The organism is Prosthecomicrobium pneumaticum (assembly GCF_014199915.1).
GTDB classification, from domain to species: Bacteria; Pseudomonadota; Alphaproteobacteria; order Rhizobiales; family Kaistiaceae; genus Prosthecomicrobium; species Prosthecomicrobium pneumaticum.
Genome location: NZ_JACHOO010000005.1, coordinates 109695 through 200928, shown reverse-complemented (window position 1 = coordinate 200928; position 91234 = coordinate 109695). Strand labels below are relative to the sequence as shown.

At 70.2% G+C, this 91234-nt stretch carries 72 protein-coding genes and 1 CRISPR repeat array (1 of these 73 running past the window's edge); of the genes, 28 read left to right on the top strand and 44 right to left on the bottom strand.

Going from position 1 to position 91234, the window contains the following annotated elements:
- Positions 1-504: 504 nt before the first annotated feature.
- From pyc to GGQ63_RS13145, 3 genes are all read right to left on the bottom strand, one after another.
- Positions 505-3951 carry a pyruvate carboxylase gene (pyc, locus tag GGQ63_RS13155; RefSeq protein WP_183856563.1) on the bottom strand — a complete coding sequence of 1149 codons (3447 nt, stop codon included), beginning with the start codon at positions 3949-3951 and terminating at the stop codon, positions 505-507.
- A 102-nt stretch (positions 3952-4053) separates the two neighbouring features.
- Complete coding sequence (gene mdoH / locus GGQ63_RS13150; protein ID WP_210308500.1) at positions 4054-6264, bottom strand: glucans biosynthesis glucosyltransferase MdoH; 2211 nt, start codon at positions 6262-6264, stop codon at positions 4054-4056.
- Positions 6252-7835, bottom strand: coding sequence for an OpgD/OpgG family glucan biosynthesis protein (locus tag GGQ63_RS13145; RefSeq protein ID WP_183856561.1), 1584 nt, complete (start codon positions 7833-7835; stop codon positions 6252-6254). The genes mdoH and GGQ63_RS13145 overlap by 13 nt, the downstream gene beginning before the upstream one ends.
- 317 nt (positions 7836-8152) lie before the next feature.
- Between GGQ63_RS13145 and GGQ63_RS13140 the strand changes: the two genes are divergently transcribed.
- Both GGQ63_RS13140 and GGQ63_RS13135 read left to right on the top strand, forming a co-directional pair.
- The gene (locus GGQ63_RS13140; RefSeq protein WP_183856559.1) at positions 8153-9070 is read left to right on the top strand and encodes a PfkB family carbohydrate kinase; all 918 of its coding nucleotides are present in this window, start codon (positions 8153-8155) and stop codon (positions 9068-9070) included.
- A gap of 103 nt (positions 9071-9173) precedes the next feature.
- On the top strand, positions 9174-10727 hold the full coding sequence (locus tag GGQ63_RS13135) for a UxaA family hydrolase (protein ID WP_183856557.1): 1554 nt from the start codon (positions 9174-9176) through the stop codon (positions 10725-10727).
- A gap of 926 nt (positions 10728-11653) precedes the next feature.
- Here GGQ63_RS13135 and GGQ63_RS13130 read toward each other — a convergent pair.
- Positions 11654-13822, bottom strand: coding sequence for a primosomal protein N' (locus GGQ63_RS13130; protein ID WP_246429774.1), 2169 nt, complete (start codon positions 13820-13822; stop codon positions 11654-11656).
- Between the two features lie 106 nt (positions 13823-13928).
- Here GGQ63_RS13130 and fsa point away from each other — a divergent pair, with 106 nt between their 5' ends.
- The 3 genes from fsa (at position 13929) to GGQ63_RS13115 (ending at position 16684) form a co-directional block, all read left to right on the top strand.
- Complete coding sequence (gene fsa, locus GGQ63_RS13125; RefSeq protein WP_183856553.1) at positions 13929-14585, top strand: fructose-6-phosphate aldolase; 657 nt, start codon at positions 13929-13931, stop codon at positions 14583-14585.
- A gap of 376 nt (positions 14586-14961) precedes the next feature.
- On the top strand, positions 14962-15627 hold the full coding sequence (locus GGQ63_RS13120; RefSeq protein ID WP_183856551.1) for an outer-membrane lipoprotein carrier protein LolA: 666 nt from the start codon (positions 14962-14964) through the stop codon (positions 15625-15627).
- A 253-nt stretch (positions 15628-15880) separates the two neighbouring features.
- Positions 15881-16684 (top strand): exodeoxyribonuclease III, encoded by an 804-nt coding sequence (locus GGQ63_RS13115; protein WP_183856548.1) that lies wholly within the window; start codon positions 15881-15883, stop codon positions 16682-16684.
- 43 nt (positions 16685-16727) lie between these two features.
- Here GGQ63_RS13115 and GGQ63_RS13110 read toward each other — a convergent pair whose 3' ends face one another.
- From GGQ63_RS13110 to GGQ63_RS13065, 10 genes are all read right to left on the bottom strand, one after another.
- Positions 16728-17165 (bottom strand): VOC family protein, encoded by a 438-nt coding sequence (locus GGQ63_RS13110; RefSeq protein ID WP_183856546.1) that lies wholly within the window; start codon positions 17163-17165, stop codon positions 16728-16730.
- Between the two features lie 130 nt (positions 17166-17295).
- On the bottom strand, positions 17296-19248 hold the full coding sequence (gene acs / locus GGQ63_RS13105; protein WP_183856544.1) for an acetate--CoA ligase: 1953 nt from the start codon (positions 19246-19248) through the stop codon (positions 17296-17298).
- Between the two features lie 192 nt (positions 19249-19440).
- A complete protein-coding gene (locus tag GGQ63_RS13100) occupies positions 19441-19884 on the bottom strand; it encodes a RidA family protein (RefSeq protein WP_183856542.1) in 444 nt (147 codons plus the stop codon).
- A 6-nt stretch (positions 19885-19890) separates the two neighbouring features.
- Entirely contained in the window at positions 19891-20832 is a 942-nt protein-coding gene (locus GGQ63_RS13095; RefSeq protein ID WP_183856540.1) for a dihydrodipicolinate synthase family protein, read from the bottom strand.
- 96 nt (positions 20833-20928) lie between these two features.
- Complete coding sequence (locus GGQ63_RS13090; RefSeq protein ID WP_183856538.1) at positions 20929-21747, bottom strand: ABC transporter permease; 819 nt, start codon at positions 21745-21747, stop codon at positions 20929-20931.
- A gap of 2 nt (positions 21748-21749) precedes the next feature.
- Positions 21750-22571: an ABC transporter ATP-binding protein gene (locus GGQ63_RS13085; protein ID WP_183856536.1), complete on the bottom strand. Its 822-nt coding sequence runs from the start codon at positions 22569-22571 to the stop codon at positions 21750-21752.
- An 82-nt stretch (positions 22572-22653) separates the two neighbouring features.
- Complete coding sequence (locus GGQ63_RS13080) at positions 22654-23442, bottom strand: SDR family oxidoreductase (protein ID WP_183856534.1); 789 nt, start codon at positions 23440-23442, stop codon at positions 22654-22656.
- Between the two features lie 68 nt (positions 23443-23510).
- Entirely contained in the window at positions 23511-24521 is a 1011-nt protein-coding gene (locus tag GGQ63_RS13075) for an ABC transporter substrate-binding protein (protein WP_183856532.1), read from the bottom strand.
- A gap of 313 nt (positions 24522-24834) precedes the next feature.
- Complete coding sequence (locus GGQ63_RS13070; RefSeq protein ID WP_183856530.1) at positions 24835-25863, bottom strand: Gfo/Idh/MocA family protein; 1029 nt, start codon at positions 25861-25863, stop codon at positions 24835-24837.
- An 11-nt stretch (positions 25864-25874) separates the two neighbouring features.
- The gene (locus GGQ63_RS13065) at positions 25875-27344 is read right to left on the bottom strand and encodes a mannitol dehydrogenase family protein (RefSeq protein WP_183856528.1); all 1470 of its coding nucleotides are present in this window, start codon (positions 27342-27344) and stop codon (positions 25875-25877) included.
- A 159-nt stretch (positions 27345-27503) separates the two neighbouring features.
- Here GGQ63_RS13065 and uxaC point away from each other — a divergent pair, with 159 nt between their 5' ends.
- The 7 genes from uxaC to kduD all read left to right on the top strand — a co-directional run bounded on the left by uxaC (position 27504) and on the right by kduD (position 34271).
- A complete protein-coding gene (gene uxaC, locus GGQ63_RS13060; protein ID WP_183856526.1) occupies positions 27504-28913 on the top strand; it encodes a glucuronate isomerase in 1410 nt (469 codons plus the stop codon).
- A gap of 38 nt (positions 28914-28951) precedes the next feature.
- Entirely contained in the window at positions 28952-29929 is a 978-nt protein-coding gene (locus GGQ63_RS13055) for a TRAP transporter substrate-binding protein (RefSeq protein ID WP_183856524.1), read from the top strand.
- Positions 29930-30012: 83 nt separating this feature from the next.
- On the top strand, positions 30013-30579 hold the full coding sequence (locus GGQ63_RS13050) for a TRAP transporter small permease (protein ID WP_246429773.1): 567 nt from the start codon (positions 30013-30015) through the stop codon (positions 30577-30579).
- 1 nt (position 30580) lies between these two features.
- Complete coding sequence (locus GGQ63_RS13045) at positions 30581-31861, top strand: TRAP transporter large permease (RefSeq protein WP_183856522.1); 1281 nt, start codon at positions 30581-30583, stop codon at positions 31859-31861.
- Between the two features lie 12 nt (positions 31862-31873).
- Positions 31874-32656, top strand: a complete 783-nt coding sequence (locus tag GGQ63_RS13040; RefSeq protein WP_210308497.1) for a FadR/GntR family transcriptional regulator — start codon at positions 31874-31876, stop codon at positions 32654-32656.
- Between the two features lie 11 nt (positions 32657-32667).
- The gene (gene kduI / locus GGQ63_RS13035) at positions 32668-33516 is read left to right on the top strand and encodes a 5-dehydro-4-deoxy-D-glucuronate isomerase (protein WP_183856520.1); all 849 of its coding nucleotides are present in this window, start codon (positions 32668-32670) and stop codon (positions 33514-33516) included.
- Positions 33513-34271 (top strand): 2-dehydro-3-deoxy-D-gluconate 5-dehydrogenase KduD, encoded by a 759-nt coding sequence (kduD, locus tag GGQ63_RS13030; RefSeq protein WP_183856518.1) that lies wholly within the window; start codon positions 33513-33515, stop codon positions 34269-34271. The genes kduI and kduD overlap by 4 nt, the downstream gene beginning before the upstream one ends.
- A 67-nt stretch (positions 34272-34338) precedes the next feature.
- Here the strand turns inward: kduD and GGQ63_RS13025 are convergent, their stop codons facing one another.
- Together GGQ63_RS13025 and GGQ63_RS13020 are read right to left on the bottom strand one after the other, a co-directional pair.
- Positions 34339-35595: an aminopeptidase gene (locus tag GGQ63_RS13025; protein WP_183856516.1), complete on the bottom strand. Its 1257-nt coding sequence runs from the start codon at positions 35593-35595 to the stop codon at positions 34339-34341.
- Between the two features lie 68 nt (positions 35596-35663).
- Entirely contained in the window at positions 35664-36017 is a 354-nt protein-coding gene (locus tag GGQ63_RS13020; protein ID WP_183856514.1) for an ArsR/SmtB family transcription factor, read from the bottom strand.
- A 108-nt stretch (positions 36018-36125) separates the two neighbouring features.
- Between GGQ63_RS13020 and GGQ63_RS13015 the strand changes: the two genes are divergently transcribed.
- On the top strand, positions 36126-37313 hold the full coding sequence (locus GGQ63_RS13015; protein WP_183856512.1) for an MFS transporter: 1188 nt from the start codon (positions 36126-36128) through the stop codon (positions 37311-37313).
- A gap of 122 nt (positions 37314-37435) precedes the next feature.
- Positions 37436-42205, top strand: coding sequence for an NAD-glutamate dehydrogenase (locus GGQ63_RS13010; protein ID WP_183856510.1), 4770 nt, complete (start codon positions 37436-37438; stop codon positions 42203-42205).
- Between the two features lie 11 nt (positions 42206-42216).
- Here GGQ63_RS13010 and cimA read toward each other — a convergent pair whose 3' ends face one another.
- From cimA to cysS, 4 genes are all read right to left on the bottom strand, one after another.
- Positions 42217-43818 carry a citramalate synthase gene (gene cimA / locus GGQ63_RS13005; RefSeq protein WP_183856508.1) on the bottom strand — a complete coding sequence of 534 codons (1602 nt, stop codon included), beginning with the start codon at positions 43816-43818 and terminating at the stop codon, positions 42217-42219.
- 3 nt (positions 43819-43821) lie between these two features.
- Positions 43822-44349, bottom strand: coding sequence for a GFA family protein (locus GGQ63_RS13000; protein ID WP_183856506.1), 528 nt, complete (start codon positions 44347-44349; stop codon positions 43822-43824).
- Entirely contained in the window at positions 44346-44735 is a 390-nt protein-coding gene (locus tag GGQ63_RS12995) for an endonuclease domain-containing protein (RefSeq protein WP_183856504.1), read from the bottom strand. Before GGQ63_RS12995 ends, GGQ63_RS13000 begins: the two co-directional genes overlap by 4 nt.
- A gap of 220 nt (positions 44736-44955) precedes the next feature.
- On the bottom strand, positions 44956-46512 hold the full coding sequence (cysS, locus tag GGQ63_RS12990; protein ID WP_183856502.1) for a cysteine--tRNA ligase: 1557 nt from the start codon (positions 46510-46512) through the stop codon (positions 44956-44958).
- Positions 46513-46777: 265 nt separating this feature from the next.
- On the opposite strand from cysS, the gene GGQ63_RS12985 reads away from it, so the two are divergent.
- Positions 46778-47797 carry a phosphotransferase gene (locus tag GGQ63_RS12985; RefSeq protein ID WP_183856500.1) on the top strand — a complete coding sequence of 340 codons (1020 nt, stop codon included), beginning with the start codon at positions 46778-46780 and terminating at the stop codon, positions 47795-47797.
- Positions 47794-49080, top strand: a complete 1287-nt coding sequence (gene eno, locus GGQ63_RS12980) for a phosphopyruvate hydratase (protein WP_183856498.1) — start codon at positions 47794-47796, stop codon at positions 49078-49080. The genes GGQ63_RS12985 and eno overlap by 4 nt, the downstream gene beginning before the upstream one ends.
- A gap of 78 nt (positions 49081-49158) precedes the next feature.
- Here eno and GGQ63_RS12975 read toward each other — a convergent pair whose 3' ends face one another.
- From GGQ63_RS12975 to GGQ63_RS12910, 14 genes are all read right to left on the bottom strand, one after another.
- Entirely contained in the window at positions 49159-49797 is a 639-nt protein-coding gene (locus tag GGQ63_RS12975) for a hypothetical protein (RefSeq protein ID WP_183856496.1), read from the bottom strand.
- Between the two features lie 393 nt (positions 49798-50190).
- Positions 50191-53731: a CRISPR direct-repeat array (repeat unit 32 nt; unit sequence GTTTCGATCCACGCCCCTGTGTGAGGGGCGAC).
- A gap of 198 nt (positions 53732-53929) precedes the next feature.
- Positions 53930-54220, bottom strand: coding sequence for a CRISPR-associated endonuclease Cas2 (gene cas2 / locus GGQ63_RS12970; RefSeq protein ID WP_183856494.1), 291 nt, complete (start codon positions 54218-54220; stop codon positions 53930-53932).
- A 3-nt stretch (positions 54221-54223) separates the two neighbouring features.
- On the bottom strand, positions 54224-55264 hold the full coding sequence (gene cas1c, locus GGQ63_RS12965; protein WP_183856492.1) for a type I-C CRISPR-associated endonuclease Cas1c: 1041 nt from the start codon (positions 55262-55264) through the stop codon (positions 54224-54226).
- A 5-nt stretch (positions 55265-55269) separates the two neighbouring features.
- Positions 55270-55914, bottom strand: a complete 645-nt coding sequence (gene cas4 / locus GGQ63_RS12960) for a CRISPR-associated protein Cas4 (RefSeq protein ID WP_183856489.1) — start codon at positions 55912-55914, stop codon at positions 55270-55272.
- Between the two features lie 345 nt (positions 55915-56259).
- Positions 56260-57201, bottom strand: coding sequence for a type I-C CRISPR-associated protein Cas7/Csd2 (gene cas7c, locus GGQ63_RS12955; protein ID WP_183856488.1), 942 nt, complete (start codon positions 57199-57201; stop codon positions 56260-56262).
- Positions 57191-59023 carry a type I-C CRISPR-associated protein Cas8c/Csd1 gene (cas8c, locus tag GGQ63_RS12950; RefSeq protein WP_183856486.1) on the bottom strand — a complete coding sequence of 611 codons (1833 nt, stop codon included), beginning with the start codon at positions 59021-59023 and terminating at the stop codon, positions 57191-57193. Before cas8c ends, cas7c begins: the two co-directional genes overlap by 11 nt.
- A complete protein-coding gene (cas5c, locus tag GGQ63_RS12945; protein ID WP_183856484.1) occupies positions 59020-59697 on the bottom strand; it encodes a type I-C CRISPR-associated protein Cas5c in 678 nt (225 codons plus the stop codon). Before cas5c ends, cas8c begins: the two co-directional genes overlap by 4 nt.
- A 70-nt stretch (positions 59698-59767) precedes the next feature.
- Positions 59768-62080 (bottom strand): CRISPR-associated endonuclease Cas3'', encoded by a 2313-nt coding sequence (locus tag GGQ63_RS12940; protein WP_183856482.1) that lies wholly within the window; start codon positions 62078-62080, stop codon positions 59768-59770.
- Positions 62081-62341: 261 nt separating this feature from the next.
- On the bottom strand, positions 62342-63367 hold the full coding sequence (adhP, locus tag GGQ63_RS12935; protein ID WP_183856480.1) for an alcohol dehydrogenase AdhP: 1026 nt from the start codon (positions 63365-63367) through the stop codon (positions 62342-62344).
- A gap of 87 nt (positions 63368-63454) precedes the next feature.
- Positions 63455-64564 carry an ABC transporter ATP-binding protein gene (locus GGQ63_RS12930; RefSeq protein WP_183856478.1) on the bottom strand — a complete coding sequence of 370 codons (1110 nt, stop codon included), beginning with the start codon at positions 64562-64564 and terminating at the stop codon, positions 63455-63457.
- Between the two features lie 102 nt (positions 64565-64666).
- Positions 64667-65689 (bottom strand): sulfotransferase family 2 domain-containing protein, encoded by a 1023-nt coding sequence (locus GGQ63_RS12925; protein WP_183856476.1) that lies wholly within the window; start codon positions 65687-65689, stop codon positions 64667-64669.
- Between the two features lie 205 nt (positions 65690-65894).
- Positions 65895-66809 (bottom strand): ABC transporter permease subunit, encoded by a 915-nt coding sequence (locus GGQ63_RS12920; protein ID WP_183856474.1) that lies wholly within the window; start codon positions 66807-66809, stop codon positions 65895-65897.
- 11 nt (positions 66810-66820) lie between these two features.
- On the bottom strand, positions 66821-67705 hold the full coding sequence (locus GGQ63_RS12915; protein ID WP_183856950.1) for a carbohydrate ABC transporter permease: 885 nt from the start codon (positions 67703-67705) through the stop codon (positions 66821-66823).
- Positions 67706-67855: 150 nt separating this feature from the next.
- Complete coding sequence (locus tag GGQ63_RS12910) at positions 67856-69199, bottom strand: extracellular solute-binding protein (RefSeq protein ID WP_183856472.1); 1344 nt, start codon at positions 69197-69199, stop codon at positions 67856-67858.
- Between the two features lie 296 nt (positions 69200-69495).
- On the opposite strand from GGQ63_RS12910, the gene GGQ63_RS12905 reads away from it, so the two are divergent.
- Positions 69496-70005, top strand: a complete 510-nt coding sequence (locus tag GGQ63_RS12905) for an SH3 domain-containing protein (RefSeq protein ID WP_246429772.1) — start codon at positions 69496-69498, stop codon at positions 70003-70005.
- Here GGQ63_RS12905 and GGQ63_RS12900 read toward each other — a convergent pair.
- Entirely contained in the window at positions 69992-71365 is a 1374-nt protein-coding gene (locus GGQ63_RS12900; RefSeq protein ID WP_183856470.1) for an ATP-binding protein, read from the bottom strand. The genes GGQ63_RS12905 and GGQ63_RS12900 overlap by 14 nt on opposite strands.
- A 2-nt stretch (positions 71366-71367) precedes the next feature.
- Positions 71368-72087: a response regulator gene (locus GGQ63_RS12895; protein WP_183856468.1), complete on the bottom strand. Its 720-nt coding sequence runs from the start codon at positions 72085-72087 to the stop codon at positions 71368-71370.
- A 162-nt stretch (positions 72088-72249) separates the two neighbouring features.
- On the opposite strand from GGQ63_RS12895, the gene GGQ63_RS12890 reads away from it, so the two are divergent.
- The 3 genes from GGQ63_RS12890 to GGQ63_RS12880 all read left to right on the top strand — a co-directional run bounded on the left by GGQ63_RS12890 (position 72250) and on the right by GGQ63_RS12880 (position 73516).
- Positions 72250-72555, top strand: coding sequence for a hypothetical protein (locus GGQ63_RS12890; protein ID WP_183856466.1), 306 nt, complete (start codon positions 72250-72252; stop codon positions 72553-72555).
- A 154-nt stretch (positions 72556-72709) separates the two neighbouring features.
- Positions 72710-72964 (top strand): hypothetical protein, encoded by a 255-nt coding sequence (locus tag GGQ63_RS12885; protein ID WP_183856465.1) that lies wholly within the window; start codon positions 72710-72712, stop codon positions 72962-72964.
- A 114-nt stretch (positions 72965-73078) separates the two neighbouring features.
- Positions 73079-73516, top strand: a complete 438-nt coding sequence (locus GGQ63_RS12880) for a hypothetical protein (RefSeq protein WP_183856463.1) — start codon at positions 73079-73081, stop codon at positions 73514-73516.
- 9 nt (positions 73517-73525) lie between these two features.
- Here the strand turns inward: GGQ63_RS12880 and GGQ63_RS12875 are convergent, their stop codons facing one another.
- A complete protein-coding gene (locus GGQ63_RS12875; RefSeq protein ID WP_183856461.1) occupies positions 73526-74692 on the bottom strand; it encodes a cystathionine gamma-synthase in 1167 nt (388 codons plus the stop codon).
- Positions 74689-76095, bottom strand: a complete 1407-nt coding sequence (locus GGQ63_RS12870; RefSeq protein WP_183856459.1) for a pyridoxal-phosphate dependent enzyme — start codon at positions 76093-76095, stop codon at positions 74689-74691. Before GGQ63_RS12870 ends, GGQ63_RS12875 begins: the two co-directional genes overlap by 4 nt.
- A gap of 280 nt (positions 76096-76375) precedes the next feature.
- Between GGQ63_RS12870 and GGQ63_RS12865 the strand changes: the two genes are divergently transcribed.
- From GGQ63_RS12865 to GGQ63_RS12855, 3 genes are read left to right on the top strand one after another with little or no spacing between them, the layout of a single operon-like run.
- Entirely contained in the window at positions 76376-76567 is a 192-nt protein-coding gene (locus tag GGQ63_RS12865; RefSeq protein ID WP_183856457.1) for a hypothetical protein, read from the top strand.
- Positions 76564-77439 carry a TauD/TfdA dioxygenase family protein gene (locus GGQ63_RS12860; protein ID WP_183856455.1) on the top strand — a complete coding sequence of 292 codons (876 nt, stop codon included), beginning with the start codon at positions 76564-76566 and terminating at the stop codon, positions 77437-77439. The genes GGQ63_RS12865 and GGQ63_RS12860 overlap by 4 nt, the downstream gene beginning before the upstream one ends.
- A complete protein-coding gene (locus GGQ63_RS12855) occupies positions 77429-77605 on the top strand; it encodes a hypothetical protein (protein WP_183856453.1) in 177 nt (58 codons plus the stop codon). Before GGQ63_RS12860 ends, GGQ63_RS12855 begins: the two co-directional genes overlap by 11 nt.
- A 3-nt stretch (positions 77606-77608) precedes the next feature.
- On the opposite strand, the gene ccmB is transcribed toward GGQ63_RS12855, so the two are convergent.
- Together ccmB and ccmA are read right to left on the bottom strand one after the other, a co-directional pair.
- Positions 77609-78259 carry a heme exporter protein CcmB gene (ccmB, locus tag GGQ63_RS12850; protein ID WP_183856451.1) on the bottom strand — a complete coding sequence of 217 codons (651 nt, stop codon included), beginning with the start codon at positions 78257-78259 and terminating at the stop codon, positions 77609-77611.
- Complete coding sequence (gene ccmA / locus GGQ63_RS12845) at positions 78256-78891, bottom strand: heme ABC exporter ATP-binding protein CcmA (RefSeq protein WP_183856449.1); 636 nt, start codon at positions 78889-78891, stop codon at positions 78256-78258. Before ccmA ends, ccmB begins: the two co-directional genes overlap by 4 nt.
- Before the next feature lie 288 nt (positions 78892-79179).
- Between ccmA and acnA the strand changes: the two genes are divergently transcribed.
- From acnA to GGQ63_RS12830, 3 genes are all read left to right on the top strand, one after another.
- Positions 79180-81858 carry an aconitate hydratase AcnA gene (acnA, locus tag GGQ63_RS12840; RefSeq protein WP_183856447.1) on the top strand — a complete coding sequence of 893 codons (2679 nt, stop codon included), beginning with the start codon at positions 79180-79182 and terminating at the stop codon, positions 81856-81858.
- Between the two features lie 86 nt (positions 81859-81944).
- The gene (gene pdxY, locus GGQ63_RS12835) at positions 81945-82829 is read left to right on the top strand and encodes a pyridoxal kinase (RefSeq protein WP_246429771.1); all 885 of its coding nucleotides are present in this window, start codon (positions 81945-81947) and stop codon (positions 82827-82829) included.
- Between the two features lie 82 nt (positions 82830-82911).
- Positions 82912-83562, top strand: coding sequence for a carbonic anhydrase (locus tag GGQ63_RS12830; protein WP_183856445.1), 651 nt, complete (start codon positions 82912-82914; stop codon positions 83560-83562).
- Positions 83563-83604: 42 nt separating this feature from the next.
- Here GGQ63_RS12830 and GGQ63_RS12825 read toward each other — a convergent pair whose 3' ends face one another.
- From GGQ63_RS12825 to GGQ63_RS12815, 3 genes are all read right to left on the bottom strand, one after another.
- Entirely contained in the window at positions 83605-84624 is a 1020-nt protein-coding gene (locus GGQ63_RS12825) for an ABC transporter permease (protein WP_183856443.1), read from the bottom strand.
- Positions 84625-84634: 10 nt separating this feature from the next.
- Positions 84635-86209 carry a sugar ABC transporter ATP-binding protein gene (locus GGQ63_RS12820; RefSeq protein ID WP_183856440.1) on the bottom strand — a complete coding sequence of 525 codons (1575 nt, stop codon included), beginning with the start codon at positions 86207-86209 and terminating at the stop codon, positions 84635-84637.
- Positions 86210-86295: 86 nt separating this feature from the next.
- On the bottom strand, positions 86296-87249 hold the full coding sequence (locus GGQ63_RS12815) for a substrate-binding domain-containing protein (protein ID WP_425502076.1): 954 nt from the start codon (positions 87247-87249) through the stop codon (positions 86296-86298).
- Positions 87250-87491: 242 nt separating this feature from the next.
- Between GGQ63_RS12815 and GGQ63_RS12810 the strand changes: the two genes are divergently transcribed.
- Positions 87492-89318, top strand: a complete 1827-nt coding sequence (locus GGQ63_RS12810) for an ABC transporter ATP-binding protein (protein WP_246429770.1) — start codon at positions 87492-87494, stop codon at positions 89316-89318.
- A 6-nt stretch (positions 89319-89324) separates the two neighbouring features.
- Here the strand turns inward: GGQ63_RS12810 and GGQ63_RS12805 are convergent, their stop codons facing one another.
- The gene (locus tag GGQ63_RS12805; protein WP_183856436.1) at positions 89325-90383 is read right to left on the bottom strand and encodes a rhamnan synthesis F family protein; all 1059 of its coding nucleotides are present in this window, start codon (positions 90381-90383) and stop codon (positions 89325-89327) included.
- Positions 90384-90428: 45 nt separating this feature from the next.
- Here GGQ63_RS12805 and GGQ63_RS12800 point away from each other — a divergent pair, with 45 nt between their 5' ends.
- Positions 90429-91234, top strand: partial view of a glycosyltransferase gene (locus GGQ63_RS12800; RefSeq protein ID WP_183856434.1) — the 5' portion only. 175 nt of this gene lie beyond the right edge of the window; only the first 806 of its 981 coding nucleotides appear in the window; the start codon lies at positions 90429-90431; its stop codon lies off the right edge, out of view.

The window sequence follows — 91234 nt, the reverse complement described above, 5'->3', positions numbered from 1 at the left end:
GGCGCTCTCATCCGGTTCCGTTCGCCGGTGCGGCCATCGTCGGCCACCGTTTCGGGCACGCGGTGGCGGCCCCCCTCTCCCGCTTGCGGGAGAGGGCTTCCGGCCTTGGCGTCGCAGGGAGCGCAAGCGACCGAGACCCGTAGGCCGGAAGGGTGAGGGTGGCTCTTCTCGCCTGCCGAAGGAAGGCCCTCACCCTGCCCTCTCCCGCGGGGCGGGAGAGGGGTAGCCCGGCGGCGCTCTCATCCGGTTCCGTTCGCCGGTGCGGCCATCGTCGGCCACCGTTTCGGGCACGCGGTGGCGGCCCCCCTCTCCCGCTTGCGGGAGAGGGGAAGCCGGGCGGCGCTCTCATCCGTTTCCGTTCGCCGATCCGGCCATCTTCGGCCGCCATTTCCACGCGACCGACGCCGCCTCCCTCTCCCGCGAGCGAAGTCGGCTGCTGCCGACTTCGCCTTTTCCACGCTCGGCTCGGCAACAGCCGAGCCGAGTGGGGAGAGGGCTTCCGGCCTATGCCGCGAAGACGATCAGCAGGTCCTTGGCGTCGATCGGGCTGCCGGCCTTGACCAGCACCTCGGCGATCGTGCCGTCCCGGTCGGCGTGGAGCGCCGTCTCCATCTTCATCGCCTCGATCGACAGGAGCACGTCGCCCGCCTTGACCGCCTGGCCGGCGGCGACGGCGAGCGTCGAGACGATGCCCGGCATCGGCGCGGCGACATGGTTCGCATTGCCGTCCTCGGCCTTGCGGCGCGCCGTGCTCGCGGCCGCCGAAGAACGGTTCGGCACCTTGATGACGCGGGGCTGCCCGTTCAGCTCGAAGAAGACCTTGATCTGGCCCTCGACATCCGTCTCGCTGATCGCCTGCGTGCGGACCACCATGGTCTTGCCGCGCTCCAGCTCGACCATGATCTCCTCGCCGACCGGCAGGCCGTAGAAATAGACCGGGGTCGGCAGTACGGAGACCGGGCCGTAGGTGTCGCTCGCCTTCGCAAAATCGGTCCACACCTTCGGATACATGAGGTAGGCGGCGAGGGCGAAGTCGTCGACGTCGCCATTGCCCGCCTTCTCCTTCGCGGCGCGGCGTTCCGCCTCGAGATCGGCGGCGGGGATCAGCGCGCCGGGCCGGGCGGTCGAGCCCGCCTCGCCCTTCAGCACCTTCGCCTGGATGTCCTTCGGCCAGCCGCCGGGGGGCTGGCCGAGATCGCCGCGCATCATCTGCACGACCGAATCCGGGAAGGCGATGTCCTTCTTCGGATCGAGCACGTCGGCGGTCGAAAGGCCCGAGGACACCATCAGGAGGGCCATGTCTCCGACCACCTTCGAGGACGGCGTCACCTTGACGATATCGCCGAACATCCGGTTCACGTCGGCATAGGTCTGCGCCACCTCGTGCCAGCGTGTGTCGAGACCGAGCGAGCGGGCCTGCTCCTTCAGATTGGTGAACTGGCCGCCCGGCATCTCGTGCAGATAGACTTCCGAAGCGCCGGCCTTCAGGTCGCTTTCGAAGGCCCGGTACTGGGCGCGTACCGCCTCCCAGTAGAAGGAGATCCTGCGGATGGCGAGGCTGTCGAGCCCGGTATCGCGCTCGGTCCGCTTGAGCGCCTCGACGATCGAGCCGAGGCAGGGCTGCGAGGTGAGGCCGGACAGCGCGTCCATCGCCGCATCGACCGCGTCGACGCCGGCATCGACCGCGGCGAGCACGGTGGCGGCGGCGATGCCCGAGGTGTCGTGGGTGTGGAAGTGGATCGGCAGGTCGGTCTCCTGCCGCAGCGCGCCGATCAGCGCCTTCGCCGCGGCGGGCTTCAGCAGGCCCGCCATGTCCTTGAGGCCGATGATGTGGGCCCCCGCCGCCTCCAGCTCCTTCGCCAGCGCGACATAGTATTTGAGATCGTATTTCGCCCGGTCGGGATCGAGGATGTCGCCGGTGTAACAGATCGCCGCCTCGAGGACCCTGCCCTCCTCGCGCACCGCGTCCATCGAGACGCGCATGTTTTCGACCCAGTTCAGGCAATCGAAGACGCGGAAGACGTCGATGCCGCCCTGCGCCGCCTGGCGGACGAAGAACTTGACGACATTGTCGGCGTAATTGGTGTAGCCGACGCCGTTCGCCCCGCGCAGCAGCATCTGCAGCAGGATGTTCGGCGCCTTTTCGCGCACCAGCGCCAGCCGCTCCCAGGGATCCTCGGTGAGGAAGCGCATCGCGACGTCGAAGGTCGCGCCGCCCCAGCATTCGAGGCTGAAGAGGCCCGGCAGGCCGCGCGCATAGGATTCGGCGATCGCGGCGATGTCGTGCGTGCGCATGCGGGTGGCGAGCAGCGACTGGTGTGCGTCGCGCATCGTCGTGTCGGTGACGAGCACGCGGGTCTCCGCCCGCATCCACTTCGCGAGCGCCTCGGCGCCGTGCGCCTCGAGATATTGCTTGGTGCCGGGCGCCGGCTCGGCCGGGAAGTTCGGCACGACGACGGCGAGCGCGTCCTTCGACGGCTTCTCGCGGCCGCGCGTCTCGGGATGGCCGTTCACCGTCACGTCGGCGATATAGGTGAGGAGCTTGGTCGCGCGGTCGCGGCGCTTGCCCTGGCCGAACAGTTCCGGCGTCTCGTCGATGAAGCGGGTGGTGTAGGAATTGTCGCGGAATTTCGGATGACCGACGATCGCCTCCAGGAAGGCGAGATTGGTCGCGACGCCGCGGATGCGGAATTCGCGCAGTGCCCGGTTCATCCGGCGGATCGTCTCCTCGGCGGTGGGCGCCCAGGCGGTGACCTTCTCGAGCAGCGGATCGTAGAAGCGGGTGACCACCGCGCCCGAATAGGCGGTGCCGCCGTCGACGCGGATGCCGAAACCGAAGGCGCCGCGATAGGCGGTGATGCGGCCGTAATCGGGGATGAAATTGTTGTCCGGATCCTCGGTGGTGATGCGGCACTGCAGCGCGTGGCCGTTGAGCCGGATGCTCTCCTGCGCCGGCACGCCACTCTGCGGCGTGCCGATCGCCGCGCCTTCGGCGATCGCGATCTGCGCCTTGACGATATCGATGCCGGTGACCTGTTCGGTCACCGTGTGCTCGACCTGGATGCGCGGATTGACCTCGATGAAATAGAAGGCGCCGGTGTCGGAATCCATCAGGAACTCGACCGTGCCGGCGCCGTAATAGTCGGCCGCCCGGGCGATCTGCACGCCATAGCCGGTGATCTCGTCGCGCTCGCCCTGCGAAAGATAGGGGGCGGGGGCGCGCTCGACGACCTTCTGGTGGCGGCGCTGCACCGAACAGTCGCGCTCGAAGAGGTGGACGATCGTGCCGTGCCGGTCGCCGAGGATCTGCACCTCGACATGGCGGGCGCGCTCGACGAGCTTTTCGAGATAGACCTCGTCCTTGCCGAAGGCGGCGCGCGCCTCGCGCTTGGCGGTCAGCACCTCGCGCAGCAGGGTCTCCTCGTCGCGGATGACGCGCATGCCGCGACCGCCGCCGCCCCAGGAGGCCTTCAGCATGACCGGATAGCCGATCCGCTTCGCCTCCGCCTTCACCGTCTCCATGTCGTCGGGGAGCGGATCGGTCGCCGGCATCACCGGCACGCCGGCGGCGATGGCGAGATTGCGGGCCGCGACCTTGTTGCCGAGCATGCGCATCGTCGCCGGGCTCGGCCCGATGAAGACGATGCCGGCCTCGGCGCAGGCCTCGGCGAATTCCGGGCTCTCCGACAAGAGGCCGTAGCCGGGATGGATGGCGTCGACCTTCGCCTCGCGGGCGACGCGGATGATGTCGGCGATGTCGAGATAGGCCTCGATCGGGCCCTTGCCCTTGCCGACCTGATAGGCCTCGTCCGCCTTGAAGCGGTGGAGGGCGAGCTTGTCCTCCTCCGCATAGATCGCCACGGTCCGGAGCCCGAGCTCGTTTGCGGCGCGGAAGACGCGAATCGCGATCTCCGAGCGATTGGCGACCAGAAGGCTGTTGATCTTCACCATGTTTCCCGTCGGCCCCCGATGGAAACCCGTTTCCGGATCGAACTTAGCGGCATTGTGCAGGCGCGAACAAGCGCGCGCGAAACGGCTCGTGCGATGCAAGCTTCACGCCGCGGGAAGCGCACCCAGCCGTTCGAGGAGAGCCGGGGTGGCGATCACCGTGGCGCGCTCTTCCCGGGAGAGGAAGGAGATCGCTTCGGGCAGCGAGGTCGCCTCGCCGATGCGGGCGATGGCGAGCGCCTCGACGGCATCGACGGCGCCGCGCTTGCGCGCCGGAAGGGCGTCGACGAGCGCCAGATGGGCGGCTCTCGCCTGCGGATCGGCGGCGATCGCGGCGAGATCGGGCTTCGCGGCGACGGCCGCCTCATAGGCCGGCCGGGCGACGAAGGCGGCGTCGAGGATCGGCGGCCGCGCCGCCTCCTCGGGCGTGCGCAGGATGCCGATGCCGCGGAAGAAGGCACCGATGCGACGCGATCCGGTCGCCGAGGAGATCGGCACGGCGAGCAGCAGGCCGAGGATCGCCGGCGACAGCCAGGCGACGAGGATGAGCGAATCGAGCCAGGCGGCGAAGAGCAGTGCGATGCCCGACAGGACATGCCAGCGATGGCGCATCAGCACCTCCGCGATCGGCACGCCGCCATCGTCGCGCCGCTGCGGCTTCCAGCCGGTGTCGCGGCCGGTGATGATCGAGACGATGCAGCCGGTGTGGACCAGCATCATGATCGGTGCGACGAGCGCCGAGAGGACCACTTCGAACAGCACGCTGCCGATCAGGCGGCCGGTGCCGACCGCGCGGCGCGCCGCGCGGTCGCGCAGGAACACGAGGACGCCGAGGATCTTCGGCGTGAAGAGGACGAGGAGGGTGAGGCCGAAGAGGCGCAGCGCCCGCTCCGCGTCGATCACCGGCCAGGTCGGGAAGAGCTGGAACTCGTCGGAGAAGTACTCCGGCCGGATGAAATGCGCCTGCAGGGCGAGCGCGAGGCCGGCGAGGATCAGGAGCAGCCAGAAGGGCGAGGCGACATAGGAGCCGATGCCCATCATCAGATGCAGCCGGCTGATCCAGTGCAGGCCGCGGGCCGGCACCACGAGCATGTGCTGCAGATTGCCCTGGCACCAGCGGCGGTCGCGGATGGCGAGGTCGATGATGGTCGGCGGGCACTCCTCATAGGAGCCGGGCAGGTCGTCGGCGATCCGCACCGTCCAGCCGGCACGGCGGATCAGCGCCGCCTCGACGAAATCGTGGCTGAGAATATGGCCGCCGAGCGGCGGCTTGCCGGGCAGATCGGGCAGGCCGGCCGCCTCGATGAAGGCGCGGGTGCGGATGATCGCGTTGTGGCCCCAGTAATTGCCCTCGGACTGCGTCCACCAGGCGAGGCCGGAGCCGACGACCGGACCGTAGATGCGGGTGGCGAAGGCCTGGATGCGGGCGATCAGCGTCGTTCCACCGACGAGCGCCGGAATGGTCTGGATGAGGCCGGCATCGGGGTCCTCCTCCATCCGCCGGGTCAGCTCGACGATCGTCTCGGGTGCCATCAGGCTGTCGGCGTCGAGGACGAGCATGTGGTCGTAGGCGCTCGCCCAGCGGCGGCAGAAATCGGCGACGTTGCCGGCCTTGCGGGCGACGTTGCGGCGGCGGCGGCGATAGAAGATCTCGGCCTTGCCGGCGAGCCGCTCGCGCGCCGCGGCGACGGCCGCCTCCTCGGCGAGGGCGACCTCCGGATCGGTGGTGTCGGACAGCACGAACCAGTCATAGGCGGGGCCCTGGCCAAGGGCGTCGACGCCGAGCGCCATCGCCTCGATGGCGGCGAAGATGCGCGAGGGATCCTCGTTATAGGTCGGCATCACCATGGCGGTGCGGGTGCCGAGCGGGCCGGCGGGGGTGCGCGCCGCGCGGCCGAGGCGGCGCACGATCGCGAGGTAGCCGGCGATGCCGCTCGTGCAGGCGAGCGCGATCCAGCCGAAATTGATCGCGAAGAGGACGAGGACCAGGACCTCCACCGGGGTCAGCCCGGCGACGGCGAGCACCTGCTCCATCTCGTAGACGGCGAGGCCGACGAGGAGCACGGCGCTGCCGAGCACGAGAAAGCGGCGCAGGAAGGAGGAGCGCGAGCGCGCCCGGTCGGCGAAGCGGCGCCGGCGCCGGCGCGAGAAGCGCCAGAGCGACTGCGCCGGCATGTCGGCGCGCTGCTCCGGCGGCATGCCCGGCCGCGGCGGGCCGGGAAGGCGGCCTTCCGCCGGCGAATCCTCCGCCTCGGGCGCCGCGACCGCTTCGCCCCTGACCGGCAATCCGCTCGGGAAAGCGATCACAGCGTCCATCGATAGACCCAGGTCTCCGCGGGCCGGTCGTCGGGGAAGGTCATCTCGTTGCGCAGCTCGATCAGATTGGCGTCTTCCGGATCGAGTTCGAAGCTGACCCGCCAGCCCTCGGTGATGGTCGGGTTGGGGATGACGACGACATTGGCGATCTTGCCCTTCGAGGCCGTCACCTTGGCGGTCGGCGGGGGCGCCGGCCGGCCGTCGAGCGGGGCGACACAGCGATAGTCGACGACGAAGCGGCGGCGCGGATCGTTGCCGTCGATCGCGACGCGCCCGATGCGGGTCTCGTCGACCACCATGCCGCCGGCCTCGAAGGCCGGATCCCCGCCCCAGGAGAGGCGATAGGCGAAGGAGAACTCGCCGCCCGCGGCGATCGGCTCGCTCGGCGCCCAATAGGCGACGATGTTGTCGTGGATCTCGGAGTTGGTCGGGATCTCGACCAGGGTGACGAAGCCGCGGCCCCAGTCGCCGACCGGCTCGACCCACAGGCTCGGCCGGCGCTCGTAACCCGCCTCGAGGTCCTGGTAGCTCGTATAGTCGCGGTCGCGCTGCAGGAGACCGAAGCCGCGCGGGCCGACATCGACGAAGGCGGAGATCTGCAGATCGGCCGGGTTGGCGAGCGGACGCCACAGCCGTTCGCCGCGGCCGTTCAACATCAGCAGGCCGTCGGAATCGTGCACCTCGGGCCGGAAGTCGTCAATGCCGGCGCGGTCGTTGGGGCCGAAATAGTACATGCTCGTGCCCGGTGCGAAGCCGATCTTGGTCAGATCCGCGCGGGCGAAAAGCGTCGTCTCGACATCGATCACCGTCGGCATGCCGGGCCGCACGGTGAAGCGATAGGCGCCGGAAACGCTCGGGCTGTCGAGGAGCGCATGGATGACGATGGTCTCGGAGGCGACGACCGGCGTCTCGACCCAGAAGGCGCGGAAGATCGGGAACTCCTCGCCCTGCGCATCGGCGGTCTTGAGCGCGAGGCCGCGGGCGGAGATGCCGTAGACCTGGCCGCGGCCGAGCGAGCGGAAATAGCTCGCGCCCTGGAAGACGAGCACCTCGTCGTAATAATCCGGCCGATTGATCGTGCCGTGCACGCGCAGGCCGGAGAAGCCCAGGTCGCTGTTCGGAATGCCCTTCGGCACCAGCGGGCCGAAATCGAACAGCTCGGTCGAATAGGGGAAGTGCCTCGCCTGGCCATCGGCGACGATGGCGATCTCGACCGGCTCCTTGAAATAGAAGCCCGGGTGGAAGAGCTGGAGCTGGAAGGGCAGCCGGTCGTTCCGCCAGATCGCCGCGTCCGGCTTGAAGCGGATGTCGCGATACTGGTCATAGGTGAGGTTCTGCAGCACGTCCGGCAGGCGCGATTCGGGCGCTGCGAACGGCTCGCGCGCCAGACGGCGGGCGATTTCGGTCACGGTCGAGCGGTTGAATGCTCCGTCCACCGCATATTGCGCCGCAGCAGGACGATCCTGCGCGGCCGCGAAGGGCACGGGGAAGCCGGCCGCTGCGAGCGTCGCCGCGGCGGCGGAGGACGCCAGGAGACGGCGGCGCGTGAGGCTGGTCGAGGGCGTTGTCATGTCTTCCGTGGCTTCGGCCTGAGCGCGGCGAACGTTCAATAAGCGATGGTGATGAAGGTTGCACCAACCGTGCCCACCTAGCCGATTTGACCGGGCGGGTCGACTGGCGGGCGCCCGTCCTCCGGCGGCGCAGCCCGGGCCGCCGCCCCCGGCGGGCAACTGGGCGGACAAAGCGATCGAGACGACGGAGAGTGTAGCGTCATTTTTGCGCTTGCGAAGTGGTCCCGGCGCGCGCCGCGGGCCATTTTCGTGTCCGCCGCCGCAGCATGACAAGCCGGATATCGGGCTTTAGGATGGCGCCGCTTCGGGAGGTCGCGGTGATCACGGTATTCGGCTCCATCAACATCGATCTGGTCTGTCGGGTCGAGGCGCTGCCGCGCCCCGGCGAGACCGTCAAGGGCTCGGACTATCGGCTGATCCCGGGCGGCAAGGGTGCCAACCAGGCGCTCGCGGCGCGCCGCGCCGGCGCGGCCGTGCGCATGGTCGGCGCGGTGGGCCGCGACGACATGGCGGCGGCCGCGCTCGCGGAACTGTCTGCGGCTGGCGTCGACCTTTCCGCGGTCGCCACCGAAGGCACGACGAGCGGCATGGCGATCATCACCGTCGACCGGCACGGCGAGAACACGATCGTCATCGCCCCCGGCAGCAATGCGCGGCTAACCGCCGCGGCGCTGCCGGAGGGCGCCTTCGCGCCCGGCGACACGCTGATGCTGCAGATGGAGGTGCCGTGGGCCGAGGCGGAGGCGGTCGCACGCCGCGCCAAGGCGGAAGGCGCGCGGGTGATGCTGTCGATCGCCCCCTTCACGCCGCTCGACCGCGACGCCTTCGCGGCGGTCGACATGATCCTCGTCAACGAGGGCGAGGCGGATGCGCTCGCCCGCCATCACGCCATTCCGGAAGCGGGGCTCGAGACGCGCATCCGGGCGCTCGCCGCCGAACTCGACCGCACCCTCGTCGTCACCCGCGGCGCCGAGGGCGCGCTCGCCGCGACCGCGGATGGCGGGTTCTGGAGCCTGCCCTCGATGCCGGTGACGCCGGTCGACACGACGGGCGCGGGCGATACCTTCGCCGGCGTGCTCGCCGCGCTGCTCGACGAGGGCGCCGATCTCGCGGCGGCGCTGCGCCATGCGGTGGTCGCGGGCGCGCTCGCCTGCACGAAGGAGGGTGCGCAGCCGAGCTTTCCGCAGCGCGCCGAGATCGAGATCGCGCTCGCCGGCATTGCGCCGGCGTCGTGACTTCACCATCATTCTAAGGTAACCGGGGGCGATCAGCCCGGTGCGCCGCTTGCCGTCGCGATCTGGTTCTTGTCGATAAAAAACAGACGATGGGTTTCGCCTCATGACCGACCTCGCCACCCCGCCGGCCGCCGCCCGGTCCTCGACCCCGCGCGTGCTGCGGCTCCATGCCGACGACAATGTGATCGTGGCGATCGACACCATCATGCCGGGCGGTGTCGCCGAGGGCGTGACCGCGTCGGAGCGCATTCCGAAGGGCCACAAGATGGCGGTGCGCGGCATCCCGGAAGGCGGGCCGGTGCTGAAGTTCGGCCAGATCATCGGCTTCGCGAAGGCGGGCATCGCACCCGGCGCCTGGATCCACGAGCACAATTGCGGCATGCACGATTTCGACCGCGACTACCGCTTCGCGGAAGGCGCGCGCGACGACGGCCTGGTTCCCGAGGCCGAGCGGCGCACCTTCGAGGGCTATCGCCGCTCGAACGGCAAGGTCGGCACGCGCAACTATATCGGCATCCTGACGAGCGTGAACTGCTCGGCGACCGTCGCCCGGTTCATCGCGGAACAGTTCAACACCCGCGGCCTGCTCGACGCCTTCCCCAATGTCGACGGCGTCGTCTCCTTCGTGCACGGCACGGGCTGCGGCATGGGCGGCTCGGGCGAGGGCTATGAGACGCTCGAGCGTACCCAGTGGGGCTATGCGAACCACCCCAACCTCGCCGGCGTGCTCGTCGTCGGGCTGGGCTGCGAGGTGTTCCAGATCCCCCGCCTCGTCAAGCAGTACGGCCTGTCGGAGCACGAGGGCTTCCGCACCATGACGATCCAGGAGACCGGCGGCACCCGCAAGACGGTCGAGCACGGCATCGCGATGATCAAGGAGATGCTGCCGGCGGCGAATGCGGCGCGGCGCACCAGCATTCCGGTCGCCGAGATCAAGCTCGGCCTGCAGTGCGGCGGCTCGGACGGCTATTCCGGCATCACCGCCAATCCGGCGCTCGGCCACGCCTCCGACCTGCTCGTCAGGGAGGGCGCGACCACCGTGCTCTCCGAGACGCCGGAGATCTACGGCGCCGAGCATCTGCTCACCCGCCGCGCGGCTGACCGGGCGGTCGGCGAGAAGCTCGTCGACCTGATCAAATGGTGGGAAGACTATACCGAGCGCAACCAGGGCGAGATGAACAACAACCCCTCGCCGGGCAACAAGGCGGGCGGCCTCACCACCATTCTCGAGAAGTCGCTCGGCGCGGCGGCGAAGGGCGGCACGGCGACGCTGCGCGGCGTCTACAAATATGCCGAGCCGATCACCACGCACGGCTTCGTCTATATGGACAGCCCCGGCTACGACCCGGCCTCGGTGACCGGTCAGATCGCCTCGGGCTGCAACATGATCGCCTTCACGACGGGCCGCGGCTCGGCGGCCGGCTACAAGCCGACCCCCTCGATCAAGCTCGCCACCAACAGCGACCTCTATGCCCGCATGACCGAGGACATGGACGTCAATTGCGGCGACATCCTCGACGGCGTCTCGATCGAGGCGAAGGGCCGCGAGATCTTCGAGAAGATCATCGCCGTCGCCTCGGGCGAGAAGTCGAAGTCGGAAGCGCTCGGCTATGGCGATGCGGAGTTCGTGCCCTGGCAGATCGGCGCGGTGATGTGACGACGGCGGGCGGCCCGGCCTCCTCTCCCGCCGTCGGGCCGCCCTCCGTGCCGGGGTGACGGATGCTCTGGCGGGGGCGCGCCTCCGGCTGCGGCGTCTTCACCCCCCACCCCGACCCTCCCCCACAAGGGGTGAGGGAGGCGGCCGCTCCCGGATCGCGTGCTGCCGTTCTTCGAGCATGCCCCTCCAACCGTCATGCCGGCCTTCGTGCCGGCATCCATAACCGTGCGGGTCGGCGGTGTGGGAGCGGTCCTCTCCACCCGTCACCCCGGCGGAAGCCGGAGTCCATCGCACCGGGCCGGCTCGCGCGTTCCGAGAGGGTTGCCCGACTTGACGGGTCCCGGGTCTCGCCTTCGCCTCGCCCGGGACGACGGGTGCGGAGTGGCGGCGGGCGCTCCGGTAGCCCGGCGTCACGATTATGGACCCCGGCACGGAGGCCGGGGTGACGGGGGTTCTCGGGGAGCCGGAGCTTCGCCTGCGGCGGTGTCACCCCCCAACCCCACGGCCCTCCCGGAAAAGGGGGAGGGAGGCTGCCGCTCCCGGATCGCGTGCTGCCGTTCCTCGAACAGCCCCCTCCGCCCGTCATGCCGGCCTTCGTGCCGGCATCCATAATCGTGCGGGTCGGCGCCTCTGGCAGGTCCGCCCCCTCCGTCATTCCCGCGGAGGCGGGGATCCCTGAAACAGAGGGCGGGTCGGCCTGAGGGATGCCCGCCGACGCGAGGACGACGGGCTGTGGGGCGGCGGTGGCGGTGTGCAGTTTCCCTCCCCCCTTGTGGGGGAGGGCCAGGGTGGGGGGTGGCTGGGAGCGGCGCTCGGGCCGCTGCCCCGCGTCACGATTATGGACCCCGGCACGGAGGCCGGGGTGACGGCCCTTGGTGAGAGGGCCGGGCCTCGGGCCGCCGCCGTCAGGGGAGAGGCGCCCGCCTTCACATGAAACTCTGCGGGTCGATGTCGACCTGGACACGGACGCCGCCGCGCGGCGGTTCGGCGCGGGCGAGCCAGGCGCGGATATAGCCCTGCAGGTCGGCGGCGCGCGGCGCCTGGACGAGCAGGCGGAAGCGGTGGCGGCCGCGCACCACGGCGAGCGGCGCCTCCGACGGGCCGAGCACCAGGATCGGCCCGCCCTCCTCCGCGGCACGGCGGAGCGCCGTCGCATAGCCATGGGCCGAGGCCCGGTCGTCGCCCGAGACGACGATGCCGGCGAGCCGGCCGAAAGGCGGCAATTGGGTGCGCCGCCGCTCGGCGATCTCGCGCGCATAGAACGCCTCGCGGTCGCCGGCGACGATCGCCGCGATCACCGGATGTTCGGGCGCATAGGTCTGGACGAGCGCCCGGCTCTCGCCGCCGGCGCGACCGGCACGGCCGGTCACCTGGGCGAGCAGCTGGAAGGTCCGCTCGGCGGCGCGCGGATCGCCATGGGCGAGGCCGATATCGGCATCGACGACGCCGACGAGCGACAGGAGCGGGAAATTGTGCCCCTTCGCGACGAGCTGCGTGCCGATCACGATGTCGACCCCGCCGGTGCGGATCGCCTCCAATTGCTGGCGCATCTCGCGGACGCCGAAGAGATCGCTCGACAGCACGGTGATCCGCGCCTCGGGCAGGAGCGCCGCCGCCTCCTCGGCGATCCGCTCGACGCCGGGGCCGCAGGCGACGAGGCTGTCTTCCGCGTCGCAGTTCGGGCAGCGGTCCGGCCGCCGCTCGCTGTGGCCGCAATGATGGCAGGCGAGCACGCCGCGGAAGCGGTGCTCGACGAGCCAGGTCGAGCAGTTCGGGCACTGGAAGCGGTGGCCGCAGGCGCGGCAGAGGGTCAGCGGGGCGTAGCCGCGGCGGTTGAGGAAGAGGAGGCTCTGCGCCTTCGCCGCCAGCGTCTCGGCGAGCGCCGTCGCGAGCACGGGCGAGAGGAAGCGGCCGCGCTCGGGCGAATCGCGCCGCATGTCGACGGCACGGATCTCGGGGAGCCGTGCGGCGGCGAAGCGGCCCTTCAGCTCGATCCGCGTGTAGCGGCCGGCGTCGGCGTTGACCCGGCTCTCGATCGAGGGGGTCGCCGAGGAGAGCACGACGGGGAAGCCGGCGATATGGCCGCGCACGATCGCCATGTCGCGGGCGTGATAGCTGACGCCCTCGTCCTGCTTGTAGACCGCGTCGTGCTCCTCGTCGACGACGATCAGGCCGAGCGCGGAGAAGGGCAGGAAGAGCGCCGAGCGGGCGCCGGCGACCGCCCGGATCGAGCCGTCGGCGACGCCGCGCCAGACCCGCTCGCGGCTCTTCGCGGGCACCTCGGAGTGCCATTCGGCCGGCCGCGCACCGAAGCGACGGGCGAAACGGTCGAGGAAATCGCCGGTGAGCGCGATCTCGGGCAGGAGGACGAGCGCCTGCCCTCCCTTGCGCAGCGTCGCCGCGATCGCCTCGAAATAGACCTCGGTCTTGCCCGAGCCGGTGACGCCGTCGACGAGGCTGACCGAATAGCCGCCGGTGCCGATCGCCGCCATCAGCGCATCGGCGGCGGCACGCTGCTCCGGGCCGAGCGGCCGGGCGCCGTGATCGGGATCGGGCGGGGCGACGGCGGGCGGCGGCTTCACGGCGACGAGGCCGAGCGTTCCCGCGGCGACGAGGCCGTCGACGACGCCGGGCGAAACGCCGGCGGCGGCGGCGAGCGCCGCCTTCGACCGGGGCGGGCCGGCGCCGAGCGCGGCGAGCACTTTTTCGCGCGCCGGCGTCAGCCGTTCCGGCGGCGGGCCGATGCGGGCGAGAAGCGCCAGCGCCCGCTCCGCCTCGAGCGCCTGGGGGCTGCGCAGCACCATGCGCAGCACCATGCCGCGCGGATTGAGCGTATAGGCGGCGACCCAGTCGACGAAGGCGCGCAGCGACCGCTCGAGCGGGGCGGCATCGTAGCGATGCGCCACCGGCCGCAGCCGGTTATGGCCGACCGAGCCATCGACCGGATCGTCCCACACGGCGCCGAGAACCGTGCGCGGGCCGAGCGGCACGGCGACGATATCGCCCGGCGCGAGCGCCATGCCCGGCGGGACGCGGTACGTGTAACAGGTGTCGACCGCGACCGGCACGAGCACCGAGACGGTCGGCACGTCCAAAGCCTGCTCCTCTTTCGCCCTTGATCCGGGCTGACGATGGCCCCCATTTCGGATAAAGGAAAGCCCGATAGGAAACGACCGGCCGCGCAGGCCCAAGGAGCACAAAATGAAGTTCTTCGTCGACACTGCGGAGATCAACGACATCGCCGAGCTGGCGGAGACCGGCCTGCTCGACGGCGTCACGACCAACCCGTCGCTCATCGCGAAGTCCGGCCGCAACTTCAAGGAAGTGATCGCCGAGATCTGCAAGATCGTCGAGGGCCCGGTTTCGGCCGAGGTCGCCGCGACGGATTACGAGGGCATGCTCGCCGAGGGCCGTGAGCTCGCGAGGATCGCCGAGAACGTGACGATCAAGGTGCCGCTCACCTGGGACGGGCTGAAGGCCTGCCGCACCTTCTCGGCCGAGGGCCGGATGGTCAATGTCACGCTCTGCTTCTCGGCCAACCAGGCGCTGCTCGCCGCGAAGGCCGGCGCGACCTTCATCTCCCCCTTCATCGGCCGGCTCGACGACATCCATCTCGACGGCATGGAGCTGATCCAGGAGATCCGGACGATCTACGACAACTACCCGGATTTCGGCACCGAGATCCTCGCCGCCTCGATCCGTTCGCCGAACCATGTCAAGCAGTCGGCGCTCGCCGGCGCCGACGTGATCACCGCGCCGCCGGCCGTCATCAAGAGCCTCGTCAAGCATCCGCTGACCGACAAGGGCCTCGAAGCCTTCGTCGCCGACTGGAAGAAGACCGGCCAGTCGATCCTCTGACACGGCCGCCTCCCGGCACGCGCAGCGGCCGACGCTGCGTCGAAAGGACGAGCGCATCGCCCGGGATCCCTTCCTCCCGCGCACCGCGACATCGCGCCCCGCTGCCGCCCCGCGGGAGAGGGGGGCGATTTCGGTCGCGTGGAAATGGCGGCCGGGGATGGGTGGGATCGGCGAACGGAAACGGATGAGTGCGCCGCTCGGTATCCCCTCTCCCGCTCGCGGGAGAGGGCAGGGTGAAGGCCTTCCTTCGGCGAAGGAAGAGCCTCCTGCCGTGCACGGCAACCGGCGCGCCGCCGCGGCGTTGGGCGGCGGGCCGAAAAATCGCCGGAAACCGTTCCTAGATTGGCGGCCGAAACTCGCTCGAAACGCTTCAGGGATGACGCCCTTGTCCGACCGCCTCCTTTCGCCCACCCGCTTTGGCGGTGCCGTCGGTGTGTTTGCCGCCGCCTGCCTCGTCCTGCTCCTCGCCGCCCTGCCCGCCGCGGCGCAGTTCACGCCGCAGCAGCAGGAGGCGCTCGGCAAGATCAACACCTATTTCGACGGCATCCGTCAGATGCAGGGCGAGTTCATCCAGTTCGGCCCGAATGGCGAGCAGTCCGAAGGGGTCTTCTTCATCGAGCGGCCGGGCAAGATCCGCTTCCACTACAAGGCGCCCGTCAAGATGGACGTCATCGCCGACGGCAGCCAGGTGGCGGTGCAGGACCGCTCGATGATGACGCAGGATCTCTACCCGCTGTCGAAGACGCCGCTGCGCTATCTGCTCTCCGACCGGATCGACCTGACCTCCGCCAACATCGTCCGCCAGGTGATCGAGGAGCCCGATCTCATCACCCTCGTGCTGGTGCAGGAATCCGCCTTCGGCGACGGCAAGCTGCGCCTGATCTTCGACGCCAAGACCTATGAGCTCAAGCAGTGGGTGGTGACCGACCCGCAGGGGCTCGACACCTCCGTCGCCATCTACAATGTCGAGACCGGCAAGAAGGCCGATCCCGAGTACTTCAAGATCGATTATTACCGGTTCCGCACCGGCACCAACAAATAGCGGGACCGCTCCCGATTCCGTGATCGGGAAACTCTTGAAAGGCCGCGGCCGCCCCCCATCTCTTTGGTCACAGCGGGTCGTTCTGACATCGGTAGTGCCCCCCGTCTCGCCGAGGACGACCCGCCGGCATCGCGACAAGCGGTGCCAAGCGCGAGAGCGCGAACGCCCAGCCTCCCCCCGGGGCTGGGCGTTTTCTTTTGTCCGCCCGCGAGATAGAAGCAGTCGCCCGTCCTCCGTCCGTTCCGCTTGCCGCATGACGCTCTCGATCGCCACCTGGAACATCAATTCCGTCCGCCTCAGGATCGACCTCGTGCGCGACTTTCTCGAGCGCTGGCGGCCCGACGTGCTGTGCCTGCAGGAGATCAAGTGCCGGGACGATCAGTTCCCGGCGGCGCCCTTGCGCGCGCTCGGCTATGTCCATCAGGTGGTGCACGGCCAGAAGGGCTATCACGGCGTCGCCATCGTCTCGAAGCGGCCCTTCGTCGAGACGAGCCGGCGCTATTTCTACGGCATCGAGGACGCCCGCCACATCGCCGTCGTCGTCGACGATCGCGGTGGCCCGGTCACCCTGCACAATTTCTACGTCCCGGCCGGCGGCGACGAGCCTGACCCTGCGATCAACCCGAAATTCGCGCACAAGCTCGGTTTCATCGCCGAGATGCGCGACTGGCTGACCGGTCCTGAGACCGACCGCCCGGCGATCCTCGTCGGCGACCTCAACATCGCGCCCTACGAGACCGACGTCTGGTCGCACAGGCAACTTCTCAACGTCGTCTCGCACACCCCGGTCGAGACGGAGGGGCTGGAGGCGATCCGCATCGCCGGCGGCTGGATCGACGCGGTGCGCCGCTTCGTGCCGATCGAGGAGAAGCTCTACACCTGGTGGAGCTACCGGGCGCAGGACTGGGCGGCCTCCGATCGCGGCCGCCGGCTCGATCACATCTGGGTGACGCCGCCGCTCGGCCCCCGGCTCGCCGGTATCGAGGTGGTGCGCGCGGCGCGCGGCTGGCAGCGTCCATCCGACCATGTGCCGGTGATCGCCACGCTGTCGGCCTGAGCGGGCCGGCCGCGCGCGCCGCCGCCGCCCTGCGCCGACCGCCTCAGCGCTCCGCGGCGAGGCGGCGGATCGCCTTTGCCTGAAGCGAGGCGGGCGCCATCTCCATCAGTTCGATCCGGTTGCCGTCCGGATCCTCGAACCAGGCCTGGCGGTTGCCGTCGAGGCCGAGCTTGACCGGGATGGTGAGACTTATTCCGGCCGCCTCGATCCGCTCGACGACCTCGTCGAGATCGTCGACGGTCAGGCAGAGATGGTTGACGCCGGTCGCGTGCGCCGGCGGTGCCGTCTCGTCGGCGCCGTTCGGGAACAGTTCGAGATATTGCGTGTCGGTGATGCGCAGATAGACGAGCATCAACCGGCCGTCGTCGTGATGCAGCCGCATCATCTCCGAAAGCCCCAGCCGGTCGCGCCAGAAGGCGAGCGACCGCTCGATGTCGCGCACCTTCAGGCCGGCATGGCCATAGCCGGTGATGCCTTGCATGGCGGGTCTCCCGATCGTTCGACGCTCATCTGCGACGTCCCCTTGTTAAACCCCGGGGAATGCTCCGGGTTCAAGGGGACGTCGCGATCGCCGCGTCGGATCGCCATGCCGCCGGGACGGCGGGTTCGTCTCAGGCGGGCGCGCGCTTGCGGTTCTGCCGGTTGGCGACGAGGTCGTCGACCACCGCCGGATCGGCGAGCGTCGAGGTGTCGCCGAGACTGCCATATTCGTCCTCGGCGATCTTCCTCAGGATCCGGCGCATGATCTTGCCGGAGCGCGTCTTCGGCAGGCCGGGCGCGAACTGGATCAGGTCGGGCGAGGCGATCGGCCCGATCTCGGCCCGCACCCAGCCGACGAGCTCCTTCTTCAGCGCGTCGGATCCCGCCTCGCCCTTCATCAGCGTGACATAGGCGTAGATGCCCTGGCCCTTGATGTCGTGCGGATAGCCGACCACCGCGGCCTCCGAGACCTTCGGGTGGGAGACGAGCGCGCTCTCGACCTCGGCCGTGCCCATGCGGTGACCCGAGACGTTGATCACGTCGTCGACCCGGCCGGTGATCCAGTAATAGCCGTCGGCGTCGCGCCGGCAGCCGTCGCCGGTGAAGTACATGTTCTTGTAGGTCGAGAAATAGGTCTGCTCGAAGCGCTCGTGATCGCCATAGACGGTGCGCATCTGGCCCGGCCAGGAATCGAGCAGGACGAGATTGCCCTCCGTCGCGCCCTCGAGAATGTTGCCCTCGCCGTCGACGATCGCCGGCTGCACGCCGAAGAAGGGGCGCGTCGCCGAGCCGGGCTTGAGATCGGTGGCGCCCGGCAGCGGCGAGATCAGGATGCCGCCGGTCTCGGTCTGCCACCAGGTGTCGACGATCGGGCAGCGCCCTTCGCCGACCACCCGCCAATACCATTCCCAGGCTTCCGGATTGATCGGCTCGCCGACCGAGCCGAGCAGCCGCAGCGAGGCGCGCGAGGTCTTCTTCACCGGCTCGTCGCCGGCCTGCATCAGTGCCCGGAGCGCCGTCGGCGCGGTGTAGAAAATGGTGATCGCGTGCTTGTCGATCACCTCCCAGCAGCGCGACACGGACGGATAGTTCGGCACGCCCTCGAACATCACCGTGGTGGCGCCGTTCGCGAGCGGGCCATAGACGATGTAGGAATGGCCGGTCACCCAGCCGACATCGGCCGTGCACCAGAAGACGTCGTCCTCCTTGAGGTCGAAGACGAGCTCATGGGTGAGCGAGGCCCAGAGGAGATAGCCGCCCGAGGTGTGCAGCACGCCCTTCGGCCGGCCGGTCGAGCCGGAGGTGTAGAGGATGAAGAGCGGGTCCTCGGCGTTCATTTCGGCCGGCGGGCAGACCTCGGAGACGGTTGCCGCCACCTCGTGATACCAGAAGTCTCGGCCGGCATGCATCGCCACCTCGGCGCCGGTGCGGCGCACGACGAGCACCTTTTCCTCGCCGATGGTCTTCGTCAAAGCGAGGTCGGTGTTGTGCTTGAGCGGCACCTTCCTGCCGCCGCGCACGCCCTCGTCGGCCGTGATGACGAGCTTCGAATGGCAGTCGGAGATGCGGCCGGCGAGGCTGTCCGGCGAGAAGCCGCCGAACACCACCGAATGGATCGCGCCGATGCGGGCGCAGGCGAGCATCGCGAAGGCCGCCTCCGGGATCATCGGCATATAGAGGGTGACGCGGTCGCCCTTCTCGACGCCGAGCGAGAGGAGCACGTTCGCGAACACCTGCACCTCGCGGTGCAGCTCGCGATAGGTGATCCTGCGGCTCTCGGAAGGATCGTCGCCCTCCCACAGGATCGCCACCTTGTCGCCGCGCGCCTCGACGTGCCGGTCGACGCAATTGGCCGAGACGTTGAGCGCACCGTCCTCGAACCATTTGATCGAGACGGCGCCCGGCGCATAGGAGGTGTTCTTCACCTTGGTGAAGGGCTTCAGCCAGTCGAGCCGCGCCGCCTGACGGCCCCAGAAGCCGTTCGGATCGGCGAGCGCTTCCTGATACATCGCCTGGTAGGCGGCATCGTCGACCCGGGCGCTTTCCGCCCAGCCGGCGGGCACGGGATGGATCTTGTCCTGCATCGGTCCGCTTCCTCCCTCGCGGCCGGCCGTCGCCGGCCTTTCGCGTTATTATGCGAAGCGGCCGGACCCCAGCAAGGCGGCAAACTTCCGACTTTGGTCGCGCCGCCCGCCCGCCGGCCTGCGCCGGATGGTCGCAACGCCCCTCGCCGCGCGGTTTTCGGCGCGGTTGCACGTGCCCGAGGGCGCCGCGCGCTAGTCCGCCACCAGGCAGACGGCCTCGATCGAGAGCGGAGTGCCGAAGGGCAGCGAGGCCACGCCATAGGCCGCCCGGGCGTGTTCGCCGCGCGACCCGAGCGCCTCGACGAGCACCTCCGAACAGCCGTCGAGCACGCGCGGATGCAGGCCGAAGCCCGGCGCCGCGTTGATCATACCGGTCACCTTCATCACCTGGCGGATCCGGTCGAGCGTGCCGAGCGTATCGACGAGCGCGGCGAGCATCAGGAGGCCGACCTCGCGGGCATGCGCCCGTGCCGTCTCGACCGTCATGTCGCCGCCGACGATGCCGGCGACCGGACCGCCATCAGCGGCGCGCGGGCCGAAGCCCGACAGGAAGGCGAAGCCGTTCGCCACCACGACCGGGCGATAGAAGCCGGCGGCGCGGGGCGGCGGCGGCAGGACGAAGCCGGCCGGAGGCATGGCGGCTCAGCCCGCCGCTGCGCGCATCGTCCGGCCGGCGGAAAGGCGCCGCTCCAGCCGGGCGATCAACTGGCCGAGCTCGGCGTGATCGTCGGGTCCGAGCTTCGGTCCGGGATGGCGGACATGCGCCGAGCCGATCGCGCCGCGGCGGCGGAGCGTCTCCTTGCGCAGCGCGATGCCGATGCCGGGCTGCGCTTCGTGGCGGAGCAGCGGCAGATAGAGATCGAAAAGGTCCTCGGCGCGCTCCGCCTCGCCCTTCGCGAACAGGGCGCAGACCTCGACGAGCATTTCGGGATAGGCGAAGCCCGTCATCGCGCCGTCGGCGCCGCGCCGCATCTCCTGCGGCAGATAGAGGCCGCCATTGCCGACCAGGATCGACAGGCGCCGGCCGGGCGCATTGCGGATCCGGCCGAGCTTCGCATGGCCGGGGCAGTCCTCGTGCTTCAGCATGACGATCGAGGGATAGGCCTCGAAGAGGCGGAGCAGGGTCGCCACCGAGATGTTGACCCCGGTCGTCAGCGGATAGTCCTGGACGACGACCGGGATGTCGCCGAGCCGGTCGAGCACGCCGGCGAAATAGCCGTGGATCTGTTCCTCGGTGCGCACCGTCGGCACGGGCGCCACCATGACGCCGGCCGCACCCTCGTCCATCGCCTCGCGCGCAAACGCGACGAGCGGGTCGGTGCCCGGCGCCGAGACGCCGACCACCACCGGCACCCGGCCGTCGACGCGCTTCAGATAGCGCCGCATCGTCGCCCGGCTCTCCTCGGAGGAAAGCTTGTGCGACTCGCCCATCATGCCGAGGATGGTGAGGCCGGAAACACCCTTCTCCAGATAGAAATCGGTGACGCGGTCGATGCTCGCCTCGTCGAGGGCGCCCGTCTCGGTGAAGGGCGTGACGGCGATGACGTAGACGCCGGAGGCGGTCTCGTCGATGCGGACGGACATGGGATTTCCTCGATTGTGCGGCCGGGCATCGCGCCGGCTTCTGGTTCGGGGCAGGGGCGCGGCCGCAGCGGCGGCCGGCCCCTCCGATCGAGTGCCTCAGGCCTCGGCGTGGATGGTGTTGGTGTCGCGCCAGGGCACGACGATCCGTTCGGCGAGCTCGATGACGGCGAAGAACACCATGCCGATCGCCGAGATCATGATGATCGCGGCGAACTGGCGGGCGATGTCGAAGCTCGCGCCGGCGACGACGATCAGATAGCCGAGACCCTGGTCGGCGCCGATGAACTCGGCGACGACCGCGCCGATCACCGACAGCACGGTGGCGAGCTTGAGCCCTGCGAAGATGTTCGGCAGGGCCTGCGGCAGGCGGAATTTCCAGAAGGTCTGCCAGCCCGAGGCTCCCATCGACTGCGCGAGATAGAGCATCTCGGCGGTCGAGGATTTGAGGCCGACCACCGCATTGATGACGATCGGGAAGAAGGAGAGCAGGATGACGATGACCACCTTCGGCGTCAGGCCATAGCCGAACCAGGCGAGCATCAGCGGCGCGATCGCGACCTTCGGAATCGTCTGGGAGGCGACGATGAGCGGATAGACGCAGCGTTCCGCGAGGCGGGAATAGGTGATCAGCACGGCGAGCGGCACGCCGATCGCGACCGCGCAGGAGAAGCCGATCAGCACCTCGGAGAGGGTGAGGCCGGCATTGATCATCAGCCGCGGCCAGGTGGCGGCGAACACCTCGGCGATGCGGGACGGCGCCGGCAGGATGAAGACCGGCGTCTTCGTCACCCGGACGGCGATCTCCCAGAAGATCACCAGCGCAATGAGCGTCCAGATCGCCGGCGACACCGCCGACAGGAAGCGGAGCGGCGATTTGGGGCGGGCGTCGGCGCCCGCTTCGGTGATCGCGGCCATGGTCAGACCTCCTCCTCGCGCAGCACGCCGAGTCCGCGGAAGATGTCGGTCAGCTCGCGCGTGTAGTGGGTGAACTTGGTGTCCTCCCGCATCGCCAGGCGGCGCGGGCGCGGCAGGTCGATCTCGAGGATCCGCTCGATGCGACCCGGCCGCGGCGACATCACCACCACCCGGTCCGAGAGGAACACCGCCTCGGTGATCGAGTGGGTGATGAAGAAGACGGTCATCTCGTTGTCGGCGCAGAGCCGCATCAGGTCGAGCTGCAGCTGGTCGCGGGTCATCGCGTCGAGCGCGCCGAAGGGCTCGTCCATCAGAAGGAGCGGCGGCTTGTGGAGGAGGGCGCGGCAGATCGAGACGCGCTGGCGCATGCCGCCGGAGAGCTCCTTCGGATAGGCGTCCTCGAAGCCCTCGAGCGACACCATCTTGAGGAGCTGGCGGGCCCGCTCGCGGGCCGCCTCGAGGTCCGTCTTGCGGATCTCCGCCTGCATCATGACGTTCTGCAGGGCGCTCCGCCAGCCGAGCAGCACGTCCTGCTGGAAGACGATGCCGACATCGGCGTTCGGCCGGTCGATCGTCTTGTCGCCGACGGTGATCGTGCCGCGGCTCGCCGGCACGAGGCCGGAGACGAGCATCATCAGCGTGCTCTTGCCGCAGCCCGACGGCCCGAGCACCGAGACGAACTCGCCGCGGCGGATGTCGAGATGGATGTCCTTGAGGGCGTGCACCTCGCCCGTGCGGCTCCTGAACGTCTTCGAGACGCCGGCGATCGCGATGTGTGCCGGGTCCGGGACGGCGGTCGCTGGAGATGGGACGGCGTTGGCCATGGACATGTCGTTCACCCTCGTTCCCTCGGCCTCGGCCGAATCGTCTTCTTGTCGCGGCCGTGCCGCGCTTCCGGGCGCCGGCTCAGATCGACCGGATCGCCCCGCCATCGACCCGGATGACCGAGCCGGTGACGTAGCTGGCGCCGCGCCCCGCGAGGAAGGCCGCGACGGCGCCGAACTCCTCGACGGTGCCGTAGCGGCCGGCCGGAATGCCGGCGGCGGATTCTTTCGCCACCTCGGCTTCCGACCGGCCGGAGCGGACGGCAGCCGCAGCGTCGAGCGTGCGGGTGCGGTCGGTGGCGATGCGGCCGGGGGCGAGCACGTTGACGGTCACGCCGTCCTTCGCCACCTCGCCGGCGAGCGTCTTCATGAAGCCGACCAGCGCGCTGCGCAGGCTGTTCGAGATCGGCAGGTGCGGGATCGGCTGGACGACCCCGCTCGAGGCGATGGTGAGGATGCGGCCGAAGCGGCGCGCCCGCATTCCGGGCAGGAGCGCCAGCGTGAGCGCGATCAGCGGCTCGACCATCCTGCCGAACTGCGCCTGCATCTCCGCCGGCGAGACGCCGCTCGGCAGGCCGGTCGGCGGGCCGCCGCTGTTGTTGACGAGAATGTCGATCTCACCCACCTCCTGTCGCGCCGCGGCGGCGATCGTCTCGCCCGCCCCCGGCGCGCCGAGATCGGCGACGACGAGCCGGCAGCGCGGCCGCAGCGCCTCGGCGAGGCCGGCGCGGGCCGCCGACAATCCTTCGAGCGAGCGCGAGGCGATCGCCACCTCTGCGCCTTCCTCCAGCAAGGCGCGCGCCACGCCGAGGCCGAGCCCCTGGCTGCCGCCGAGCACCAGCGCCGTCCTGCCGGCGAGACCGAGATCCATGATCGTCTTCCGAGGCTGATGGAGCGGGCGCCGTGGCTCGCGCGGCGCCCTTCGTTTGCGCTTGCCGGTCAGGGCGTCGGCAGGTAGGCGCCGGTATAGATCATCTCGGGCTTCACGAAGCCCTTCGGCATGCCGCTGTATTTCTCCAGAAGAGAAATGGTCTGGGAGAGATCCTCGGCATCGACATAGCCGAACGGCTTGTCGATCGTCCGCGCCGTCTTGCGGTATTTCTCCATCACCTTGATCTCGCCGGCGATCGCTTCGGCGTTGAAGTCCGGCCGATACTGCATGAAGTATTTGAGCGCCTCGGCCGGGTCGGCGAGCACGTCGTCATGCGCCTTGGTGAGCGCCTTCAGGAAGCCGCGGACCACCGCCTCGTGGCCGGCGAGATAATCCTTCCGCACGATGACGCTCGAGCCGAGGATGTTGACGCCGTGGTCGGCGAAGAGGATCGGCTCCTCGATCGGCGCGTGGGCGGCGATGTGGTCGCCGTCCGGATTGGCCCAGCCATTGATGAAATCGGCATCGCCCTTCAGGAGCGCCTGCTGATAGGCGTCGGTGACGATGATCTTCACCGTGTTCATGTCGATGCCGTTCGCTTCGGCGAAAGCGGTGATCATGCCGTCGGAGAGATTGCCCGCCTCGGTCGCGAAGCGCTTGCCCTCGATGTCCTTCGGCTTGGTGATGCCGGAGCCCTTCAGCGCGATGATCGACGACGGGTCCTTCTGGACGAGGCCGGCGACCGCCGTGATGATGTCGAAGCCGGCGGTCGCCGAGGCCTGGGCGAGTGCGCCGAGGCCGGCAATGCCGATGTTGAACGAGCCGTTGCCGACCGCCTGGATGGTGCCGGTGCTGCCGTCACCGTCGACGATCGTCACGTCGAGGCCCTCGGCGGCGAAATAGCCCTTGCCGGCCGCGACGAAGATCGGCGCATCGATGCCGCCGGCGGTGAAAGCGAGCCGCACGCTGACCTTCTCGGCCTCGGCCGCCATGGTCGGCGCGGCGAGCGCTGCGGCGACGGCGAGGCCGAAGAGCGGCGCGGCGACACTCCTGAAAACGCGATTCATCTGTTCCCTCATGCCCAGTTCCCTTCTGGAATTCAGATGGTATGCCAAGGGAATATCACTGTCAATGAAATGCCGCTTTGCTGCGCACCGGCATACTGTGCCTAAGTCATGAGCGATCTGGCGCGGTTTCGAGCGGGATTGCGTGCAAAACGAGGATTCGGCCGTACGTCTTGCAGGGATGGGGCCGCCTGCGCAGGCGCCCATCGCGCCGGCGGCAGCCGGATGCGGAAACCGAAACAGAGCGACGGGACGCGCGAGCGATCGCGCCGGCTACGCGATGCGAGCGCGGCGCTTCGCTGGAACGGGCAGGAGGGGAGAGGCCGGATCAGCCCTCGATCGGCTCGCCCCGGCCCGTCTCGGCCGAGCGCAGCAGCGCGTCGATCAGGCGGTGCACGGCGAGCGCGGTGCGGCCGGAGACGCGCGGCGGCCGACCCGTCTCGACCGCGTCGAGGAAATCGGCGAGCACGGCCCTGTGGTGCTGGTGTGGGAAGGCCATCGGGTCGGCGCCGGCGCCGCCGCCCGGGCCGCCATCCTCGATCTGCACGGTGCTGCCGTCGTGGAAGGCCGCGACGAGGCTCGCCCCCTCGATCCGGGCGGTGCCCTGCGTGCCGATCAGTTCGATCGCGTCCGGTGCGCCGGGATAGGCGCAGGTCGTCGCGGCGACCGTGCCGAGCGCGCCATTGCCGAAGCGCACAGCGCCGGCGACGAGATCCTCGGTCTCCATCTGATGGACCGGCGTCGTCGTCGCATAGGCGATCGCCTCGACCGGCGGGCCGGCGAGGGCGATCAGCAGGTCGAGCGTGTGGATGCCCTGGGTCAGCAGGACGCCGCCGCCGTCGCGGGCCCGGGTGCCGCGGCCGGGTTCGTCGTAATAGCTCTGCGGCCGCCAGTTGGAGAGCCGGGCCGAGGCGGAGACGAGCGTGCCGAGCCGTCCTTCGGCGACGATCGCGCCGAGCGCCTCCGCGACCGGGCGGAAGCGGTGCTGCAGGCAGATGGCGAGGGTGATGCCGGCGGCCTCCGCGGTCTCGACCATCGTCAGGGCGCGGGCGGTCGTCGTCTCGAGCGGCTTTTCGAGCAGCACGTGCTTGCCGGCCGCGGCCGCCGCCGCGACCAGTTCGCCATGGCTGCTGGGCGGGGTGAGGACGAGGAGGGCGGCGATACGCGGATCGCCGAGCACCGCGTCGAGCGAGGTGGCGAGCGGCAGGGGGAAGCGTGCGGCGAAGGCGGCACGCCGCGCCGCGGACGGACTGTAGGCCGCGACGACCTCGGCGCGGTCGGAAAGATCGGCGAGGCTCAGCGCGTGCGGTGTCGAGGCCATGCCGAGCCCGACGACGCCGATACCGATGCGTGCCATCGCCGGCTCCTTCAGCCTGCCGCGGCAGCGATCGCCGCCGCGGCGTCCTCGGTCCGCAGGATCGTGAGATGCTGCGCGGTGAGCGCGGTGAGCGGGTCGCGCGTCGGGCCGAGCACCGCATCGAAACCCGCCGCGGCGAAGACCGCGGCGACCGCCGCCTCGGCGGGCGGATCGCCGGCGAGGATCGCGTCGAGCGGGGCATCGAGCGGATCGGTGAAATGCCCGGCCGGCAGGCTGCGGCCGCGGGCGGCACAGGCGGCGATCCAGGCGGCGACGGCGAGCGTCAGATGGCGCGCCGGCCGGCCCGCCTCGACGGCGGCGCGGGCCGAGGCGAGCACGCGCTGCGGCAGTTTCTGGCTGCCGTCATTGGCGATCTGGGCGGTGCGATGGACGAGCGCCGGGTTGGAGAAGCGCTCGGCGAGTGCGCCGACATAGGCCTGCGGATCGAGCCCGGCGTCCGCCGGCAGGCTCGGAATCGCCTCGTCCCACAGCCCGTCGACGAAACGGCGGATCGCCGGGTCGCCGAAGGCCGCGGAGACGCTCGCCCGACCGGCGAGCAGGCCGAGATAGGAGAGGCCCGAATGGGCGCCGTTGAGGAGCCTGAGCTTCATCTCCTCGTAAGGCCGGACATCGGCGACCATGGTGACGCCGAAGTGTTCCCAGGCCGGCCGGCCGAGCGTGAACCGGTCCTCGACCACCCATTGCCGGAACGGCTCGGCCTTGACCGGCCAGGCGTCGTCGAGGCCGAGCGACGCGGCGATGCGGGCGCGATCCTCGTCGGTGGTCGCCGGCACGATCCGGTCGACCATGGTGGAGGGGAAGGCGACCGTCTCGGCGAGTGCCGCGGCGAGGACGGAATCGCGCGCCTTCGCGAATTGCAGCACGAGCCGCCGCACCGTTTCGCCATTCGAGGGGAGATTGTCGCAGCAGAGCACGGTGAAGGGCGGCACGCCGGCCGCGCGCCGCGCCGCGAGGGCGCCGACGAGGAAGCCGTGCACGGTGCGCGGCGCTTCCGGATGAGCGAGATCCCAGGCGATGTCGGCATGGCCGAGATCGAGATCGCCGCCCGCACCGCGCAGATACGCCTTCTCGGTGACGGTCAGGGTGACGATGCGGGTCGCCGGATCGGCAAGGCGACCAAGCAGGGCGGCCGGATCCTCCGGCGCGACGAGCAGCGCGCCGATCGACCCGATGACGCGCAGCGCCTCGCCCGAGGCGTCCTGCACGGCGAGGGTATAGAGCCCGTCCTGCGGGGCCAGTGCGTCGCGCGTCGCCGGGCTGCGCAGCGACACGGCGGTGATGCCCCAGCCCGTCTCGCCGGCGGCGAGGCATTCGTCGACATAGACCGCCTGATGCGCGCGGTGGAAGGCGCCGACGCCGAGATGGACGATGCCGGCCGTCACCGCACTCCGGTCATAGGCCGGGCGAACGGCCTTCGCCGCGCCGAGCGTGGCGTTCGAAAGCCCGGTCCGACCGCTCATGGCCGCATCCTCCCTTGCCGCCCTCGCCCGCGGCCCCTCCTCCCTACACCGGGTGGACGCCGCGTGCAAACCAGTCATCATACAAGCTAGACGAAGTTGTCTGTTGACAGGCCCGAGCCTTCGCCTCACCCTCGGGTTGCCATGGAGGAGTGGCACAGCGTGACCGCACTCGTCGACCGCGACGTTCTGTTTCCGGCCGAGCCCGCCATGCGCGGCCTCGCCCGCGCGCTCTACGGCGCGGTCGCGCATATGCCGATCGTCAGCCCGCACGGCCACACCGATCCGCGCTGGTATGCGCTGAACGAGCCGTTTCCCGATCCGGCGCAACTTCTGATCGTGCCGGACCACTATATCTTCCGGATGCTGTTCAGTCAGGGCGTGCCGCTCGAGGCGCTCGGCGTGCCGCGCCGCGACGGCGCGCCGGTCGAGACCGACGGGCGGGCGATCTGGCGGCTCTTCGCGCGGCACTACCGGCTCTTCCGCGGCACGCCGACCCGGCTGTGGATGGATTATGTGCTCGGCACGCTCTTCGGCGTCGCGGCGCCGCTCTCCCCGGAGACCGCCGATGCCGCCTACGACACCGTCGCGGAACGCCTCGCCGAACCGGAGTTCAGACCGCGCGCGCTCTTCGAGCGCTTCAACATCGAGGTGATCGCGACAACGGAAGGGGCGCTCGACGATCTCCGCTGGCACCGGATGATCCGCGAGAGCGGCTGGACCGGACGGGTCGTCACCGCCTACCGGCCGGACGCGGTGGTCGATCCCGATTTCGAGGGGTTTGCCGGCAATCTCGACCGGCTCGGCGAACTGACCGGTTGCGATACCGGCCTCTGGCAGGGCTATCTCGACGCCCACCGCGCCCGCCGGGCGTTCTTCAGGAGCTTCGGCGCCACCTCCTCGGACCACGGCCATCCCACCGCCGCGACCGAGAACCTCGCCGGGGACGAGGCGGCGGCGCTGTTCGACAGGGTCCGCACGGGTCGCGCGGATGCAGGGGAGCGGGCGCGCTTCCGCGCCCAGATGCTGACCGAGATGGCGAAAATGAGCCTCGATGACGGGCTCGTCCTGCAGATCCATCCCGGGTCCTGGCGGAACCATTCGCCGGCGATGCTCGCCCGGTTCGGCCGCGACAAGGGGTTCGACATCCCGACCCGCACGGATTACGTCGCCGCGCTGAAGCCGCTGCTCGACGCGGTCGGGCTCGAGCCGACGCTCGGCGTCATCCTCTTCACGCTCGACGAGAGCAGCTATGCCCGTGAGTTGGCGCCGCTCGCCGGGGTCTATCCGGCGCTGAAGCTCGGCCCGGCCTGGTGGTTCCACGACAGCGCCGAGGGCATGCGCCGCTTCCGCGAGATGACGACGGAGACCGCCGGCTTCTACAACACGGTCGGCTTCAATGACGACACCCGCGCCTTTCCGTCCATTCCCGCCCGGCACGACATCGCCCGGCGGGTCGACTGCGCCTTTCTCGCGCGCCTCGTCGCGGAACACCGCCTCAGGGAGGACGAGGCTCACGAGCTGGCGCATGAGCTCGCCTATACGCTGGCGAAGGAGGCGTATCGGCTCTGAGGGGCGACAAGCCCGTGTGCAAATGGGGAGGAGAGACCATGTTGCCGTTCACCAAACGGGCCGCCGCGACCGCGCTGGCCCTGTTGCTCGCCGCTGGCACCGCCGGCGCGCAGACCGTTCTGCGGTCGTCGGACACCCATCCCGACGGCTATCCGACCGTCGAGGCGGTCAAGTATTTCGGTGAGCTCGTCAAGGAGCGGACCGAGGGACGCTATACGGTGGAGGTCTACCACTCCGCCCAGCTCGGCCAGGAGGCCGATACGATCGAGCAGGTGCGCACCGGGGTGATCGACCTCAACCGCACCTCGCTCGGCCCGTGGAACGGGCTGATCCCGGCGACCACGGTGCCGTCGCTGCCCTACATCTTCCGCTCGGTCGAGCACGCCCGCACGGTGATGAACGGCCCGATCGGCGACGAGATCCTCGCCGCCTTCGAGCCGCACGGCGTCGTCGGTCTCGCCTTCTATGACGGTGGCGCCCGTTCCTTCTACAACACGAAGAAGCCGATCGCCGCGGCCGCCGACCTCGAGGGCATGAAGTTCCGCGTCATGCAGTCGGACATCTTCGTCGACATGGTCGCCGCGCTCGGCGCCTCGGCGACGCCGATGCCCTATGGCGAGGTCTATTCCGGCCTCGAGACCGGCGTGATCGACGGCGCGGAGAACAATTTCCCGAGCTACGACACGGCGAAGCACGCCGAGGTCGCGAAATATTACGCGCTCGACGAACATCTGATCGTGCCTGAAGTGCTCGTCATGTCGAAGCTCTCCTTCGACCGCCTGTCGCCGGAGGATCAGGCGGTCGTCCGCCAGGCCGCGAAGGACAGCGTCGCCAGGCAGTGGGAGCTGTGGGACGCCCAGGTCGCCAAGTCGCGCGCCGCGGTCGAGGCATCCGGCTCGACGATCACCACCCCCGACAAGGCCGCCTTCATCGCCGCGATGGAGCCGGTCTATGCCAAGCACGTCACCGACCCGGCGCTGAAGGCCTTGGTCGAGCGGATCCGCGCCGTCGAATAGCGGCCGCTCTCCGAGGATGGCGGCGCCCGCGCCGCCATCCGCCTGCGATCCCGCGTCCGCCGACCGTTCGAGGAGCGTCGAACTTGCCGAAGACATCCGATGCCGGATCCCCGCCGGCGCGCGCCCCTGCGGTCCGTGCGCTCGGGACCCTCTGCGACGCGGCTCTCCATCTCGCCGGGGTCGGCCTCGTTGCGATGACGGCGATCGTGTTCTGGCAGGTGTTCTGCCGCTACGTGCTCAACTGGTCGAACAGCTGGACCGAGATCACCGCGGTGATCACCATGAGCTGGTTCATCTTCCTCGGCGCGGCGGTCGGGGTGCGCGAGAACTATCATCTCGGCTTCGACGTGCTGCTCTATGCGCTGCCGCCGGGCGCCAAGAAATATCTGCGCGCCGTGTCGGACCTCGTCGTGCTCGCCTTCGCGGTCGGCATGGTCGTCTACGGCATCCAGCTCGTCCGGCTGCAATGGGCGGCGCGGCTGCCGGCGCTCGGCGTGCCGGAGGGCATCCGCTACCTGCCGCTCGTCGGCGGCGGCGCGCTGATCGCGCTGTTCGCGCTCGAGCGGCTGGTGCTGCGCTTCTCCGGCGTCGATGTCGATGCCGAACCCGAGGCCGGCGCGACCGAACGCGAACAGGCGGGAGGGGCCTGACATGGCGGCCTGGATCCTCTTCGGCAGCTTCACGCTCCTGATGCTGATCGGCACGCCGATCGCCTTCTGTCTCGGCGTCGCGAGCTTCGCCACCGTGCTCTATATGGGCCTGCCGCCGCTCGTCGTGTTCCAGCAGATCAATTCGGGGATGAGCGTCTTCACCCTGCTCGCCGTGCCCTTTTTCATCTATGCCGGCGACCTGATGGTGCGCGGCGGCATCGCGCAGCGGATCGTCGCTTTCGCGGGCGCGCTCGTCGGCCATCTGCGCGGCGGGCTCGGCCAGGTCAACATCGCTGCGTCGACCCTGTTCGGCGGCATCTCCGGTTCGGCGGTGGCGGAAGCGGCGGCCGTCGGCGGGCTGATGATCCCGCAGATGAAGGCGCGCGGCTATGGCGCCGACTACGCCGTCAACGTCACCTCGATGGCGGCGCTGATCGCGCTGCTGCTGCCGCCCTCGCACAACATGATCATCTATTCGATCTCGGCGGGGGGTAAGATCTCGATCGCCGATCTCTTCACCGCCGGCATCGTGCCGGGCCTTCTGTTCGCCGCGGCGCTGATGGTGACCGCCTATGTCGTCGCGCGGCGGCGGGGCTATCCGACGGGCGTCTTCCCCGGCTTCGCCCGCGTGGGGGGCCATCTGCTCGCGGCACTGCCGGGCCTTCTGCTGATCGCCATCATCTTCGGCGGCGTCCGCTCCGGCGTCTTCACCGCGACCGAAAGCTCCTGCATCGCGGTGTTCTATGCGCTCCTCGTCACACTCTTCGTCTACCGCTCGCTCGGCTGGAAGAGCTTCGTCGCGGCGACGCTCGGCGCGGTGCGCACCACGGCGATGGTGCTCCTGATCATCGGCTGCGCGGCCGCCTTCTCCTGGCTGATGGCCTATATGCGGGTGCCGGCGCAGCTCGTCGACTGGCTGAACGGCGTCTCGCAGAACCCGCTCGTGATCCTCCTCCTGCTCAACGTGCTGATGCTCGTGCTCGGTACCTTCATGGACATGGGACCGATGATCATCATCACGACGCCGATCTTCCTGCCGGTGGTCACTGCCTACGGCATCGATCCGGTGCATTTCGGGGTGATCATGATCCTCAATCTCGGCATCGGCCTCAACACGCCGCCGGTCGGCGCCGTGCAGTTCGTCGCCTGCGCGGTCGGACGGATCACCGTCTGGCAGGCGATGCGTTCGATCTGGCCGTTCTACTGCGCCGGGCTCGTCGTGCTCGGGCTCGTCACCTATGTGCCGGCGCTCTCGCTGTGGCTGCCCGGCGTGTTCCGCTAGGAGCGATGCATCTTGGCCGATTCTCCCGCCATCGCCCTGTCGGGCCGCAGGCCCAAGCTCGCCGAGCGGCTCACCGCGACGCTGCGCCGGCAGATTGCGGGCGGGGAGCCGCGGCCCGGCCAGAAGCTGCCGAGCGAGGCGCAGCTCTCGGCGAGCTTCGGTGTCAGCCGCACGGTGGTGCGGGAGGCGATCGCCGCGCTCGCCGCCGACGGTCTGGTCGAAGCGCGGCAGGGGGTCGGTGTCTTCGTGCGCGAGCGCGCCACCGCGGCCTTCCAGTCGATCGGCCTCGAGGGCGGCGCGCGGATCTCCCATGCGCTCAATGTGCTCGAGGTGCGGATGGGGCTCGAGATCGAGAGCGCCGCGCTCGCCGCCGAGCGCCGCAACGCCGCGCAGGAGGCGGCGATCCACGAGGCGGTGATCGAGTTCGACCGGCTGCTCGCCCGCGGCGAGGCGACCGGCCGGGCGGATTTCGAGTTCCACCGCGCGATCGCCGTCGCCACCAACAATCCCTATTACGTCCAGGTGCTCGACGCGCTCGGCCGCCGGGCCATACCCTGCGACGTCACCTCGCCCTGGGGCACCGACGCCGTCCTGAGCCGGGCCTATCAGGAAGGCCTGCAGCGCGAGCATCGCGCCATCCTGCGGGCGATCGCCGCCGGCGATCCGGACGCCGCCCGCGCCGCCATGCGCGCCCATCTCGGCGGGAGCCTCGCGCGTTACAGCGCCCGGCTCCACGCGCCCGACGCCACCCCCGATCCCGCCCCGGCCATCGGCCGCGGCGAACGTCCGACCTGAGGAGCCCCCCGATGACCGAGGACGCCGTCCGCACCACGATCCGCCATGCGGTCGATCCGGCGACCGCCGCCGCCATGGGGAGCGCCGCGCTGCGGGACGCCTTCCGCATCGGCGGCCTCTTCGAGCCCGGCCGCGTCGCGCTCACCTACACCCATTACGACCGCATGATCGTCGGCGGGGCGATGCCGGGCACGGCGCCGCTTCCGCTCGCCCCGATCAGGCCGACCGGCACGGCGGCCTTCCTCGACCGGCGCGAGCTGATCGCGCTCAACATCGGCGGCGCCGGCAGCGTGACCGTCGACGGCACGGCCCATCCGCTCGGTTCGCGCGACATGATCTATGTCGGCCGGGGTTCTGCGGTCGCCTTCGCCTCTGCTTCCGACGAGGCACCGGCGAAGTTCTACCTCCTGAGCGCGCCGGCGCACGCCACCCATCCGACCCGCGTCGTGCGCGCCGACGAGGCGGCGCGCCGGGATCTCGGCAGCGCCGAGACGTCGAACGCCCGCTCGATCTTCCACTATCTTCGGCCGGAGACCGTGACGACCTGCCAGCTCGTCGTGGGCCTGACCGAACTCGCGCCCGGCTCGGTATGGAACACCATGCCGGCGCATGTCCACGACCGGCGGATGGAGGTCTATCTCTATTTCGACCTCGCCCCGGCCGCCCGCGTCTTCCATTTCCTCGGCGAGCCGGCCGAGACGCGCCACATCGTGATGGCGAACGAGGAGGCGGTGCTGTCGCCGCCCTGGTCGATCCATTCCGGCTGCGGCACGGCGCGCTACGCCTTCATCTGGGCGATGGCGGGCGACAATGTCGACTATGCCGACATGGACCCGGTGCCGCTGGAGACGATGCGGTGACCGGTCCCTTCAGCCTCGCCGGCCGCCGCGTGATGGTGACCGGCGCCAATACCGGCATCGGCCAGGGCATCGCGATCGCGGTGGCGGCGGCCGGCGCAACCGTGATCGGCGTCGGCCGCTCGGCGATGGACGAGACCGCGGAGCGGATCGATACGGCGGGGGGTATCTTCGTGGCGGTCGCCTGCGACCTCGCCGATCCGGCCGCTGCACGGGCGATGTTCGAGGCGGTCGAGACGGCGGAAGGGCCGATCGACGGACTCGTCAACAATGCCGGCATCATTCGCCGCGCCGATGCGGTCGATCTCACCGAGACGGACTGGGACGCGGTGATCGATACCAATCTGAAGACGGTCTTCACGCTCTGCCAGGCCTTCGGCCGCAGCGCGATCGCCGCCCGCCGGCCGGGCAAGATCGTCAACATCGCCTCGGTGCTCGCCTTCCAGGGCGGCATCCGGGTCGCGTCCTACACCGCGTCGAAGCACGGCGTGGTCGGCCTGACGCGGCTTCTCGCCGGGGAATGGGCGGCCAACGGCATCAACGTCAACGCGCTCGCGCCCGGCTATGTCGAGAGCAACAATACGGCGGCGCTGCGCGCCGATCCGGACCGCAGCGCGGCGATTCTCGGCCGCATCCCGGCCGGGCGCTGGGGCCGGCCGGAGGACATGGGCGGCGCGGCGGTGTTCCTGCTCGCGCCGGCCTCCGACTATGTGCACGGCGCGGTGCTGCCGGTCGACGGCGGCTGGCTCGCGCGCTGAGCGGCGGCTTCCCGTGTCTCCGCGGGGGCGGGCACGGGAAGCCGGTCCGGCGCGCCGCGGTGTTTCCTCAGGCGGCCCATTCGCCGGCGCGGAACACCGGCACGCGGCTGCCGTCGGGCCGCAGTCCGTCGATGTCGAGCGTCCCCGAGCCGATCATCCAGTCGATGTGGATGAGGCTCTTGTTGCCGCCCTTCGCCGCGATTTCGTCGGGCGAGAGCGAGGCGCCGTCGAGGAAGCACTTCGAATAGCACTGGCCGAGCGCGATGTGGCAGGCGGCGTTCTCGTCGAACAGCGTGTTGTAGAAGAGGAGGCCGCCCTTCGAGATCGGCGAGGAATGCGGCACGAGGGCCACCTCGCCGAGCCGGCGGGCGCCGTCATCGGTGTCGAGCACTTTCTGCAGCACGTCCTCGCCCCGTCTCGCGCGCGCCTCGACGATCCGGCCGCCTTCGAAGCGGACCGCGATGTCGTCGATCAGCGTGCCCTGATAGGAGAGCGGCTTCGTACTCGCGACATGGCCCTCGACGCGGCGGGCGTGCGGCGTGGTGAACACCTCCTCGGTCGGGATGTTCGGATTGCAGGTGATGCCGTTCTTCGCCGTCGAGGCGCCGCCCTGCCATTCGTGATCGTCGGCGAGACCGATGACGAGATCGGTGCCCGGCCCGACATAGTGGAGCGCATCGAAGCGCTGCGCGTTCAGCCACTGCGTGCGGCGCTTCAGTTCGGCATTGTGCGCCGCCCAGGCGCCGACCGGATCGGCGACGTCGACGCGCGAGGCGGCGAAGATCGCCTCGGCGAGCTTGCCGACCGCCTCCGCCTCGCCGAGATCGGGGAAGACCTGCCGCGCCCAGGCGGTGCCGGGATAGGCGACGATGTTCCAGTTGATGTCGAAACCGGCGATCTTCTCGAGTGCCGGCTGATAGGCGAGGGCGTTCGCCTTGTTGGCGCGCGACACCTTTTGCGGGTCCTCGCCCGACAGGAGCATCGGATTGTCGCCGACGATGGCGAGCCGGGCCGTGTTGGCGGAGAAGGCCTTGGCGACGCCCTCATAGAGCCAGGCCGGCGCGCGGTCGAAACTCTCGGCCGGAGCGTGGCGATAGCGCGCGAGCGTCACCTCCTCGTCGGAGAAGAGCGGCGTGACGAGGCCGGCTCCCGCCGCATAGGCATGCGCGGCGATCCGGCGGACGAGCGGCAGCGCGGCGATCGGCGCGGTGAGAAAGAGATCCTGGCCCCGCTCGAGCCTGAGGCCGACCTTGACCGCGACCTCCGCCAGCCGGTCGAGCTTGTCCGGATCGATCGCGGCGGAGACATCGGGGGGCGTGGTCATGGGAGCATCCTCGGCGGGTCGGCGACGCTCCTCATGTAGCGCCGCGGCGGCGGCTTGCAAACCGCCGCTCAGGCCTCTGCCGGCTCGGCCTGCGCCGGTGCGCTCCGTCCGGTCTCGGCCTCGGTGCCGGCGACGATGGCCTCGAGCAGGCCCGGGAAGCGCGCCTCGAGATCGGCGGCGCGCAGCGAGATCATCCGCCGCGGCCCGTCGATCCGCGTGCGGGTGACGCCCGCCTCGCGCAGCCGCGCCGCGTGATAGGTGAGGTTGGTCTTCGAGGCGAACTCGCCGAAGCAGGAGCACGCCTCTTCGCCGGTGTGGCGCAGCCGCGCGACGATCTGGCGGCGGATCGGATCGCTGAGCGCATCGAGGACGGCGGAGAGGTCGATCTGCTCGCGGGTCGGATGGTGGAGTTCCTTGGCCATGGTGCCAAGCTAGCGATCCGGATGCAGGAGTTCAAGAGTTGATGAACTGATTGACGGATGCCGTTTCGGCTCCTATTGTTCAACAACTCCTGAACCCATGGACATGCCATGCTGCGCTCGCTGATCTGGCTTTCCCTCGGCGCCTTCGCGCTCGGCACCGAGGCCTTCATGATCGCCGGCATCCTGCCGGCGATGGCCGCCGATCTCGGCGTGTCGATCCCGCTCGCCGGCCATCTCGTCACCATCTTCGCGCTCACCTATGCCTTCGGCGCGCCGCTGATGGCGGTTGCGACGGCGGCGCTGCCGCGCAAGCCGCTGCTCGTCGGCGCGCTCGCCGCCTTCGCGCTCGCCAACCTCCTCGCGGCCCTCTCCCCGAACTACGCGCTCCTCGCGCTGTCACGCGTGCTGATGGCGCTCGCGGCCGCCACCTTCATGCCGGCGGCGAGCGGCTATGCCGCGCTCGCGGTGCCGCCCGAGAAGCGCGGCCGGGCGCTGTCGATCGTCTATGCCGGCATGACGGTGGCGATCGTCATCGGCGTCCCGCTCGGCACCATGCTCGCGGAGCGGCACGGCTGGCGGGCGACCTTCGTCGTCGTCGCCGGTCTCGCTGCGCTCGCGCTCGCCGGCATCGCCGCCGCCCTGCCGAAGGTCGCCAATCCGCCGCATGTCGGCCTCGCCGAACGGTTCGCGGTGGCGCGGCGGCCCGACGTGCTGCGTGTGCTCGCGCTCACCGTGCTCGCCCTCGCCGGCGCCTTCTCCGTCAACACCTATATGGGCGCCTATCTGATCGCCGGCTTCGGCGCCTCGGGCGAGACGGTCGCCGCCTTCCTTTTCCTGATGGGGCTCGGCGGCGCGGTCGGCAATCTGCTCGGCGGCTATGCCGCGGACCGGTGGGACCGCCAGCGCTTCCTCGGCCTCGTGCTCGTCGTGCTGATCGTCGCCTTCCTCGGCCTCGCGGTGATCGTCGAGGTGGCGCCGGGAACGGCCGGGCTCGCGGCGGCGGCGGCGCTCACCCTCGTCTGGGGCCTGTTCGGCTGGGCCTTCCCCTCGGTCCAGCAGGTGCGGCTCGTCTCGCTCGCGCCGGAGCGGGCGGCGATCACCCTGTCGCTCAATTCCTCGGCGATCTATCTCGGCACCGCGCTCGGCGCCGCCGCCGGGGCCTTCGCGATCGACATCGCGTCCGTCGAGGCGGTCGGCCTCATCGGGGCCCTGTTCGAAGCGGCCGCGCTCTTTCTCCTCTTCGCCACCCGGCAGCGGGTCCGGGTCGTCGACCCGCGGACGGCCGAAGTCGCCTGAGACGACGCGCCGCGCGGCGGGGTCGCCCTGCCGCGCGCCATGCCTTGGGCTCGTCACGCTCGACCGCTAGCCTCGCGAAAGCCCGCCGGCGCAGAACGGCGGAGACCCGGGAGGTTGAGACCATGGCGCAATATGAGCCGGTGATCGAGGGCGCAAGCGACGACCCGCTCGCGGCGATCGAGGCCGCTTCGGTCGCCGCCGCCGTGCCGGCCGGCTTCGCCCGGCGGCTGTTCGCGGGCGTGGCCCGCGAGGATCTCGCCGACCTGCCGGCCGCCGCGCTCGGGCGCATCGCGGCGGCGACCTACGCCCATCTCGCCCGCCGCCCGCCCGGGCGTCCTGCGGTCCGGGTGGCCGATCCCGCCGGCGCCGCGCTCGCCGACCGGACGGTGATCGAGATCGTCAACGACGACATGCCCTTCCTGCTCGATTCGGTGATGGGCGAGATCGCCGCGGCGACGAGCGATGTGCGCCTCGTCGCCCATCCCATTCTCCACGTCCGCCGCACGGCGGAGGGCGAACTCCTCGACCTCGACGCCGAGGGCGCGCCGGATGCGGTCCGCGAGAGCCTGATCCATATCGAGATCGGCCGCGTCGAGCCGGCCGCCGCGGGGCGGCTCGTGGCCGCGCTCGAGGACGGGCTCGGCGAGGTGCGCCGCGCGGTCGAGGACTGGAAGCCGATGCTCGCCGCGCTCGATGCGGCGATCGACAGTCTGCGCGGCCTGCCCGAAACGACGATCGCCGCCGAGCGGGTGCGCGAATCGATCGCCCTCCTCGAATGGCTGGCGGCCGACAATTTCGTCTTCCTCGGCATGCGGTCCTATGATTTCGACGGCACCGCGATGCGTCGCGCCGCGACCGGCGCCCTCGGCATCCTCTCCGTCGAGGAGACGCGGGTGCTGAGCCGCGGCGACCGCTATGTGACGACGACGCCGGAGATCCGCGCCTTCCTGCTCGAGCCGGACCCGCTCGTCATCACCAAATCGAACATCGTCTCGCGCATCCACCGGCGGGTGCCGATGGATTATGTCGGCGTGAAGCGCTACGACGCCGCGGGCCGCCTCGTCGGCGAATTGCGCATCGTCGGCCTGCTCGCCTCGACCGCCTATACGCGCTCGGCGCGCACCATTCCGCTCGTCGCGCGCAAGATCGACCGCATCGTCGCCCGCTCCGGCTTCGCCCCGTCGAGCCATTCCGGCAAGGCGCTCGTCGACGTGCTCGAATCCTGGCCGCGTGACGAGCTGTTCCAGATCGACGAGGAGACGCTGTTCGAGCAGGCCTCGCTGGTGCGCGAGCTCGGCGAGCGGCCGCGCATCCGCGTACTCGCCCGACGCGACCGCTTCGACCGCTTCGTCTCCATCCTCGTCTTCCTGCCGCGCGAACGCTACGACGCGGCGCTCGGCGACAAGATCGCCACCCATCTCGCCGCCGCCTATGCGGGCACGGTCGGTTCCCTGCGGACGAGCGAGCCGGAGGGCAGCCTGACCCGGCTGCATGTCGTCGTCGAACGCTCCGGCCCGCCGGCGCCGGAGCCCTCCCGAGCCCGCCTCGAGGAGCTCGTCGGCGCGCTGTCGCTCGGCTGGATCGACGGCCTCACCGAGGCGCTGTCGCGGCGCCACCCGGCCGCCGAGGCGCGCCGGCTCGCCGCGCGCTACAGCCGCGCCTTCTCGGCCGCCTATCGCGACCGGCACGGGCCGGAAACCGCGGCCGACGATGTCGCCGTGCTCGAGAGCCTCGGTCCGGCCCGGCCGGTCGCGGTCGACTTCACCCAGAGCCCCGGTCGCGACGACGCCGCCATCCTGTTGCGGCTGATGCATTTCGGCGGTCCGTTGACCCTGTCGCTGCGGGTGCCGCTGCTCGAGAATTTCGGCTTCCGCGTCATCGACGAGAACTCCTACGAGGTGGCGACGGTCGAGGGCGGTGCGCCGGTCGTCGTGCACGACATGACGCTCGAGCCGGCGCTCGGCCGGGCGGGCGGCGGCGACACCGACCGGCTGCTCGAGGAGGCGTTTCGCGCCGTGGTCGCCGGAGAGACGGAGAGCGACGGGCTCGACGGGCTCGTCGTCGCGGCCGGGCTCGACTGGCGCGCCGTCGCGCTGCTGCGCACGCTCGTGCGCTACCTGCGCCAGATCGGCATCGCCTATGCGCCCGATTACATCGCCGCGACGCTGGTGCGCCATGCCGGCATCGCCCGGCGGCTCGTCGAGTGCGTCACCGCCCGTTTCGCGCCCGGCGCCGCCGATCCGGCCGCGGCGGACGCGGCCCGTGCGGCGATCATCGCCGCGCTCGACCAGGTGGCGAGCCTCGACGAGGATACGATCCTGCGCCGCGTGCTGTCGGTCGTCGACGGCATCGTGCGCACCAATTTCTTCCGCCGCGATGCCGCGGGCGCGGCGCCGCCGGTGATCGCCTTCAAACTCGATCCCCGGCGCATCGAGGGCGTGCCGGCGCCGCGGCCCCATCGCGAGATCTTCCTCTCCGGTCCGCGCGTCGAGGGCCTGCATCTGCGCTTCGGCCCGGTGGCGCGCGGCGGCATACGCTGGTCCGACCGGCCGCAGGATTTCCGCACCGAGATCCTCGGCCTCGTCAAGGCGCAGCAGGTGAAGAACGCCGTCATCGTGCCGGTCGGCGCGAAGGGCGGCTTCGTGCCGAAGAAGCTGCCCGCCACCGACCGTGACGCCATCGCGGCCGAGGGCAAGGCGGCCTACAAGCTCTTCATCGCGACGCTGCTCGACCTCACCGACGATATCGAGGGCGATGCGATCGTGCCGCCCGATGCGGTCGAACGGGCGGACGGCGACGACCCCTATCTCGTCGTCGCCGCCGACAAGGGCACGGCGACCTTCTCCGACACGGCGAACGCCCTCGCCGAGGCGCGCGGCTTCTGGCTCGGCGACGCCTTCGCCTCGGGCGGCTCGGCCGGCTATGACCACAAGGCGATGGGCATCACCGCCCGCGGCGCCTGGGAGGCGGTGAAGCGCCATTTCCGCGAGCTGGACGTCGACATCGGCACGGCTCCCTTCACCGCGGTCGGCGTCGGCGACATGTCGGGCGACGTGTTCGGCAACGGCCTGCTGCGCGAGCGGACGACGCGGCTCGTCGCCGCGTTCGATCACCGCGACATCTTCATCGACCCCGATCCCGACCCGGCGGCGAGCTTCGCCGAGCGGCGGCGCCTCTTTGCGCTCCCCCGCTCCTCCTGGCAGGATTACGACCGGGCGCTGATCTCGAAGGGCGGCGGCGTGTTCTCCCGCAGGGAGAAGGCGATCGTCCTGTCGCCGGAGGCGCGCGCCGCGCTCGGCATCGCCGAGGAACGGCTCGCTCCGGCGGCGCTGATCCGGGCGATCCTGAAGGCGAAGGTCGATCTCCTCTTCTTCGGCGGCATCGGCACCTATGTCCGCGCCGCCGACGAGACCGACGCGCAGGTGGGCGACAAGGCGAACGACGCGCTGCGCATCACCGGCGCGGAGATCGGCGCGCGGGTGGTCGGCGAGGGCGCCAATCTCGGCATGACGCAGAAGGGCCGCATCGAATATGCCCTCGCCGGCGGCCGGGTGAACTCCGACGCGATCGACAATTCGGCCGGCGTCAACACCTCCGACCTCGAGGTGAACGTCAAGATCGCGCTCGCCGCCGCCGAGCGGGCGGGACGGCTCGACCGGCCGGCGCGCAACGCCCTGCTCGCCGCGATGACGGAGTCAGTGGCGGCGCTGGTGCTCGCCAACAACTACCGCCAGACGCTCGCGCTGTCGCTCGCCGAGCGACGCGGACCGGCGGAGCTGCGCTTCGAGACGGCGCTGATGGCCGATCTCGAAGCCCGCGGCCTGCTCGACCGGGCGGTCGAATCGCTCGCCGACGATGCGCGGCTCGCCGCCCGCGCCGCTGCCGGCCGCGGCCTCACCCGGCCCGAGCTCGGCGTGCTGCTCGCCTTTGCCAAGATCGCGCTGTTCTCCGACCTCGTCGCCTCCGGCCTGCCGGACGAGCCGGCGCTCGCGCCGATGCTCGCCGGCTATTTCCCGGCCGAGATGCGGGAACGCTTCGCGGACGAGATCGCCGGTCACCGGCTGCGGCGCGAGATCGTCTCGACGGTTCTCGCCAATGAGATCGTCAACCGGGGCGGTCCGACCCTCGTCACCCGCGTCGCCGAACGGACCGGCACGGCACCGGCCGAGATCGCCCGCGGGTTCCTGATCGTGCGCGGCGCGCTCGGGCTCGATGCGCTCGACGACGCCCTCGACGGGCTCGACGGCCGCATCCCCGGCACGCTGCAGGTGACCCTCTACGCCCGGGTGCAGGACGTGCTCACCGACGCGCTCGGCCGCCTGCTGCGGCAGGGTGGCCTCGCCGCCGCGGCGGGGCTCGATGCCGGCGCGCTCGCCGGGGCGCGCGATGCGCTCGCCGGCGAGGCGCCGCTCGACCCGGAAGCCGCCGCCGATGCCGAGGCGCTCGCCGCCGCCGGGCTTCCGCCGGCGCTCGCCCGCCGCTTCGCGCTGCTGCCGCGGCTCGCCGCCCTGCCCGAGATCGAGACGATCGCCCGCCAGGGCGACGTTCCGGTCGCGGAAGCCGCCCGCGTTCACGCCGCGCTCGCCGAACGCTTCGCCCTCGACCGGCTGGCCCGCGCGGCCCATAGGCTCGGCCCGCGTGATCCGGACGAGGCGGCCGCGATCGACCGCGCGCTCGAAACGCTGTCGCGCGTCCACCGCCGGCTGGCGCTCGAGGTGATCCGCGCCGGCGCGGGCGGCTCCGAGGACGATCCGCTCGGCGTCTGGTGGGCGGCCCGTGCGGAACGCGCCGCACGGATCGCCAAACGGCTCGACGGAATCCTCGCCGAGGCGCCGACCGTGGCGCGGATCGTCGTTGCCGCGGGTCTCGTGTCGGATTTGCTCGAAGGGTGAGGGCCCGGCGGTCATTCCGCCGGGACGCAGCCGCTCTTCAGGAGCTTGAAGACGAGCGAATCCATCAGCGCCTCGAAGGAGGCGTCGACGACGTTTTCCGAGACGCCGATGGTCGACCAGGTCTCGCCGTCGCCGTCCCGGCTCTCGATCAGCACGCGGGTGACCGCCTCGGTGCCGCCATTCAGGATGCGCACCTTGTAATCGGCGAGTTCGAGGTCTCGGATGGCGTCCTGATAGACGCCGAGATCCTTCCGGAGCGCCCGGTCGAGCGCGTTGACCGGACCGTTGCCCTCGGCGACGGTCAACAGCCGCTCGCCGCCGACCCACAGCTTCACCACCGCCTCGGAGACGCTGATCAGCTTGCCGACGGCGTTGAAGCGCCGCTCGACGGAGACGTGGAAGCTCTCGACCGTGAAGAAATCCGGCACCGCGCCGAGCGTGCGGCGGGCGAGCAGTTCGAGCGAGGCGTCGGCCGCCTCATAGGCATAGCCGGCCGCCTCGCGCTCCTTCACCTCGGCGAGCAGCCGGTCGAGCCGCGGATCGGCGCGGTCGACGGCGATGCCCATCCGGCTGAGCTCGGACATCAGGTTCGACTTGCCGGCCTGATCGGAGACGAGCACGCGGCGGCGGTTTCCGACGCTCTCCGGGGGCACGTGCTCATAGGTCTTCGGGTCCTTGACGAGCGCCGAGGCGTGGATGCCCGCTTTGGTCGCGAAGGCGGACTCGCCGACATAGGGCGCCTGCCGGTTGGGCGCGCGGTTGAGCATCTCGTCGAAGCGGCGCGACAGGGCGGAAAGGCCTTCGAGCGCCTCGGCGGTGACGCCCGTCTCGAAGCGGTCGGCATAGACGGGCTTCAGGAGCAGGGTGGGGATCAGCGAGACGAGATTGGCGTTGCCGCAGCGCTCGCCGATGCCGTTCAGCGTGCCCTGGATCTGGCGCACGCCCGCCCGCACCGCGGCGAGCGAATTGGCGACCGCCTGCTCGGTGTCGTTATGGGCGTGGATGCCGAGACGGTCGCCGGGAACATGGGCGGTCACCGCGGCGACGATCGCCTCGATCTCGGCGGGCTGTGTGCCGCCATTGGTGTCGCACAGCACCACCCAGCGCGCCCCGGCCTCGTGAGCCGTGCGGGCGCAGGCGAGCGCATAGTCGGGATTGGCCTTGTAGCCGTCGAAGAAATGCTCGCAATCGACGAGCACCTCGCGGCCGGCGGCCGAGGCCGCTTCGACCGAGGCGCGGATCGCCTCGAGATTGTCGGCATTGGTCGCCCCGAGCGCCACCGCGACCTGATAGTCCCAGCTCTTGGCGACGAAGCAGATCGCATCCGCCTTCGCCGCGAAGAGCGCGGCGAGGCCGGGATCGTTCGAGGCCGAGACGCCGATCCGTTTCGTCATGCCGAAGGCGGTGAAGACGGCCTTGCGGGTCCGCTTCTCGGTGAAGAAGGCGGTATCGCTCGGATTGGCGCCGGGATAGCCGCCCTCGACATAATCGATGCCGAGCGCATCGAGCATGCGGGCGATCGCCGCCTTGTCCTCGAGCGAGAAATCGATTCCCGGCGTCTGCGCCCCGTCGCGCAGCGTCGTGTCGAAGAGATAGAGACGTTCCTTGGGCATCGCTCACATCCGCCCTTTCCGGGGGTCTTCCGTTCTCGAGTCCGACACCGAGGCCGGTCGCTCGTCGGGCCATGCGGCCGTGTCGTGATCGGGGTGCTGATAGGAGACGATCGTCCGGAGCACCGGGTGGAGCGCTTCGTCCTCGGCGCCGGTGCGCGCGGGCAGGCCGCCGAGCGCGTCGACGAAGGGGAGCTTCGCCTCTACGGCGAACTGGATGGCGGGCTTCAGCACCGCCGGCGTATCGAACGCCCCAATGGCGAGCGCGATCTCGCCCGGCACCTCATAGGTGAGCGGCGTGCCGCAATCGCCGCAAAAGCCGCGATGGCCGATATTGGAAGACTGAAAGCGCTTGCGCGCGCCGCGTGTCCAGACGAGTTCGGCCATGGTCACATTGACGAAGGGGCCGTAGAACGCGCCGAACTGCTTCTGGCACATGCGGCAATGGCAGATCGAGGGCGGCGGCAATGCGCCGGTGACGCGAAAGCGCACCGCGCCGCATTGGCAGCCGCCGGTGAGGACGGGCGCGGTCATGGGGCCTCCGCTCCGTCCGGTGCAGTCGTACGCGGCGGCGCCATCGCAAGGATCGTTTCGGCGACACCCCCGATGTTTCGGAGCACATCCGCGTTCCAGAAGCGGATCACGCGGTAGCCTTCTTCTTCGAGCGACCGCGTCCGCACCGCGTCCCGCACGGCCTCGTCCTCGGCGTGCTGGCTGCCGTCGATCTCGAGCACCAGCCTCGCCTCATGGCAACAGAAGTCGACCACATAGCTGCCGATCGGAACTTGCCGCCGAAAGCCGAGGCCGTTCAGCCGGTGAGCGCGCACGAGGTTCCAGACCGCCCGCTCCGCATCGGTCATCTCGGAGCGCAGGCGCTTCGCCGCCACGCGTTGGCGATCGCCGGTCACGCGATGGGGCATGATTCATCCGGTCGTGGTGCTGCTCCGGACGGTTGCGCCCGGCCGCCCCCCTCCCCAGCCCTCCCCCACAAGGGGGGAGGGGGCAGGTGGCGCGGCACGGAGGCGCGGCGATCGAGACGGGAGCGGCCAAGCTCTCTCCCCCCAAGCTCTCTCCCCCCTTGTGGGGGAGAGTTGGAGAGGGGGGCGTGCAGCCGAGCCGTCTTCTGTCGGAGAAGCGTCGTCACCGCTTCACCTCCCAGGTCGTCACCGGCGCACCGGTCGCCTCGTCCTTGCCGTCCTTGAGCACGATGCCCATCGCCGCCAGCTCGTCGCGGATGCGGTCGGATTCGGCGAAGTTTTTTGCGCGGCGAGCCTCGATGCGGGCGGCGAGGAGGGATTCGACCGTCGCCGGATCGATCCCCGCCGCCGCAGCGGCGCGGTCGCGGTCCTGCCGGTCGGCGTCCGCCCAGGCCTGTTCCACGGCGTCGCGCAGGCCGCGGCGATAGTCCGCGGCGCCGGCCGTCGCCTGTCCGACGAATGCCTCGAAGCCGAACAGGACCAGCGAGGCCGCCAGCTCATCGCCGGCGGCCAGCGCCCCGTCGCCGCCCTCGCCGACGAGACGGGCGAGGCGGCGCAGCTCCGCGAGCGCCTCCGGCGTGTTGAGATCGTCCTCGAGGGCCGCCACAAAGCCCTCGGACGGCCGGGAGGGGACGGCGGTGCGCAGCAGGCGCGACCAGCCGAACAGCTCCTCGGCGGATTCCTGCAAATTCTTCGCCGTCCAGTCGATCGGCTGGCGATACTGCGTCTTCAGCATGTTGAAGCGGACGATGGCGCCGGGCCATGGCCAGCCGCCGAGGCCGCCGAGCGCCTCCCGGATCGTGACGAAATTGCCGAGGCTCTTCGACATCTTCTCGCCCTCGACCTGCAGGAAGCCGTTGTGCATCCAGATGTTCGCCATGCGGTCGGTGCCGAGCGCGCAGCAGGACTGGGCGATCTCGTTCTCGTGGTGCGGGAAGACGAGGTCGATGCCGCCGGCGTGGATGTCGAAGACGTTCTTCTGCGGGTCGTCGCAGGCGAGACCGCCGCCATAGGGCGCGAGCAGCTTCGCCATCGACATCGCCGAGCACTCGATGTGCCAGCCGGGCCGGCCCGGCGTTGCGATGCCGGCCGGCGAGGTCCAGGACGGCTCGCCCGGCTTCGAGGGCTTCCAGAGGACGAAATCCATCGCGTCGCGCTTGTAGGGCGCGACGTCGACGCGGGCGCCGGCGAGCATCTCGTCGAGCGAGCGGCGGGCGAGCGCGCCATAGCGCGGGCCGGGCCGGGCGTTCATCGCCGCAACCGAGAAGAGGACGTGATCCTCCGCAACATAGGCGACGCCCCGCGCCACCAGCCGGTCGATCATCTCGACCATCTCGGCGATGTACTCGGTGGCGCGCGGCTCGACGCTCGGCCGCAGGCAGCCGAGCGCGTCGACATCCTCGTGGAACTGCCGCTCGGTCGTCTCCGTCACCTTGCGGATCGCCGCGTTGAGGTCCAGCCCGGGATAATCCCGCGCGGCGCGCGCGTTGATCTTGTCGTCGACATCCGTGATGTTGCGCACATAGGTGACGTGCTCGGCGCCATAGAGATGGCGCAGCAGCCGGAACAGTACGTCGAAGACGATGACCGGCCGCGCATTGCCGATATGGGCGAAATCATAGACGGTCGGCCCGCAGACATACATGCGGACGTTTTCCGGATCGATCGGAGCGAAGTCGTCCTTCGCCTTCGAGAGGGTATTGTAGAGGCGGAGCGCCATTCTTCGTCTCGCGAGCCCGTGACAGATCGATCGCCGCCGGCCGGGGCGTTCGTCTCTTCGGGATGGGCGAGAGGGAACGGCCGCAGCCAGCTTGCGCTAGCCGGTAATGATGATCCCGCAGAAAATAGAGATCGAACGTGCCGTCATGGCCGATGCTCATGGCCGATTTCGGTGCGCCGGTCAAGGCGAGCGAGGGGTGGACGAACGCGCGCGAAAGGCTAGAACGGAGGCGGTCGCCCGGAAGAAGGCGGAGGGAGGTGAGGAGATGGAAGAGCCGCTCTCCGGCGGGCTCGACCCCGCGCTCGCGCGCTGGCTCGTCGAGGCCGGCCTCGCATCGGCCGGGACGGCGATCGACGCCGCGCCGCTCACCGGCGGCGTCGCCTCCGACATCTGGCGGGTGACGGCGGACGGCCGCACCTTCGCGGTCAAGCGGGCGCTCGGGCGGCTCCGCGTCGCGCGGACCTGGGAGGCGCCGGTGTCGAGGAGCGGCAGCGAGGTCGCCTGGCTCGAAGAGGCCGCCCGGGTGGTGCCCGACGCCGTGCCGCGCGTGCTCGCGGTCGCGCCGCAGGCGAACGCCTTCGCGATGGATTTCCTCGATCCGCAGAGCCATCCGGTCTGGAAGGCGGAGCTGCGCGTCGGCCGCGCCGATCCCGCCTTCGCCGCGATCGTCGGGCGGACGATCGCCGCCGTGCACGACGCCACCGCGGGCCGTGCCGACGTCGCGGCGCGCTTTGCGAACGACGCGGTGTTCCATGCCATCCGGCTCGAGCCCTATCTCGAGGCGGCGGCCGAGGCGCACCCTTCCGTCGCGCCGCTGCTGCGCACGCTGTCGGCCGAGACGCTCGCCCGCCACGCCGCGCTCGTCCATGGCGATGTCAGCCCGAAGAACATCCTCTGCGGGCCGAAGGGGCCGGTGCTCCTCGACGCCGAATGCGCCTGGTACGGCGATCCGGCCTTCGATCTCGCCTTCTGCCTCAACCATCTGCTGCTCAAATGCCTGTGGAACCCTGCGGCGCGCGACGGCTATCTCGTCTCCTTCGACGCGCTCGCCGAGAGCTATCTGGCGGCGATCCGGCACGAGGCGCGCGACGCGCTCGAGATGCGGGCGGCGCGCCTCCTGCCCGGCCTCTTCCTCGCCCGCGTCGACGGCAAATCGCCGGTCGAATATGTGACGGAGGAGGCGGACAAGGCGCGCGTGCGGCGCACCGCGCTGCCGATGATCGCGGCGCCGCCGCTGCGGCTGTCGACGATCCGGCAGGAATGGTCAGAGGAGCTTTCCGGGTGAGCGATACGAGGATCGAGAGCGTCCGCGGGCGGCGCGTCTGGGATTCGCGCGGCCGGCCGACGGTCGAGGCCGAGGTGCGGCTCGCCGGCGGCGCGCTCGGCCGGGCGATCGCGCCGGCCGGTGCCTCGACCGGCTCGGGCGAGGCGGTCGACCGGCGCGATGGCGGCGCCGCCTTTGGCGGGCTCGACGTCACGGGCGCGGTCGCGGCGGTCTCGGGCGAGATCGCCGCGGCGATCCGCTGGCTCGACGCCGCCGATCAGCAGACGGTCGACGAGCGGATGATCGTCGTCGACGGCACGGCGAACAAGGCCCGGCTCGGCGGCAATGCGATCGTCGCCACCTCGATGGCGGTGCTGCACGCCGCGGCCGCCGCCGCCGGCCAGCCGCTCTGGCGGCATCTCGCCGGCGACCGGCCGGTCCGCGTGCCGCTGCCCGAAATCCAGATCTTCGGCGGCGGCGCCCATGCCGCACGGCGCGTCGACGTGCAGGACTTCATGGTGATGTGCCCCGGCGCCGGCTCGTTCGGCGAGGCGCTCGACTGGACGGCCGAGATCTACCGCGCCGCCGGTCTCGCCATGAAGCAGGCCGGCACGCTGCAGGGCGTCGCCGACGAGGGCGGCTTCTGGCCGGCCTTCGCGAGCAACGAGGCGGCGCTCGAGGCGCTCGTTGCGGCGATCGCCGATGCCGGCTTCCGGGCGCCGGACGAGGTCGCCATCTCGCTCGACATCGCGGCCTCCGAATTCGGCCGCGGCGGCGCCTACCGGCTGGCGCTCGACGACCGCGCGCTCGATACGGCCGGCATGATCGACCTGGTCGGCGGCTGGATCGAGGCCTATCCGATCCTCTCGGTCGAGGATCCCGTCGCCGAGGACGATGCCGCCGGCTTCGCCGCCTTCACCGCCCGCTATGGCGGCCGCTGCCAGGTGATCGGCGACGATTTCCTCGTCACCAACGCCGCCCGTGTCGCCGACGCCGCGGCGGCCGGCGCGGCGACCGCGGTGCTCCTGAAGCCCAACCAGGCCGGCACGGTGACCGAGACGAAGGCGGCGCTCGACGCCGGCAAGGCGGCCGGTTTCGGCACCATCGTCTCCGCCCGTTCGGGCGAGACCGAGGACGTGACGATCGCCCATCTCGCCGTCGGCTGGGATGCCGGCCAGTTCAAGGTCGGCTCCTTCTCGCGCTCGGAGCGGATGGCGAAATGGAACGAGATGCTGCGCATCGAGGAGGCGCTCGGCAGCGCGGCCTCCTTCGCCGGCCGCGCCGCGCTCGGCTTCCGGCCTTAGTTTCGCGCAGGCGCCGCGGCGGGAGCGCCGCGCGTCGCCCCCGCGGGCCGGCGCGATCGCCCCCCGCGGGACGGGGCGCTATCCGCCCGCCGCGCCGAGGCTCGGATGGAGGAGCGGCCGGTAGCCGGCGGCGAGCGCCGCCACCACCGGCGCCGGGGTGAGCACCGTGACGAGGCCGTCCTCGCGCGGGGCCGGCAGCGCGGCGCCATAGCCGGCGGGCGCGTAAGGGTGGAGCCGGCCGGCCGTGAGGAGCAGCGGCGGCCCCTCCGGCGCGCGCCGCAGGAACACGCCGTCGGGGAGATCGGCGAGCCGCGCTTCGTGCGTCCTCTGCATCCGGCGCCGCGGCACGACGCGGGCGGCGTGCAGCACGCGGTCGAGCGCGGCGGCATTGTCCGGTCGCAGCCCCGTGCCTTCGCGGAAGGCCGCGGTGAAGCGGCGATAGTCGTCGCGCCGGCATTCGGCGCAGGGCCGGTGGCCGGCGGCGAAGGCCACCGCCTCGTCGAGGAAGAACAGTTCGGTGTAGCGGCCCGGCGCCATCACCGGGCGCCGCCGGTCCTTGAAGGCGAGCCGGCAGGCGACCCAGTTCGTGTGACGCCAGAGCGCGGCGCCGAGCCGCCGCGTGTCGTCGTGCAGGATGCCGCGATTGCCCATCAGGAGGCCGCGGGCGGGATCGGCGATGAGAACGCCATCGGGCGTCACCCGGTTCTGCAGCGGCATCGTCTTCTCCCCCTTTTCCCGCCCAAACCCTACCGAATCCACCCGCCGCCGCCACCCGTTTCCGCCGTGTCGACCGGGCCGGGGGACGGCTCGACGGCGATCGGGACTTCATCCCCCGCTCGATCCACGCCCCTGTGCGAGGGGCGACGCCTGATAGCCCGGCGATCACCGCATCGAGGCTGTTTCGATCCACGCCCCTGTGTGAGGGGCGACCAATCGCAGGCATTCGCCGCGGCCGACCAGGCCGGGTTTCGATCCACGCCCCTGTGTGAGGGGCGACCAACAGCGTTCGACATGGTCAGGCCGCCTTCTGGTTTCGATCCACGCCCCTCGATCGCCGCCAGCGTCGTGAGGGGCGACAGGAGCATTTCGACCCGGTGCCCGTGGCAGAGCTGTTTCGATCCACGCCCCTGTGTGAGGGGCGACGGTTCGGGACGCTTCAGGAGGTCGCGCCGACCGTGTTTCGATCCACGCCCCTGTGTGAGGGGCGACACCGCGTGGGCGGGCAAGCGCCCGCGCGGCTACCAGTTTCGATCCACGCCCCTGTGTGAGGGGCGACAAAGGTGCCGGCCCGCGCCACGGGCCGGCTCGCGTTTCGATCCACGCCCCTGTGTGAGGGGCGACGCCCTCCTGCGAGTCACCGACCTCTTCCGCCGTGTTTCGATCCACGCCCCTGTGTGAGGGGCGACCACGGTCAGCCGCGCGATTCCCGGCGCGGACGAGTTTCGATCCACGCCCCTGTGTGAGGGGCGACGGCCGCGTCCGCGGCCCACACGACAGGGCGCCCGCGGTTTCGATCCACGCCCCTGTGTGAGGGGCGACCCATCGCGCATCTGCCGCCGCACCGCGTCTATGTCGTTTCGATCCACGCCCCTGTGTGAGGGGCGACCGCGCCATCATGCGGAGATTGGCCTGATCCGGGAAGTTTCGATCCACGCCCCTGTGTGAGGGGCGACCGCTGTCGCCGCAGCGCGCGAGATTGTGCTGTGTGTTTCGATCCACGCCCCTGTGTGAGGGGCGACGGCCATCCACGAGGCCACGCCAGGCTCGGCCGTCGTTTCGATCCACGCCCCTGTGTGAGGGGCGACACGCCGGCCGCTTCCTCCCGCGAACGCCCGGAACGGTTTCGATCCACGCCCCTGTGTGAGGGGCGACGCGAGCGCAATGCCATCCCGCTCCCGCGCGGCATGTTTCGATCCACGCCCCTGTGTGAGGGGCGACATCGGATGTCGTCCACGCCCAATGCGACGCCGCGGTTTCGATCCACGCCCCTGTGTGAGGGGCGACGCTTTCCAGCTTTCGTAGGCAGCGCCGTCATACCGTTTCGATCCACGCCCCTGTGTGAGGGGCGACTAGTGCACTCGTAGTGCACGTAGCGTGCTCACGAGTTTCGATCCACGCCCCTGTGTGAGGGGCGACACCTGCTCGCCGATACCGCGGATACCGCGCCATGGTTTCGATCCACGCCCCTGTGTGAGGGGCGACCCCGAGGACCAGCGCAAGGTGCTCGCCGACGCCGCGTTTCGATCCACGCCCCTGTGTGAGGGGCGACCCGTATCCGAGGGCCGCACCCGCGTCGCGTAGAGGTTTCGATCCACGCCCCTGTGTGAGGGGCGACCACGTTCTTCCAGCAGAAACGCCTTTTCGACCTCAGTTTCGATCCACGCCCCTGTGTGAGGGGCGACCAATGGCATTACGTCGGTATGGTGTCTGGCTGCACGTTTCGATCCACGCCCCTGTGTGAGGGGCGACGGCGGCGGCAATCAGGCTGTACTTGTCGGCGATCGTTTCGATCCACGCCCCTGTGTGAGGGGCGACGCGCTGTGATCGGCGGCGTTATTATGCCTGCCGTGTTTCGATCCACGCCCCTGTGTGAGGGGCGACCAGCCGTTCTTCGACTCCGGCGGCAGCACCTTGGTGTTTCGATCCACGCCCCTGTGTGAGGGGCGACGGGAAGGCCGCGTTGCGCTGGTGCTTGTCGATGTTTCGATCCACGCCCCTGTGTGAGGGGCGACCGATGCGGCCGACGTCAACTCGTCCGGCGAATTGTTTCGATCCACGCCCCTGTGTGAGGGGCGACCTTCTCTCGGGCGCGGTTGATCGAATCCTTTACGGTTTCGATCCACGCCCCTGTGTGAGGGGCGACTCGACCGTCTATGCGACCTGGATCTTGAGCTGCCAGTTTCGATCCACGCCCCTGTGTGAGGGGCGACGCAGCAACAGACATGGCAAATCGCCTTCGCAAGAGTTTCGATCCACGCCCCTGTGTGAGGGGCGACTCCCCCAATAAGAGGTCCCCCCACACCCCCCTAAGTTTCGATCCACGCCCCTGTGTGAGGGGCGACAGCCATCGCCATTCCGCGTTGCTCTTATAGGGGCAGTTTCGATCCACGCCCCTGTGTGAGGGGCGACCTTGCCCGCCTCGGCCATGCTGCCCTGATGTATAGTTTCGATCCACGCCCCTGTGTGAGGGGCGACCCGGCAGCGATCACCTCGGCCTCGGCCTGCATCGCGTTTCGATCCACGCCCCTGTGTGAGGGGCGACCATAGTGGATCAGCCAGCGGCACCCCGGATCGAGGTTTCGATCCACGCCCCTGTGTGAGGGGCGACTTGACGCCGGCGCGGGAAGGGCGACAAATCCGGTGTTTCGATCCACGCCCCTGTGTGAGGGGCGACATCAGCGGCGACGATCGCGGCGCGCCACCGGCGCAGTTTCGATCCACGCCCCTGTGTGAGGGGCGACCCGACCGCGTCGGCCTGGTCCTTGTTCTTCACCGTGTTTCGATCCACGCCCCTGTGTGAGGGGCGACAGGTGGTCACGCGCCTGCGCATGCGGGAAGTCGAGTTTCGATCCACGCCCCTGTGTGAGGGGCGACCGATATCGCTCTGACCCGAGGCGGGACGCGGGAGTTTCGATCCACGCCCCTGTGTGAGGGGCGACGTCGGCCTCGGTCTGCGACACGATCGGCCGGGCGAGGTTTCGATCCACGCCCCTGTGTGAGGGGCGACCACGTGTCGACCGGCGCCAGTTCGGTCCGGACCCTGTTTCGATCCACGCCCCTGTGTGAGGGGCGACCTCCGGTCAGCGCGCCACGCGACACGCCGAAATGGTTTCGATCCACGCCCCTGTGTGAGGGGCGACAGGGGCCGCCCCTCTTCTCGCCGGGCGGTGGATCGTTTCGATCCACGCCCCTGTGTGAGGGGCGACCGCGGTCCTGCGAGGCGTCTTCCTGGCCACGATGTTTCGATCCACGCCCCTGTGTGAGGGGCGACGATATGGCTGATCCTGGCCGGCCGTGGGTTCGGGTTTCGATCCACGCCCCTGTGTGAGGGGCGACGGCAGGGCATCCGCATCTATCAGGAGATGGCGCAGTTTCGATCCACGCCCCTGTGTGAGGGGCGACGACCACCCGCCGCGGCGGATGCGGCCGCGCTTGGTTTCGATCCACGCCCCTGTGTGAGGGGCGACTCCTCGCTCCGCAGTTCGGAGGGCGGCACGTCAGTGTTTCGATCCACGCCCCTGTGTGAGGGGCGACAGCCCTCCGCCTCCGGTGCAGAGGCTGATGAGATGTTTCGATCCACGCCCCTGTGTGAGGGGCGACCGAGGGGCGTTCTCGTCCGCGAGAGCAATCCCCCGTTTCGATCCACGCCCCTGTGTGAGGGGCGACCCGGCATCCGCCGCGGCGAAGATCATCCTTGGATCGTTTCGATCCACGCCCCTGTGTGAGGGGCGACCCTTTGGGAGCACTTGGGTGGCAGGTCGGCAATGTTTCGATCCACGCCCCTGTGTGAGGGGCGACTTCGGCTGATGTCGGGGTGCGACCTGGAGGCGATCGTTTCGATCCACGCCCCTGTGTGAGGGGCGACATGAGCAGGTCGCTTCCTTTGTAGCGGGCGACCTGTTTCGATCCACGCCCCTGTGTGAGGGGCGACCCCTTCTTCGTAACATGCTGCCCGGGAAAGAGAAATCGCACGGGATGCGCGAACCCGGCCGGCCGGCGCCCGCGGGCGGGGCGGGCGGCGCCCGACGGCGAGAGAGGGCGAGGCGCGGCAAGGGGTTGGAGGCCGCGCGAACCGCTCGGGCGGATCGTGTGCGCTCGTGGTTCGCGCCGCCCCTTGCGGTTCGCACGTTCAGAAGACGAGCGGGCCGTCGAGATCGAGCGTCGGCTCGGCGCCGATGTGCTCGACGCGGCGCCTGCCCTCCGCGCCGAGCCGGTAGAAGCGCAGACTGTCGGCCGCCGCGTCGATCTCGGCGATCAGCCGGGCGCGCAGCGCCGCCCATTGCGCCGGATCGACCTCGCATTCGAACACGGAATTCTGCACCCGCTGGCCGTAATCGAGGCAGGCGCGCGCGACGCGGCGCAGACGCCGGCGGCCGGCGGCGGTCTCGGTGCGGACGTCATAGGCGACGAGCATCAGCATGCGTCATTTCCACACGAAGCCCGGATAGCCGTCGAGATCGCCGCGCAGATGGCGGGCGAGGAGCTGCGCCTGCGCATGGGCGACGAGCCCGAGCGGCATCGGTTCGCCGAGAAAGGGATGGGTGAGCTCGTCGCGCTTGCGCTCCTGCCAGGCGACGAGAACGCGCTTGCGGGCGTCGTCGGTCAGCCGCACGCCGCCGGCCTCTTCGAGAATGAAATCGTCCGCGGCCAACTGGCGGCGGTTGACGAGGCTGAGCGCCAGCCGGTCGGCGAGGACGGGGCGGAGCTCTTCCATCAGGTCGAGCGCGAGGCCGGCGCGGCCGGGCCGGTCGGCGTGCAGGAAGCCGACCTGCGGGTCGAGGCCGTGCGCCTCGAGCGCCGAGCGGCAGTCATGGCCGAGCATCGCGTAGAAGAAGGAGAGCAGCGCGTTCACCCGGTCGAGCGGCGGCCGGCGGGAGCGGCCGCCAAAGGCGAAGGCGGGATCGTCGCTGCGCAGCAAATGGCCGAACACGCCGAAATAGACCTGCGCCGCCTCGCCCTCGATGCCCCGCAGCAGCGCCACAGCGGGCGCGGCGAGGCTGCGGCGGGCGACATCGGTCAGCCGGCGCTCGGCCGTCTCGAGCGCCTGCCGGGCCTCCTCCGCCAGGCCGTCGCCGTGATCGCGCAGCGCGCGGCGGATCACCGTGCGCTGGTTCGCCACCTTGGCGGCGACGATGCCGCGCACGATCGGCACCGCGCGCCCGGCGTCGTCGGCGGCGCGGAACTGCGCCCGGCGCAACACGACATTGCCGCTGCGCGGGCCTTCGACGCGAGCGAGAAACCGCCCGTTCGGATCGAGATGCGAGATGGTGATGCCCGCCTCGGCGCAGGCGGCGAGAAGGGCCGGCGAGGCCCCGGGCCGGCCGAAGCTGACGACCCCCTCGAGCATGTGGAGCGGCACGCGGCCGCGTTCCGTCCCGTCGACCTCGACCACGAGATTGGCGCCGTCCTTGCGCAGCCAGGCGTCCTCGCCCGTCACATAGATCGTGTTGAGCATGCGCCGCATCGGGGTCACGCTCCGATCTGCGCGGCGAGCCAGCGCGCCACGGCGGGTGGCCTTTCGAGCCGTGCGGGCCGACAGAGCGCTTCGAGCGAGCATCGCCGGCAGCCCGGCCCGTAGACCGGCGGCGGCGTTGCGGCGGCGGCGATCAGGGCGCGGGTGGCGACGGCCACCTCGGCCGTCAGCGCGCGCAGCGCCGCGTCGAAGGGCACGCCGAGCCGGCGGCGGGTCTCGCCGTAGAACAGCGCGCCCTCGGGGACCGCGACGCCGAACGCCTCCTCGAGGCAGATCGCCTGAGCGCAGAGCTGCACCTCGTCGGCGCGGTGGGCCTTCGGCTTGCCGCGCTTGTATTCGACCGGAAAGGGCGTGCCCGGCGCCGGGCCGTGGAACTCGACGACATCGGCCTTGCCGGCGACGCCGAGCGCCACCGAGCGCAGCGCGAGGCCGCGCGCGATGCGCAGGCGCGGCCGCGTCTCCGGCCGGCCCGCATCCGCCTTCTCGTGCAGCAGCCGCCCTTCCATCGTCGCCGCATCCTCGGCCCAGAGCTGCTCGACATGGATGAGCGCGCATTGCCGCGGACAGAAGAGATAATGCTGCAGCGCCGAGAGCGGGACCAGCGCCTCCTCCGTCGCCGCATCGATCGGGGAGGCGGGCATGGGTCAGGTCATCGTCTCGGCCGGCCGGGTCGTCGGATCAAAGGTCGCGAGCGGCGTCTCACCCGGATTGTAACGTGGTATGCGATTGTAACCGATCGTTGGGTCGTTTGAGCGCAGTTCGCGTATGAACCGGTTCTCTACCGCAATGCACTCGGTCCGCGACGCAGACACGGCCTCCCGGAGAGTATCCCTCGTAACGGTGAACGATCGTCTTTGTTCCGTTGTAAAATCGCGAGCGATGAGCTGATCATTCGCGCTTCCGAAATAGTTTATACTATCCGTCAGGTCCATTCCGACGTATATTTTTCCGTTAGGATAGGTTATCTTGTAGACGATCGGCATGCCCTACCTCTCGACCACCTCGATGCCCTCGGGCAGGCCGTCGCGGTCGACGGTGATCGCGTAATCGGCGAAGCTCCGCGGCGGCGGGGCGTTGTCGAGGCGCTCGTCGCCGGGGCGGTGGCGCTCGCCGCGGAAGAGCCGCCAGGTCTCGACACGGTCGAACAGCTCGTTCGCCTTGGCGTTGCCGAGCGCGCAGGCGTGGCGGAAGATGACGAGCTTGCGCGTCGCCATCTCGCCGCGCGCCGCCGAGCGGTCGTGCTCGAACATGTTGGCGAGCGCCTCGAAGAGCAGATCGAGATCGGCCTGCGAGAAGCCGGTGCCCTTCGTCGGATGGGAGGCGAGCGGGGCGGAGACGAAGCCGTGCGCGCGGTAGAGGCCATAGGGCACGATGTGCTTGCGGCCCATGGTGCGGCCGCCCTTCGCGTCGGCGTCGGCCTCGGTCGTCGCGGCGAGGCGGGTGATCGAGATTTCGAGCGGCAGGATCGGGTCGATCGAGCGGGCGAAGCCGATCTGCACCGGGCCGCGCACCTGGCCGGCATTGACGCCCGTCGTCATCACCGCGCCGAAGCTGCGGATGTCCCAGAAATTGGCGCACATCCAGGCGGTCAGCGCGCGCGCCTTCGCCTCGTCCTTCGGCAGCTTCTTGAACTCGTCGGTCTTCGAGACGTCGGGCAGCACGGCCGCCCAGGCGCGCTTGTGCTCGAGATTGAGCGTCGCGCCGTCGCGCATATAGATCTCGTGGCCCGGCGTGTCGGGCCGGGCGAGGGCGACATAGTTGCGGATCTTGCGCTTCAGCGCGACGTCGGAGACGAGGCCCTTGTTGGTCTCGGGATCGAGGCGGGGCATGTTGCCGGCGTCGGGGTCGCCGTTCGGATTGCCGTTCGCCACGTCGAAATAGAGCACGAATTCGTGCCGCTGCGCGAGGCCGTTCCCTTCAGGCGTCATGGTCGTCGTCCTCTGCATCGGTCGTCGCGAGCTCCGCCTCGGCCTCGCGGCCGACGAACTGGCCCTTGCGCTGGTGGTAATAGCCGAGCACGAAGCGGCCCTGCTTTTCGAGCGACAGCGCGCGCGGCAGGTGGTCGTCGAGCCGGTCGGTGATCTCCTCGATCTCGCGTTCGAGCCAGGCGCCCTTGCGCTCCTTGCGCAGCTTGCCGAGATGGTTCTGCACGCCCCGCATCAGGAGCGGGAACACCGTCGCCGGGGTCGCCGAGGCGGCGCCGAAATAGCGGTCGCGGATGGTGGCGTTGACCTTGCCGAGCGCCATGCGCTGCGCCGTTTCGAAGGCGGCGAACAGGCGGCCGAGCTGATAGGCGGGGTCGGCATTCTCCCTGTGGAGACTCACGGGCGGCTTCTCCTTGGCGTCTTGCGGGCTTTGCGGTTCATCGTGCTCATTTCGCTCTTTGCGGGGCCGCCGCGCGTCGCGGGCGAGCACCGCCTTGATCGCGGCGGCGTGCCAGCCGGTCGCGGCGTCGTCGCCGGCCCGCAGCCGCATGATCGCCGCGGCGAGCAGGGCGCGCGGATAGCGCGTGCCGGCGAGCACGGCGCGGGCGACCTCGCCGGCGAGGAGCGGCGGGATGTTCTCGTATTTCTCCTGCATCGCCGTCGTCTTGACGAGCAGCCGGCCGATCGAGGGCGGCCGCTCGCCCCAGGGGCTCGGCTCGATCGCCAGATCGCGGTGATGCGCGGCGAGCCGTTCGACGAAGGCGCCGAACGTATCCGTCAGCCAGAAGCGCACCGACAGCCGCGCCGCATTGGGCGCGAGGCCGAGCACGTGGAAGCGGGTGTCCGGGTCGAGCCGGGCGTCGAGCGAGGCGAGGCCGCGGCCTTGCGCAACGGCGGCGAGCTGGTCGCGGATCTTCTTCGCCTCCTCGGCCTCGTCGGGCGGCTCCACGACGGCGGCGAAGAACAGCTCGGCCGCCCGCGCCGACGCCTCGTCGGTCGCGGCCGATGTATCCGCCCAGAACACCACCGTCGCGTCGCCGATGCCGTGCGCGAGCCGGTTGCGGCTCGCCCGCTCCAGCAGGCCGTTGAGGGCGGCGCCATAGCGGAAGGCGGCGGCCTCGGAGGTCGGCGCGTTGTCGCCCTGCGTCTTGCCATAGGAGGTGAAGGCCTCGAGATTGAACGAGACGAGCGCGGCTCCGGAAGATTGCGCGCCGTTGACGCCCTTGACCGAAGGATGAAGACGGGCCACCGGCAGCCGACGCCCCGACACCAGACAGAAGGCGGTAACCGTCGCGGCCGTCTCCGCCCTCAACTCGTCGCACAGGGCGATCGCGGCCGGCCGCTGGTGAATGAGCTGTCGGTCCGTGCCCTCCAGCTGAAAGGCCACGTTGTAGGCCATCATCTTCTCGCTGAAGCGCGGGGCGACGAACTGGTCGGGGGTCCACTGTTCGAGGAACCGGTTCAGGGCGACGAGCGCCGGGTCTGTTCGGCCGGTCAAGACGCGACGATGCAGCGCCTTGAAGGCCTCGTGGTCGCGCTGGGTCTTGCCCGGGTCCTTGGTGCTGACACCGAGGGCATAGGCGGTGTTGTCCCAGAAGAGGAAGGGCGTAGAGCCCTGGCCCTGCCGGCTGAACCATTTCGGGACGCGCATCGGCAGGCCGCGCTTGCCCTTCTCGTCGAGGCGCTCGAACACGTCGACGATGCTGCCGTCGAGGCCGAGGACGATGACCACGCCGACCGGCTCCACGGACCAGCCCGGCGGCGTGACGTCGCCCCGCGCCGCCATCCGGTGGTAATAGCGGTCGAGCGCCTCGAGGACCGTCACGACACCGTGCCTCCGGCGAGGCAGGCCCTGACGTCGAGCACGCCGTCGGTCAGCCGGGCGTGGAAGAAGCGCGAGGTCGCGCCGTCGGCGAAGTCGATGTCGTGGAGCATCCAGCCGAGATCGCGATTGCGTTGGTCCTGCGGCAGTTCGCTCGCCGGCAGCGCCGCGCCGGGCGCGAGGAGCGCGAAATCGGCGATGCATTCGCGCGTGCCGAGCGAGGGCCGGTGGAAGCACTGGCCGGCCGCGGCGCGGCGGTTGAACATGGCGAGATGCTTGGCCTCGTTGTCCTCCGGACCGGCCCGCCCGGTCATCTCGAAATGCGCCTCGATCACATAGGCGACATCGGTGAGGAAAAGCGTCGCGCGCTGCTGCCGGTTGTCCTCGGCGACGAGGCCGAGCCCGGCCGTCGTGCCGGCGCGCATCGCCTTCGCGGCGTTCGCCGTACTCGCCCGCGCGCCGACCTCGTTGCGCCGGAAGGACTGGAACCGGATCGGCTTCAGGACATGGATGCGGTCGATCACCCAGCGGATCGCCGGCTTCCAGTGGATCGCCTCGACGATGCCGCGCGCCGCGGAAGGGGTCATCACGTCGTAGGAGACGCGCTCCACCTTCATTTCAGGCCGAGTGAAACAGGCCCGTTCGCCCCAGACGTGCAGACGCACCCCATACGTCATCGCGACTCGCCTCCCCGACGAACAACTTAAGGGAGAGGGTTCGGGTTGGACAAGTGCGAGGGGGCATCGGTCACGGGAAAACGTTGTCCGCCGCCCCGCGATAGGTCGGCGCTTCGACGTCGAGCCCGGTCTCCTGCCGGTAGAGCGCGTCGTCGCGGAAGCGCAGCAGCGCGTCGCCGAGCGCGGCGTGGACGGGGACGAGCACGTGGCGCGCCAGCCATTCGTCGCGCGCCCGCCTCGGGACCGGCACGACATAGGACTGCAGCCGCCGCAGATCGGCGGTGCGCGGCCGTTCCATGCCGGCGATGCGTGCGATCAGCGTTTCGGCGTCGCGGTCGTCCGGGCTGGCGCGCCAGGGCACGACGACCGGCTCGTTGCCTTCCTCGTCGATCATGCGGAAGGCTTCGGCGACCGAGCGGAAGGGCGGCTCGGCGCCGCTCTCGGCGATCGCGGCGAGGATGCCCGGATAATCGCCGACCTTCGCCGTATCGAATGCGCTGGGCATGCCGGATATCTGCCAGTAGAGCTCGGTGAAATAGGCCTTCACCGCATCGTGGCCGAGCGGATCGGCATGGCTGCGGAAGGCGGGCTGCGCCGCCTGCCAGCGCCGCCTGGTCTCCTGCTGCAGAGAACCCTCGGCCGGCTCGAACACCACGACGCGGCCGAGCCGCGGCCGGTCCTCGGCATCGCGCAGCTCCCCCTCGCGGTTCGCCCGGCCGGCGGCTTGCGCGATCGAATCGATCCCGGCCGCGGCGCGCCAGACCTCGGGAAAGGAGATGTCGACTCCCGCCTCGATGAGCGAGGTGGCGACGAGGCGCACCGGCGCGCCGGCCTCCAGCCTCTTGCGGAGCTCGGCGAGCACGATCCGGCGGTGGCGGGCGCACATCAGCGTGGAGAGGTGGACGGCGCCGGGCAGCGCGCGGATCGCCTCGAAGAGGGTGCGGGCGTGCCGGCGCGTGTCGACGATCGCGAGCATCTGCGCCTGTTCGGCGAAGCGGTCGGCGATCTCCGCATCGCTCGTCGGCCCCGCCCGCCGCTCGACCGTCACGCGCCGCAGCGCCGCGTAGAGCCGCGGCGGATCGGGCGCCAGCTCGCGCTCCTCCGGCAGGTCGAGGCCGAGCGGCCGGCCCGCTCCGTCGCGCAGCGCGTCGTCGATGCGGCGGAGCGCCGGCTGCGTCGCCGTGCAGAGCACGACGCTGGTACGATAGCTCGAGGCGAGCTGCTCGAGCGCCGCGAGGCTCGGCATCAGGAGCGGCAGCGGCAGGGTCTGCACCTCGTCGAGCACGACGACGCTCTGGGCGATGTTGTGGAGCTTGCGGCAGCGCGACGTGCGGTTCGCGAAGAGGCTCTCGAAGAACTGCACCGCCGTGGTGACGACGATCGGCACGTCCCAGTTCTCCGCCGCCCGCTGCAGCTTGGCGAGGCCGTCGCGCCCTTCGTCATCGGCGGGGCGGGTCCTGCCGGCTTCTTCCCAGTCGAAGCTCGCATGGTGTTCGAGGATGTCGTCCTTCGTGCCGAGCGCCTCGCGGAACACCTGTGCCGTCTGCTCGATGATCGAGGTATAGGGAATGACGTAGACGATGCGGCGGAGCCCGTGGCGGACGGCGTGTTGCAGCGCGAAGGAGAGCGAGGCGAGCGTCTTGCCGCCGCCGGTCGGCACGGTGAGGCTGAAGAGCCCCGGTTCGAGCGCCGCCTTCGCGACGGCGTGATCGAGAATGGCGGCGCGGTGCGCATTGACCGGCGTCTCCGGCGCGGTGGACCGCTTCGCCGCCATGAAGGCGGCGAGCCGGTCGGCGAGCAGGGCGAGATCGGCATGGCCGCCGCGCTCGACCGCCTCGCCGGCGTGCGCGGCGTAGAAGCGCTCGGTGGCGATGAAGTCGGCATCGACGAGCGCGGAGAACAGCATGCGGATGAGGAAGCTCTCCGCGAAGCGCTTCGGACCCTCTTTCCGCCGCAGCCGCGGGATGAGGGTGGCCGGCTCCGGCAAGGGGCCGATATGGGCCGCCCAGTCCGCCGGGACCCGCCCGGCCGAGGCAGCCATCCGCCGGGTGAGGTCGCCGCCATCGGCGAGGCCGGCATGATGCCCGGCGATGATCGCGGCGAGAACGCCGCCGAGCACGGCGCCATAGCGGTCGAGCGCGAGCCGCGCCCCGGCGGAGGAATGATCGCCGCCAGAGATGCGGAGCCCCGCGATATAGTCCTGGAACTCCGGCGAGACCTTGCCGAGATCGTGCAGGCGCCCGGCGAGGCGCAGGATCTCCGAACATCCGAACGGCGCGCCGAACGATGCGGCGAGGTCGCCCACGGCCTCGCCATGCGCGCGCAGCGTCTCCCAATGCTCGACCGGGCGGCCGGGCAGCGAATGGGCGTAAACGATCGTCATGGGCGCGGCCCCACGGCGGGGGTTCGCGGGACGCCGGCCCGGATCGTCCGTGCCGGTGCGGCTCCGGCGCGCCCCTCCCCGCGCCGACGCCGATTCTCGATGGGAGGAAGTGTAAGGGATCCGGGAGACGGCCGGAAGTTGTCCGATGCGCACTCTCCGGTTCGAAGGCATTCGGGCCGCGCGGCGCGGCCGGAGCGGGAGGGTGGTGCCGGCCGGTCCGCTTGTCGCCGCGGGTTCGGCCGGCGGGAAGCGATCGCGGGCCTATTGCATGCGCAGCACGATGCGGCCGTCGATCTTGCCCTCCTCCATCCGTGCGAAGATGGCGTTGATGTTCTCGAGCGTGTCCCACGAGAAGTGCGGCGCGACGGCGCCGTCGGCGGCGAAGGCGAGCGCCTCCTCGAGATCCTGGCGGGTGCCGACGATCGAGCCGCGCACGGTGATCCGCTTCAGCACCGTGTCGAAGATCGGCAGCGCCATCATGCCCGGCGGCAGGCCGACCAGTGCCATCGTGCCGTGCGAGCGCAGCATGCCGAAGGCCTGCTCGAAGGCCTTGGGCGACACGGCGGTGACGAGCGCGCCATGGGCGCCGCCGATCGTCTTCTGCAGCTCGGCGACGACGTCGGTCTCGCGTGCGTCGAGGGCGATCTCGGCGCCGAGCGAGCGGGCGAGGGCGAGCTTGTCGGCGTGGACGTCGACCGCGGCGACATGCATGCCCATCGCCTTCGCATACTGCACGGCCATGTGGCCGAGCCCGCCGACGCCGGAGACGACCACCCATTCGCCGGGCTTCACCTCGGTTTCCTTGAGGCCCTTATAGACCGTCACGCCGGCGCAGAGCACCGGGGCCGCCGGACCCCATTCGAGCGAATCCGGCAGGTGGCCGACATAATTCGGGTCGGCGAGGGCATATTCGGCGAAGGAGCCGTCGACCGAATAGCCGCTGTTCTTCTGGTCGGCGCAGAGCGTCTCCCAACCGGTGCGGCAGTGCGGGCAGTAGCCGCAGGCGGTGTGCAGCCAGGGGATGCCGACGCGGTCGCCTTCCTTGACGCGGCGGACCTCGCGCCCGGCGGCGACCACCGTGCCGACACCCTCATGACCGGGGACGAAGGGCGGATTGGGCTTCACCGGCCAGTCGCCGCGCGCGGCGTGGAGATCGGTGTGGCAGACGCCGGTGGCGGCGATGCGCACCAGGATCTGGTTCGGGCCTGGCTCGGGCACCGGGCGCTCTTCGATGACGAGCGGCTTGTCGAATGCGCGGACGACCGCGGCCTTCATCATGTTGGTCATGGCGGCTCCTGGGCGTGTCCCTCGTGGATGGGGAACTCTCGCCGATCGGGTCCGCCGCGGCCTTGCGGCAGATCAAGACGCCGGCGTTCAGGCCGAAAGCGCAGCCGGCTCGGCGGGACGCGCCGTAATGTCGAGCCGCTTGCCGGAGCCGTTCTCGAAGACGTGCAGCGTCTCGGCGGGAAGAACGAGGCCGACCGCCTCGCCGGGCCGCACCGTGACCGCACCCGCGGTCGCCACGGCGAAGGGCTGCCCGGCGAGTTCGAGGTGAACGACGCGGCCGGCACCGAGTTCCTCGACGACGTCGACGGTGGCGCGGATCGAGCCCGGTGCCCCCGGCGCGACGATCGTCACCGCCTCGGGGCGGATGCCGACGGTGAGCAGCGTTCCCGCGGCGAGCGGCAGGCCGGCGGGGAGCGCGAGCCGGCGCGGCTCGTCGTAGAGGAACTCGCCATTGGCGGCGATCCGGCCGTCCATCAGGTTCATCGGCGGCGCGCCGACGAAGGAGGCGACGAAGCGGCTGATCGGCTTCGCATAGAGCTCGGCCGGAGAGCCGGCCTGCTCGATGCGGCCCTCGTTCATCACGACGAGAAGATCGGCGAGGGTCATCGCCTCGACCTGGTCGTGCGTGACGAAGATCGAGGTGGCGCCGAGCCGCTGGTGCAGGCGGCGGATCTCGGCCCGCATCTGCACGCGCAGCCGCGCGTCGAGATTGGAGAGCGGCTCGTCGAAGAGGAAGACCGAGGGCTCGCGGATCATCGCCCGCCCCATCGCGACGCGCTGCCGCTGGCCGCCGGAGAGCGCCGCCGGCTTGCGATCGAGGAAGGGCGCGAGGCCGAGGCTTTCCGCCACCTTCTCGACCCGGGCGCGGCGCTCCGCCTGCGAGAGGCCGGCGACCTTCAGCGCATAGCCGATGTTCTCGGCGACCGTCATGTGCGGATAGAGGGCGTAGTTCTGGAACACCATGGCGCAGCCGCGGCGCCGCGGCTCGAGCCGGTTGACGATGCGCCCGCCGATCGCGACTTCGCCCGCGGTGATCTCCTCGAGCCCGGCGATCATGCGCAGGAGCGTGGACTTGCCGCAGCCGGACGGGCCGAGAATGACGACGAAGGTGCCGGCGGGGATATCGAGATCGACGCCGTGCACCACGGCGTTCTTGCCATAGCTCTTCTTGACGGCGCGGAGCGTGACGGAGGCCATGATGCCCTCACTTCTCGGTGGCGATGAGGCCGCGGACGAACGCGTGCTGCACGAGGATCACGAGCACCGGCGGCGGGGTTGATGCGCTCGGCATGGTCGAGATCATGGCCGGGCGGGAGGCTCGGAGGCCGGCGCGTCCGCGCCGACCCGTCGTTCGAACAGCGCCGCGGCGGCGGCATAGAGGCGGTCGTCGAGATCGATGTGCGGGGCGAGCGCCTCGGCCAGCTGCGGCGTCCGGGCGACCGGCGGAGCGGGTGCGAGCAGCGGCTCTTCGCGCGCGATGCGATCCGTCTCCCGCAGCCGCTCGACCGAGGCCGGCGGCGGCAAAGCGAGGGCGGCGAAGATGTGGGCGATCGAGCGCTCCATCCGTTCGACGAGGCCGAACGCCGTCATGTCGCTCAGCCGGTCGATCGCGGTCCGCAGCGCCCGTTCCGGATCCCGGTCGGTCGGCGAAGGCCCGAGGGGCCGCGCCGGGTGCCAGGCCTCCCAATGCCGGTCCGGGAGCGGTCCCGAGAGCTGGCGGACCATGGCGTTGTTGATGGAGGGGTGGCGCACGAGCTCCGGGTGGCGGAAGAAGGACACCGGATCGTGATCCCACGCCAGCCGCGCCAGCCCCATGCTCTCCGCGACAGGGGCGATCGACATCGCCGTGTGCGAGCGCAGAAACCGGTAGAGCGAGACGAGGCGTTCCGCAGGACGCCGCAGCAGGGTCACGACGGAGGGAGCCGGCCCGGGGATCAGCACGAGGCTCGCGATGTCGAAATGGCCCGAGAAGAAGCGGTGTTGCGCGAGCGCCGCCGCCGGCCAGTTGCCGAGGCCGTTCCGCCGCTCCGCACAGGCGGCCGCTCCGTAATGCGCCATCAGCGCGTGATGCAGCGTCGTGCCGGCGCATTTCGGGATATGGACGAACACAACGGCCGGCTGCAGCGGCGCGGCGATCATGCCGCCGGCACGATCGGGTCCCGGCGGGACGAGATCGCGGAACTCCTCGGAAGAGATCAGTGTGCGGCGCAGCGCGGCGACGCTCTCCGCCCGCCTGTGCCATTTGATCGCGGCTTCGGATTCCGGCTCGCGGCCGAGCACGAACCGATATCCCCACACGACCGCCTCGCGCGTGATCGCCATCTCTGCATCCCCGCCCCGATCGACGCAGGACGCCACCCGCGGTGTCCTGCGGCGGAGGTCGCCCCCGACCTTCCGCAGCGGACTATAGCCGCGCCGCGCGAGGCCGTCCGCAGCGGACCGCCGGAGCCGCGTGCGGTCGAGGGCGTCGGCCGCCCGGCGAGGCCGGCCACCGACGGGGATGGAGGCGAGGGCGGCCATGACGCCGTCACTTCTCCGAGGCGATGAGGCCGCGGACGAACCAGCGCTGCATGAGGATCACGAGCACCAGCGGCGGCAGCATGATGAGGAGCGTGCCGGCCATCGCGACGTTCCAGTCCGGCAGGCCGAATTCGGAGGGGATCAGCGTCTTCAGCTCGGTCACGGCGATGCCGAAATTCGGGTCGGTGGTGACGAGGAGCGGCCAGAGATATTGGTTCCAGGCCCAGACGAACATGATGGTGAAGAGCGCGATCATGTTCGGCCGGGAGAGTGGAAGCAGCATGTCGAGGAAGAAGCGGAGCGGGCCGGAGCCGTCCATCTTCGCCGCCTCGGCGAGCTCCTCGGGAATGGTGAGGTAGAACTGGCGGTAAAGGAAGGTTCCGGTGGCGGTCGCGACGAGCGGCAGGATGAGGCCGGGATAGGAATTGAGCAGCGGCCATTCGAGCGCGATCCGATAGCCGGTCAGCCGCTCGACGAGGCCGGTCAGGCCGACGACGTCGAAGATCGCCTGGAAGGGCTGCAGCGCATTCGCCGCCACCGAGTAGGTCGGCACGATGCGCACCTCGAGCGGCAGCATCAGCGTGATGAAGATCGCCCAGAAGATCGCGGCGCGGCCCGGAAAGCGGAAATAGACGATCGCGAAGGCGGCCATCGCCGACAGGATCACCTTGCCCGCCGCGACGCAGCCGGCGAAGACGACGCTGTTGAAGAGCTTGCGGCCGAGATCGGCGCGCACCCAGGCCTCGGCGATATTGTCGAGGAAATGGCTGCCCGGGGTGAGCGGCAGCGGCACGATGTTGACGGTGCGCAGGTCGTGCGTCGCGGCGATGATCACGATCGCGAAGGGCAGCAGCGCCATCGCGAGCCCGAGCAACAGTACGATCTGGCATAGGGCATTGAAGATCGGCGTGCGTTCGACCATGGCGGCCTCGTTCACTTATAGTGCACGCGCCGCTCGATGAAGCGGAACTGCAGCACGGTCAGCATGATGACGAGCAGCATCAGGATGATCGACTGCGCAGCGGCGCCGGAATAGTCGAGTCCCTTGAAGCCGTCGAAATAGATCTTGTAGACCATCAGCTCGGTGGCGCGGGCCGGGCCGCCCTGGGTCATGATGTCGACGATGCCGAAGGAATCCTGGAAGCTCTCGGTGATGTTGATCACGAGGAGGAAGAACAGCGTCGGCGTCAGCAGCGGCAGCTGGATGTCGCGCATCCGGCGGAGCGGTCCCGCGCCGTCCATCGCCGCCGCCTCGATCTGCGCGCGGGGAATGCCCTGCAGCGCGGAGAGGAAGAAGATGAAATTGTAACCGACATATTTCCACGAGAAGGCGACGATCACGGCGATCATCGCGTCCTTGCCGTCGAGCGCCGGGTTCCATAGGCCCGGCCAGGCATGGTTGATCAGCGAGAGAAGGCCCGCCTCGGGCGCGAGGATGAAGCGGAAGGCGAGGCCGAGCGCCGGCGCGGCGATCGCGTAGGGCCAGACGAAGACGGTGCGATAGAGCCGCGAGCCGCGCAGCTCGCGGTCGGTGAAAAGGGCGAGCAGGAGCGCGACGCCCATGGCGAGCACGGTGGAGGACAGACCGAAGACGAGGCTGCGGGCGATCGAGCCCCAATAGACCGGGTCTTCGAGCAATTGAATGAAGTTGCGGAAGCCGACGAAGCGGTTGCCGCCGCCCCAGGGCTGTTCGAGCGTGAAGGCCCAGAACAGCGCCTGGCCGCTCGGCCAGTAGAAGAAGACGAAGATCAGGGCGAGCATCGGCAGGGCGAAGAGGAGGCCGATGGTCGTCGAGGAGAAGGTGACGCGCTTTTCCAACTCGGTGATCCGTCGCTCGTGCGCCTCGGGCCCCGTCAGCCGCCGGGCGGGTCCGTCGGGCGGTCGGTTCATCCGCGATCCGCCCGACGGTCCCGCCGGGGCGGGAAAGAGGGAGGCCGGGCCGTGGACGGCGCGGCCTCCGGCGATCGACTACGGCAGTTCTTTGCCGGCGTAGGTCTCTTCGAACCGGCGCAGGATCTGGTTGCCGCGCGCCGCGGCCTCGTCGAGCGAGGCCTGGATGTCGGCATTGTTGACGAAGATCGCCTGCATGCCGTTCGAGATCTCCTGGCGGATCTGCAGCAGGCCGCCGAGGCGGATGCCGCCCGGCGTGGTGCCGTCGGCCGGCGAAGCGGTCAGGCTCTTGATCGCCAGTTCGCGGCCCTGATACGGCGCCTTGTCGTAGAAGCCGTTCTTGACGAGGTATTCGTAGCCGGAGTTGCGGACCGGGATGTAGCCGGTCACGGTCGACCAGGTGAGCGCCTCTTCCGGCTTCGCGATGAACTGGAAGAACGCGGCGGCGGCCTTGTATTCGGCATCCGACTTGCCCGACAGCACCCAGAGCGAGGCGCCGCCGACGAAGGAGCTCTTGCGGGCGGTGCCCTCATAGACCGGGAGCATGGCGACGCCCCAGTTCATGCCTTCCTTGGCGGTGCGGCCGATATTGCCGTGGTCGCCGACCGAGGTCAGGATCGTCTGGCAGTCGCCGGCGGCGAAGGCCTCGACGAAGGTCTGGCCGGTGTCCTTCGACTTGATCACGGCGTAGCCGGCGTCGTACCAGCCCTTGAGGTCCTTGACGAACTGGACCCACTTGCCCTTGTTGAAGATCAGCTCGGCATCGAGACCGCCGAAGCCGTTGTTCTTGGTGGCGATCGGCTCGCCGTGGACCGCGAGGAACTGCTCCTCGTACTGCCACATCTCGTCACGCGAGATGTTGAAGCCGAGCGGGCAGGCGTAGCCGGCCTCCTTCAGCGCCTTGAAATCGGCCGCGGCCTCTTCCCAGGTCGCCGGGGCGTGATCCTTGCCGATCTTGCCATAGGCGTCCTTGTTCCAGTAGAGCAGCGCCGTCGACGAGTTGAAGGGGAAGGAATACATCTCGCCCTTCGACGTCGCGTAATAGGCGCGGATGCCGGAGAAGTAGTCGTTCCAGTCGACATCGATGCCGTTGTCGGCCATCAGCTTGTTGGCCGGATAGAAGGCGCCGGACAGCATGATGTCGAGGGTGCCGGCGTCCGACACCTGGGCGATGGTCGGCTGCTTGCCGGCGCGGAAGGCGGCGATGGTGTTCTGCAGCGAGGCGTCGTAGGAGCCCTGGCTGGTGCAGACGACCTCATAGTCGGCCTGCGACTGGTTGAAGCGATCGCACTGCTCCTGGACGCGCTTGGCGATATCGCCCGAATTGCCGAACCAGAAGTCGATCTTGGTCTTTTCGGCCGCGGCCGGACCGGCGGCGAACAGCGCGGCGAGCGCGGCCGCAGCAAAGAGCTTGGCTTTCATCGGTGCCCCTCGGAGTGCACGTGGACGAGCGCCTTTTCGCGGCGCACAAGAGGGGAGTTAGAGAAGCCGCGCAACACTACTGTGACGGACTCCGGCGGTCATAAGCCGGCGAAATGATTGAAATCGCGGAGCGCCGCGGGCTTTCCGTCCCTTTCGGGACCCTGCACAGCCGTGCAGATTGCGGCGCTGCAACATTCGGCAGTACCTCGTCACGCGTCGGACATCGCGCAGCAAAGGTGCGGCGGCAGGCTCGTCCGATCCGCGCCCGCGGGCGCTCATCCGACAGGAGCCGCATCATGCTCGTCCGACGCCTCTTCCTCTCGCTCTTCCTGATGTTCACCGGAATCGGCACCGCCGAGGCCGCGGTCCGCGCCGTCGCGGTGACCGACGTCAATCTGCGCGCCGGGCCGTCCGTCGGCTATCCGGTGGTGACGACGCTGCCCGCCGGAGCGCGGGTGACCGCCTATGGCTGCGTGCGCGGCGCGACATGGTGCGATGTCGGCTTCGCCGGCTGGCGCGGCTGGGTCGCCGCCGCCTATCTCGAAGTGCTCTATCGGGGGCGGCCGGTGGTGCTCGGTCCGGCCGTGGCGCCTGCGGTCGGCATCGTCACCGTCGATTTCTCGCGCGCCTATTGGGACCGCTATTATGTCGGGCGCCCGTGGTATGGCGACTGGCCCCGCTATAACACGGCACCGCGGGTGCGCGGTGGCGTCGTCTGCAACGACGAGCGTTGCCGCTACGGCTATGTCGTGCGCGGGCCGCACGGCGGGCGCTGGGTGCGGCACGGCACGATCATCCGCGACTGAGGCCCTCGTCGCCGCCGGCCGGGAATCGTACGGCGGCGAGGAGCCCGCCGCCCGGCCGTTCGTCGAGTGTCACGCCGCCGCCCGCCGCTGCGACCAGCTGGCGCACGATGGTGAGACCGAGACCCGTGCCGCCGTGCTCGCGGCTGCGCGAGCCTTCGAGCCGGAAGAAGGGCTCGAATACCCGCTCGCGCTCGGCGGCCGGGATGCCGGGGCCGCGGTCGGCGACGGTCAGGAGCGCGGCGCCGTCGGCTGCACGGATGATCCGCACGCTCGCCTCCCCGCCATAGGCGAGCGCGTTGTCGACGAGATTGTCGAGCACGCGGGTGAGCGCCGGCCGTCCGAGCGGCACCGGAACCGGCCCGTCGGGCGCATCGAGCGCTGCGGCGGCGCCCGCCGCCCTCCGGGCCTCGACGATCTCGGCCGCGACGGCGGCGGCGTCGGTCGGGCTGCGGTCCGGCTCGAGGCTCGCCTTGGCGAAGAGGAGCGTGTCCTCGACGAGATCGCGCATCGCCTCCACGTCGCGCATCACGCCGTCGCGCAGCGTCCCCTGCGGCATCATCTCGCCGCGCAGCCGCAGCCGGGTCAGATAGGTCCGCAGATCGTGCGAGATGGCGCCGAGCATCAGCGTGCGGCCGTCGACGAGGCCGGCGATGCGCGCCTGCATGCGGTTGATCGCCTCGATCAGGGCGCGCACCTCGCGGGCACCCGTTCGCTCGAGCGGCAGCGGCTCGGTCGTCGTGCCGATCGTCTCGACGCGCCGGGCGAGCCGGCTGAGCGGCCGCATCTCGCGCGCCACCGCCATGATGGCGAGTGCGGCGACGCCGAGGCCGAGCAGACCGGCGAGGAAGCCGAGCGGCAGGCCGAAGAGGCGCAGCGTCAGCCGGTCGGCGAAGCCGACGGCGAGATAGCGTCCGTCAGCGAGGCCGACGACGACACGGACGTGGCGCCCGATCAGCCGCCGCAGCGGGCCGCGGGCGATCGGGTCGTCCTCATCGTCCGGCACGAGGTCAACGCGGGCGAAGCGTCCCCCGAGCCCCTCCGCGGCGAGGCCGCGCTCGAGCAGGCCGCGGACCCGCCGCAGTTCATAGGCCTCATCGGCGTCGACGGGCGGCGCGTCGAGGATCGCGGCGGTCAGCCCGCCCGCCTCCGCCGCCGCGAGAGCGAGGGTGCGTTCGGCGGGCGTCAGCGGGTCGAGCAGACGGGCGAGCGCCACCACCGAACCGACCACGGGCACGCCGCGGCCGGTCCCGAACCAGCCGTCCCGCTCGCCGTAGGAGGCGGCGAGCGCGGCGAGCTGGATCGCCACCAGTGCCGCAGTGACGATCAGCATGATGCGGCCGACGAGGCCGAGCCGGGCCATGCTCAGAGGTCCTCGACATCGCCCGAGAACAGATAGCCGGCATTGCGCACCGTGGTGATCAGCCCGTCCACGTGTTCTGCGGCCTGGCTGAGCTTCGCCCGCAGCCGCGAGACGGTGACGTCGATCGTGCGGTCGAACGGGTCGGCGGCGCGGCCGCGCGTCCAGTCGAGCAACTGGTCGCGCGACAGCACGCGGTGCGGATGCTCGATCAGGCAGGCGAGGAGGTCGAACTCCGCGCTCGTCAGCGGCAGGCGGACGCCGCCCTCGCCTTCGACGCGCCGCGCATCGAGGTCGACGATCAGACCGCCGAAACGCTTCCGTCGTCGAAGCGGCCGAGCCGCCGCCTCGCTCGCGCGGCTGCGGCGCAACAGCGCCCGGATGCGGGCGAGCAGCTCGCGCGGGTTGAACGGCTTGCCGAGATAGTCGTCGGCACCGAGTTCGAGGCCGACGATGCGGTCGACGTCCTCGTCCTTCGCCGTCAGCATCAGGATCGGCAGCGCGGCGTCGCGGGCGCGCAGCCTTCGGCAGATCGACAGGCCGTCTTCGCCCGGCAGCATCAGGTCGAGCAGGACGAGATCCGGGGTCAGCCGGGCGAGCAGGCGGTCCATCGCCGCGCCGCTCTCCGCCGTCTCCACCGCGAAGCCCTCCCGGCCGAGAAAATCGGCGAGCAGGGCGCGGATCTCGCGGTCGTCCTCGACGATCAGGAGCATGGTGTCGGCCATGGCGGCGACGATAGCGCCGGTCGGCCCGGCCGCAAGCGGGGCCGCGGCCGCTGCAACAAAACGTAACGAAAGAGCGCCCGTCTGCAAAAGCCGGGCAAAGCCCGCCCGCGACACTCGTCCGCACCGGGGCCGCCATTCGGCCCTTCCACGATGGAGAGAACCATGAAGACGATCCCCCTCGCGGCCTTCGCCCTCGTCGCGCTCGGCTTTTCGGCCGGCAGTGCGGCGGCCTGGGAGCGCGACGTCTATGCCTGGGGTCCGCGCGGCTTTTCCGAGGCGCACGGCTCCGGATACTGCGCCGACGGCCACTGCGAGCGCTCCTATTCGGCGACCGGACCCTATGGCCGGACCCGCACGGTGGACGGCTCGATCACCCGCACCGGTCCGGATTCCTTCAGCTACGACCGGACCGTCACACGCCGCAACGGCGTGGTCCGCCACCGCTCGGGCTCGTTCACCCGCTATTGAGCCCGGGCCGGCGTCCGCCCGCCGGCGGGCGTCGACGGAACGGGCGCCGCCCGACCGGTCCGGTCGCGGGAGCCGCCCCTCCGCGGCGACCGGGTCCCTCGCCGGCCGGCGCCCGTTCCGCACACCCTCCCGTCCCCTTCCGGAGATCCTCTCGATGATCCGTGCCACCTGGTTCGCCACCGCCCTGCTCGTTCTTCTGCCGACGGCTCTTCCCACCGTTGCCGCCGCCCAGAGCCGGGGCGAGATCCGCCGTCTCTGCGAGGCGGATTTCCGCGCCCACTGCGCCGGCGTGCGGCCGGGCGGCGGCCGGCTCCTGCAATGCGCGCGCGAGAAGGCGGACGTCTTCTCGCCGGCCTGCCTCGCCGCGCTCGAAAGCGCCGCGGCGGCGCGCGCCGCGAAGGCCGACTGAGCGGCGCGGCCGGCCGGAAGGCGGGCCGTGGTTCCGTCGCGGCAGTGAGGGCTCTGGCGGCCTGCCTGACGCTGCGTTAGCCTGCGGCCGATCCGCAACCGAGCCCGGCCGCCAATGCCCCGACGCACTCTCCTCCTCGCCCTCTTCCTGGTCGCCGCGGCGCCCGCGCTGGCGGAGGATTTCGTGCCTTGTGACGACCTTCACGTCGGCCTGACGAACGTCGCCGCCCCGGTCGCCGACAATGCGGTGACCGTCTATGACGGGCTCGTCACGCTCTACAACATCGACATGCTCGAGCCGGCGTGCTGCTCGGCCGGCATCGCCATCGTGCTTCCCGATCCGGACGATCCGCTCGGCGGCGCGCAGTGCCGGGCGATCGTCGGCTTCACCACCGTCGATGTGGCGGCGGCGCGGCGCGACTATGATCCGGCGCGGGGGCTGCGCCTCGACGTGCCGGTGCGGCTGATGGACGAAGAGGGCAATATGGAACCGGAGGAGATGCTTCCGGTCCGCATCGACCTCCAGGCCCACACCGTCACGCTCGAGGAGTGAGCGCGCGGCTCAGCGCAGCGCCTGCTCGAGATCGGCGATCAGATCCTCCTCCGCCTCGATGCCGGCCGAGATGCGGACGAGCGAATCCGAGATGCCGATCGCCCGTCGCGTCTCCGCCGGGATCGAGGCGTGCGTCATGGTGGCCGGATGCTCGATCAGGCTCTCGACCCCGCCGAGGCTCTCGGCGAGCGCGAAGATCCGCACCCGCTCGAGGAACCGCTTCGTCGCCGCGAGGTCGCGGTCGAGTTCGACCGTGATCATGCCGCCGAAGGCGCGCATCTGCCGCTTCGCGAGGGCGTGCTGCGGATGGCTTTCGAGCCCGGGATGGAGCACGCGGCGGACGTCGCGCCGGCCCTCGAGCCAGCGGGCGATGGCGAGGCCGTTGCGGCTGTGCCGCTCCATCCGGAGCGCGAGCGTCTTCAGGCCGCGCAGCGCGAGGAAGCTGTCGAACGGCCCGGAGATCGCGCCGATCGCGTTCTGCAGGAATTTGAGCTTCTCGGCGAGCGCCGCGTCGCGCACCACGGCGGCGCCGCCCACCATGTCGGAATGGCCGTTCAGATATTTGGTCGTCGAGTGCACGACGATGTCGATGCCGAGTTCGAGCGGCCGTTGGACATAGGGGCTGGCGAACGTGTTGTCGGCGACGGTCAGAAGCCCGCGCCGGCGGGCGAGATCGGCGATCGCCTCGAGATCGATGATGCGCAGCATCGGATTGGTCGGGCTCTCGACCCACAGCAGGCGCGTCTCCGGCCGGATCGCCGCCTCGACCGCGGCGAGGTCGGTGAAATCGGCAAAGGAGACCGAGAGGCCGGCCGAGCGCTTGCGCACCCGTTCGAGCAGGCGGAACGTGCCGCCATAGAGATCGTCGGTGGCGACGATGTGGGCGCCGGCATCGAGCAGTTCGAGCACCGTCGAGATCGCCGCGAGGCCGGAGGCGAAGGCAAAGCCCGCCTCGCCACTCTCGAGATCGGCGATCGCCCGCTCGAAGGCGAAGCGCGTCGGGTTCTGCGAGCGGGCGTATTCGAAGCCCTTGTGGACGCCCGGGCTCTCCTGCGCATAGGTCGAGGTGGCGTAGATCGGTACCATCACCGCGCCGGTCAGCGGGTCGTGGCTCTGGCCGCCATGGATGGTGCGGGTGTCGAAGGCCAGGCGGTTCGGTCGGTCGGACTGGGTCACGGATCGAGCCTCAGATGGTTGATCAGGTCGATGCGGGTGATGAGGCCGACGAACTCGTCGCCGTCCATCACGATCGCCACTTCGTTGCGTTCGAAGATCGGCGACAGCGCGGCGAGCGGCGCGGCGGCGTCGATCGTGTGCAGCGCCGTCGTCATCGCGCTGCGCACCGGGGCGGTGAAGTCGTGCGCCGCGCCGGCCGGCGCGCCGAGCTTGGCGAGGAGGTCGCTCTCGTCGATCAGGCCGACGAGCCGGCCCTTCTCGATCACCGGCAGCTGCGACACATCGGCCGAGCGCATGCGGGCATAGGCGGTGGCGATGGTTTCGTCCGGCGCGACGGTGACGCTGCCGCCCTCGGCGAAGCTCTTCGCGATCAGGTCGCGCAGGTCGCCGTGGCGGGTGCGGTGCGCGAGGCCCTGCTGCGCCAGCCAGACATCGTTGAACACCTTGGAGAGATACTTGTTGCCGCTGTCGCAGACGAAGGTGACGACCCGCTTGGGCTCGGCCTGCGCGCGGCAATAGCGCAGCGCCGCGGCGAGCAGCGTGCCCGAGGAGGAGCCGGCGAGAATGCCCTCCTTCGCGAGCAGGGCGCGGGCGGTATCGACACTCTCGACATCGTCGATCGTATAGGCCTTCGAAACGAGGGAAAGGTCGCAATTGGGGGGCACGAAATCCTCGCCGATGCCCTCGACCGCCCAAGCGCCTGGCTCGATCGTCTCGCCGCGCTCGACGAGCGGGGCGAGCACCGAGCCCTTCGGATCGGCGAGCACCATCTCGGTCTTCGGCGACACGCGCTTCATGTAGCGGCCGATGCCCGACAGCGTGCCGCCCGAGCCGACGCCGACCACCACCGCGTCGACATCGCCGCCGAGTTGCTCGAAGATCTCCGGACCGGTCGTCGTCTCGTGCGCCGCCGGATTGGCCGGATTGCCGAACTGGTTGACGTAGAAGCCGCCTTCCTCGGCGGCGATCCGCTCGGCCATGTCCTGGTAATAGTCGGGATGGCCCTTGCCGACATCGGAGCGGGTGGTGCGCACCTCGGCGCCGAGGGCGCGCAGATGCTGCACCTTCTCGCGCGACATCTTGTCGGGAACGACGAGGATCAGCCGATAGCCCTGCGGCAGGCCGACCTGGGCGAGGCCGAGTCCGGTATTGCCCGCCGTCGCCTCGACGATCGTGCCGCCGGGCCTGAGCCGTCCGTCGGCCTCTGCGGCGCGGATCATCGACAAAGCGATGCGGTCCTTGATCGAGCCGCCGGGGTTCTGGCTCTCGAGCTTGACGAACAGCCGGCAGGGTCCGGTGTCGAAGCGGGAGAGCTCGACCACCGGCGTGCCGCCGATCAGGTCGAGGCTCGAACGGACCGGGGGCCGCAGGGGCGCGGGCCGGCTCGCCTTCGGATCGCTCATGGTCGCCTCCGTTCTGCCGCGGCCGGTCGGGGAGGCGGCCCCGCCCATCGCCGAAGCGTGGTTGCTTCCCCGATCTAGTCGCTTCCTGGCGAATCGCAATCGGCCATCGGGCACTGTCGTTCCGTATTAATCCCGACCAGTTATGTCGAGATACTTGACAAGGCTTTCGACACGCATCAGCCTGATCGTGGGGCGTGTCCGACATCCGCGCCCCGGCCCCGATCGAGAATGAACGCGCCCTTCGAGGCGCATACGGAGGGCTTGGGAAATGATGCTGGAAATGAGCGTGCTCAGCGTGCCGAGCCGCCTGATCGCCGACCGATCCGAGGAGGGAGCGGTCCCGGAGAAGGCGCCGGCGAACTGGAAGTTCTGGAGCCGCCGCCCTGCGGCGCCGGCGGGCGGCGGGTCCGATCCTGCCGGGGAAGATAGCTCGGATCTCGTGTGGTCGCTCGCCTATTGGGCCTGGCGATGAGGGCTCTCCCGAACCGCCGGACGGCCGCGCCGGAGCGCGGCCGCGTCGTCGCCCTGCCGCCCTTCGGGCTCGACGCCGATCCATCGGCCGAGCTCGCGATCCGGCCTCAGGGCGAGTTCATCGCCGCCGAGATCGACGGCGTCGACCTCGCGACGCCGCCCGATGCCGCGACCAGGGCGCTGCTGCGCCGGGCTCTCGCCACCTATGGCGTCTTCGTTCTGCGCGACCAGACGCTGTCGAGCCGACAGCTCGTCGACTATGCGGCCGTCTTCGGCCCCCCGCTCGCCGCGGCCTCCTCCTCGACGGGGGCGACCATGCTGCCCGGCTGGCCGGAGCTCGAGGTCGTGTCGAATGTCGCCTGGGGCGGCACGGCGCGCAATGGGCTCGCCGCCGGAGATGACAGGTGGCGGGGCGGCCTCGATGCCGCGGCGCATGAGGGTGGCGTCTGTCTCTACGCGATCGAAGCGGCCGAGGAGGCCGGGACGCTCGCCTTCATCTCGGCCTTCGAGGCCTATCAGCGCCTGCCGGAAGGGCTGAAGGCGAAGGCGCGCGACCTGTCGGTCCTGCGTGGTGCCCGGCCCGGCGGCTCGACGGCGCCCGCCGGCCGGCCGCTGGTGCTCGTCGATCCGGAGACCGGCCGCGCCGCGCTTCAGCTCGGCGATCTTCGCGGCGCGCGCATTGCCGGGCTTTCCGCGGCGGCCGCCGAAAGGCTGATCGACGAATTGTGGGAGTATGGCATCGGCGCCTCGGCGGTGTGGCATCATCGGCTCGCCGCCGGCGATCTGCTGCATTGGGATCCGCGCTTCGTGCTCGTGCGCGCGGCGCCGGCAGCGGGACGCTTCATTCTCTGGCGCGCGCGCCATGGCCTCTAGTCCCGCCGTCGCCTCCCCCTTCTGGCGGCGGGGCCTGGTGCTCGTGCCGATCGCGGCGGCCTATCTCTTCGTGCTCGCGATCGTCACCGGCCTGCCGTGGCGTGGACCGGTGACGGCCGAGCTGGTCGCCACCGCCGGTCTCGGGGAGGGCGCGGCGGCGCGCTGATCCTCAGTCGAGCGCGGCGGCGAGCGCTGCCGCGCCCGCGGCCGGACCGAGCACGGTGGCGGCGAGCGAGAGGGCGGAGAGGAGCAGCATGGGCTGGCTCGTCTCGGCACCGGCGGCGGCAACGCCGAAGATCAGCACCGGCACGGTGAAGGGCAGGATCAGCACGGCGACGAGCAGGCCGCCGCGGCGCAGCGGCACCATCAGCGCCGCGCCGATCGCGCCGATGAAGGTGAGCGCCGGCAGGCCGAGCGCGAGCGCCGCGACGTTCCAGCCGATCGCCCCCGCATCGAGGCCGAGCATCAGCCCGAAGAGGGGCGCCCCGAGGAGCAGCGGCACGCCGGTGGCGACGAGATGGCCGAGGCTCTTCGCGAGCACGACGAGCGAGAGCGGCAGGCCGGAGAGCACGAGCAGGTCGAGCCCGCCATCGTCGCGATCGTCCTGGAACAGCCGGTCGAGGCCGAACAGCGTCGCCAGCAGGGCACCGAGCCACAGCATGGCCGGCGCGATGCGGGAAAGCGTCGCCGGGTCCGGCCCGATCGCAAAGGGCAGGGTGGCGACGACGCTGAAATAGAAGAGCAGGCCCGTGAAAGCGCCGCCGCCCTGGCCGAAGGCGGCACGGATCGTCTGACGCACGAGCGCGAGGAAGAGCGTCATCGCTGCGGCGCCCCGAGCATCAGCGTCGTCGAGGCGGGGATCGGCAATGGCTGATGGGTCGCGACGATCGCCACGCCGCCCGCCGAGAGATGGCGCACGATCAGTCCGCCGAGCAGCGCCTCGCCCGCGATGTCGAGCGCCGCGGTCGGTTCGTCGAGCAGCCAGAGCGGCCGGCGAACGAGGAGCAGCCGGGCGAGCGCGGCGCGCCGCTTCTGGCCGGCGGAGAGCCAGGCCGCCGGCAGGCTGCCGAGCCCGTCGAGGCCGACCATCTCGAGCGCCGTCTCGATCGTCATGTCCGGCGCGCCCTCGACATGGCGCCACAGGCGCAGATTGCGGGCGAGCGAAAGCGTGGGCTTCAGGGCGTCGAGATGCCCGAGATAGTGGCAGAGCGGGCCGGCGGGGCCTTGCTCGGGCTGCGGGGCGGTGCGGCCGGCAATGGCCTCGCTTTGGATCGTGATGGTCCCTTCCGAGGGGTGCAGCAGCCCGGCGATCGCGCGCAGGAGGCTCGACTTGCCGGCGCCGTTGCGCCCTTCGACGACCAGGAGCTCGCCCGGCCCGAGGGTGAAGGAGAGTCCGGAAAAGAGCGGCCGGCCACCGCGCTCGACCGCGAGCCGCTCGATCGCGAGCCTCATCGCGCCGTCCGGCAGGATCCGGAAACGGCGGGCGGGAGGGCGGTCTGCCGAGATTCGAAGCGTTCCAAGCGCGCCGACTTTCGTTGGTCTGGCTTCTCCTTACGAAATTCCCTATATACGCGGCAACCCCGGCCGCCGGCCGCGGGGACCTGCCAGACTGAGCGTCACCACCGAGCGCGGGATCGCGCGGTTTTTCGCGCGCCGTCCTCTCGGACTGCGGGGCGCCTCCGGGCACGTTTCGTGCATCGGAGCGCGTGCCGCCCGCGCCGAACGAGGAACCGATCCGCCGTGCCTTCTCTCGACAGCTTCAAATCGCGCAAGACCCTCGCGGTCGGTGACAAGACCTATGTCTATTACAGCCTGGTCGAGGCGGAGAAGAACGGGCTCCCCGGCGTCGGCAGCCTGCCCTTCTCGCTGAAGGTTCTGCTCGAGAACCTGCTGCGCAACGAGGACGGACGCTCGGTCACGGCGGACGACATCCGCGCCATGGCGGCATGGGCGGTGGCGAAGAAGAGCGACCGCGAGATCGCCTTCCGCCCGGCCCGCGTGCTGATGCAGGACTTCACCGGCGTGCCCGCGGTCGTCGATCTCGCGGCGATGCGCGACGCGATGAGGATGCTCGGCGGCGATCCCGAGAAGATCAACCCGCTCGTCCCGGTCGACCTCGTCATCGACCATTCCGTTGTCGTCGACTTCTTCGGCAATGCGCAGGCCTTCCAGAAGAATGTCGACCGCGAATACGAGCAGAACCAGGAGCGCTACCGCTTCCTGAAATGGGGCCAGTCGGCCTTCTCGAATTTCCGCGTCGTGCCGCCCGGCACCGGCATCTGCCACCAGGTCAATCTCGAATATCTCGCCCAGACGGTGTGGACCGGTACGGACGGCGCCGACACGGTGGCTTATCCGGACACGCTCGTCGGCACCGACAGCCATACGACGATGGTGAACGGCCTCGGCGTGCTCGGCTGGGGCGTCGGCGGCATCGAGGCGGAGGCGGCGATGCTCGGCCAGCCGATCTCGATGCTCATCCCCGAGGTGATCGGCTTCAAGCTCGACGGCCGGCTGAAGGAAGGCGTGACGGCGACCGACCTCGTGCTCACCGTCACCCAGATGCTGCGCAAGAAGGGCGTCGTGGGCAAGTTCGTCGAGTTCTACGGCCCGGGCCTTTCGAACCTCACCCTCGCCGACCGGGCGACGATCGCCAACATGGCGCCGGAGTATGGCGCCACCTGCGGCTTCTTCCCGGTCGATTCCGAGACCATCGCCTATCTCGACGAGACCGCGCGCGCCGCCGACCGCATCGCGCTCGTCGAGGCCTATGCGAAGGCGCAGGGCCTGTGGCGGACGGCCGAGACCGCCGATCCGGTGTTCACCGACACGCTCGAGCTCGATCTCGAGACCGTGCTGCCCTCGCTCGCCGGTCCGAAGCGGCCGCAGGATCGCGTGCTGCTGTCCGACGCGAAGAGCGGCTTCCTCGCCGCGCTCGAGGGCGAGTTCAAGAAGCCGGGCGACGCCGCCAAGCGCGTGCCGGTGCCCGATGCCGCCTATACGCTCGGCCATGGCGACGTGACGATCGCCGCCATCACCTCCTGCACCAACACCTCCAACCCGTCGGTCCTGATCGCCGCGGGCCTTCTCGCCCGCAACGCGGTCGCCCGCGGTCTCGCCTCGAAGCCCTGGGTGAAGACCTCGCTCGCGCCGGGGAGCCAGGTGGTGGCGGAATATCTCGCCGCCTCGGGCCTGCAGAAGGAACTCGACGCGCTCGGCTTCAACCTGGTCGGCTTCGGCTGCACCACCTGCATCGGCAATTCCGGCCCGCTGCCGGCGCCGATCTCGGCGGCGATCAACGAGCACGACCTCGTCGCCGCGGCGGTGCTGTCGGGCAACCGCAACTTCGAGGGCCGGGTCAATCCGGACGTCAAGGCGAACTACCTCGCCTCGCCGCCGCTCGTCGTCGCCTATGCGCTCGCCGGTTCGCTGCAGCTCGACCTGACGCGCGAGCCGATCGGCACCGACAAGGACGGCACGCCGGTCTTCCTCAAGGACATCTGGCCGAGCTCGGCGGAGATCGCGACCTTCATCCGCGAAAACGTCACCAAGGCGATGTTCGAGGAGAAATACGCCGACGTCTTCAAGGGCGACGCCAACTGGCAGGCGATCGAGGCGCCGAAGGGCGAGACCTATACGTGGGATCCGGGCTCGACCTATGTCCAGAACCCGCCCTATTTCGTCGGCATGGGCCGCGAGCCGCGGGCGCTCTCCGACATCGTCGATGCGCGCGTGCTCGGCCTGTTCCTCGATTCGATCACCACCGACCACATCTCGCCGGCCGGCTCGATCAAGCCCGCCTCGCCGGCGGGCAAATATCTGACCGATCACGGCGTCGCGGTGGTCGATTTCAACCAGTACGGCACCCGCCGCGGCAATCATGAAGTGATGATGCGCGGCACCTTCGCCAATATCCGCATCAAGAACCAGATGCTGGGCGGCAAGGAAGGCGGCCTGACGATCCACCAGCCGGACGGCACGGAGATGTCGATCTACGACGCCGCCATGGCCTACAAGGCCGAGGGCGTGCCGCTCGTCGTCTTCGCCGGCCGCGAATATGGCACCGGCTCGTCGCGCGACTGGGCGGCGAAGGGTACCAACCTGCTCGGCGTGCGCGCCGTGATCGCGCAGTCCTTCGAGCGTATCCACCGCTCGAACCTCGTCGGCATGGGCATCGTGCCGCTCGTCTTCGAGGAGGGCACCTCCTGGCAGACGCTCGGCCTGAAGGGCGACGAGACGGTGACGATCCGCGGCATCGAGACGGTCAAGCCGCGCCAGACGCTCGTCGCCGAGATCGCCTTCGCCGACGGGCGGACGATCGAGGTGCCGCTGCTCTGCCGCATCGATACGCTCGACGAGCTCGATTACTTCCGCAATGGCGGCATCCTGCACTACGTGCTGCGCAACCTCGTCGCCTGATCGGGCGGCGTCCGTATCCCGCCGCCGGCCTGGCCGGCGGCGGGTTCCTCCGGTGCCGCCGGAGCGATCCGCCCGGAGCGTCGATCTTGCATCGATTCCTGCAGCCCGGCCCCACAACCGGGCGCAAGCCCGCCATTCTCGTTCTGTCGAGCACGGTGGTGCGCGGCGCGGTCGGCGGCCGCGCCGCCGTCTTCGCGCTGGAGCGTCTCGGCTTTCCGGTCTGGTCGCTCTCGACCGTGACGCTGCCCTGGCATCCCGGCCACGGCCCCGGCACGCGGATCGTGCCGGAGCCCGCCGCTTTCGCCGCCCTTCTCGCCGATCTCGCGGCCTCGCCGCGCCGCGCCGAGATCGGCGGCATCCTGTCGGGCTATCTCGGCGACGCCGCGCAGGCCGAAGCGATCGCCGGCCTCGTCGCCGCCGTCAAGCGGGCGAACCCGGCCGCCCTCTATCTGCTCGATCCGGTGCTCGGCGATGGCGGCCGCCTCTACGTGCCCGAACCCGTCGCGGCGGCGATGCGCGACCGCCTGCTGCCGCTCGCCGACATCGTCACGCCCAATCCGACCGAACTCGCTTTCCTCGCCGGAGCCGACGCGCCCGGCGATCCGGTCGCCCGCGCCCGGTCGCTCGGCCGGCCGCGCGTCGCCGTCACCTCCGCCGCGACGGAGGGCGAAACGATCGCGACGCTTCTCGTGACGCCCGAGCGCGTGCTCGACGCCCGCCACGACCGGATCGCGGGCGTGCCGAACGGCACCGGCGATCTCTTTGCAGCTTTGCTGCTCGCCGGCCTCGTCGCGGGCGCGGGCGAGGGCGAGGCGGAGGCGCTCCGTGGCGCGGCGGCCCGCGTGCTCGCCCTCGCCCGGGCGGCGGCGGAGACCGGCGCCGACGCCCTGCCGCTCGCGCTCCGCCAGGATGCCCTCGTCGCGCCGGCCGAGGCCGTCCTGATCGACGGGCTCGCCGGCGCGTCGTGCTGAGCGGGCGGGCGACGCCGCCTCTCGACCGCCGCGCGGCCCGGCGCTATTGCTCCACCGTTCTGCTGCAATGCGGGAGATTCCGATGAACAGCGCCGTCTTCCCGAGCCGCCTGATCCAGGGCTATCGCGCCTTCCGCAAGGATCGCCTGCCGCTGGAAGAGCGACGCTATCGCGTCCTCGCCGAGGCCGGGCAGCGGCCGCAGATCATGCTGGTCGCCTGCTGCGACAGCCGGGCGGCGCCGGAGACGATCTTCGATGCGGCGCCGGGCGAGATGTTCGTGGTGCGCAACGTCGCCAATCTCGTGCCGCCGCACGATCCGGACGGCGAGTTCCACGGCACCTCGGCGGCGATCGAATATGGCGTGATGGCGCTGCGCGTCCGCCATATCGTGGTGATGGGTCACGGCCGCTGCGGCGGCGTCTCGGCCTATCTGTCGACCAAGGCCGGCCAGGCGCCGCTGCCGGGCGGCGACTATATCGGCCGCTGGATCTCGCTGCTCAAGCCGGCCGAGGCGCTCGCCTGTGACGATCCCGCCGCCGAGGCGGACCGGCAGCGGGCGCTCGAATTCGCCTCGATCCGCCAGGCGATCACCAATCTGAAGAGCTTTCCGAAGATCGCCGCACTCGAGGAGATCGGCGAGGTCGAGCTGCACGGGGCATGGTTCGACATCTCGGCCGGCGATCTCTGGGTGCTCGATCAGGCGACCGGCCGGTTCGAGGTCGCCGCCCCCTGAGCCGAAAAGCGAAGGACCCGCCCTCGCGGGTCCTTCGCGTCGTTACGCGCGCCGCCGGCGCGATTTGGCGAAGGTGTCGAAGGCGACCGCCAGCACGATGATCACGCCGATGATGATCTGCTGGATATAGGACGACACGTTCATCAGCACGAGGCCGTTCAAGAGCACGCCGATCAGCAACGCACCGATCACCGTGCCGAACACCGAGCCGACGCCGCCGAAGAGGCTCGTGCCGCCGATCACCACCGAGGCGATGACGGTGAGCTCGTAGCCGGTGCCGGCCACCGCCTCCGCCGAATTGAGCCGCGCCGCGAGCACGAAGGCGCCGAGCCCGGCGAAGAAGCCCATGATCACATAGACCGACAGGATGATCCGGTTGACGTTGAGGCCGGCGAGCCGCGCGGCTTCCGGATTGCCGCCGACCGCATAGACCTTGCGGCCGTAGCGCGTGTAGCGCAGCACGATATGGGCGATCACCGCGGCGACGAGGAACACCACGACCGGCACCGGCACCGGGCCGATATAGCCCTGGCCCCACCAGGTGAAGGCGCGATCGAAGCCGGAGATCGGGCCGCCGGCGGCGAACAGCAGCGCCGCGCCGCGAAACACCGACATGCCGCCGAGGGTGACGACGAAGGGCGGCACCTTGAGCCGCGTGATGGCGACGCCCTGCAGCCAGCCGCCGGCGATGCCGATCGCGATCGCCGCGAGCGCGGCGAGCTGCCAGCCATAGCCGACGGCGTCCTCGCCGACCGTGAAGCGGTCCTGCAGGCCGCCCTTCGCCACCGCCGCGGCGACGAGGCCGGCAAAGGCGAGCAGCGAGCCGATCGACAGGTCGATGCCGGCGGTCAGGATGACGAAGGTCATGCCGATCGCGAGCAGGCCGGTGATCGAGACCTGCCGCATCACGTTGAAGAGGTTGACCTGCGACAGGAAGCGCGGCTCGAGCAGGTAGAACACCGCCATCAGCACGACGAGGAAGATCAGCGGCGCGAAGCGGGCGAGGAAGCCGAACAGGTCGAATCCCGGCGCGGCGGGCGTATCACGTTTCACATCAGCCATAGCTTCCCCCTCACGCCGCCTTGGCCCGGCCGAGCGTCATCAGCGTCATCAAGCGTTCTTCGTTCGCCTCGGCCCGGCTGACCTCCCCGGTCACGCGGCCCTCCCGCATCGTCACGATGCGGTCGGAGACGGCGAGGATCTCCGGCAGTTCGGACGAGATGGCGATCACGGCGATGCCGGTCTTCGCCATCTCGAAGAGAAGATTGTGCACCTCGACCTTGGCGCCGACATCGATGCCGCGGGTCGGTTCGTCGACGATCAGCACCTTGGGGCGCAGCGCCAGCCAGCGGGCGAGCACCACCTTCTGCTGATTGCCGCCGGACAGATTGCCGACCAGCTGTTCCGGGCTCGCCATGCGGATGTTGAGGAGCTTCTTGTACTCCTCGACGAGCGCCGTCTCCTTCTTGTGGTCGATGAAGATGCCGAAGCGGTCGATCCGGTCGAGCGCGGCGATCGACAGATTGGTGCGGATGGCGAGCGACAGGAACAGCGCCTGCTGCTTGCGGTCCTCCGGCACCAGGCCGACCCCGGCACGGATCGCGTCCTGCGGCGTGCGGATCGACACCTTCTGCCCGCCGATCAGCACCTCTCCCGCGTCGAACGGGTCGGCGCCGAAGATCGCGCGCGCCGTCTCGGTGCGGCCGGCACCGACGAGCCCGGCAATGCCGAGGATCTCGCCCTCGCGCACCGCGAGCGAGACGCCGTCGAGCTCGATCGCGTGCGGATCCTGCGCGTGGCGGCGGCGGGTGATGCCCTTCGCCTCGAGCGCGACGGGACCCGGCGTCGCGCTCTCGCGGCCGCTGAACAACGTGTCGACGGCACGGCCGACCATCATCCGGATGATGCCGTCGATGCTCGTCTCGGCGACGGCGCCCTTGCCGACATGGCGGCCGTCGCGCAGCACCGTATAGCGATCGCAGATCGTCATCACCTCTTCGAGGCGGTGGGTCACGAAGATGACGGAGATGCCGTCCGCCTTCAGCTTGCGGACGATCGCGAACAGCTTCTCGACCTCCGAGGCCGAAAGCGCCGATGTCGGCTCGTCCATCACGATGAGCCGCGAATCCATCGACAGCGCGCGGGCGATCTCGACCATCTGCTGTTCGGCGACGGAGAGATCGCGCACCAGCGTCATCGGGCTGCGCTCGAGGCCGACGCGGGCGGTCACGACGCGCGTCGCCTCGGCCATCCGCTTCCAGTTCATGAACAGGCGGGAGCCCGGCTCGCGGCCGATGAAGACGTTCTCCGCGATCGTCATGTTGGGGGCGAGGGTGAATTCCTGGTAGATCGTCACGATGCCGCGCATCTGCGCTTCATGCGGCGAGCGGAAGGCGACCGTGTCGCCACCGAGCGTGATCGTGCCGGTATCGGGCGGCTGGGCGCCCGAGAGAATCTTGAGGAGCGTCGACTTGCCCGCGCCGTTCTCGCCGAGCAGGGCATGGATCTCCGCCGCGCCGACCTCGAGATCGACGCCGTCGAGCGCGATCACGCCGGGGAAGCGCTTGCCGATTCCGGTCATGCGCAGGAGCGGTGCGGCCGGCGGCGTGGTCTGCGGCACCGCCTGCGGTCCGGCTTGGGTGGTCATGGATGAGACCCCGTCTCGATAATCGTGAAGGCCGGCGGCGCGGGAAGCGCCGCCGGCCGTGAGAACCGGTTCGATCCGTTGCGGACTTACTTCACCTCGCCGAGACGCTCGGCGATGTCGAGGTTGTCCTTGGTCACGGCGACCGGGGTGAGGAGCGTCAGCTTCTCCGCCGGCTCCTTCTTGTTCTTGATGTAGTCGACGAGGATCTGCACGCCGGTGGCGCTCTGCTTGCCGGGGAACTGCTCGATCGTCGCGGTCAGGCCGCCGTCGCGCACCTGGGCGAGCGCCTCGGGCAGGGCGTCGAAGCCGATGATCGCGATGCCGGAGAGATTGCGGGCCTTGACGGCCTCCATCGCGCCGAGTGCCATGTCGTCATTCGCGGCGACGATGACCTGCGGCGGCTCGGCCATGCCGGCGAGCGCGGCTTCCGTCACCGACAGGCCGCGGGCGCGGTCGAAGCCCGCGGTCTGCTCGAAGACGATCTTGTACTTGTCGGCGTGCTGGTCGAGCACGTTGTGCAGGCCCTTGTTGCGGTCGATCGCCGGCGAGGCGCCCGACTGGCCCTGCAGGTTGACGATCGTGGCGCCGTCCGGGAACAGCTTCATGATCAGCTCGCCCTGCGCTTCGCCGCCCTTGACGTTGTCCGCGCCGACATGGGCGAGGATGCCGTCCACCTGCGCCACGCGACGGTCGACCGTGACGACCGGGATCGAGGCGTCGACGGCCTGCTGCAGCGCCGGAGCCATCGCGTCGACCTCGTTCGGGCTGATCACGATGCCGTTGACGCCGCGGGCGATCGCCGCCTCGATGTCGGCGGTCTGCTTCGGCGAGGAGACCTGGCCGTCGGACTCGATGACCTCGACGCCGAGATTGGCGGCTTCCGCCTTGAAGGCGTTCATCATGTGGACGAAGAAGGGGAAGGTGAGGCCCGGCACCGAGGCCAGGATGGTCACCTTGTCCTGCGCCATGGCGGGCGCCTGGCTCGCGAAGGCCAGCGCACTGGCCGCGAGCATGATCCGAGCAAATTTCCGCATTCTCATTCCTCCCATAGCCCTCTGTCACGAGGTGGCGGGAGAATGGCGGAGTGACGGAGCGGATTCAAATGGCTTCCATTTAGTTCGAAGCCTAAAGGATATTCAGTGTTCCATAAGCCGGCGGAGGCTGCGCGTCCTGCGGGCAGGGGGCGCGACGATCCGTATGGTGGACGGGATCGCGAGGGACGGCTAGAAGGTCGAATGCGGCGGTCGAGCTTCCGGCCGTCGTATGGCCGCAGATGAGGCAGATGGCGAAAGCTGCAGACGATGAGAAGAGGCCGAAGCGGCTGATCGACCGCTGGCGGCGCTTCAAGCAGAACGGCTCGCTCGAGACGCTGATCCGGATCGTGGCGACCGACGGCCGCGCACACATGCGCGGCTATGCGCTGGCGACGGTTCTGCTCGTCGTGGTCGGCATGACGACGGCGGCCTCCGCCTGGATCATGCGCGACGTCGTCAACCACATCTTCGTGTCGCGCGACCCGATGATGCTGTGGATCCTGTCCGCGGCGGTCATCGGCATCTTCGTGGTCAAGGGCCTCGCCAGCTGGGCGCAGGCGATCGTGCTCGGCCGCGTCGGCAACCGCATCGTCGCCGAGACGCAGCGCCGCTTCTACGACAGCTTTCTGCGCTTCGGCCTCGACTTCTTCACCGAGCGCGCGTCGAGCGAGCTGATCAACACGGTGGTGCGCGGCGCCGGCGCGATCCGTTCGGTGCTCGACACCGTGATCATGAGCTTGGCGCGCGACCTCGTTTCGCTGATCAGTCTGGTCGCGGTGATGCTCTGGCAGGCGCCGCTGATGTCGCTCGCCGCCTTCACCGTCGCGCCGATCGCCATCTTCTTCGTCACCGGCCTGATCAAGCGCATGCGCAAGATCGCGCAGTCGGAATACGGCGCCTCGACCATGATCGTCGCGCTCGTCCAGGAGACGGTCTACGGCAACAAGGTGGTGAAGGCGTTCGGCCTCGATCACCATATGCGCGGACGGATGGCCGAAACGATCGCCGCCGTCGAGCAGCGCCAGAACAAGATGGCGAGCCTGCAGGCGCGGACGAGCCCGCTGATGGAGACGCTCGGCGGCGTCTCGATCGCCGCCGTGATCTTCTATGCCGGCTGGAACACGATCAATTTCGGCACCTCGCCCGGCGAGTTCATGTCGTTCGTCACCGCGCTCCTGCTCGCCTATGAGCCGGCGAAACGGCTCGCCCGGGTGCAGATCGGGCTCGAGATGAGCCTCGTCGGCGCCCGCGCGATGTATGAGATCCTCGACAAGCCGCCCTCCGGCACCGAACGCGACGACGAGCCCGCGCTCGACTTTTCCGCCGGCCGGATCGAGCTGCGCGATGTCGACTTCGCCTATCGCAAGGGCGAGCCTGTGCTGAAGGGCGTCTCCTTCGTCGTCGAGCGGGGCGAGCGCATCGCCCTCGTCGGGCCTTCGGGCGGCGGCAAGTCGACGATCATCGCGCTGATCCAGCGCTTCTACGATGCCACCGCCGGCGCCGTGCTGGTCGACGGCCAGGATGTGCGCAAGGTCGCCGTCAGCTCGCTGCGGCGCCACATCGCTTCGGTCAGCCAGGATGTCTTCCTGTTTTCGGGCACGGTGCGGGACAACATCCGCCTCGGCCGTCTCTCGGCGACCGATGAGGAGGTCGAGGAGGCGGCGCGCGACGCCTATGCCTTCGACTTCATCGCCAATCTGCCGAAGGGCTTCGATACCGACATCGGCGAGAACGGCGTGCAGCTCTCGGGCGGCCAGCGCCAGCGCCTCGCCATCGCCCGCGCGATCCTGAAGGACGCGCCGATCCTGCTCCTCGACGAGGCGACCTCGGCGCTCGATTCCGAATCCGAGCGCAACATCCAGCTGGCGCTCGACCGGCTGGTCGAGGGTCGCACCAGCGTCGTCATCGCCCATCGGCTGTCGACGATCCTGAACGCCGACCGGATCGTGGTGATCGACCGCGGCGAGGTGGTGGATATCGGCACGCACGCCGAGCTGCTGCGGCGCGGCGGGCTCTACGCGATGCTCTATCGCTACCAGTTCTCCGAGGAGAAGCCGCTCGTCGCGGCGCAGTAGACGGGCTCAGCCGAGACGGCCGGCCTCGATCATGTCGAGGCCTTCGGCCGTCGCGAGCAGACCGACGAGGCGCTCGAGCGCATGGGCGGTGGTGTCGTCCGTCTGGCCGCGCTCCGGCTCGAAGTCCGCCCATCCGAGGCCGAGCGCCGCGATCCGTGCGACGAGCGGCCCGCTGATCCAATACATCGATCCGGCCGGGAAGCGCAGCGGCAGATGCTCGACGGCGACGCCGAGGCGCGCCGCGAGCGCGCGCGTCCGGACGCGGTTGCCGCCCCAAAGCGAAGGGTCCTCTTCGATCGAGCCGTCGGGCACGACGAGGCCGCAGCGCGGATGAGCGGCGAAATGTGCCCCGATCGCCGCGACGCGCGCGGCGTCGGCGATCAGCGGGCCGACGAGCGCCCGTCGCCAGGCCGCACCGTCGAGTCGATGCTGGCTCTTCTTCGTGTGGATCTTGCACACCGCGCGATAGCGCGACAGCGGCACGGCGCCGGCGAGCAGGACGAAGGGCAGCATGTCGCGGCCGCGATTGGGGAGAACGAGCACCACGGCGCGCGGGAAGCGCGCCCGGATGCGGGTCGCGAGCGCGGCGGCACCCGGACGTTCGGTAATGGTGACGAAGAGGTCGACGAGATCAGCGATCGGCGTGATGCCGGCCTCGAGTTCCGGCCAGACATCCTGGAAGAAGACGTGGCAGACGAGGGCGAGGGGTCGGCCCGGCGGCTCTACCGGGATGGCGGGCATCGGCGCCTCGCGATCCTCTCCGACCGGCTGCGGCGCCTGCCGCCCGCGGCGGATCGCATCGGCGAGCGCGGCGCCCGCCGGGGGCACGTCGTCAAAGGCGAGGCGATGGAGCCGCGGGTCGAACCGAGGGTTGGGTGTCAGTCCTTTGCGTTCTCCCGCCCAGAGATAGTGCAGCAGCGCGAGGCGGTGCTTGAACCGCGTCCGCTCCAATTGCGCCCGGTAATGCGCGGCGTCGAAGGCACCATGGCGCCGGATCGTCCACCAGTCGCGTATCAGACGGGTGAGCCGGGTCGAGAGCGTCTGGTCGGGGGCGAAACGTTTCATCGTCAGGTCGCGCCGGCGGCGTCGTTCGCCACGCCACAGCTTGTGGTGGGTGCCCTGGAGCAGCTATGGTCCACAGGGCCGTTGCAACGGGGAGCGGCCGGGATGCGGGCTGCGGCGCGTCCGAGGAACCCGGGTCGACGAGCCGGACGCGTGATGCTGAGTTTCGTGATCGTGACCTTTCGGAGCAATGCGATCCTTCCGCGCGCTCTGGCTTCGATCCCTTCCGGCTGTGAAATCATCCTGGTCGACAATCCGAGTGACGAGGATCCGGCGGCTGTTCTTGGCGGTCGCGCGGCGCGCATCCTGCGCAATGCAAGGAATAGCGGTTACGGCGCGGCGTGCAACCGCGGCGTCGCCGCAGCGAGCCATCCCCTGGTCGTCGTGATGAACCCCGACGTGACGCTCGATCCGGGGGCGGTCGAGGCCTTCCTCGCCGCGGCGGCGGCGCATCCGGACGTGGATTTCTTTTCACCCACCATCTTCGATGAGACAGGCCGGGAGAACGCGCGGCAGCAGAGCTGGATCGAGGCGTGGACCCGGGCGGACCGCCGCCGGAACCCGGTCGCCCTCGGCGGGGCCGGCGCGGACGGGTTGCGCTTTCTGCACGGTGCGGTCTTTCTCGCCCGCCGCACCGCCTATTGCGCGGTCGGCGGCTTCGACGAGCGGATCTTCCTCTACTACGAGGACGACGACCTCTCATGGCGCATCCTGCGCTCAGGGCGAACCATGCGCCGCGTGCCCGGCGCCGTCGTTCGCCATCAGACCGGCAGTTCCTCCGGCCACGGCTTCGGCGATCTCTTCCGGCGCGGCCGCCACAAGAAGCGATCGGAGATCTATATCGCGCGGAAATG

Coding starts and splice junctions, on each gene's coding strand:
- pyc (WP_183856563.1), bottom strand. CDS start 3,951: ATGGTGAAGATCAACAGCCTTCTGGTCGCCAATCGCTCGGAGATCGCG.
- mdoH (WP_210308500.1), bottom strand. CDS start 6,264: ATGGACGCTGTGATCGCTTTCCCGAGCGGATTGCCGGTCAGGGGCGAA.
- GGQ63_RS13145 (WP_183856561.1), bottom strand. CDS start 7,835: ATGACAACGCCCTCGACCAGCCTCACGCGCCGCCGTCTCCTGGCGTCC.
- GGQ63_RS13135 (WP_183856557.1), top strand. CDS start 9,174: ATGACCGACCTCGCCACCCCGCCGGCCGCCGCCCGGTCCTCGACCCCG.
- fsa (WP_183856553.1), top strand. CDS start 13,929: ATGAAGTTCTTCGTCGACACTGCGGAGATCAACGACATCGCCGAGCTG.
- GGQ63_RS13120 (WP_183856551.1), top strand. CDS start 14,962: ATGACGCCCTTGTCCGACCGCCTCCTTTCGCCCACCCGCTTTGGCGGT.
- GGQ63_RS13115 (WP_183856548.1), top strand. CDS start 15,881: ATGACGCTCTCGATCGCCACCTGGAACATCAATTCCGTCCGCCTCAGG.
- GGQ63_RS13110 (WP_183856546.1), bottom strand. CDS start 17,165: ATGCAAGGCATCACCGGCTATGGCCATGCCGGCCTGAAGGTGCGCGAC.
- acs (WP_183856544.1), bottom strand. CDS start 19,248: ATGCAGGACAAGATCCATCCCGTGCCCGCCGGCTGGGCGGAAAGCGCC.
- GGQ63_RS13100 (WP_183856542.1), bottom strand. CDS start 19,884: ATGCCTCCGGCCGGCTTCGTCCTGCCGCCGCCGCCCCGCGCCGCCGGC.
- GGQ63_RS13095 (WP_183856540.1), bottom strand. CDS start 20,832: ATGTCCGTCCGCATCGACGAGACCGCCTCCGGCGTCTACGTCATCGCC.
- GGQ63_RS13090 (WP_183856538.1), bottom strand. CDS start 21,747: ATGGCCGCGATCACCGAAGCGGGCGCCGACGCCCGCCCCAAATCGCCG.
- GGQ63_RS13085 (WP_183856536.1), bottom strand. CDS start 22,571: ATGGCCAACGCCGTCCCATCTCCAGCGACCGCCGTCCCGGACCCGGCA.
- GGQ63_RS13080 (WP_183856534.1), bottom strand. CDS start 23,442: ATGGATCTCGGTCTCGCCGGCAGGACGGCGCTGGTGCTCGGCGGCAGC.
- GGQ63_RS13075 (WP_183856532.1), bottom strand. CDS start 24,521: ATGAGGGAACAGATGAATCGCGTTTTCAGGAGTGTCGCCGCGCCGCTC.
- GGQ63_RS13070 (WP_183856530.1), bottom strand. CDS start 25,863: ATGGCACGCATCGGTATCGGCGTCGTCGGGCTCGGCATGGCCTCGACA.
- GGQ63_RS13065 (WP_183856528.1), bottom strand. CDS start 27,344: ATGAGCGGTCGGACCGGGCTTTCGAACGCCACGCTCGGCGCGGCGAAG.
- GGQ63_RS13055 (WP_183856524.1), top strand. CDS start 28,952: ATGTTGCCGTTCACCAAACGGGCCGCCGCGACCGCGCTGGCCCTGTTG.
- GGQ63_RS13045 (WP_183856522.1), top strand. CDS start 30,581: ATGGCGGCCTGGATCCTCTTCGGCAGCTTCACGCTCCTGATGCTGATC.
- kduI (WP_183856520.1), top strand. CDS start 32,668: ATGACCGAGGACGCCGTCCGCACCACGATCCGCCATGCGGTCGATCCG.
- GGQ63_RS13025 (WP_183856516.1), bottom strand. CDS start 35,595: ATGACCACGCCCCCCGATGTCTCCGCCGCGATCGATCCGGACAAGCTC.
- GGQ63_RS13020 (WP_183856514.1), bottom strand. CDS start 36,017: ATGGCCAAGGAACTCCACCATCCGACCCGCGAGCAGATCGACCTCTCC.
- GGQ63_RS13015 (WP_183856512.1), top strand. CDS start 36,126: ATGCTGCGCTCGCTGATCTGGCTTTCCCTCGGCGCCTTCGCGCTCGGC.
- GGQ63_RS13010 (WP_183856510.1), top strand. CDS start 37,436: ATGGCGCAATATGAGCCGGTGATCGAGGGCGCAAGCGACGACCCGCTC.
- cimA (WP_183856508.1), bottom strand. CDS start 43,818: ATGCCCAAGGAACGTCTCTATCTCTTCGACACGACGCTGCGCGACGGG.
- GGQ63_RS13000 (WP_183856506.1), bottom strand. CDS start 44,349: ATGACCGCGCCCGTCCTCACCGGCGGCTGCCAATGCGGCGCGGTGCGC.
- GGQ63_RS12995 (WP_183856504.1), bottom strand. CDS start 44,735: ATGCCCCATCGCGTGACCGGCGATCGCCAACGCGTGGCGGCGAAGCGC.
- cysS (WP_183856502.1), bottom strand. CDS start 46,512: ATGGCGCTCCGCCTCTACAATACCCTCTCGAAGGCGAAGGACGACTTC.
- GGQ63_RS12985 (WP_183856500.1), top strand. CDS start 46,778: ATGGAAGAGCCGCTCTCCGGCGGGCTCGACCCCGCGCTCGCGCGCTGG.
- GGQ63_RS12975 (WP_183856496.1), bottom strand. CDS start 49,797: ATGCCGCTGCAGAACCGGGTGACGCCCGATGGCGTTCTCATCGCCGAT.
- cas2 (WP_183856494.1), bottom strand. CDS start 54,220: ATGCTGATGCTCGTCGCCTATGACGTCCGCACCGAGACCGCCGCCGGC.
- cas1c (WP_183856492.1), bottom strand. CDS start 55,264: ATGCGGCGCATGCTCAACACGATCTATGTGACGGGCGAGGACGCCTGG.
- cas4 (WP_183856489.1), bottom strand. CDS start 55,914: ATGCCCGCCTCCCCGATCGATGCGGCGACGGAGGAGGCGCTGGTCCCG.
- cas7c (WP_183856488.1), bottom strand. CDS start 57,201: ATGACGCCTGAAGGGAACGGCCTCGCGCAGCGGCACGAATTCGTGCTC.
- cas5c (WP_183856484.1), bottom strand. CDS start 59,697: ATGACGTATGGGGTGCGTCTGCACGTCTGGGGCGAACGGGCCTGTTTC.
- GGQ63_RS12940 (WP_183856482.1), bottom strand. CDS start 62,080: ATGACGATCGTTTACGCCCATTCGCTGCCCGGCCGCCCGGTCGAGCAT.
- adhP (WP_183856480.1), bottom strand. CDS start 63,367: ATGACCAACATGATGAAGGCCGCGGTCGTCCGCGCATTCGACAAGCCG.
- GGQ63_RS12930 (WP_183856478.1), bottom strand. CDS start 64,564: ATGGCCTCCGTCACGCTCCGCGCCGTCAAGAAGAGCTATGGCAAGAAC.
- GGQ63_RS12925 (WP_183856476.1), bottom strand. CDS start 65,689: ATGGCGATCACGCGCGAGGCGGTCGTGTGGGGATATCGGTTCGTGCTC.
- GGQ63_RS12920 (WP_183856474.1), bottom strand. CDS start 66,809: ATGGTCGAACGCACGCCGATCTTCAATGCCCTATGCCAGATCGTACTG.
- GGQ63_RS12910 (WP_183856472.1), bottom strand. CDS start 69,199: ATGAAAGCCAAGCTCTTTGCTGCGGCCGCGCTCGCCGCGCTGTTCGCC.
- GGQ63_RS12905 (WP_246429772.1), top strand. CDS start 69,496: ATGCTCGTCCGACGCCTCTTCCTCTCGCTCTTCCTGATGTTCACCGGA.
- GGQ63_RS12900 (WP_183856470.1), bottom strand. CDS start 71,365: ATGGCCCGGCTCGGCCTCGTCGGCCGCATCATGCTGATCGTCACTGCG.
- GGQ63_RS12895 (WP_183856468.1), bottom strand. CDS start 72,087: ATGGCCGACACCATGCTCCTGATCGTCGAGGACGACCGCGAGATCCGC.
- GGQ63_RS12890 (WP_183856466.1), top strand. CDS start 72,250: ATGAAGACGATCCCCCTCGCGGCCTTCGCCCTCGTCGCGCTCGGCTTT.
- GGQ63_RS12885 (WP_183856465.1), top strand. CDS start 72,710: ATGATCCGTGCCACCTGGTTCGCCACCGCCCTGCTCGTTCTTCTGCCG.
- GGQ63_RS12880 (WP_183856463.1), top strand. CDS start 73,079: ATGCCCCGACGCACTCTCCTCCTCGCCCTCTTCCTGGTCGCCGCGGCG.
- GGQ63_RS12870 (WP_183856459.1), bottom strand. CDS start 76,095: ATGAGCGATCCGAAGGCGAGCCGGCCCGCGCCCCTGCGGCCCCCGGTC.
- GGQ63_RS12865 (WP_183856457.1), top strand. CDS start 76,376: ATGAGCGTGCTCAGCGTGCCGAGCCGCCTGATCGCCGACCGATCCGAG.
- GGQ63_RS12860 (WP_183856455.1), top strand. CDS start 76,564: ATGAGGGCTCTCCCGAACCGCCGGACGGCCGCGCCGGAGCGCGGCCGC.
- GGQ63_RS12855 (WP_183856453.1), top strand. CDS start 77,429: ATGGCCTCTAGTCCCGCCGTCGCCTCCCCCTTCTGGCGGCGGGGCCTG.
- ccmB (WP_183856451.1), bottom strand. CDS start 78,259: ATGACGCTCTTCCTCGCGCTCGTGCGTCAGACGATCCGTGCCGCCTTC.
- ccmA (WP_183856449.1), bottom strand. CDS start 78,891: ATGAGGCTCGCGATCGAGCGGCTCGCGGTCGAGCGCGGTGGCCGGCCG.
- GGQ63_RS12830 (WP_183856445.1), top strand. CDS start 82,912: ATGAACAGCGCCGTCTTCCCGAGCCGCCTGATCCAGGGCTATCGCGCC.
- GGQ63_RS12825 (WP_183856443.1), bottom strand. CDS start 84,624: ATGGCTGATGTGAAACGTGATACGCCCGCCGCGCCGGGATTCGACCTG.
- GGQ63_RS12820 (WP_183856440.1), bottom strand. CDS start 86,209: ATGACCACCCAAGCCGGACCGCAGGCGGTGCCGCAGACCACGCCGCCG.
- GGQ63_RS12815 (WP_425502076.1), bottom strand. CDS start 87,249: ATGAGAATGCGGAAATTTGCTCGGATCATGCTCGCGGCCAGTGCGCTG.
- GGQ63_RS12810 (WP_246429770.1), top strand. CDS start 87,492: ATGGCGAAAGCTGCAGACGATGAGAAGAGGCCGAAGCGGCTGATCGAC.
- GGQ63_RS12805 (WP_183856436.1), bottom strand. CDS start 90,383: ATGAAACGTTTCGCCCCCGACCAGACGCTCTCGACCCGGCTCACCCGT.